We start from the raw sequence: 94,935 nt of genomic DNA, 5'->3' as shown, positions 1-94,935 counted from the left end.
ACCAGCAGTAGGTGAAGCATCAACCAGATAATCCGATGAGATGCCGGTCTGTCTCACTCTCATGCAAAGGTAAGATCAACCATTTAATCCGCTTACCCGAAATAAACAAATGCAGCCCCCCGGCCAGCACCTGTTTACGGGACAGCGCTGCCCCATGCACAAAGAACAGCACCGCCACCGCCAGCGTGGACAGCTGCGACAACCCCTCCGCCAAACCACCACCAGCCGGCCACACCGTGGCGGCGACGATCACCATCAACAATAGCAGCGTGAACCCATCCAGCCGGCGCAGCAGGCCCATCATCAACTCTCCTCCAACGCCGCCAGCGCAGGGGCCAGCATGGCCCGAACCTGACGCTCGGCGGCATCCGCATCGCCCCGCTCCAGGGCCGCCAGCAGGGTTTCATGGTCTTGCTGGCCGGGCTCCGGCAGGGAGTCATCGTATTCCGTGCGCGCAATGGTGCGAGACACCGCTTCACTGAAATAACGGTACAGTTCCGCCAGCGCGCGATTGTGGGCCGCCGCAATCATCGCCTGGTGAAAATCACGGTCATGCTGAATGCGCAGGGGCAGGTTCTGCCCCGCCGCGCCGCGAGCTGCCAGCGCCGTACGCATGGCGTCCAGATCCGCACCATCACAGCGCTGGGCCGCCAGCCGGGCGGCTTCTGCCTCCAGCGCCACCCGCATTTCCAGTTGGTCGCGCAGGGTGCTGCGCTCCACCCGCCGTAATGCTTCGGCGGGGTCCAGCCGGGCACGCACATAGGTGCCGTCGCCCTGCCGGGTTTCCAGCAGCCCCGCATGGACCAGTACCCGCACGGCTTCACGCACCGTGTTGCGGCCCACACCGAATTGCTCGCTAAGCCGGGGCTCGGTGGGGATACGCTCACCCACCGGCCATTCACCGCGCGCCACGGCGCTGCGCAACTCAGCCACGGCGCTGTCCACCAGAGAAAGACGGGGTAATTTTGCTTTATTCATGTGGTCATCCTATGAATTTAAGGAAATCATCCCATGAATATGGCGCGCACTCAAGCCGACCTATTGAGCCCGCCCCTTTCACATCTTCAGGGTCAGCCGGTCCTCCCGTGACAGGCTGTCGCGCACCTGCACGGCCCAGTGGCGTCGCTGCTGCTGTATCGGCCCCAGCCGCTCTGCCGGCACGGTACGTTCCAGCATCGCCAGCGAACTCCCCAGCGTGGCCAGCACCGCCAGATTGCCCCGGGCATTGCGGGCGATCTGCGCAAATGCGGCGTCCACATAATCGGCAAAATCCCGCTGCTGGCACTGCAGCCGCAGCTGCCCGTTCACCCGCCGAAACGGTTCCGGCATATGCCGGCCGGAAAGGTCAGCAATCACCGCGCCCAGATACAACACACACTGCTCAGCGGTGGTGGAATCGTTAATCCCCGGCGACAGCGCCTTGATGGCGATATCCACCAGCTGCCGAATACCGAAAGCCGGGTCTTGCTCGATGGTGCGATGGCGGTTGATCACATAGCAACGCAACAAGGCCGCACAGCGCTCTTCGTCCCAGCCCGGCCCATGCAGGTACAGCAATGGCTGCCCCTGGACCACAAACTCGCCCACCGCCACACGCATGGTAACCACCTGCCCCTGGGCATCGGCTTCCTTGACCAGGCCGTTCAGGTACACCTGCTGCACAAACCCGGTGAGCGGGGCCGCCAGCGTGTGGCCTGCCGGTTTATGGCCTGAAGCGTCGCCATCCGTCTCCGGCATCACCGCCTCGGCCCGCAACGCCGCCGGGTTCTCGGCGACCCGCCCGAACGCCTGGTCGTAACGCTGGGCGATGGCGGCCTGGGTGTCTTCGGTGATTTTCGCCACCACTTGGGATACCTGGATCGAACTGGCAATGTGGTGAATAAAATAGATCAGCAGCGCCAGGCCCACGAAAGCCCCCAGCAACGCCACCATCACGGCAAGGCCATGCCCCAACAACAGCGAATCCGCAGGCAGGCTGCGCAGCACCAGCAAACAGTAGGCGAACACACCGACAATCACGGCCAGCGTCAATTGATTGATGCGATCGGCCATGTAATCGCGTAACAGGCGGGGAGAATACTGGCTGGCCGCCTGGGCCAGCACCAGCATGGTAATGGAAAAGGTCACGCCGGCCACGGTAATCATGGAGCCGGCGATGGTGGTCAACACCGCGCTGGCGCCTTCCGGATTCACCGCCAGCAGGTAGGCCCACCAGTGTTTCTTGGCATCCGGAAGCTCACCGGGGATGGCCGTCAGGATAAAGGCCAGCAGCGACGCCCCGACCAGAAAGCAGGCCGGCAACAACCACATGCTGGAACGTAACTGGGTATACCATTGCTGAAACCGTGCCAGCACCATGGCTCGCCCTCGCATCCTTGCCCGGGCGGATTACCCGGGTGCGCCACGCTTATGAACGCCCCCGGGCATATACCGGGGGAATCAGTCTTCCAGTGACAGTTTGTCCATCCCCGGCAGTGGCGGCAAATCTTTCCGGGTGGCATTGGCAAAGCGCGGCTTTTCCAGCTGGACCGTCAACCCCTGCAGGGTTTCCAGTGGCGCCTTGGTCGCCACCAGATTCGCCAGCCACACCGGCACGCTGCCGCCCGGATCCACGAAGGTTTCAAACTGCACCCGCACCCAACCATCGTCCATGGGAGTAATGATGAACTGGTTATCCAGCGCGGGAATACGTACGAAGCCATCCTGCTTTCCCAGCACGCCTTCGGCATTCACGCTGTGCAGGGTGATTGAGCCGGTGTCCTGGTTCTGGCTCAGCGTATTGGCCAGCACCACATCCCGATCCGACACCGGCCAGATACCGTGAAAGCGCATGTGAATTTCTTCACGGCCTTCCACCGACAGCCGCTTGGCGCCCTGGTTCTGGAAGATCCACTCCGGGAAGGTGTCCACGGCGGTAATCACCGCCAACACCGAGGTGGCGGATGCCTTCACTTCGACAATGCCCTTGAAGGCTTTTACCGGGCTATTGGAAACATCGCGCACATACGTGGTCACATCGCCCCGGGCCTCACCCTCATGATTGGTTTTCCAGTTTGCCGCCCAGGCCGGATTCACCAGCACCAGAGGGGCCAACAACAGCGCCACAAACATTGCTCGCAAAGGTTTTCTCCTTACTCGTATTTTCAACAGCGATTCACAACAAAAACTCTGGCCGCAGTATGCGGCCAGGAGGCGGGGAAACAAGCACCCCCGGGGAATTGGCCCCAATTGCCGGCGCCCACTGCGGGCTCATTCCCGCAGTGACCGCTCTCATTCAGCCAGATGGCTGATGGCGATTGCTAATCTGGCTGATGGCTCTGCGGCAGATCCATGCCTTTCAATTCCGGGTAACGCTTCAGGGCCTGGTCCAGCTTGGCATTCTGGTAGGTCTCGTTGCTGGCCATCTCACGTAGCCCCTGCAGGGTTTCCTGGGGCGCCTTGTGGGAAATCACGTTAGCCACCGAAGACACATTGCCGCCCGGATCAATAAAGGTTTCGAATTCGATGCGTGTCCAACCGTTATCCAGCGGCGTCAGCACAAACTGATCTTCCAGCGCCGCAACCCGCACATAACCCTCGTGCTCTGGCTCGCCATCCACGGCATGGGAGGCCAGGGTAATGGCACCGGTTTCCTCATTCTGGGTGGTCTGGGTTTGGATCAGGGCATCACGATCCTTGGCCGGCCAGATGCCCTTGAAACGGATATAGGCCTGGTCGTTATCGCGTAACTCCAGTGACTGGCACTGATACAACCAGTCCGCGCAGGCACTGCTATCCGCCATCACCGCCAGTACACTCAGTACCGGGGCCTGCACTTCGGTGACACCCCGGAACGCTTTCACCGGGCTGTCTTTCATGGCTTTCTCGTAGGTATTGATGTCCGTGCGGGCCTTGCCTTCATTCACGGTTTCCCAGTCTGCCGCCATGGAACCGGCGGATAACATCAAGGTCACGGCCAATGCTGATACGCGTACCGGGCGGGTCCATCCTGTCACTTTGCTCATGGTCTCTCCTTGTTGCCCTGAGGCTGCTTTAGCGTTGCATCATCATGAAATCGCAACACTTTCTTATCACGGTGGCTGTTAGGACCATGGAACAGCACTGGTATCTCCCCACGCGATGGCTATATCATGCATTTTTTACAACTTGCGACAGGCAGAACGGGTCACGTGAAATCGCTTCTGCTTGGCGCCATCTGGCTGTACCAGAAGGTGCTGAGCCCCTGGATAGGCAATCAATGCCGCTTCTACCCCACCTGCTCGGAATACGCCCGGCAGGCGGTAGTTGCCCATGGCAGCCTGCGCGGCAGCGCACTGGCGGCGAAGCGACTGTGCAAGTGTCACCCCTGGCACCCGGGCGGTTTTGACTATGTGCCCGGCACCGAACCCGACCCGGAACAGCACCAATGCACACCGTCATGCGGTGAACACAGCGGGGGGACATCACCATGATCCCCGCCATGCTGAACCGCTACCATCGCGGCCTGTCACTGTCTCTGGTACTCGGCCTGTTCTGTGCCCAGCTGCTGCTGGCATGGCACGCCCCGGCCCACATCGACGCAGGCCAACACAGCCCCGCCAAGGAGCTGCTGGCTTCCGCTGATTGCCAGGTGTGTACCCACGGCCATGGCATGCTGGCACTGCCCAGCGATTACAGTACGCCGGTCACAAAACGCACCGAACCCGTTCCGCTCGCGCCCGCCACCACCGTGGTGCTCCGCAGCAAGCGCAATCCCTACCCGCCCCGCGGCCCCCCTGTCTCTGCCTGACTCCCGTTACTGATCCCTGATCATACTGGCGCATCGCCTTTTGCCCCCTCTCCATGAGAGCCGGGCCTGCTGCGCCTGCCTGCGATCAGCAACAAACGTGTTTCCGGCACGAGTCCGGCCAGCCGCTTTCTTTTCGGCTGCGCCCTTTTACTCGTGCCCTCATTCATGCCCTGCATGAACGCTAGAGACAGAGGTAGTTATGATATTTCGACGCCAGACCCTGACCGGGTGCGTCGCCGTGGCCCTGTTGGCGCCCACGGCAGTATTGGCCGACGCTGAAAACAACAGCGCAGCCGCAGACCAGGCTCACGAGCTAAAACAAGTGGACGTGTCCGCCCTGCCGCTGGGCAGTGACAGCCCCAGCACGCCCTATTCGGTGATGGATCAGCAAACCCTCACCCAGAAGAGCCAGAACACCCTTGGGGAAACCCTGAAAGACCAACCCGGTGTCCACAGTGACACCTTTGGTGGCGGCGCCAGCCGGCCAGTCATTCGCGGCCAGGGCGGTCCTCGTGTGGGGGTGCTTAACGATGGCTCCCAGGTCCTGGATGCCTCCAGTATTTCCCCGGATCATGCGGTCACAGTGGACCCCCTGCTGGCGCGTCAGATCGAAGTCCTGCGCGGCCCGTCCACCCTGCTCTATGGCAGCGGTGCCAGCGGCGGTGTTGTCAACGTGCTCGACACCCGCATCCCCACCCAGCGCCCCCGCGAAGAGGTGGAAGGTTTCGTGGCAGCCCGGGCCAACACCGTGGCCGATGAGAACGCCACTGCCGCCGGCCTCACCTTCTCGGCCACCGACCATCTGGTGTTCCGGGTGGAAGGCAGCCGCCGTGATGCAGACGACTACGAAGTGAATGGCTTCGAAGAACTCACCGTGCCCGGCACCTATGCGGAAAGCGACAACGGCAGCATTGGCGCCTCCTGGATCGGTGATCAGGGCTACTTCGGCATGGCCTACAGTTATCGTCGCGACAACTATGGCCTGCCCGGTCACAGCCACGAATTCGAGGAGTGCCAGTCCAGCGGCACCAGCCTGAATTGCCCCACCGGCGGCCATAATCACGACCACGACCATGGCGAGATCGTCCCCTATGTGGACCTGGCCAGCCGCCGGGTAGATGCCCGCGGCGAATACCGCGAACCGTTCGCCGGGGTCACCGCCATTCGCTTCCGTGGCAATCACACCGATTATCGCCACCACGAGATTGAGGAAGGCGCCATCGGCAGCACCTTCACCAACAAGGGCGGCGATGCGCGGCTGGAAGTGGAACACAAACCGCTGGGTAACTGGCGCGGCGTGGTGGGCCTGCAGTACACCCAGTTCGACTTCAGCTCATTGGGTGGCGAAGCCTTCGTCCCGAAGACAGAAACCGAATCCATTGCCGTCTTTGCGGTAGAAGAATATGTCCTCAACGAGCAATGGTCCTTCGAACTGGGCGCCCGCCAGGAGCACCTGACGCAGACGCCGGACGATCGCAACGGCCAGCCGCTTGCCAAAGTCACCGCCGACAACGCGTCTTTCTCGGGCGCGGCCAACTGGGCCTTTGTGCCAGGTTATGAACTGGTGCTGTCCGTGGGCCACTCTGGCCGCGCACCCAGCGCCCAGGAGCTCTATGCAGAAGGCGTCCACCTGGCCACCAATACCTACGAATGCGGCTTGCTCAGCGACTGCGGTGGTGGGCAGCGCGATCTGGATGACGAAGTCAGCCTCAACGCCAACCTGAACCTGCGCAAGACCCAGGGCGACTGGTTGTTTGATCTGGGCATTTTCGAAAACCGCATCAACAATTACATCTATGCCCGCACCCTCGACCAGATCGAAGACTTCCGTCTGATCAAGTACAGCCAGCGTGACGCCACCTTCACCGGTGCCGAAGCCTCGGTGAGCTACTACGGTATCGACCCGGTGGGCATCACGGTCTTTGGTGATACGGTGCGCGCCACCTTCGATGATGGCGGCTATCTGCCCCGCATTCCCGCCAAGCGGCTGGGCACTCGCCTCAACAGCTACCTGGGCAACTTCGACGGCGAACTGGAGTTCTACCGCAGCTTCGCCCAGGACCAGATCTCAGGCTTTGAGGAAACCACCCCGTCCTACGACATGGTCAACGCGACCCTCAGCTACCGGCTACGTGGCGACCAGCGCTACACCTTCTATGTGCGCGGTAACAACCTGCTGGGCGAAGAGGTATTCAACCACTCTTCCTTCCTCGCCAGCACCGTGCCGGAGCCAGGTCGCAATGTCACCGTGGGTACCCGCATTGAATTTTGATAAGCCGCAACGTTAACGGCATTTGTACCGGCGCCTTTACTCCGCCGGGCACAACAACACGAATATGGAGAACACCATGCAACGCATGATGAAAAACCTGAAACAAAACGCAGCCCTGCCCCTGTCTCTGCTTGCCGCCTTCACCATGGCCGGTTGTAACGAAACCGGCACCAGTTCTCTGGGAAGCGCAGAAGACGAACACGACCATGCCCACGAAGCCCACCCCGGCCGCCTGGTTATCGCCTCACGGGATGACGCCGGCGACCAGCTCTACGTCTATGACCTGGAAGAGAGCGCCCTGCTGCCCGGCAACCTGGCTCTGGATAATGCTCCCAGTGCGCTCTACACCAGCCCAGGCAAGCGCTTCGTGCTCGCCCCGCAACGGGACGCCAACCAAGTACAGATCATCGATGGCGGGCTCTATCAACACGACGACCACGTGGACGAAGTCAGCCCGTCCCTCACTGGCACCCTGAACGGCCCGGCCCCCACCCACTACCGCGTCCATGGCGAGCAAGCAGCCCTGTTCTATGATGGTGACGCCGGCAATGCCATCATGGCCGAGGTTGAGCTTCTCACCGATGATTCACTGGAAACTGCCAGCAGCGTCGCCAGCCAGACCCTGGCCAGCGCCCATCACGGTGTCGCCGAACCCCGTGGCGACGTACTGCTCGCCACCTTCCGCACCGCCGCCAGCGGCCTGCCGGAAAAAGTCGACATCTATCATCAACACAACGATCACTACCACCAGGAAGGCACCGTCAGCCTGGACTGCCCAGGTCTTCATGGCGCCGGGTCCAATGAAGATTACTCCGTGTTCGGTTGCAGCGACGGCGTGCTCATCGTTCACCAGGACGGAGAAAACTTCACCGCCCAGCACGTGAACAACGCCGCCCTGGGACTGACCGGCAGTGAGCGAGTAGGCAGCTTCGACAGCCACCACGAAATGCCACACTTCGTTGGCTATGCTGGTGATCGCATCCTGATCATCCACCCGGATGATGGCGACGTGCAGGAACTGGACTGGAAAGAAGGCGCTGCCGTCTCTCTGGACAGCCACAGCCTGGACCCCCATGGCGAGCACCTGGTGCTACTGGATGACGCCGGCGACCTGCGCATTTTCGACACCGCCGACTGGAGCGAACATGCCCACGTGGAAAACGCCATTGATCCGGCAACCGCCGCGCCTCCGGCCAGTGGTCACGGCAGCCGTGTCGCCATGACCGTGGCCGGCGAACCCGCCCATGCCTTCCTGTCCGATGCCGGCAACCAGTCCATCGTTGTCGTGCATTTGGAGGAAGGCAGCATAGAAACCCCGCTGTCCCTCAACTTCACCCCCGGCGCACTGGCCTGGGCCGGCCTCGCCGGTGCACACGAAGAACACGCAGAAGACGGGGACCATGACCACGACGAACATGATCATGATCACGACCACTAACCCCCAACCGCAACCTCACAGCTAACCGCAGGAGGCTGCCTGCAGGCGATGCTTTTGCCATCCCCTGCAGGCGCCCCTGCCACTTTCGCCCCCGCCCTGCCTCCCCGGTAACACTCCCGGTCGCCGTCGCCCCCACTTTTCACTACAATCACTCTATTATTGCGTCGAGACTTAACACCCAGTGGGAGAACCCATGAAAAAAGTATTGTTTGCCGCTGCTTTGGCAATGCCCCTTTTCGCCAACGCCGGCGGTTTTGCCGGTATCGATATCATCAGCAGCGACATCGAGCCGGATAACACCACCTCCAGCGCCGACCCCAAAGCGCTGCAATTCAAATTCGGTAGCTGGATCAACCGCGACGAAACCCTCGGCGGCGAAGTCCGCCTGGGCCTGGGCGTCGATGACGATAAACTCAGCAACAACGTGGACCTGGAAATCGACCGTTACTACGGCGCCTACTTCCGCGGCCAATTCCCCAACACCATGCCCGTACGCCCCTACGGCCTGATCGGTGCCACCTATGTGGAAACCACCGAGAAAAGCGCCTTCGGCGGCTCCGACGGGGAAAACTACAAAGACCTGTCACTGGGCCTGGGCGTGGACTTCACCATCACCAAAACCCTGTTCATCAACCTGGAATACATGCGGGTTGTCGATCGTAGTGGTGACGAAATCACTAATCTGGGGCTGGGCCTGAACGGCCGGTTCTGATTAGGACACGCAGCACGCAAAACGCCCACCGGAAGGTGGGCGTTTTTTGTTGTGGGTTTGTCGGTGAGGCTGGGCAGGTTCTTTGATTAGGAGACGGTGTCCACTAAAGCGGGGGAACTACAAAGGCTAACCCCCGCCATGCATGCGCTTGTCGCATGCATGGCATTGTTATGTGCTACTGCCATGCCGATTCTGCAAGATTTGCTATATCGCCAAAAATTGTGCCTGACATTGGAGGGCAATTCTCGGAATAGCCTGAATTCGAGTAATGGAAAATTGTTTCGTTCTTTTCAAGATCAATTAGCTCAGCATTGATATAGTCAAAGCGATAACCACCACCGAAACAGCGCTCCATTGAATTATTTGGAGCATAACCATCTATGAGCAAAACATATTGGGATGAAGCCTCTTTGTATATATCAGTTTTCGTATCGCTAACTTTTTCTACAGACGAGTTTTGACTAACCATCCGCTTAATTTGAAATCCACTACTCTTTAATCGCTTTTCAATTTCATACACCCATGCACTTCGAGAACCACTCATGGCTATAACCTTAGGCCCCGTTAATTTTTCTTCACTCATGACATTAATGGTCTTTGTCGACACACAGCCTTGAAGAAGAAAAACTGGCAAAAGAAGAAAAAACACACCCTTCATCAGCTGCTCCTGATCTTATTGCACCTAACAGCGTATTCAGTCGAACCGTTCGACATATCTTTTTTCGACATAATTCTTATCAACCACCGCCCGCCTCCGCCAGAAGATCCAGTCAATACAATAGGATGGAGAAAAGTTGATAACCTTTCTCACCTGACAAAACTCGAAGCAGCGGGTTATTTCCTGAGTTATCCCGAATTCCCCTTCCCCTGAAAATCACTTTATATCAACCGTTTAGCTTTTTCTGTAAGCCATATCCTACAAGCAAGACACCCTCGTCCGGTGAGCACGAGGCAGGGACCGCCCGCGCAGACACAAAAAAGCCCGGGGGACTTGCGTCGCCCGGGCTTGAGGGGTGTACCTCTGGTTATCGCTCTCCCTTAGCGATCTTCGTACCGTTGGTGCTTGAAGAAGATGCCGGTGTCGCCGAACTGGGACAGGGTGAACGGGGACGCCATAACCAGCTCACCGACTTTAACGGCGCTGTTGCGGCGTTCACGGGCGTAGCGTTCGGTGACCCAGGGCAAGATGGACGTTTTGATGGACTTGGAGGTCGCGTAAACGTCATACACCTTGGTGCCGGGGTTCAGGGCGGTCAGGTCGTCACGGAAATCGTGGGGCGCGGTGCTGATGGAATTCTTCAGATCACCGTTTGGCACGAAATAAACCTGTGACGGGGTGTTGGCATTGCTCACCGGGGAACCGTCCTGGTTCACCTTGGCCATGTCACTCATGACGACCAGCGTCGGCTTTCTGGACACCAGCGAGAACAGCGTCGTTGTGCCGAGGGTTTCGTTCACTTCCGGCTGGACATAGTTGGACAGTTCGTTGGCAAAGATGTTGTGGTTATCGCCCTGCCCGCTAAGGGTATAGAGCGCGGACACGTTTTCAGAACGCTTGCCGTCCACCATCAATTTCAGCGCCAGCCCCGGTGCAAAGCCACGGTCTGATGGGTCGCCGGTAACAGACAATCTCAGCAGGCCGTGATCTGCCCCCTGGAACAGGCCGGTGTAGCCATGGCCTGCCGTCGGCACGAACTGCACCTTGGCCAGGGCACCGCGAGGGTGAATCGGCTTGCTGTAGCCCGGCGGGCTCACGTCGGTCACATCCTGCACCTTCTTCCACAGGACGGAGTTGATCAGGCCACCAATATCGATGGGTTCGATGGCCGGCACTTCACCGTCTTCGTAGCTGGTACGCAGGGCGCCGTTGACCCACAGGTGGTCCTGTTTCGCCTGGGCAGACCAGGATTGATAATCCTCGGGAATTTTCAGGCCCCAGGGCTTGAAGGCGTTATCCATGCCCACCAGGCTGCTGGCCAGGTTCGGGTAGTGGCGACGGATGATGTCGACCATGGTGTTCTCTTCCACCCAGTCGATCCCTTCAGCGGTGTACACCTCGTTAGTGTAATCGGTGGTGAAGAAGCGGTCGGTCATCAGGCGACGTGACGCATTGAGGATGAAGATCTGGAAAGACGTTTCACCAAAGCCAAAGCCTTCCGGGCGCGTCTCTTCTGCCAGCTGGCCCACCAGGGTATCGATCATTTCGATATCGTTGTTGTACAGCGCCTTCAGGTCAGCCACCAGCTGCGGATCACTGGACAACTGCTCGAAGCTGGTAATCGGCTTGAGGCCGATTTGGCGACGGAACTCGTTGTAACGGGGCACGCCACGTTCACGGTCACGCAGCACGTCGATGGCCGCCATATCAATGTCGCCAATCAACGGCATGGACAGGTTACGCAGGAAGTCCGGGTAGTTGTTCAGTGTCAGCGCACCCGGGTGGGTGATACCGAAGGAGTACCACAGGCGATCTTGGCCCACGTCGGTGAGCAGATCTTCCGCATCACCGTTACGGGTGTCCTGCAGCAGAATTTCTTCGTCCACCACGTTGGAGCCGATGTCGTAGACCTTGATCTCGTCACGCAGCAACGGGTGCATGCGGTACACGGACACAAATTCTTCGGTGAGGGTGTAGGGCACGCCGTAGTTGTTCGGGGTGCGCGAGCCCACCAGGCCAGCCAGGGCGTGCTCAATGGAGCTGGTATCGCCCTGCCCCAGATCGTTATCGATGCCGAGCAGGTTGAAGATGCCGCCCAGTTCCGCCAGGTTATTGTTCAGCTCGTCCAGGTCGCCTTGATACTTGTCACGCTTGTCACGGTCACCGCCCAGGCCCCACCAGTTGGCGTACATGGCACGCTCGAGCACCGGGTTAGCAAGAATCGCCGGGGTCCATTCCACGGTGTGGATTTTGGCCATCAAGGCAGCGTTGATCAGCCGGGCGTGGTCGTAGAGCCACTGGTCGGAAGCACCGGGGTTGTTTGCCTTGAGCATGTCCGCAATGGCGTTGTGCTCCTGGGTGAACAGGTGGTGCAGCATGCTCAGGCCCACCCACCAGTTTTCATTGAAACCGGTAATCGGTTTGCCGCTGAGGAAATCTGTGGGCAAACGGCCATTGCTGTCGACTTTCAGCTTACCGTCCACAAAGGAACGCACTTCATCGTTGGTTTCCTTGTCGCTGCCGTACAGCTGCGAGCCATCCCACCAGTGGGTGTTGATGTTTTCGTAGGTCACCAGGGATTCATTGCCGCTAACGTTCGGGTCCGGGCGGGTACGCTGCACGGACATGGTGCCGGAACCCAACACGTCGCCAGGCGGCAGCGGAAATTCGATCGGGTTGGCGTCGGTACGCGGGCCATGATCGAACCAGTCATGAACCATGAACTGGATCCAGGAGGTGGCGATGAAGTTCAGGGTGGTGGCAGGCTTGAAATCGCCGCCCCGGGACATGATCAGGTTACTGACTTCACGCGGGTTCGGGGTCAGCAGATTGCCGCTTTCCGATTCCGCAAAGGACGAGGCCGGATCCACGTTACGGCCGAAGTTCACATTGGCGGAGCCTTCCGCCGGATTGTCCAGGATATTACAGGTACCGTCTTCGGTACGGGCCACATGGCTGCGCTCATCGCAGACGATGCTGGCGTTTTTTTCACCCCAGCTTTCCATGTCGAACATATTGTTTTCGAGCAGATCTTCCCGTTGACCGGCAAGAACCAGCAGGGCGCCCATTACGCCAAGTGAACCGAACTTGGTCAGGGCTGGCCAGGTAACCCAGGGGGACATAGCCATGATAAACCTCCGTCGTTTTTATTCTCGGGGGATGTCTGATGACAACGACGGCACTCTAGCAACGGGGCCAACCCCTCCACCCCCTCCCCCGGGAGGGGGCGGAGGGGGAAAACGAAAAAGCGCGAACGGGTTCAAGGTTTGGAATGGCAGCTACGAGCTATGAGCTTCGAGCTACGAGGCGCGGGATTGGGTTTGCTTCATCTCGAAAGCCGTGCCCGCGATCATGCGTACGTGCGCGGGCACGGCGCTCAAAAAAAATGGGCATTCCTCGCGCCTCGTAGCTCGAAGCTTGTGTTTATCTAGGCGTGGCGCGCAGCACGGCTTCGGTACGATTGGAGACACCCAGCTTGCTGTAGATGTTTTTCAGGTGCCACTTGGTGGTGGTGACGGATACGCCGGTGGATTCACTAATCTGGGCATTGCTCATACCGCTCTGCAGCAGCTCGAAAATTTCGCTTTCCTTGGGCGTAAGCACCGACCCCGGGTCCACGTCCAGCGGCTCACTGGCCGGGGCGGTGCTGAATACCGCCGGAAACAGCCCGGTATAAAAATCCGGTAGCACCAGCTGCCCTGCTGACCACAACCGATTCATCAAGCCCGCCAGCCCGGGCGCTTCATCGAACACGGAGCGATTGATATTGAGCAGACCATAGCGGGTGATCAGCGCATCCACCTTGCGGCTCTGCTCCGAGGCGACGGCCGTTTTGGAGGTGAGCACCAGCAGGTTGGCCTCAATGATGGAGGCTCGGGTCTTGATACCCGCCCCTTTCACCACCGCCAGCAACCGGCGCAGCAGTGTTTCTGCCTCCGCATTGCGGCCGTGGGCCATTAACCAGTACACCGCCGCCAGCCCGCGCCGCTCCCAGCTCTGGCTATACATGGCCGCCTCACTTTCAAGGTTCTCCTGCACCCACTCCGCCAACCTGAAACGGTCCACCACCACATCCAGGCGCTGCCAGTTGCCGGTGAGCAACGCCTGGCGCGTCATCTCCAGCACCGCCATGCTGACAAAGCGCTCGTAATTGCCCAGCTGTAAAATTCCCAACAGTTTTTCCAGCATACGCTCGGCACTTTTCTGCTTGCCCTGCAGATGCTGCAGCCGTGACAAGGTGAGATAAACGGTGGAAATCACTTCCGTGGCAGAAGCAGACGAAACCATGGGAAGCAGGTCTTCGCAGACCTGCTGCGCCTCTTCCAGGCGATTCTGGTCGTATAACACCACCACCATGCCCGTGGCCCACAGCGACCAGGTGGGGCAATCCCTGGGGGTGTTATTGAAGTTTTCGACAATAAAGGCCACTGCCTCACCAATATGCCCCAGCTGCTGATTGGCCAGGGCCGTAATCAAACCCGCATAGCCGGCAGTAAAGCGTTGCCCCAGGCGCAGCAACACGTCCCGCGCCTGGGAGGAGAAGGCCAACGCGGATTCCAGGCGGCCATGCTGCAGATGGTAATAGGCCACCATGGCCAGCGCGAAGGCACGGATATCCCGGTGGCCACTGCTTTCCATCAACAACGACAGGTTAGCCCCTTCCATGAAGTCGGTATCGTGCTGGAATAACTGCAAATGCAGTTCCAGAAAATCCACTGTCTGACGGTGATGGTATCGGTCCTCCCTGCCGGAAAAGTCCTGCTCTTTGAGCGCGTCGAGATAATAGCGGGCACGAAAGAATCGCCGTGACAGGGTCAGCGTGCTGATCAGGGGCGCGGCCAGTTCAAGGCGGCCCAGTATGGTTTCATCGTCCAGAGTTTCCGCCCATTCAAGAATGTGGCTGGAATACCCTTCCTGCAGCCAGAACTCGAAACTTTTTTCCAGGCAGTTACCGAACAGCGCAGCATCACCGGTGCGCCAGGCATGCCAGACAGCCTGTTCGAAATTGCCGATCTTGATGAAGTAACGGGTCGCCCGCCGGTGAATCGGCACAATGCAGTCGGGCATCTCGATTTTCAGCCGTGCCTGCAGAAAATCCCGCAGCAAGGCGTGATAGCGATAGCTGGCCGGCTTGCCAGGCACCGGCACCAGAAAAAGCTCCCGGCTGGTGAGCTCATCAATCAACCGTGCGGACTGGCGGGTTTGCAGAATTTCATCGCCAAGCTCGGCGTTGACGGTGTCCAACAGGGCACTTTGCATGAACAAAGTGCGCGCAGAGTCCGGCAGCCCCTTGAGTACCGCATGCCCGAAATAATCCATGATTTCCGGCTGGCTGGCGTTAAAGTCCTGCAGGGTTTGCATGCCCGACCGAATCCCCGCCAGCAGGGCAATTTTCACCCCGGCCACCCAGCCTTCGGTAATTGCCATCAGGTGATCCAGGGCCTGCTCTTCCAGAGCCTCGCCGCCCAGGCGCTGATTCAGCTCGCTCACATCACTGCGCCGCACTTTCAGGTCCACGGCACTGATCTCCAGCACCTGGTCGTCCAGCCGCAGCCGGCTAACGTCAAACAGTGGCTGGGTGCGGCTGGCAATGATCAGGTGCACATTCTCTGGCGGGTCCGCCAGCAAGGTAGCAATCACGCTGAGCGTTTCTTCGCTCTGGATATGCTGAAAATCGTCGAACACGATAAACAGCGGCAACGTCACCTGCTGCAGGGCGTCATACAGTGAATCGGCTATAGAGGATGGTGGCAGCTCGGCCACATCGAAGGGCATAAACCAGGAGGTATCAAACGCCGGCACCGCGGCCCGGGTTTTCTCGGCGAAGCGGCGCAGAAAGCGCACCGGGTCATCATCCGCCCGCTGTAACCCCATCAGCACCACATGGCGATCACCGGGCTGGGCTTGCCACTGATTCAGCAAGGTGGATTTGCCGGCACCGGCGGGGGCCAGCAACAGTGTCAGGGGCACCCGATCTGACTGATTCAGAAGGGTGACAAGGTCTGCACGATAAAACCGGCCACTCAGGGGCCGGGGCGTCTCCGAGCTGGGCATAGCAATCGCTTCCTGGCGTTTTTTTATTATTTTTCAGTGAGTTAGCGCATTCCCGCACGCACTCTGGGTGCTTCTTTAATAGGCAATTTAGCGGATAGCGGCACGGTATACACGTACCGGGTTCGCATTTCACTTGGACGAGGGTGCAATGTCGTCGCTGCCTAGCGAAGAAAGAAGCCCCAACAGCTCGACGCCAATGCCGGAAGCCGGGCAACGGAAAAAGGGCTCCACCGCTCCCACAAAGAGAGGCGGTGAAGCCAGATTGGCTCTATTGCGTCAGGCTCCAGGCATCCGGCGTCATGCCCATCACCAGCCCATACAAAAAAGCCCCCTTCCCGACAAGGGGAAGAGGGCTTTCGTGTTGCGTGCAGCGTGCTGCCTGCAGCGTCTCTCAATCAAGGAATCGGCAGGTAACCACCATCCACTTCCTTGGTCACAATCGCTACCGCATTGTGAGCGTGGAGGCTTTCCAGGTGATTCACGCGCAACCAGAAATCCTTGTAGCAAGGCTGCGGGTTCAGCGCGGTCTTCAACCGGCGGGCGGCGTCTTCACAGAACATCAGGTTCTGGCCATTGAGTAGCGCGAACTCCTGTTCGTCTACCCGCTTCACGGCGGTCTGCACCGGGGTTTTCAGAGCGCCTTCGATGGAATCAATCAAGGCGGTGATCGGGAAGGCATCCCCTTCGGTGTGATCCAGCAACACACGCACCTGGGCGATGGAGCGCTGGCTGTGCGGAGTGGCCAGTACGCCCTCTTCCGTGCCCAGCCATTCAAACACCGCATCGGCATCCACTTTGCCTTCGGCGAAATCCTTGCGGAACTGTTCCTGGATCAGCTGGCGGGACAACGCCGCCGAGCAGGGGCAGGTGGACGAGTACGGCACTTCCACCGACAACTCGATGCGCATGCCCTCTTCGCACAGGGTGCCCTTGATGCTGACCGGGTAGCTCTTCCAGCCGGAATAGCTGCTCTTCAAGGCCGCGCGGCGCATGGAATATTCGAAATCCAGCTGCACGAAACCGCGGGTGCTAAGGCCCTCATGGGTCTGCAGGAAGTTACGCAGCAGTTGCTCGATGGAACCGGCGCTGACCGAATGGTCGCCAAAGGTTTCTTCCAGCATCAGGAACAGGCGCGACATGTGAATGCCCTTGGCATCCGCATTGGCCAGGTTCACATAGGCCTGGATAGAGGTGCTCACCGGGCGCTCGCCAGCCAGGGTATCGCTGACGCGGGCTGGCAAGTGGATCTCACTCATGCCCACCCAATCCAGGGTCGTGTGGATATGATCCACCATGGAGTTGGACGCCACATCCGGCATCTGTTTGGTGCTACCGGCACCGTTGTCACGAGTCATGGGATTCTCCATAGGGGCACTGAAAACAGCCAGGATAAGGCCGCCCAGGTGAACGAAACGGTAATCCGTTCGTCATCGCCCGCTCATACAAGGGGGGCAAGTCTAGCAGAAACTGTCCCGCAAATTGACCATTTACGGGCGCAGGTTTCGCTATGACCGCAACAGAAAGGGGCTATCAGGCGGAAAAGCCTGAATCTTCGTCGCTTCCGACCAATTCCTGGAAGCGGGCCAGCTCACGCAGGGGCTCGAACATTTCTTCGCTACGGGCGTGGCTGCGCAGGGTTTCCGAGGTCTGGATGGCGGCGGCCAGGTCGGTCAGGGCGTTCTCGATTTCCCCCAGCCCGGACCAGGCGCAGGCCCGCTGATACAGGGCATGGGAGTTTTCCTCGTCCACTTCCAGCACCCGGTCGCACAGGCTCAACGCCCAGCGCTGCTCGCCCAGCTCCAGGGCCGCATCGGCTTTCCAGGCCAGCGCTTCCGGATCATCCGGGCGCAATTCCAGAATCCGGTCGTAGAGCTCAATCTTGGCCTGGGCACTGGGCTCCTTGGTGGCCTTGAGCCACAGGCTGTGAATGTCGTTGGTTCGCTCGATTTCTTCCTGGTTCTCGGCGATGGACAGGGATTTGCGGCGCAGCTCGCGCTCCAGGTCCGCCAGGCGGGATTCGTACTCGCTGGTCAGACGCGCCATTTCCTTTTCCGCATATACCCGCACGTTGTCTTTCAGGTCACGAATGGTGGACCAGCCGACCAGAGCGAGAATCGAGGCGGCACCGGCAATCAGGTAGAAAAAGTAGGTAACCGTGTTGGTGGCGTACCCCATGGCCTTGTCGGCCACTTCCAGCTCCCGGTCGGTGACCAGCAGGTTCATCTGGTTGCGGTATTCCATCATGTCCTGGCGCAGGGCTCGCAGCTCACCGAGGATCCAGTTTTCCCGGAACTGGGAAATCACCGGCCCTTTTTCGATCTCACTCTGGGCCTCCGCTCTCGGCACTTGCTCAGGCGAACCGGGCTCCTGTTCTGCCCAGAGACTGCCAGCCAGCGCCAGCAGCATGCCCAATAGACCGGTACGCAGAATGTGTCTGATCAATGCCTTGCCCTCTCGATACACCCAATCACCTTTTACCTGTGCATTTCCCGCCAGGAAAACTCACACAGACGGGAACGCGCCGGGAAACATTGCCTATGGTCGCATCAAGCCTGCCGAGGTGCCAGCGTTGCAGGCCGTTCCCTTGACAGCCCTGCCCCGATGCAATGTAGTGATTGGCACCCACAAGCAATATCAAGGTAAAGGCATGCGACTTAATCGATTTATTTGCGCCGCTACTTTTGGCTTTCTTGCCGCCACGACCACCACCGTCAACGCCGACACCTGGCGTTTTGGCCTGGAGGAAATTGAAGGCAGTGTTCAGCACAGTTACGCCGAACGTTTCAAAGCGCTGGTGGAAGAAAAAAGTGACGGGGAGATTGACGTTCAACTGCTCCCCTATGGCAAATGGGGCTCCAGCTACTCCGCGTTGTATGACGCGATCCAGGGCGGTGCCATTCAGCTGGGCTTTGGTTCCGGCGCCCTGGGCGGCACCGTACCGGAAAGCCAGCTGCTCAACCTGAACTACATCATGCCCAGCGATCAATGGGTAACCGCACAAGGCCTGAACAGCGACACCTTCCTGAAAAGCAAAGCCTGGCAGGAATCATTCCGCAAGCGCAGCCTGGTACCGCTGGCGGAATTGCCGGAAGGCTATCAGGTGTGGACGACCAACAAGGCCATCAACACCCCGGATGACATCGAAAACCTGGGCATCCGCGTGATGGACAACAGCCTGCTGCGGGCCACCTACAAGGCCTATGGCGCCTCCCCCACCTCTATAGCCTACGGCGAACTGTACAGCGCGCTGCAGCAGGGCCAGGCGGAAGGCAACATCCAGCCGGTGTTTGCCCACGAGGAAATGGCGTTCTACGAAGTACAGGACTACATGATCTTTGCGCAGCAATCCCAGTTCGTAGCCACCCTGATCGGTAACGCCGACTGGTACGACGGCCTGTCTGCGGACCAGCAGAAAATGATCGACAGCATCACCAAGACCCTGGTGCGCGAAGGCCATGATATCCAGACCCAGTACAACGAAGAACGGCTGGAAACCATCAAGGAAAAGAGCGACATCAACATTGTTGAACTGACCGAGGCCCAGCGTGACGCCTTCCGCAAGAAGGCCAAACCGGTACGTCAGATCTACATTGATGAAGTGGGCGCACGGGGTGAGCAGTCACTCAATGCCCTGCTGTCCGCCTTCGACGAGGCCGCCAAGGGACAGTAACGCCCCCGGTAGCCGAACATGAAAAAGCCCGGCCAATTGGCCGGGCTTTTTTGTGTCGGTCTGCCCGCAACACGGACCTCGACCCTGCTAGCGTCTAGCGCAGATCACCCACCCAACGCCGGCAACCACAGTGATAACTGCGGAAACAGAATCAGAATGAAGGTGGCGATCAGCAGCATAAAGATAAACGGCGGCGTACCCCGAATCACATCCAGATAGGGGCGACGGAACACCGCAATGGCGGTAAAAATATCGCACCCGAACGGCGGCGTGGCGGAACCAATAGCCGCCTGCAGGGTAACGATCACGCCCACGTGGATCGGGTCCAGGTTGGCGGATTCGATCAGCGGCTTGAAGATCGGCACCAGAATCAGGATCACCACGATGGGGTCCACAAACATGCAGCCAATAAAGAATGCCACCGCGATCAGCGCCAGCGCCGCCACCTGATTCTGGCCAATGGATTCAATGGCCGGCCCCAGCAGTTTCTCGGGAATCCCGGCAGTCCCCAAAGTGTGGGAAAACGCCGCGCCAATGGCCACCAGAATAAAGACCACCGCAGTGATCATCCCGGAGGACAACGCCAGCCCCCCCAGGTCCTTCACGCTGACCTTGCGGAAAATCACCACTTCCAGCAGCAAGGCATACGCCACCGCGATGGCCGACGCTTCCACCGCACTGAACAGCCCACCATAAATACCGCCGACCACCAGAATCGGGAAGCCCAGAGGCAAGATCGCCCCCCGCATGGCCTTGAAGCGTACCCCCCAGCTGGCCCGCTCCTCTGGCTCAATCCCTTTGACCCGGGCGCCAATCCAGCAGTAGACGGAGAACATCAGCAGCACCAGCAGGCCCGGCAGGATACCTGCCAGGAAGAGGTCGCCGATGGAGGTTTTCATCACCACGCCATAAACGATAAACCCAATACTGGGGGGGATCAGCAGCGCGATATCACTGGCATTGATGATTAACGCCAGCGCAAAACTGTCGGAATAGCCCTTGGACAGCAGGCGCGGGCGCATGGGGCCACCCATGGCCACCACCGTGGCCTGGGTGGAACCGGACACCGCGCCAAACACCGCACAGGACGCCGCGGTGGTGATCGGCAAACCGCCGCGCAGATGCCGGGTAAAGGCATCCACCAGGTCCAGCAACCGGTTGGCGGTATGGCCCTTGGTGAGAATATCCGCAGCAAAGATAAACATGGGCACTGCCGCCAACACCCAGCTACCGACACCATTGACCATCCAGGTGATGGCCTGGTCCGGGCCGAAGAAAGTCAGCCCGGTGAACATCATGAACAATGTCCCCACCGCCAGCGGCACCATCATGGGGTACCCCATCATCAGCAACACCAGCATGATCACAGCCAGAATGATTAACACAGCGACAACCCCCTCATTCAGCAGCACTCATAGCAAAAAACCGGCTACGCATCAGCGCTGGCCATCCTGATCATCCACAGCCGCCGCCTCCAGCGGCACCGCTTCATAGCTTTCTTCTTCGTTGAACGACCGCCAGACCCCCTTGGATACCGCATTGCGGGTAAAGGTCAGCAAGTACTGGATGCCAGCCATGCTGAACCCCGCAGGCAGCGCCAGGTAGACCAGCCACATGGGCACCTGCAGTGACGCACTCACCCGGCCACGCTCCTGAATATCAAAGACGTACTGACCGGATTTCCAGGCGAAATAAAACATCAGCGTCGCCGTTCCCAGGCAAATCAACATCTGCAGCCCCTTGCGGGCCTTGCCATTGAGCTGTTCATAGATGGCGGACATGCGGATGTGACGGGCGTGGCGGGCCGCGTAGCCCAGCCCCACGAAGGTCAGTACCACGATCAGCATTTTCACCACTTCATAGGTGCCGGGAATCCCTTCATCAAACAGGGTCTGCCCCACCACATGGCCACTCATCAACAGGGCCATGGCCAGAATGCAGCCACCGATAATGACGCGCTCAATCACCCCCAGAGTGCGATCCAGCCAGGAAAGTACGAGAAGAAAGGAATCAATCATCATGGCAACGCCTATAAACACGACGACGAAAAACAGCCCCGGATTCGGAACTGGAGAAGTCCTTTGTGACACAAAACATGTGCGATTGTCGAAACTGCGAGCCTTCCCCCCCCTGGCAGGTCGTAAACCCCCGCAGAGCAAGGAATGCAGACGATATAGCCGGTCACAACACCGTCACCGCCCAGTATTTATTTTGACATCTAAATGTTTTATCTCTAAGATAGCCTACCACTTATCGCAAGGGATTACTCGCCATTGCCCTGTTTTGATGGAGATAGAATCTTTACATCTCAAAGGTGATTGCAGACAAACCATGTCTAATTTCGGTCACATTACTTTGTTATCAAGAGAATTTTCGGCAATGGCCAGACACGAAGACGTGCTAATCGCATTACGACAGATCATTCGCGCCACGGACCTCTACTCACGAAAGCTGAGCAAGGTATCCGGCCTGACATCGCCCCAGCTTCTCATCATGCAGGCGATTGCGGCGCACGGTGAGATGACCATGGGGGACCTGGCCAACGAGGTATCGCTGAGCCAGGCCACCGTCACCACCATTCTCGACCGTCTGGAAAAGCGGGATCTATTGGGACGCAAGCGCGGCGAGCAGGATAAACGCCGAGTTTATGCCCACCTGACCTCCGCCGGTCTGGACATCATCGAGCAGGCCCCCACCCCGCTCCAGGACGAATTCATCGAACGCTTTGACCGCCTTGAGGATTGGGAGCAATCTTTAATTCTCAGCTCCCTGCAGCGGGTTGCGGCAATGATGAATGCCGGCGATATCGACGCCTCGCCGGTGCTGGATCTGGGGGCCATTGATCGCGCGCAACCGGCGGTAGAAATGAACAGCCGCCGGGACGCAAACTCTTTCTCCAAAACGGACCATAAGTGAAACCATGTCAGCAGACGATGCGAAAAAAACGGATTCATCCACCGACAAATCGGATGACATCACCTTTCGTAAACCTGAAAGCCAGGACGGCAGCCGGGTTCACAAACTGATCAGCGAGTGCAAGCCGCTGGACGAGAACTCCGTCTACTGTAACTTGCTGCAGTGCACCCACTTTGCCGACACCTCCGTGGCGGCAGAGATGGACGGTGACCTGGTCGGCTTTATTTCCGGCTACATCCCGCCCAAGCAGCAAAATGTGCTGTTTGTCTGGCAGGTAGCCGTGCACGAAAAAGCCCGGGGCAAGGGCCTGGCCAAGCGTATGCTGGCCGAACTGATCGAGCGCGAAGAAAGCACCGATGTTCAGTTCATTGAGACCACCATCACCCCGGACAACGAAGCCTCCTGGGGCATGTTCCGCAGCTTCGCCTACCAGCGCAGCATGCCCACGGAAGAATTCATTTTGTTCGACTCGCGCATTCATTTTGCCGGCGAACATAACGACGAATACCTGCTGCGGATCGGCCCGTTTAATCGCGACGACGCGTAAACGCCGCCCACAACGCACCAGCAACCCCGAATTCAAGCGAGGACAGGAATCATGGATACAGAAATTTTTGAAAGCCACGAATCGGAAGTAATGAGCTATGCCCGTAGCTTCCCGGTGGTATTCGATCAGGCAAAAGGCAGCTACCTGTACGACGAAAATGGCAAGGAATACATCGACTTCCTGGCCGGCGCCGGCACCCTGAACTACGGCCACAACAATCCGGTCCTGAAAGAAAAGTTGCTGGAATACATCCAGCGCGACGGCATTGTGCACGGCCTGGACATGCACACCGCCGCCAAGCGTGAGTTCATGGACGCCTTCTATGAAGCCATCCTGAAGCCCCGCGACATGGACCACGTGATGCAGTTCACCGGCCCCACCGGCACCAACGCGGTGGAAGCGGCACTGAAAATTGCCCGTAACATCAAAGGCCGCGAGAACATTATCAGCTTCACCAACGGCTTCCATGGCGTGAGCCTGGGCGCGTTGGCCGCCACCGGTAACAGCCACCACCGTGGCGTCGCTGGTGTGACCATGGGCGGTGTCACCCCCATGCCGTACGACGGCTACCTGGGTGATGCATTCGACACCACCGAATACCTGGACAAGGTACTGGGCGATTCCTCCAGCGGCGTTGACCATCCTGCGGCCGTCATCGTGGAAACTGTACAGGGCGAAGGCGGCATCAACGCAGCCAGCTTCGACTGGTTGCGCAACCTGGAAAAAGTGTGTCGCAAGCATGACATGCTGCTGATCCTGGATGACATCCAGGCCGGCTGTGGTCGTACCGGCACCTTCTTCAGCTTTGATGACATCGGCATCAGCCCGGACATCATCACCCTGTCCAAGTCCCTGAGCGGCTATGGCCTGCCTTTCGCCATGGTGCTACTGAAGCCGGAGCTGGATCAGTGGAAACCCGGCGAGCACAACGGCACCTTCCGTGGCCACAACCTGGCTTTCGTAACCGCCGCTGCAGCGCTGAACCACTACTGGCGCGATGACAAATTCGCCAAGGAAGTGCAGAAGAAAGCGGACATCATTACCGACCACTTCCGCGAGATTGCCAACAGCTACGACAGCCACTGGTTCTACCTAAACGGCCGCGGCATGATGCAGGGCCTGGTGGCCCGCGATGGCGAAGTCGCTGGCGAAATCACCAAAGCCTGCTTCAAGCGTCAGCTGGTGATTGAAACCTCCGGCGCCGATGATCAGGTGATCAAGACCCTTTGCCCGCTGACCATCAGCGAAGAGGACCTGGTTCGCGCCCTTGAGATCGTCAAGGAAAGCGTCGAAGAAGTGATGACCGACCGCATCAAGCGCGGGGAAGCTCACTCCGTGGCCAGCATCACTGCCTAACACGGCGGTTCCCGCTCCCCCGCCTCCTTTTTCGCGAGAGTGGGGGAGCGTTATTTCTCCCTCCCCCCGATTTTTAGCTCAGGAGTTATCCATGATCGTTCGCACTCTGGCTGAAGCCGAGAAGTCTGACCGCTGTGTCAAAGCCGAAAACGGCAACTGGCAGTCTGTTCGCCTGTCTCTCAAAGAAGACAAGATGGGGCACTCGTTCAACATCACCACCATCTTCAAAGGCACCAAGACCCATATCAAATACGCCAACCACTGGGAATCCGTCTACGTGATTTCCGGTAGCGGCAAGATCGAGACCCTGGATGACGGCAAGGTCTACGACCTGACTCCGGGCACCATCTACCTGCTCGACGAGCACGACGAGCATTACCTCTACGGTGGCGAAAACGAAGACATGGTCGTCGCCTGTGCTTTCACTCCGCCCCTGAGCGGCAAGGAAGTGCACGACGAGAACGGTGTTTACCCGGCAGATGTGGATTAAGAGACGCATCATGCTGCATGCAACAGGCTTGCACGCAAAAAAGGGACGCTTCGGCGTCCCTTTTTTTGCGTGTAGCGTGCTGCATGTTGCGTGCAGCCCCTCTCATTCAAAACGCATATTTCGCCGTGAACTGCACGCGCTTGAGATTGCCGTCGTCCCCATTCTCGATTTCCCGATCGGCATAGATCAGCTCACCGCCGAGAGAGAGTGGTTTCGCGACCTGCCAGATCAGGTTGGCGTGGGCGCTTTGCACCCGTTTGCTGGTGGTCACCGCCACGGTATCGGGGTTATCCGCTTCACTGACCGAGACCGCAAAGTTGGAACGCCAGCGATCACTCCAGTGATGGCGCAACGCCAGCACACCGCTCCATTGATCGATCAGCTCGATACTGCCATCCGCCTCAATCTGGCCTGAGCGGAATGCGTTGAGCGTGGTGTAACGGCCCAGCGCATTACCATAGTTCGCCTGGAAACGAATATCGTCCATGGCGCCCAGCATGACGCGACCAGCAACGGCAAGACCGTAACCGTATTTGTCTTCCTCATAGGGGACGGCGGCCACAGTATCTTGATACTTCAGTTGTCGCCCCATGGCCGACAGGCTCACATTGCCCCAATCACCTACCAAGTTATAGCGGGCAACGACATCCGGAGCACTGTTGTCATCATACTCACTGGGATTGCTATCCCCGCCATACAGAGTCGTAGACGGATTTTCCAAAGCCAGCATGATCGGGCCACTCGTATAGCGAATCTGCGGCTGGCGCTCAAACACCGTTCCCGCCGCACCAACAAAATCCAGCGTTTCCGGTAGCGCACTCACATTGAAAAAAGTGGACCAGGTCTGCCCGAACAACCACTTGTCCCAGGTCAGATAGGCATGGCGAATACGCGGCGAATAGCTGTTACTGATTCGCTCGTCACCAATACCGTTAGTCTGAAAATCAATTTCAATATGCCCTCGCACCATGCCGGCGGAGGTCATGGTTTCACTCTTTAGCCAAAAGCGGCTTTGCTTGGCAATAAAATCCAGCTCTTCCGAGCTTGCCTCTCCCCCAACCGGGATGGTGGACGGCACCATGAAATCGCGCCCGATCGAACCGGCTGCAAGATCGCCATCGCTGTATTTGCTCATCATGGTGTCGGCCTTGATAAAGCCGCCGAAATCGATATGGGTATTACCGCTTTTCACCCCATCCATGCGCTCTTCAAGCACAATGATGCGTTCCTCCAGCGTTGTGTCTGCACCGGCAATGCCTGCCTGCGCCAACACCAAGGCGCCGCACAGGTACGTGGCTTTTCTTGCTGTCATGGCCCTGTCCTCTTATTGTCATCAACACGAAAGTGACTCCGATTGACAGCTTGCTGAGCGTTTTGCCAACACTCTATTAGCCATAGGTCGAAGGTGATTAAACACCAGAGGCTCGACGCACAATGCCTGACAAGGAAAACCTGAGTAATGACAAGGTTTCTGCCTACTGAATACCGCACGATGCCCGCATCGCTTCCCACAAAAGCGGGATAAACCTGAAGTCATGCCTTGGCGGTTCTCCTTGTTGCCTGGAGCGGGTTGCATGTTGCATCTCTAATACCAAGGTCTAATTCAGCCCGCCCCCCTGTTTTTGCACACTCTTGGCATTCATTTCTGCTCCACTTTTCTGGTGAGCACTTTTCGAGTGAGGGAAGTCCCATGGAAACGGGCCTGCGTATGCCGGTTAAAGAGGCATTAAAAGACCGCTGCTGGATTGACGGCAATGATTACCATGCGTTGTACCAACAGAGCCTGGATGACAGCGTTGGCTTCTGGCGCCGACAGGCACAGCGGATCGACTGGCAGCACTTCCCCCAACAGATTCGCGACACCCATTTCAGCCCCGCTGATCTGCACATTCGCTGGTTTCATGATGGTGAGCTGAATGCCGCAGAAAACTGTATAGATCGCCACCTGGCCACCAACAGAGACGGCATAGCACTACTGTGGGAACCGGACTCTCCGGACCAGGATCGCCGGCAGATCACCTATCAGCAGTTACACCAACATGTCGGCAAGCTGGCCAACACCCTCAAACAGCAGGGCATTGGCAAAGGTGACCGGGTGATGATTTACATGCCCATGATTCCCGAAGCGGTATTCGCCATGCTCGCCTGCGCCCGCATCGGCGCCATTCATTCGGTGGTGTTCGCTGGCTTTTCTCCGGACGCCCTGGCGGGCCGCATCGCCGATTGCGGTGCCAAAATGGTGATCACCGCAGACGGCGGGCGCCGCGGCGGCAAGATCGTACCGCTAAAAGATAACGTGGATGCGGCCCTGGAACAGGCCGGCACCGACAGCGTCGACAAGGTACTGGTGGTCAACCATGTGGGCTGCGATAGCCACTGGTTTGCGCAACGGGATCTGGATTTTCATGAACAGCTGGCACGCAGTGACGTCGACTGCCCTGCCGAGCCCATGAATGCGGAAGATCCGTTATTCATCCTCTATACCTCCGGCTCCACCGGCCAGCCAAAAGGTGTGCTGCACACCACCGGCGGCTATATGGTCTATGCCTCATTAACCCACCAGCTGGCCTTCGATTATCACCCGGGACAAGTGTACTGGTGCACCGCGGATGTGGGCTGGATTACCGGCCATACCTATCTGGTCTATGGTCCGCTTGCCAACGGCGCCACCTGCGTCATGTTCGAAGGGGTACCCAACTACCCGGACGATCAGCGAGTCGGTGAGATTATTGACCGCTACAATATCGACATTCTTTATACCGCTCCCACCGCCATCCGCGCACTGATGGCCGGCGGCGAGCATTGCTGTGCCAACAGCCGGCGCGACAGCCTGCGCATCCTGGCCACGGCCGGGGAACCCATCAACCCGGCCGCCTGGCAATGGTTCCACGACCAGCTGGGTAACGGCCAGGCGGCTGTGGTCGACACCTGGTGGCAGACGGAGACCGGCGGCATAATGATCTGCCCCCTGCCCGGGGCCATTGAAGCCAAACCCGGCGCTGCCACCTTGCCTTTTTTCGGTGTCCAGCCGGCACTGGTGGATAACGACGGCAAGCTGCTGCACGGCGCTGCAGAGGGCAACCTGGTCATCGCCGATAGCTGGCCCGGCCAGGCTCGCACCTTGTGGGGCGATCACCCGCGTTTTGTGCAAACCTACTTCACCAGCTTCCCCGGTTATTACTGCACCGGTGACGGAGCACGCCGTGACGAAGACGGCTACTACTGGATTACCGGGCGCGTGGACGATGTCATCAATGTGTCCGGCCACCGCATGGGCACCGCGGAAGTGGAAAGCGCCCTGGTCTCACACCCCAAGGTGTGCGAAGCCGCCGTCGTCGGTTATCCCCATAACATCAAGGGCCAGGGCATTTATGTCTATGTGACCCTGAATGATGGCGAGCACACCAGCGATGCCCTGCATGACGAATTACGCCAGTGGGTGCGCCGGGAAATCGGCCCCATCGCCACTCCCGATCTGATTCACTTTACCCACGGACTACCGAAAACCCGGTCCGGCAAAATCATGCGCCGTATTTTGCGCAAGGTGGCGGCCAACGAACACGACAGCCTGGGCGACATCTCCACCTTGGCTGACCCGGCAGTGGTTGCCAACCTGGTCGAGACACGGCTGAACCGTTGATACAGACGTCACTTGAAACCGCATACGCTGATGAAACATGGATGTTTTCTGTGTTTCCTTTCCACATGCTGCCCTCCCCGGGCAGCATCTTTTTTTCATTCCCATCTTTTTTTGGGCTCTTTGCACGCAACATGCTTAAATCAGAGTCATGACAACCATACTGATTGCCGATGATCACCCCCTGTTCCGTGCGGCCCTGATACAGGCTGTAGAGGCCAGTTTTCCCGGCGCCACCATCCACGAAGCCGACTCGCTCGCCACCCTGGAGGTACTGGGCCAGCAAGCCATCCCCTTCGATGTCATTCTTCTGGATTTACACATGCCCGGCACCCACGGTTTTTCGGGGCTGGTGTACCTTCGCGAGCAATACCGGAAAGTCCCGGTGGTGGTAATTTCAGCCACCGAAGATGTGGACGTGATACAGCGGGCCATTCACTTTGGTGCCGACGGCTTTATCCCCAAATCCACTTCCGTGGACACCATGACCGATGCCATGCGCAAGATCATGGACGGCGAACGCTGGCTACCGGAAAAAGCCCGCCGCGCCATGCCCCCGACCCTGCCCGACCACTCCGCCATGAGCGAGCGCATTGCCAGCCTGACCCCGCAGCAATTCCGGGTGATGGGCATGCTGATGGAAGGCATGCAGAACAAGGTAATCGCCTACGAACTGGATGTGTCGGAAGCCACGGTGAAAGCCCACATGACGGCCATTTTTCGCAAGCTGGGCGTACGCAACCGCACCCAGGCGGTACTGGCCCTCAAGGACCTGGCCATCGAGCCTCCCGGCCTGGACTAACCCGCACTGTGGCAAACGCTCGACGCCGGATCCCTGAAATCGGCTGATCATTCAATTCCGCGATGCAGCTTACAAAAGCCCTTCCAGCGTTCGTTGCAATATGGCTTCGGAAATCGGTTTTTGCAGGAAGCCTACACCTTGCTCTTCAGCTCTGGCGCGCACTTCCGGGCGTCGGTCTGCGGTCATCAGTACGGCAGGAATGACGTCTTCCCAGCAATGATCCAGCGCTTCAATCACGTCAAACCCGTCTTCATGATCCAGCTGAAAATCCACCAGCAATACATCCGGCACCCAGCTTTGCGCCGCTTTCTCCCGTGCTTCCTTCAGGCCGCTGGCCGCGACCACCTCGCAACCCAGGGTTTGCAGGGCCGCCACCAGGCTCGCCAGCAGCGCGGAATCATTATCCACACAGAAAACACGCACGCCCTGGATATCCCGACGCTCGCGCAACGGTTCATCCTGCAGCAATGGCGGCACATCCCCTGTGGACAGCGGCAGCGTTACGCTGAAGACGGTGCCTTTATCCGGCCAGGAGCGGACGGTTAACGCATGGCCCAACAAACGACAAATCCGGTCGGCAATGGCCAGCCCCAACCCCAGACCTTTTACCTCACGATTATGCAGCTGAGGCAGACGATGGAACTCCCGGAAGATCTGTTCATGCTGATCACCGGGAATCCCCGGCCCGGTATCCCACACATCAATGCGCACGGCATTGTGCAGCCGGCGCGCACCGAACAGGATGCGCCCGGAATTCGTATACCGAACCGCATTGGACAGCAGGTTCTGCAATACCCGTCGCAACAATACTTCATCGCTGTCCACCACCGCACTGCATGACACCGCTCGCAACGTCAGCCCTTGCGCGCTGGCCAGCGCAGAAAACTCCTGCCCCAACGGCGTCATCAATGACGACAAACGCAAGGGATGGATGTGCGTCGCCATGGTGCCGGTATCCAGTTTGCTGATTTCCAGTAACGCAGAAATAATTTGTTCCGCTGCTTGCAGGGAACTGTCGATATGTCCGAGCACCTGTACCTCATGGTCGAACTGGCCCTTTTCCTGGCTACGCAACTGCTGACGCAACGATGAAGCAAACAACTGCGCGGCATTCAAAGGCTGCATCAAGTCATGGCCAGCGGCCGCCAGGAAACGGGTTTTCCCTTCATTGGCCTGTGCCAGTTTGGCATTCAGCTCCGACAGTTTCCGGGTACGCTCCGAGACCATCTGCTCCAGATTTTCATTGATCTGGCGAAGTGCTTTTTCATCGTGTTTGCGTTCGGTGATGTCCATATACGTACTGACAAAACCGCCGCCCACCATGGGCGTGCCACGCACCTCCACCACAATGCCATTGGGCAGTTCCCGTTCGAACTGATGGGCATACCCTTCGCGTAATAATTGCACCCGCCGCGTCACGTTTTCTTCCATATTTTCGCCGTCGTAATAACCCCGTTCGGCGTTATAGCGATACACATCGGCAATGGAGCACCCCAACCGAATCAACCCGTCCGGATAATCAAACAGCTTTACGTAGGCCTGATTCCAGGCCACCACCTGCATATCCCGGTCCACCACGCAGATGCCCTGGCTAATGGTTTCAATGGTGGTGCGCAGCAACTGATGGTTGAACTGAATCAGCTCGGAGGCTTCGTCCATCATCCGCACCACATCATCGTGGCGGCCATTCTGTTTGCGCAGCAACGAACTCATCACAATGCGTGCGGTGGAGGCCCCCATGGTGCCCGCCAGCAACCGCTCCACATATCGCACCAGATGCAGGGGCGCCGGCAATTCCAATTCTTCCGACACCCCACGCCGGCGCATGTAATCGAAGAACAAAGGTTCCGCCCGTGGATGTCCCAACCCGCGCTTGCAGACTTCCAGCAATTCGATGGTGGTAATGGAGGGGTGCCCCATACCTTCGCGCCACCAGTCCGTGGGCATATCCACAAACCGGGCGGCCTGGGCTTCATCCAGGGCATCATGGTTGGCCCGGCGGGAATAGTAGATAAACGCGGCCAGATTCACGGACACCGACCAGAACACACCATGGGTTAGAGGCTCCAGCCCTTCGATGCCGAACATGGCATGGGGACGTAGCAGGCCCAGGCCGAACAGCCCCTGGGTATTGAGCACGGTCACCCACTCCACGGGCAGAATTACCGGCGCCAGCAGGCAGTAAAACCACACCACAAACCCCAGCGCCAAGCCGATGAACGCGCCCTGCTTATGGCCATTGCGCCAGTACAGGGCACCGATCAGTGATGGCGCGAACTGGGCCACGGCGGCAAACGACAGCAGCCCGATACTGGCAAGGCCGTCGAACCGGTCGATCAGCGTATGGAAGGCAAACGCCAGCCCCAGCAACACCAGAATGCTGGCCCGGCGCAGAAAGCGCAGTTGCGTGCTGAGATCCGGCAGCTGATCCTTTTCATTGAGCCGCGACTGCAACCACATGGGCAGCAGCACTTCGTTGGTCAACATAATGGCCAGCGCCATGGTGGAGACAATCACCATGCCAGTGGCCGCCGCAATCCCGCCAATAAACGACAGCATCAGCATGCCGTGATTGGCCTGGGCCATGGGCAACGACAACATGTAAGTGTCTGCATGACCGATCAGGTAGGGCTGGGTAATCACGCCGGCAATCACGATCGGCAGAACAAAAATCGCAAACAGCGCCAGGTACAACGGAAACAACCAGCGCGTGGTGCGCAAATGGCGCAGGTCATTGTTTTCTACCACACCGGCATGGAACTGACGGGGCAGACAGAGAATCGCCACCATGGAAAGCAATAATGAAGTGACGAAACTTTGCGAGAACAGGGTGGGCTCAAAACTCTGCATGACATCGCTGCGCTCGCTCAGCTGCTGCCACATATCCACCGGGCCATCAAAAATGGCATACAGGCAATACAAGCCCAGCCCGACAAACGCCACCACCTTGATAAAGGATTCAAAGCTCACCGCCAGCATCAGACCGGATTGGTGCTCGGTGGTATCGATATGCCGGGTACCGAACAGCAAGGTGAAAATAGCCATCAGTGCAGCGACCACCAGTGCCGTATCCACCTGGCCCGGCGCAGATTCCTCCAGCACATACTCAAACGACAGGGTGACGGCTTTTAGCTGTAAGGCGATGTAGGGCAACACCCCGACAATGGCCACCAGGGTGACCAGCACAGCCAGGCGCCGGGACTTCCCGTAGCGGGCGGCCAGGAAATCGGCAATGGAGGTAATGTGTTGCTGCTGGGCCACCGACACCATCTTGTAGATCAGTGAACCGCCCAGTAAGACGGTAATGATCGGCCCTAGATAAATAGGCAGGTAGTTCCAGCCGTTCTGGGCCGCTTCACCAACCGCGCCGTAGAACGTCCAGGAGGTGCAATAAACCCCCAACCCCAGGCTGTACACCCAGGCATTGTGGAAGGTCTTGCGGCCCTGACGGGCAGCCCGATCGCCCCACCAGGCGATAACGAACAACACCAACACATAAGCCAGCGCCAACGCACCCAATTGCCACAGTGAAAACACCGCCTCTCCCCGTTGGTTAAAGCAAATCAGGAATCGCCTATCGTGCGTTTACCTGTTGCGTGGAGCATGCTGCCTGTTACGACTCCTGTTGAGCTTATAGCAGCGCCTGGACAAAGCGTAGCACCACGGCCACCAGTAAAAGGGCAATGCCACCGCGTTGCAGTTTGAACTCCACCACATTGAGTGCCATGGCCCGTCGCCAGAACATCACCAGGCCCTGACCATCACCGGTCCGGCGCCAGTAGCGAAAATAGGCGTACAGAACCAGGCAGAGGCCCACTATCAGCGCTATTTTTTCTGCATAGAACATCAGCTCTTCCTTCCTTTTTCTCAGCCGCCAGCGGCTTAATTTAATGTGGATTTCTGCAATTGCAGGTACATCAGCGCGCTGGTCACCGCATCTCCCCGGGCGGTGTGACGTTCCATCACCGGCACCTGCAAGGCGCTGGCCATGGCATCAAAGCGCAGGTCGGGAGTCACGTCTGGCTGCCAGTAGCGCATTTTCTTTTGATACAGTGCAGATAACTCGATGATGTCATTGGGTAAATCAAACCCCATTAGCGGGCGCAAATACCGATTGATCATGGCCACATCAAAAGCCACACACCAGCCCACCAACGGTCGGTTGCCAACCAATGCCAGCAGGGCATCCAGCGCGTCGCGCACACTTTCACCGCCTTCCAGATCCACCGGCCGCAACCGGTGAATACGGATCGTGTCCTCCTTGAGGCTTTCCGGTGGCATCAGTTTCACATCCAGGCTCTGGCTGCTCAGCACCCGCCCATCTTTTATGACCACCGCGGCAATAGACACCAATTCAGCGGTGCGACTGTCCAGCCCGGTGGTTTCGCAATCAATGGCCACTACCTGATCGCCGTCATAGGGAGCAAACAGGTGCGCATAGGGGCCCTGCCCATGGCGGCACCGGTCACGGAATCGGCGCCATTTGCAACCGGGCCACTGCGACAACATGCTTTTCCAGCTCCAGTCACGGTTCATGTTCAATATTCCAAGTGGAAACGGCGCGACAAACGTTGCTTGAACTCGCTGACCAGATGCAACGCATCCCGCAGCAAATCCCTTTCCAGCGAAGATAGCTGCTGAACCACGATATGATTGTCCTCCACTGTTTCGTCTTCGCCCTGCAATTTGGCCAGTTGCCGGGACAACCGCAGCTCACTGAACAATTCCATGGCCTCCCCCAGGTCTTCAGCAAAGCCGGGCTCCATGGCGCCGGCGGCCACCAGCTTATCCAGACGCGCCAGGGTCGAGGTTTCCCGAATCCGGCACTGCAACGCCATGGCTCGCACGCCATGCACCAACGGGAACAGGGCGCCTTTTTTGATATCAATGCCATGCTGGGGCTTCTTCAGCGAGCCGAACAGGTTCAGCGGCGTGGCAAACTGCAGGACCGGGCGGGCAAAGTGGGCCATCAGTAATTGATCATCACTGCACCGTGAAAACAGGGTATCGCGCACGGTTTCCAGCAGCCCGGGATCACCGGCGACGGCGTGTGCATCGGTAAGGATTGTCAGGTTCAGCAGACCTTTCCCGCCAGGATCCCCGACCCATTCCTGCACGCGCTGCTGCCAACGCGACACCGGCCCGGTCCACTGCGGATTGGAGACCATTACGTTCCCCGGGCAGGGCGGATAACCCAACGACAGCAGGGTGCGGGTAAAGCGCTGCATATCCTGATCACAGCCTGACCACTGCTGGTGCTCGCCCAAAATCAGGCCGTTATCCTGATCCGTTTTCAATATCTGCTCACCACGCCCTTCGCTGCCCATCACCATCAGGCAGGCCCGCTGCTGGTCGGCGGGCACCACCATTTCATAGGCCTTGCTCATCAAGCGGCCGTTGAGCGCAGCCAGCAAATCCATGGCGAACCGCATTTTTACCCCCTGGGCCATCAGCGTATCCACCAGATCGGGCAGGCGGGCGCTGGCCAGTTGCAACGCCTCCAGCGTATCCGCTTTCTCAATTTCCAGCCCCACCACATAGGAGCGACTGGAAAAGAAGCTAAGCACATCGGTGAGCTCCACCACCCCCACAGCAACGCCCTTTTCCATGACCACCACCCGCGCCACCTTGTGCCGGGTCATCCGGGTCAAGGCCGCGAACAGGTAGTCGCCGGGACCGGCGGTAACCAGCTCCGTTTCCGCCACCTCAGCCAAACGGGTATCCGGCGATTGATTGCTCATCACCAGCGCGGTCAGCAGATCGGTCTTGGTGACAATGGCGTAATGCTGTTGATGCTCAATCAGCACGCTGTCCACACCGTGCTGTTTCAAGGCAGACACAGCATCCCGTACGGTGGCCTGTTTCGGCATGATCAGGGGCGCGCGCATGCATTCTTCAACCCTGGCCAGCATGAAACCCGCCAGGGTCACGCCCCCTTCCCGGCGCTCTGCCAGGCGCTGGTTTTTCTCCGCCAGCCGCTGGCTGAAATAACGGCCGAATTCCACTTCGCTTTCACACAGCTCGCGAAACAGTCCTGCCGGGATCAGGTAGCACAGTGTCTGCTGCTCGGCACGAAACCGGTAACGGCTTTGCCCATTCAGTACACTAATCGCCCCGAATAAATCGCCGGCGGCATAAACCCCCACCTGGCGACGGCCATCCGGCGCGTTCACGTCCAGCTCTGCCACGCTGCCCTTGTGCACGAGAAAGACAGAATCGCTGGTACTGGCCGCGTCGAGAATAATGTCATCCGGCTCGTAATAGGCCAGATCGGTTCCTTCTTGCAAACGGCGGCGACCGGCTTCGCCAAGCTGGCTGAACGGATACTGATTCAGTTCCTGTTCGATCATTCGGTTAACTCCGCCATTGCGTCTTTGCTGTCATTATTAAACGCAAAAACCGGTACGGGGAAAGCCCCGCACCGGTTCCTGTGTTACCCGTGCTCAGTGTGCAGACGCTTCACCGGCACCTCGCGGAATACGGATGTCTTCCACAATGTGCTGGATATGCTCAGGAGGCGGCGCGGTCACTCGCGATACCGCGAAGGCCACAGCAAAGTTGAGAATCATCCCGAACGTTCCGATACCTTCAGGCGACACGCCCAGCAACCAGTGTTCTGCATTGTTCAGCTCTGGCGAGACAAATTTGAAGAACACGATGTAGCTGAAGGTGAAGATCAGCCCAACCAGCATGCCGGCAATCGCCCCTTCCTTGTTCATGCGCTTGTAGAAAATGCCCATGAGGATCACCGGGAAGAAGCTGGCAGCGGCAAGGCCAAAGGCAAATGCCACCACCTGGGCCACAAAGCCGGGCGGGTTGATCCCGAAGTAACCGGCAATGACGATGGCCACGACGGCAGCTCCCCGAGCCGCCAACAACTCCTGTTTCTCATTGATGCCCGGCATCAGGGTTTTCTTTAGCAGGTCATGGGAGATGGCACTGGATATCACCAGCAACAGCCCCGCGGCCGTGGACAGTGCTGCCGCCACCCCACCGGCCGCCACCAGGGCAATCACCCAGGCAGGCAGGTTACCGATTTCCGGGTTAGCCAACACGATGATGTCGCGGTCGATATACACTTCCGAGGCGTTATCCGTGGGGGCATTGGTCAGCACACGCTCCCCATAGCTGCCCTTGGTTTCTTCACGGCTGCCGGCATAGGTCGGCTTGCCTTCGAAGGGTGCTCCGGCGCGCATCTGCACGGCACCGTCACCGTTCTTGTCCACCCAGCCGATCAACCCGGAGTTTTCCCAGTTATAGAACCATTCCGGCAGTTCGGTGTATTGGGTTTCGTTCACGGTGTCGATCAAGTTGAGCCGTGCGAATGCGCCCACCGCCGGTGCAGAGGTGTACAGCAAGGCGATAAAGAACAACGCCCAGCCGGCACTGATACGGGCATCTTTCACCCGGGGTACGGTAAAGAAACGCACGATCACGTGGGGCAGGCCCGCAGTACCGCACATCAATGCCGCAGCAATAAAGAACACATCAATAGTGGATTTTGAGCCTTCTGTGTATTCGGTAAAGCCCAGATCGGTCACTACCTGGTCCAGTTTGTGCAGCAGATACACCCCGCTGTCACCACCGGCTACATCCAGTACCGTGCCACCAAAACCGGTTTGTGGAAGAACATGCCCGGTCATCATGATGGACAGGAAAACCGCTGGCACCAGGAAGGCAAAAATCAGCACGCAATACTGCGCTACCTGGGTGTAGGTAATCCCTTTCATGCCGCCAAGCACGGCATAGAAAAACACGATGGCCATACCGATCACTACACCGGTATTTACATTCACTTCCAGAAAACGGGCGAACACGATGCCGGTACCGCGCATCTGCCCGGCCACATAGGTAAAGGACACGAAGATTACGCAGATCACCGCTACCGTTCTTGCCACGTTGGAATAATAGCGATCACCAATGAAATCCGGCACCGTAAACTTGCCGAACTTGCGCAGGTAAGGTGCCAATAACATGGCCAGTAGTACATAGCCCCCGGTCCACCCCATCAGGTACACCGACGCATCGTAACCGGAGTAGGCAATAATCCCGGCCATGGAAATAAACGAGGCTGCCGACATCCAGTCGGCTGCGGTGGCGGCACCGTTAGCTATCGGGGAAACCCCGCCACCGGCCACGTAAAAATCTTTGGTCGACCCGGCCCGTGACCAGATCGCAATCCCGATGTAGAGCGCAAACGAACCGCCTACAAAGAGATAAGTGAGTGTCTGAATATCCATAGGATGTCTCTCTTTATCGGACTCTTTATCTGCTTTTCAGCGGTTAGTCTTCGTGGACGTCAAATTTACGGTCCAGCTTGTTCATGGAGTGCGCGTACATGACGATCAGCACCAGGAACACGTAGATGGCTCCCTGTTGCGCAAACCAGAAGCCCAGCTTGAAACCGAAGAATTGGATTTGATTGAGTTCATCCACCAGCAAAATGCCGCAGCCATAGGAGACAGCGAACCAGACAGCCAGGTAGGTCAAAATCAATCGCAGGTTAGCGGCCCAGTAGGCGCGGGCGTTTTCTTCTTTCATTACTCGTCCCTCTGCGTCATCAGGAAATCAGGCCACCCCCTTTTCAGGCAGACAAGGGATAGGCTCGACCTCCAGACTAGCCAAAGGGCCATGGCAACACAGTATGACTTTAGTCGAAGCCGGGACGGGTTCAGGCTCTGACGGGCCAGCGCTATCCATGCCGGCAAAATCCGCTCTCGACCTGTGCAGCTGCGAAATTTCCGTTAAACTGGCAGGTCTTGGCCTGTGCGACACCACTACGCAGGCAGGGATTGGCGCGTCGTCGAAAAGAACAACCATGGATAGACAATGAAAATAGCGCGATGGATTTCCAGCGCTTTGCTGCTTGTGATCTTGTGCGGCGTATTGCTGCTGACCTTTACCCCCAGCCTGGAACGCTGGCCCATCGCCTCGCCGCAACCGGGTCCCGCTCCGGGGCAGGTGACGCTGACCTACCTGGGCACCAGCACCATCCTGATCAGCGATGGCACCACCCATTTGCTCACCGACGGCTATTTTTCCCGGGTATCCATTCCCCAGCTGCTGTTTACCCGACTACAGCCCGATGAGCAGCGCATTGATCAGGTCTTGGAACAGGCCGGGATTACCTCGCTGGACGCATTACTGGTGCTGCACTCCCATTTCGACCACGCCATGGATGTGGCCGTGGTGGCACAGAAAACCGGGGCACAACTGCTGGGCTCCACCTCCACCGCCATGGTGGGCCGCGGCGGGGAACTACCGGAATCGCGAATCACCACGATTGAAACGCATCATCCCTATCAATTTGGTCAATTCACCGTGCGGTTCGTCCCTGCCAGCCATGTGCCACTACCCGCCGCCGTGGAAGCCCTGACCGGCAAGGGCGACATTCCAGCACCGGTGGTTCCCCCTGCACGGGTAGGTGCCTGGGAAGAGGGCCAAAGTTATGGTGTGGTTATCAGCCACCCCAACGGGTCCGTATTGATTCAGGGAAGTTCAGGGGCAGCTCCCGACGCACTGGATGCCTACCAGGCCGACTATGCACTGCTGGCCAGCGCCAGCCTGGGCAAACAATCTGATCACTATCAGCAGTCATTCATGGAGGAAACCGCCAAGGCGGTGGGCGCGCACACCGTGATACCGGTGCACTGGGATGATTTTTTCAGTGAACTCACGCCTGACGTGAAGCCTCTCCCCTGGGGGCTGGACAATATGCATGACTCGTTTCATGCGCTGGCGGATCGGCACGAAGGCGACTTCCTTGTCTTGCCACCCTTTCAACGCTTTACGTTACAGGCACAAAGTCAGCCAGAATCCGGGCAATAACCTCGGGCCGGGTTTCGCGTTTCAGCTGCTCAAGCAATTGCGCCGCCTGGGGCCAGCGCCGGCGCAGGTAACTCAACCACTGTTTTATGCGTCCGGCCAATTGCGCATCAGTGCCGGTACCCGCCACATCCACCCAAAACTGCTGCAGTATCGGCAAGATAGCATTCCAGTCCGACTCCGCGCCATGACGCAACACGGAGACCAGACGGGGGTCGGCCACAGCGCCGCGCCCGAGCATGAGATCCTCACAACCACTTTCCAGGCGGGCGCGGGCCGCATCGTCCGCAGTCCAGATCTCACCATTGGCGATCACCGGAATCGATACCACCTCACGGATGCGCCCGATACGATCCCAGAAGGCCGGCGGTTTATACCCCTGGCGCTTGGTGCGCCCGTGTACCGTCAGCCAGGCAGCACCGGCTTCCACCACCGCCCGTGCATTATCCAGCGCCCGGCCATCATCTTCATTCCCCAGGCGCATTTTCACGGACACGGGCACATTGGTCGGCACGGCCTCACGTACCGCCGCCGTCACCGCATGCACCACCTCTGGCTCATCAAGCAACACGGCACCACCACGATGGCGGTTCACGGTTTTCGCCGGGCAACCAAAGTTCAAATCAATCGCCGGCGCCCCAAGTGACACTGCACGCACCGCATTTTCCGCCATGCAGTCAGGCTCGGAGCCCAGCAGCTGAAGATGCACAGGCGTGCCCGCCCGGGTGCGCGCGCCAAGCTTTAACTCGGGGCACCAGCGATAAAACACCTTCGGCGGCAACAGCAGCCCGCTGACACGGACAAACTCACTGACACACCAATCGTAGTCGCCCACATCCGTTAATGCCTGGCGAACCCAAAAATCCGCCAGGCCCTCCATGGGGGCCAAAATCAATTTCATGGCGCGCATTCTAGGCTACTGCAACGTTGCCGAATACGAGTAATTGCGGGCCAAAATCCATTCAACCTTTCTCCTTCTCCACCACGAACCACACCACAAAACATCCGGCTTTTCTTGCAATAACGGTGTTCATTTGCCACGGTAAATAACAATTTGCGCAAGAATGGACGCTACTCGGGGGCACTCGCACGCCGGAAAATCGGTAGCTGGCGCCCCTGGCAACGTGAGGGAACGCAATGAAAAAAGCATCATTCGCGAGCGCCATCGACACGGCATCACCATGTTTTTTCCTGCATGGTTAACGCCACCAACGCCTTATCGGGAAGGCGCAAGAGGGTACACTGCCGAGAAAGTCTGTCACCTTTTCTCCGGGTTACCGAGTGTTCCATCTCCACGCACCCACCGTCAGTTGCGTGCGTTTTTCTTTCCCTTATTGCGTCGTGGGCGCTGCGCGACACGCTGCCGAAACCCAAACGCGATTACGCAATATTTCGCCTTACACCACCCCACAACTCATAGGCCTGTCGCCTGCCCCGCGCCAGGCCGCACGTTTTTTGCGATAAAAATGAGGGAGAGAAACTGATGAAACAGCAACGTATTTTGCCATTATCGACAGCCCTGCTGGCCGGCTTTGCCGCCCTGCCTGCCCAGGCAGATCTGGAGGTGACGCCCTACGGCTCCCTGCGCATCCAGACAGAAGCCGTTTCTGTCGATCAGGCGCAACCCGGCGAAGACGATTCCTACACCGGGCTTCGGGATGCGTACTCCCGACTGGGTGTCACCGCCAAATATAATGACTTCGAGCATTTCAACATTACCGGCACGGTGGAATTCCCGATTAATTCCGCACGCCTGCAAGCGGAAGACCCGACCTTTTTCCAGGAAAGTTATAAAGGCAACAACAAGCCGCGGGTCGCCGACATTACCGTCGCCCACGACCGCTTTGGTAGCGTGCGCGTCGGTACCCAGTGGCTGGCGTACTACAACAACGTGGCCTACCCGCTGGATTTCTTCAGTTCTTTCTATTCTGGCTACGCCACCCAGGCCACCTTTCGCCGCGACGCGCTCACCTACACCACCCCCAGCATGGGCGGCTTCACGGCCACCGTTTCCGGTGTCGACCTGACGGATCAGCAGGGCACCAGCTATCTGGATACCATGCAGTACGCGCTGTCCTATGCGGTAACCGACTCGCTGGCCTTTGGTATCGGCTACCAGGACAGTGAGCAGGACTCCGCCAAGCATGCCGATCAGGCGGGCATCTCCGCAGCCTGGTCCCCCGGCAACTGGCGCTTCGCCGCCAAGGTGGAACAGCTGCTGACCAACGATGACACCGTGCAGGACGATGACCCGGTGACCTATAACCTGATGGGTTCCTACAGCTGGAACAAGTACACCCTGCGCGCCATGGTCGCCCATGGTGAAGAAACCGATGAAGGCGATGCCTTCTTCCAGGGGGATTCTGCCCAGGTCGGGCTGGACTACCGCCACACCGAGAACCTGAAGTTCTTTGCGGAATACTTCTACGAGGAACTGGGCTACGCCATCTACACCCCCAACTCCGAAAGCTTCAACCCGCTGGCGGGCTACCAGGTGGAAAGCGATGGCCAGGTCTTCACGGTGGGCATGCGGTTTGATTTTTAAGAGCCGCTGGCACCCATCACGCTGCACGCAACAACGCGGTTTAGTGTGATGCGCACCGAAAACCCAACAGGCCGCGCTCGAAACCTCGGCGCGGCCTGTTGGGTTTTACCTGGAAAAATCCCCATGGCTTCTACAGCATGATGCGTGTTGCGCGCACCATGAAGCTTGCTTGATCAGAATCCCCGCCGGTTGACGCAAGCGAAACGCCATAGCTTAGGAGATCAGAGGAAGAAGCAGCCTGCGAGCTCCGGCGGGCCTTTCAATATAATCAGCCACCACGATCGGGTGGAAGCCCCTGTTTAGAACCATTTGGAATCAATCTTCCGGCCCTCTTTTCCCCGCCTGCCTTACCCTATTTATATCAATCACTTAGAATAGATCAGATCAGCTGAACAGTTACCCTGGCCCGGTTTGACCACCACAGCCAGCCCGCAACCTGGAATTGATTCACCACAGCCGCTGCATTACTGTTGCCGCCAGCACAGCCCACTGCAGGGGCAGAGACAGCAAAGACGGGGTCCCGGTGATGGATCCGAGGAGACGCTCATGGCAAAAAACGCAGCCCCCGCGCTGGAAACCTCGCTGGATAGCCTGGAAACCCTGGTGGAACGGATGGAATCCGGTGAGTTGACCCTGGAAGACTCCCTGAAAGCTTTCGAGGAAGGCGTGCGCCTGTCCCGGGAGTGCCAGCAAGCTCTGCAGCAGGCGGAACAAAAAGTCCGCATCCTGCTGGAACAGAGCACAGCAGCCGATCCTGAACCCTTTACCGGTGGCGATAATGAACAGTGAGACGGCGAGCGAATTCGCTGCACTGGACCAACTGACCGACACTGCCAAGGCCCGCCTGGAGCTGGCCCTGGACCACTACCTGCCCACCCAGAGCGCCGCCTCCCGGCTCAGCCAGGCCATGCGCTACGCCGCCCTCAGCGGCGGTAAACGCATTCGCCCCCTACTGGTCTACGGCGCCACCCAGCTGGCAGGCGCGAGTCCGGCCCAGGCCGACGTGCCCGCCGTGGCAGTGGAACTGATCCATGCCTACTCCCTGGTTCACGATGACCTGCCCGCCATGGACGATGACGACCTGCGCCGGGGCCAGCCCACCTGTCACAAGGCTTTCGACGAAGCCACCGCCATCCTTGCCGGCGACACCCTGCACACCCGTGCCTTTGAGCTGCTCGCCTGTCATGGCGACTACCGCAGTGACAGCCGCATCGCCCTGATTCAGCACCTGTGCCAGGCGGCAGGCGTGGACGGCATGGCCGCCGGCCAGATGCAGGACATGCTCGCCCAGGGCCAGCAACAAACCGTGGCAGCATTGGAAGAGATGCATTACCTGAAAACCGGGCGCTTGATCACCGCCAGTCTGCAGCTGGGCTATTTCGCCGCAGAAAAGAACGATCCTGCGCTACTCAACAGCCTCACCGATTTTGGCGATACCATTGGTCTGGCGTTCCAGATTCAGGACGACATCCTCGATGTCATCGGCGGCACCGAGCAGCTGGGCAAGCCCTCCGGCTCCGATGAAAAGCTGCAAAAAAGCACCTTCCCGGCACTTCTCGGCCTGGAGCAAAGCCAGCAACGCGCCCGCCAGTTATGCGAGCAGGCGCAACAGGCTCTGGCTGGCTATGGGCCACGCGCGCTCCCCCTGCAACAATTGGCTCAATACATCATTACCCGGAATCACTGATCCAGCACTGACGATCGCCCCCCCGGACAGTTATACTAGTGCCAGTGGTCCACGCGGAAAGCGCCTGCTTCACACAGCGTTTCGCCCGGACCACAGGCCATTATTCTGCCTTGCACTCATCAGGCTGCATGACCCTATGCCCAAGACGTTTACTCAAATTCCGCTGGCGCGACCTGACACCCCGTTGCTGGATACCCTCAACAGCCCTGCAGACCTGCGGCAGCTGCCGGCATCCCAACTGGAGCGCGTGGTCGATGAATTACGCGAATATCTGCTCTATGCGGTAGGTCAGTGTGGCGGGCATTTCGGTGCTGGCCTCGGCGTGGTCGAACTGACCGTTGCCCTGCATTACCTGTATCACACTCCTGATGACAAACTGGTCTGGGATGTGGGCCACCAGTGTTACCCCCACAAGATCCTCACCGGGCGCCGCGAATCACTGACCAGCATCCGCCAGGCCGGCGGCCTGTCCGGCTTTCCCAAGCGCAGCGAATCCGAATACGACACCTTCGGCGTGGGCCACTCGTCCACTTCCATCAGCGCCGCACTGGGCATGGCACTGGGCGCGGAAATGGCCGGCAGTGACCGCCGTGCCGTGGCCATCATCGGTGACGGCGCCATGACCGCCGGTCAGGCGTTTGAAGCCATGAGCCACGCGGCACATACACGCTCCAATCTGCTGGTCATCCTCAACGACAACAACATGTCGATTTCCCATAATGTGGGCGGGCTATCCAATTATTTTGCGCGCATCTGGGCCAGCAAGAGCTATATCGCCCTGCGTGAAGGTGGCAAGAAAGTGCTTTCCACCATGCCGGCGGCCTGGGATTTCATCCGCCGCACTGAAGAAAGCATGAAGAACATGGTCAGCCCCGACATGCTGTTCGAGGCCATCGGCTTCAACTACATCGGCCCCATCGACGGCCACAATGTGGATGAGCTGGTACGCACCCTGGGCAACCTGCGCGACCTGGAAGGGCCGCAGCTGCTGCACATCTATACCACCAAGGGCAAAGGCTTTGCGCCCGCAGAAGTCGACCCGGTGGGCTACCACGCCATCAACAAGATCGAACCCAAACCCAAGGTTCAGGTGGCCGTCCCGCAAAAGCCGAAACTGCCCAAGTACCAGGATATCTTCGGCCAGTGGCTGTGCGATATGGCCGCGCAGGATCCGCGCCTGGTGGGCATCACCCCCGCCATGTGTGAAGGCTCCGGCATGGTGGAATTCAGCCGCCGCTTCCCGGAGCGTTACCACGATGTGGCCATCTGTGAGCAACACGCGGTCACTCTGGCCGGCGGGCTGGCCTGTGAAAACCAGAAACCGGTGGTAGCCATTTATTCCACTTTCCTGCAGCGCGGCTATGATCAGCTGATCCACGATGTGGCCCTGCAGGAACTGGATGTAACCTTCGGTCTGGACCGGGCCGGCCTGGTGGGCGAGGACGGCGCCACCCATGGCGGCGTGTTTGATCTGGCCTACCTGCGCACCGTGCCGAACATGATTATCGCGGCCCCTTCCGACGAGAACGAATGCCGCCAGCTGCTCTATTCAGCCTATCTGCACGAAGGGCCGGCAGCGGTACGCTATCCGCGCGGCACCGGCACCGGCGCCACCATCGAAGAAACCATGACCGCCCTGCCCATCGGCCAGGCGCGCACCCTGCGCGAAGGCCAGCACGTGGCCATACTGGCCTTTGGGGCACTGGTGCCGGCCGCGCTTGAAGCCGCCGACGCGCTCAATGCCACCGTGCTGGACATGCGCTGGGTGAAACCCCTGGACCGGGATGCCATCCTCCACGCCGCCGCGCAGCACACCTTGCTGGTCACCGCAGAAGACCATCAGCAGATGGGGGGCGCAGGCTCGGCCGTGAATGAACTGCTGCACGAGGAAGGCGTAGTGCTGGATGTACTGAACCTGGCCCTGCCGGATCACTTCATTCATCACGGCAAGCGGGATGTGTTACTGGCCGAAGCGGGCCTGGATGCAGAGGGCATTGAGCAACAGATCCGCAAACGCCTGAACCGCCAACAGACCCTTCGCGAAGCCCGGGAGCGCTAGCTCCGCCCCGGCAAAGTCACGGGAAAGCAACAACAGAAAGGGGAGCGATCATCGCTCCCCTTCGTCGTTCTTGCGCTCCTTGACCAAGCGCACCGCAGGCGGCGCCTGGTAAATTCGCCAGTCATCCCGTCCGCCTTGTTTGGCCAGATAGAGGGCCCGGTCCGCAGCCTCCAGCAAGTCTCCAGCACTGTGCCGGTCGCCGGGAATCATCGTGGCCACGCCAACACTGACCGTCACTTCGTTCATTTGCGGATTATCCGCATGGGGGATGGCCAGTGAGCGCACGGAACGACATAGCCGAGACGCCAGCTGCTGCGCCTCCACTTCATCGGTTTCCGGGTACAACAGCACGAACTCCTCCCCACCAAAGCGAGCCACCAGATCCCCCCCGCGACGGCTGTAGCGATGGAATTCCGCTGACAGCTTCTGTAGGCAAAGATCTCCTTGCAGATGGCCGTAGTGGTCGTTGTAGGCCTTGAAGCGGTCCACATCCACCAACATTACGGTCAGCGGCTGTCCACTGCGTTTGCAACGCCGCCACTCCCGGTCGAAGGCTTCATCGAAAAAGCGCCGATTGGCCAGCCCCGTGAGGCTGTCTTCCCGGCTAAGCCGATGCAGACGTTCTGCCAATGCCTGGGTACGACGTTGCTGGCGTTGTAGCTGGCGCTGGTTGAAAAAAAGCAGCCGATCACGCACTTCCGAGGAATAGCACAGGAACATCCCCAGCAAACTGATCCCGGTATAGGTACGGTGGAGCACCTGCCAGTCCAGCCCCTGGCCCAGCTTTTCAGCAATCAGTGCCCCCACCAGGCCACCGCCCCAGCCCGCCAGCACGGCCACGGTAAAGCGCAGCCCGACCATGGCATAGATGATCACCAGGGCATAAATAACAGACACATGAGCCAACTGAATGGCGCCGCTGTCGCGCATGAAGCCGGGAATAGCCACGGACAGCGCCACGGCAAGAAAGCTGCCGACACCGGCATAGAGAGGGAAAAAACGATCCAGCGCGCGCACCTGTGCGAGCAGGCCCGCCACCAGCACAATGATCCCCACCCAGATATAGGTGGACAACCACCAGCCACGAATCTGCTCCGGCGCCAACGCATAAATGCCGGTGATCAGCAGCATGTAGAGCAACAGGATATAGAAGGCATTGACCCGGAAGCTTTCCACCGCCTCCTGGCACTGATAGTCCCGGTACTCCCCTTCCAGGCGCCGGGGGAAGCGCAACCAGCGCACTCCTGGCACCACCACCCGTCGTGAGCGCGGGTCCGTGTCTGACATTGCAAGTCCTTTGCGAATGAATCTTCCTGCAGGTTAAAAGTTAACCTTCAGGAGCGCCATTCCTTTGGCTCCAGCGGTAGTGACAAAACGATATCAGGTAAATATGGCAGGAAATTGCCAGATCAGTAATTGCACCACGACCGCGGCATAAACCCCTGCCAGCAAGTCATCGACCATGATTCCCAGGCCTCCGGCCACCCGCCGGTCCAGCCAGCCAATAGGCCAGGGCTTGATAATGTCGAACACCCGGAACGCCACAAACCCGGCCAGCGCCCCCCAGGGTGTGATCGGCACGGCAATCATGGTGATCAGCAGGCCCGCGATTTCATCCCAGACAATGCCCGGGTGATCATGCACATGCATATCATCGGAGGTCTTCCCGCACAGGTAGGGCCCCACGGCGATCACCGCTGCAGTCACCGCCAGATACCCCCACAGGGGCAGCTGGGCACACAACCACCAGATCGGCATGGCCGCCACCGTACCAAAGGTACCCGGCGCAATAGGCGCCAGCCCGGACCCGAAGCCGAAGGCCAGGAAGTGCACCGGGTTACGCATACTGGGGCGTTGAAATTCCATGTTATTCCTCGCGGGCTCGGTCTCGGCAATCTCTTTGGATTTTGTAGGGTTTAGCGTGCAGCCATGTTGCGTCTTGCTTGCAGGCGTCTCTTGTCAAAAATGCTGCCAGCCAGTAACGGTCAGAGTACGCACCGCCCCATCGCGCTGGCGTAAACGCATACCGGGTTGCGCCTCGATTCGACCCAGGCAATAACTGCCCTGCGGAACCGGTTTTGATGGCGGCAAGGTAAACAATAGCAGATAGTCATCACCGCCCTGCAGCTGCAAGGCTCTCTGCTTATCGACGCTACACCCGGCCAGCACAGATGGATCATCCGGCAGCGCCGCCTCGTCCAGGCAGGCACCCAGCTCACCCGACGCCTGCAGGATATGGTTCAGATCCGCCAGCACACCGTCAGAAATATCGATGCAGGCACTGGCCTGACCACGTAGCGCCATACCCAGCTCCCACTGCGGACGGGGCCGACGGAAATGGCCCACGGCAGGGCCGTGACGCTGCCCGGCCTGCCACTGCTCCAGCCCAAGCAAGCCGGCCCCCGTCACGCCGCCTACACAGATCTGATCCCCCGCACGGGCACCATCACGACGCAACGCCAGCCCCGGAGGCACGGCCCCGGTAGCCTGGATCGAGACCGACAGGGGACCACGGGTGATATCCCCTCCAACCAGGCTAATCCCAGCCTGGTCGGCCAGCTCAAACAGCCCCCGGGAAAAGCCTGCCAACCAGTCTGCCTCCACCTCCGGGAGTGTCAGGGAGAGCAAAAACCAGAGCGGTGTCGCCCCCATGGCCGCCAGATCCGAAATATTCACCGCCAGGCAGCGATAGCCCACATCGGCCGGGGCCATATCAGCGGGAAAGTGACGGTCGACCAGACTGGTATCCTGAGTCATTACCAGTTGCTGGTCGGCGGGAGGGGTCAACAAGGCGCCATCGTCACCGGGGCCCAACACCACGGAGCCCCCCTGACGATGGTGAAAATAACGCCGGATCAGGGAGAATTCGTCCAGGGAGCCAGACACTGACGGTTGCGGCGGCGATTGAGAGAAGTCGGCAGGATCAGTCATGGCAGAAGCATAACGCGGCTTGCCCGCAGAACGCACGGGCAGGCCAACGCTAGCAGCGGGTATCAGTCACGGGGGCGGCGTTCCGACGCTTCCGCATAACGCAACTGGCGCGCCAGCTTGTCGAGCACCCCATTCACGTACTTGAAGGAATCTTCTGCGCCAAACACCTTGGCCAGTTCAATGCCTTCGTTGATCACCACCCGGTAAGGCACATCCTGGCGTTCCTTCAACTCGAAGGCGCCGAGTCGCAGAATCGCTTTTTCCACCTGGGACAGCTCTTCCACACGCCGATCCAGATAGGGCGTGAGCTGCTCGTCCAGCGCTTTCACCTGGCCCAGCACCCCGTGCAGCAGATCATGAAAGTATTCACGGTCCACCTTGGCAAAATCCTGATTCGCCAGAAACTGGGCTTCAATGTCGCTCACGGCAGCACCGGCCAGCTGCCACTGGTACAGCGCCTGAAGGGTGAAACGACGCGCCTTGCGACGGGCACTGGGTGTAGATGGATTGTTCATGCGACCTCAGATAACGGAAAACGATGCCGGGCGCCTGCGCCCAGCGCCGCGCCCCTGGAATTACAGGGCTTTAAACAGCGACACCATTTCCAGTGCGCACAGGGCGGCTTCCGCCCCCTTGTTACCGGCCTTGGTGCCGGAGCGTTCGATGGCCTGCTCAATGGTGTCCACGGTCAGCACGCCGAACGCCACCGGGGTACCGGTGCTGTTCTGAACCGAGGCAATGCCCTTGGCGGCTTCGCCGGCCACGAACTCAAAGTGGGCAGTGCCACCACGGATCACCGCGCCCAGCGCAATCACCGCGTCATAGCTACGCTTCTCGATGACCTTTTTCACCGCCACCGGCATTTCCCAGGCACCGGGTACACGGATGATTTCGATATCGTCACGGCTCACCCCGTGACGCACCAGCGCATCCACGGCACCGTCCAGCAGGGCTTCCACCACAAAGCTGTTAAAGCGCGCCACCACGATACCGTAACGGCCACCCACGTTGCTCAGAGTACCTTCGAGAGTCTTGATGTTTTGCATGTGTCTTGTCCTGATCATTGGTCGCACCTGGCAAGGCAGGAGCGTCCAGTGGTTTCGATTAGCTGCTTGACGCCGAAAGCCCAATGCCCAACGCTAAAATCGCAAGCATCAGGCCTGAGGCGTCAGGCATCGGGCGTCTCATTCAACTATCCGCGTCCACGTACTCGGTGATTTCCAGGTCGAAACCACTCAACGCGTTGAATTTCATCGGGGAGCTGAGCAGGCGCATTTTGCGCACGCCCAGTGCCTTCAGAATCTGGGAACCGGTGCCGATGTTGCGGTACGCACGGGACTCGCCCTTGGGCTTGCCAGCGGTGCCGCCGAAGAAAGCATCCAGGCGCTCGACGATATCGTTGGAGGCGTAATCCTGGCCCAGAATAATCACCACCCCGGCATCCGACTGGGAAACCGTTTCCAGCACCCGGTGCATGTTCCAGCCGGTGCGGCCATTCATCTTGGCGCTCATCAGATCACGCAGCGGGTCCACCTGATGCACCCGTACCGTGACCTCTTCGTCTTCACTGATCTCGCCTTTCACCAGCGCCACGTGGGTCAAGCCGTCCACGGTGTCTCGGAACGCCACCAGGCGAAAATCGCCGTACCAGGTATCCAGCTCGTGGTCAGACACCTGCTCGATGGTCTGTTCGTTCAGGGCGCGATACTGGATCAGGTCGGCGATGGTGCCGATCTTCAAGTCGTGCTCTGCAGCAAACACTTCCAGGTCTTCCCGGCGCGCCATGGAGCCATCTTCATTCATCACTTCGCAGATCACCCCGGACGGCTCACAACCGGCCAGCGCCGCCAGATCGCAGGACGCTTCGGTGTGACCGGCACGGCGCAGCACGCCACCCGGCTCCGCCATCAGCGGGAAGATGTGACCCGGCTGAACAATGTCATAGGCGCGGGCATTGCGGGCTACGGCCGCCTGCACGGTGCGGGCACGGTCGGCGGCAGAGATCCCGGTGGTCACCCCTTCGCGGGCTTCAATAGACACCGTGAACTTGGTGCCAAAACCACTGCCATTGCTCTGCACCATCAACGGCAGATCCAGCAACTCACAGCGCTCGCGGGACATGGGCATGCAGATCAGGCCACGGCCGTACTTGGCCATGAAGTTGATGGCTTCAGCAGTCACATGCTCCGCCGCCATCACCAGGTCGCCTTCGTTCTCCCTGTCCTCATCGTCCATCAGAATAACCATCTTTCCCTGACGGATATCTTCGATCAGTTCTTCAATACTGTTGAGTTGCATACAATTGCTGCCTTCAATTCATCTGCGGTCAATAACGCACCGCCGCCGCAGACTTTCTGCCAGCCGGCCTTGCGTCTGACGTCCGACGTCTGACGTCAGACGCCTTTGATAAACCCGTTTTCCGCCAGGAACGCCATGGAAATCCCCTCGGAAGTGGGCTCGGCGGCCTTCTCTCCCAGGAGCAGACGTTCCAGATAGCGGGCTATGATATCAACTTCCAGGTTCACTGGCGTCCCCACCTGCCATTGGCCGATGGTGGTGACCTCCTGGGTGTGCGGAATAATGTTCAGGGAAAACACCGCTCCGGCCACACTGTTCACCGTCAGGCTGATGCCATCGACGGTGATTGAACCCTTGTGGGCAATGTACTTGGCCAACTCCGCCGGTGCCTCGATATCGATACGCACCGAACGGGCATCCTGCTTCATCTCGACAATCTTGCCCAGGCCATCCACATGACCGCTGACCAGGTGGCCACCCAGTCGGGAGGACGGAGTCAGGGCTTTTTCCAGGTTCACCGTGCTGCCCACGCTGATTTGCGCCAGCGAGGTCAGCGACAGCGTTTCCCCGGATACATCCGCCTCAAAGGCACCACCAGGCAACGCGGTGGCGGTAAGGCATACGCCGTTCACTGCGATGGAGTCGCCCAGCTGCACATCGGAAAAGTCCAGCCCTTCGCTCTTGATCAGCAAGGTCACATCGCCGCCTTTCGGGGTCATGGCGGCCACCTTGCCCATGGATTCGATAATGCCGGTAAACATGTAAACTCTCCTGCGTCAGGCTCGCAGACCAGACACGTCGGTATTGAGTCGAAAGTTTAAAGTTCAAAGTTGAAAAGCGCGGGCAGAGCCTTGCCTGTTGTCCGTTCCGCGCCCGCGTTCACCGGTAATCGCGACGCCAACCACTCAACCTCGCACCGCCCTCATCTGCGTTTTAACTTTCAACTTTGAACTTTAAACTCATTACGCCGGAACCAGCGTCAAACGCAGATCATCGCCAATCTGGCGCACATCCTGCCAACGCAACGCCACCTTCTCGCTCATGCTGGCCAACTGCGGCAGCCCCAGTAACGGCCGGGCTGACGAGCCCAACAGGGCCGGTGCCATATAGACGAGAATTTCGTCGAACAGGCCCTCACGAACAAACGCACCGGCCAGCGTGGCGCCACATTCTACCAGCACTTCATTACATTCGCGCCGGTTCAATTCGATTAGCAACTGCTGCAGGTCGATCCCGGAGCCAGAGGCCGGCAAGTGCATGACCTCAGCTCCGGCGGATTCCAGCGCATTCTGGCGCCCCGGGTGCTGTTCCCCAGCCACCAGCAGGCAATGCCCCGGCGCACTGACCACCGGCACATCCGGCGGCGTGCGCAGGGTTCTGTCCAGAATCACTCGCAACGGCTGGCGCACCCAGTCACGGCCCGTCTGATTATGGTCTCCCGGCTTGCCGTGATAGTCCGCCAGGGTCCATTGCGCCGGGCGTACCGTATAGGAAGGCCGATCCGCCAGCACCGTCCCCACACCGGTGACCACCGCTGAACTGCGGGCCCGCAGGCGCTGCACATCTTCCCGCGCCGCCGGGCCGGTGATCCACTGGGACTCCCCACTAGCCATGGCCGTGCGGCCATCCACACTGGCGGCAATCTTGATGCGAATATAAGGTCGCTGCCGGGTCATCCGGGCAATGAACCCCGGATTCAATTCCCGGGCCTGCGTTTCCAGCAATCCCGACGCCACCGCAATGCCGGCATCCGCCAGCCGTTGCAGCCCCTGCCCCGCCACCTGGGGATTGGGGTCCTCCATGGCCGCAACAACCCTCGCCACCCCGGCGTCCACCAGCGCATCCGCGCAGGGGCCGGTACGCCCGGTATGGGAGCAAGGTTCCAGAGTGACATAGGCCGTGGCTCCCTGAGCCCGATCGCCAGCCGCCGCCAGCGCATGACGCTCGGCATGGGGCTCGCCGGCCCGGGCATGAAAGCCCTCACCGACCACGGCGCCATCACGCACCAGCACACACCCCACTCGTGGGTTAGGGTCCGTGGTGTAGAGGCCTTGGCGCGCCAGTTGCAGCGCCCGGCTCATAGACTGATGGTCGGCAGCAGAAAAGCTCACGACTCTTTCGGCTCGTCCAACGTGTCTCCCAACTTACCACCGGCTTTTTTCAGGCGGTCCACTTCAGCGGAAAACTCGGAAATGTCCTGGAAGCTGCGGTACACCGACGCAAAACGCACATAGGCCACATCGTCCAACTGTTGCAGCTCTTCCATGACAAACTCGCCCAACTCCCGGGCCGGCAGCTCCCGTTCGCCGGTGGCACGCAGACGGTGACAAATCCGGCTGATTGCGGCTTCCAGGTCTTCCATGCTCACCGGCCGTTTCTCCAGCGCCCGCAGCATGCCCGCACGCAGCTTGGCCTCATCGAACGGCTGGCGGGTGCCATCGGTTTTCACCAGGCGCGGCATCACCAGCTCTGCTGTTTCAAAGGTGGTAAAGCGCTCGGTACAGCTCAAGCACTCACGGCGACGACGGATCTGCACCCCATCCGCAACCAGACGGGAGTCGATCACCTTGGTGTCCTGGGCGGAGCAAAACGGGCAGTACATGGGAACCCCAGTTGACAGTTGATAGTTGACAATTGACAGCTAAAACCTTGAAACCCGATTATCTGCGAGTTTTGGTGGTTTTGATAATTGCCGTCAATATCTTCAATAACTCTTTGGCGTCAGCCATAACCGGCTGACCAGACGAAGGCTCCAAATAGCCGGACTCCATCAACAACTCCAGCCAATATTCCGTTTCATTAGCCTCTTTCAGAGCGATAGACAATTTATGCACGAAGTCTGCACGACTCTCGGCCTGCTCTGCTTCCCTGACCAAGGCTCCAATTGCTGTTCCGCTGCGCAGCAATTGCTTACTTAATATGTATTCTCGCTTCTGCTCTTGCAGATACTGATAAACCTTTATCATCCGCAAAGCAAAAGCGCGGGATTTCTCCCGCGCTGCATACTTTCTCGTCATCCGTGACTCTACGTATTGTTTGCTTTTCGCTGTCAACTATCCACTGTCAACTGTCAACTCATCTTCTACCGCTCATAAACCGGCAACCGCGCACAGATTTCCTTCACCTTGCCTTTCACACTCTCAATCACAGACTCATCGCCCATATTGTCGAGGATGTCGCAAATCCAGCCAGCCAATGCCTTGGCATCCGCTTCGTCAAAACCACGACGGGTGATGGACGGGGAGCCGATGCGCAGGCCAGAGGTGACGAACGGGGAACGCGGGTCGTTGGGCACGGCGTTCTTGTTCACGGTGATGTTGGCGCGGCCCAGGGCGGCGTCGGCATCTTTACCGGTGATGTCCTGCTTGATCAGGCTGAGCAGGAACAGGTGGTTTTCGGTGCCGTTGGATACCACGTCGAAACCCCGCTCGATGAATACGCCGGCCATGGCCTGGGCGTTCTTCACTACCTGCTGCTGGTAACCCTTGAAATCCCCCTGCATGGCTTCCTTGAAGCAGATCGCCTTGGCGGCAATCACGTGCTCCAGTGGGCCACCCTGGCCACCGGGGAACACGGCAGAGTTGATCTTCTTCTGAATCTCTTCGTTGGCCTTGCCCATGATCAGGCCGCCACGGGGACCACCCAGAGTTTTGTGGGTGGTAGTGGTGGTGATGTCGGCAATACCCACCGGGCTGGGGTAGACGCCTGCGGCAACCAGACCGGCCACGTGGGCCATGTCCACCAGCAGGATCGCGCCCACTTCGTCGGCGATGTCACGGAAACGCTGCCAGTCCACCACCTGGGAGTAGGCAGAGAAGCCCGCCACGATCATTTTCGGCTTGTGCTCGCGGGCCAGGGAGGCCACCTGCTCGTAATCGATCAGGCCGGTCTCGTTGTCCAGGCCGTACTGGATGGCATTGTAGGTCTTGCCGGAGAAGTTCGGCTTGGCGCCGTGGGTCAGGTGACCACCCGCGTCCAGGCTCATGCCCAGCACGGTGTCGCCCGCTTTCAGCATGGCCATGTAAACCGCGCCATTGGCCTGGGAACCGGAATGCGGCTGCACGTTGGCCCAGTCGGCGCCGAACAGCTCACAGGCGCGATCAATCGCCAGCTGCTCAACCACATCCACGTTCTCGCAACCGCCGTAGTAACGCTTGCCCGGGTAGCCTTCGGCGTACTTGTTGGTCAGTACGGAGCCCTGGGCTTCCATGACCCTCGGCGAAGCATAGTTTTCAGACGCAATCAGCTCGATATGCTCTTCCTGACGACGCTCTTCGGCCTCGATGGCCGCTTTGATTTCCGGGTCAAACTCGGCGATGGACATGGATTTCGGGAACATGGGCTACCTGTCAACGTGCTAAGAGTGGATTGGGGCGCATATTCTACCCAAAACCCGGCGGGTTGGCACATGAAGGCTTTTCATTTCTCAATGACCCTACACCGGACTTGAGACGCCCCTACCCCCAAGAGACATGGGGCACCCTTATTTATCAGAGGTCGGCAAGGCTGCCTACACAAAAATCCCGACAGGGGATTGCAATAAGAATTTGCGGGAAAAAACGACTCCAGGTGAAATCGGGCATCTCTGGATGCGCCGTTCAGGGTAGCGCTACAGACAATATTCTTCAGTGCATCGGGGATATTTATGAAGCCCCACGCCGTCCCGAACACTGAGGCCTGGACATTACCGAGCTGTGCCGACGGCTGAGCGCCCAATCCAGCAGCATCCATGTGGAAGACTATCACCAGAATACGCGGCACATGATGGTCTGCCCAAAGTCGCTGAACCGTCCTACCGGCTGGGCATGGCCAAATACGACCCCGTCTACCAGCTTCAGAGTCGCGGCCCCATTAGTAAAGTTGGCCTTGTCTCCCGGCACGACGAAGCCAGATTCGCCACCCACTCTTAACTACCGCCTCATCGTCAAACCCAACGATCTGTGCCCCCCATCTGCTGGAGCCTCTCACTCCACTCTGGTACAGACCAAGCAGAGCTTCAGGGCCTACTACCCGGAAGACGACCAGAAGCTGCAGAATCAGGCAGTCAGCCTGCAACACCCGGACCAAAGCCACCCGCTTACCGTGGTCGGCATGCCTTGCCACAAAGCGTCTCACTCAGGGCTTGGTCCGACAGAACCGGAGCAAAATCCCGGAGCCCCCCCTCCCTTCAACGCCGCCGTGGAACGGCTGATCCACACTTTCGGCCTGAGCCGCAAGAAAGCCGGCACTGAGAGGCGGCATGATCAACATCACCCAAATGGGGGATGTTGTGAAGTTTTTTTTCCAATAAGATCCCTCCCGGTTTGCCATTTTTCATTATTAATAAAACTGGGGAAAAATAATGAAGCTACGCACGCTTGCGGCTGCGGTTTCAGCCGCCACCCTGCTGCCATGTCTGGCTAACGCCGAGATCCATGATGCCCGTGCCATGGCACGTGGAGGCGCGGGGATGACCATGGGGGAGTACAATCAGGCGCTTTACAACCCGGCCCTGATCAATACCTACGACGATAAAGATGCATTCAGCTTCGCCCTGAATGTGGGCGCCATCGCCTACGATCAGGATGGCATGGTTGATGAGCTGGACGACTTCAGTGACCAGATTGAAGACTTGGAGGACAACCCTCCACCAGCAGGGCCGGAGAGAGATGACGCCATTGATGAGGCGGAAGGCACACTCCAGTCACTCAGTGACAAGCAACTCCAGCTGGATGCCGGCGGCGCCGTTATGGTGGGCGTACCCAATCGCTTTATGCCCGCCGCCTTCGTGAGCCGCGCAAAAGCGTCCGCAGGCGTCAGCACAACCTATATAGATAGTGACCGCCAGGTATTGGAAGACATTGCTGATGGCGCAGCGGATGAAGATGACCTGCAATCCACGGCGGACTCTTCCCTGGTATGGGTACACGAATACGGCCTGATGGGCGGGCATAATTTCGATATTCGTGGCACCACCCTGGAAACCGGCGCTACAGTAAAAGTCCAGACGATCGAACTGATCCACTATTCAGCCACCCCCTCGGCCTTCGAGGCCGATGACATGACCGATTCTGACAACCTCGAATCACACACCAATCTCAATCTGGATCTCGGGGCCCTTGCTCGCCTGGGCGACAAGAAGCAGTACATTGTTGCGGCAACCATTGAGAACCTTATCCCAAAGACTTTTTCCGGGCCCAATGACACTGAGTACAAAATGGCGCCTGTCATCACCACCGCATTCGGCTTTCAATACAATAACTGGATGAAGCTGGAAGCCAATATCGACCTGACCAAACGCAATGGTTTCGAGTTATTGGAAGATACCCAGTACCTGCGAGCTGGCGCTGAATTTTCTGCTGGCCGCCATATTCATTTACGCGCCGGTTATCGCACGGATATTCAGAGCAATGTCTCCAACCTGGTGACAGCGGGCATCGGCATCACGCCCTTTGACCGATTCAATATCGACCTGAGTGCCGCCGTCGGCGAAGGCGACACCTTGGGCGCGGCATTACAACTGGGTTTCAAGATTTAAACTGGGGGAAACAAGATGAAATCAACACAGAAATGGACACTGGCGATGGTCGTTGCTCTCAGCGGACTGGCGCTAAGCGGTTGCAAGCTCACAGATGTCACCGATGACGATGACGAAGACAACACCACAGCAGCCGTATTGCTACAGGGCAGCGTAACAGATGCCTATGGCAATCCCGCCTTGGGGGCAACCGTAGACATCAAGGATGCTCACGGTGATCGCAAGCGCCTGACAACAGATAACAACGGCCATTTCATCTGGAGTGATGAGTTCGACGAAGATGATGAGGATGCCCACCACCCATTCTTCGGCCTGCAGGCCCCCGTTCTGGTGCGGGCCACTCTGAACGGAGAAGAAAATGCCGAGTACTACAGCGTACTGTGCAACACCGTGTACGCATCCGGCAACCGGGTCAATGCCAATGCCCTGACCCATTACACCATGGAGCAAACCTCCGGCATTTCCCCGGATTTGTTCGACAACTGGGATAACTGGGAGCAGAACCCTCAAAACGATTACTGCAACCAGGACTTTGCGGATCAACTAACGAAAATCGCTGGCACTATGGGGGGATTCAACTTCTTCAACACCGCTATCCTGCCAGAAGCGATTCAAGCAGGTCTGGACGAGCTATCCGAAAACGACACTATTACAATTGGAGCGCTCAGTAATGTCGAGGACAGCCTGGGAAGCCTGCACGCTGGCTACCCTGTCCAATGGTCACTCACCTATAGCGGCACGGTCGATGGCGAAGCTCTATTCGGCAATGAGCCCTACACCATGAATGAGGCGATCACTATTCAACAACTGAAAGACAAAATTCTTGAGCTGGTCGATGCAGAGAGCGCTCAAGTCAACTCCTTGAATATCAAGGAATTGACCGGGACACGGCTGGGCGATGAAGGCACCGAGATTACTGCCAGCCTGAGTGGCACGGTTGACGCTCTCGGGCTAAGTAAAGATTTCGATCTGGAGCTCCACTTTTCCGCCAGCGCCTTTGATTATTAACCCGGTTATACATTTGGTTTTTCGTAGGTGCAGCGCTTGAGCCGCGCACCTACTGAGAACGAAATCATGCCAGGCGAAACACTCCCAAGAGCGGAGGCTCTTCCCGCTCTTGGGGCTGCTGCGGCCAGACATGAGAGCATCACCCGACTTGGACTCAAGTTTAATCAACCATGGTTATCTCGGCGAAGATAGGCTTAGGGGGCTCTGAATAACTCCTTGCATGCTCAGTCTTTCAGGCTGGTTCGTAATCTAGGCACAATTTTGAAGGTGTATGTCCATCCATCGAGAAATTGTAACGACGAGTGCGGGCCAGCCTGGAAGACCCGGAGGGCGCGGCCTGAAGCGCCCATCTGCTGTGCCTTGCCTCTAGGAAAGGGAACCACCCTGTCCGTCGAGACAAGACACAACAGCTGCACGCTTCAGGTCTCGCTGAGCACGCAAGGAGTTATTCAGAGGCTCCTTAGGTTGACCTCTACCCTGCTACTCCACCTGTGTCGGAGCGCGCTTGCAAAATCAACATTTTGCGCACCATTACTACCAAACGTAACGATAGCCCAGCTGCACAGTCAGACTCCTCGCCTCCGCCAGATCCCAGTCATCCGAGCCAAGCTGCGCATGCCAGCGCTGATCATCATCAGCGACCCCCAGCAACCACTGTCGATCACGTAATTCATGCCCCAGATAGGGGTTACCCGGAACCTGAGTCAGGCTCACCCCAGGGCGCACCCACAAACGATCCAGGAAATACTCGGCATCCACAGACCACCGCCAGTCACCCTGGTCTTGCCAATAATTTCCCAGCATGTAGGTCGACAACCTCTGCTGGTAATCCTCTATATCACGCACACCACTGAACGCAGGGTCCAGTCGCACCACTCCCGGATTGTTACGGCTGACCGTATTAAAGGTTCCACGAGTGTACGGCGCATCACGCCACCACATGCGACCATAGAGATCCTGTATTTCCAGATTGGCACCTCTTTCCTCTCCCTCCCAGCCCAACAAAAGGTCAACAGCCACCCCTCTGCCAGACGGCCTGTCAAACTGGTGGTCCAGCAGCAGATCTTGCGAGTAGCGGTAATCCAGCTCTGCCTGGCCGGAAAGGTCGCCATTTTCGTTACGCAAAAAACCATTCAGGCTGCCATCCTGAAACTGCCACCCCGACAGCAAAGAAACAGCTGGTTCGACAAAAAAGCCGCCGGAAGTCCACTGCCAGGAGAGCTTCACTCCCTGCGCACGCATATGCCAGGCATCCAGACGAACCGGTACGTCTCCTGCTGGCTCCGGCAAATCGTTCTCCGACCGGTAATACAGGTCCGCCGTTTCATTGTTGAATTTCAGGGTATAGTCATACCGTTGTGTATAACCAATTCGCCATGCCCCCTGTCGCACCCCGATATCCAGTCGATTCCGGGTCCAGGCAATATCTCCCTTGTGCAGGTCACCATCCCATTCATTCGTAAATCCCTCGATAGCCATGGGTTCACTAACGGAACGGCTGGTAACGGCGACATCAAGCCCCACCGCTTCCGCCCCCATCGTTGCCAGCAATGTAAGATAAATAATATTTCGCATAACGAAAAAGGGCCGCCCTGCGGCGGCCCCCTTTAACCCTTCGGTTTATTTTTAATACAGGGATTCGATAGTGTTATCAATCCAAGTAATGATGTACTGCCCGTTTTCATCGCGGAAGGTTCCATATACGGTGCCGTCCTTACGAATTTCACCGGTTGCCGTTTCGGCACTGTCATCAAACTCTACGGTCATAACAGTACCTTCACCATCTTCCAGGGTAACGGTGCGACTACCTTCACCGGAATATGGATAGACAACCTTGAGTGAATCACCATCCCAGGCCAGATCAAGCGTTGCCTCACCCAGCTCATAGCCTGTGCGAGTGGCCACCAACTTGACATCCATTTCCGGCAGGTTGGCTGACAGTTTTCCAGCCGTCTCTACGCGGAGTGTGCCGGTCAGATAACGACCTTCTGCATCAAAGTCCATATCTGACTCATCCAGATGCGCGACTGCGGTATCTCCATCAGCGGGGAACAGGGACGTTCCTGCATAATCATCATAGAAATCATCCGGGCCCACCTGATACCAGCCTTCACCTGTCACATAGGCACGCATACCATCCAGATACCAATCTGCATCAGCGGTGAAGAAGTTGCGAATATTGCTATCGAAATCTTCATGCTGAGAATCAATCCAGGCAATGCACTGACTATCATCATGCCACCAGGTATACATCGAACCCGCTTGCTCAGGATCGGCACAAGCCTCCTCACTGTCGACACCCTCTGCGACCACGTTATACCCGCCTACCCAATACTCGTTATTCGCTGGGCAAGAAGCATCACCGGAGGTGGAAATACATTCTGAAGTAATAGTGAATTCGGACCACTCCCACGATTCTCCCTCGCCATTGACCGTTTCTTCCAGAGAGAACGCCACCTCAGCCTGATTCTCACCAGAGCCGATGGTTACCGACAAAGCGTTATTTTCCTCGTCATAGCTATAGCTGACCAGATCACGCTCCAGGCCTTCCTGGTAGAAACCGAACTGGCTAGCGTTGGAAACGGTCAGCAACACATTGGCATCAAGGCTATTGCCAGTGGCTGCCTCTTCAAACTTGCCATTTAGAGCGAGTTTCTCAGGCATCGGCAGCAGGATTTCAGGCATGGGAGTGTTCAGCGACTTCTGTTTGCTGGACTCACGAACAACGACTTCCACCCCACCGTTGAAGGTCAATTCGTTGTTGGTCAGCTCCGCGCTCACATCCAGTGCCACCCGCTTGATGGCATCTTCCGGCTCACTTTCGTCATCGGCGATAAAAGTATTGTTCAGCTCGACAACCAGGCTGGAGCCTTCGTTCACCGTAAAGCTGGCGACATCAGGAATCGCGGCCAAACCATCAATGGATAGTGTATTTACACCCGCATTGAGACCGATGCCAGTTTCACCATCACCTGCGACAGTCGGCAACGTCACCCCCAGATTCACTGAAACCTGGTCACCAACGGTGCCATCATCGCCATCCAGGTCGAAGGTAGCGGAGCTTACTGACCAGTCATTATCCGTTCTGGATACCGTTCCACCGACAAAGTGAGAAACGAATTCTGCCTTGTCTTCCTCATAGTCAGTGTTGCACTGGGCCTGCATTTCTAGTGGGTAGAATTCGCAGTCATTATCATAAGACGCCTCATAATAAAGACTTGCAGCATCAACCAAATCAGTGGTCAGCGACTCTTCTTCAATGACTCCCCGTACGATCTGATCCACCAGCACACCAGCCACTTCACCAAAGGCCTGAACGACCTTTCGGGTATCGGTATCCACGTCATCGGCCACATTGGAGATTTTGACGATCAGATTGTCCGGGTTATACCCCTCACTCTCTTCGTTCAGCTCGGCATCAACGCTTTCGAGCGCCTCGATGGACACCTTGCGCGCGGTAGCAACCAAAGCCTTGGCCTTTTCCAGGTTGTCACCCAGCTCGCCGTCCAGCTCCACTTTTGGAGAGCAGGACTCGGACGCTTCCTCACCCCCACCCGTTGCACAGGCCTCATCAATCGCGCTCTGGGCATTGTTCTCTGCCCCGCTGGCCGCGCTGGCCACATCAAGAGCGCCATTACCGTTCGACACCGCTGTTTCGACCTTGGCAATACTACCTACCAGACCATCCAGCGCCCCTTTATCCACCTGATTGGCCGCAAAATTAGCGGAAAGGTCACCCAGCACCGTGGTCACATCTGAGACACTGTTTTGCGCCTGCTCTTCAATGGCCGCATTCAGCAAGGCAAAGCGCAGCTCCTGATCAGAGCCTTCAGTGGCGTTGGTCAGATCCACCGGCTTCACTTCGCTGGGGTTGGCATCCAGGCCCAGCATGTTCTTCACAAAACTGTTGGCTGCGGCAACCGCCGCCTGATCGGCACCCACGCCCGCCTTATCGGCCACCAGCGTGGTTAAAGGAGTGATATGAGCACTGACGGTAGAGGCTGAGCTGTCCACATGCACAACGGAACGCAGTTCGTAATCCAGGGCGTACTGCTCGCCAAAATCAACGTTGTCGTCATCACCGCTAATGTCACCAGGGCCAGCGGGGCCACAGGAAGCCACATCACAGGTCACCAGGGCACCGCCCCCCTCCGGCTGCTTCAGTATCAGCTGGACCGCACCATTGTAATTACCCAGATCAATACTGTAGCTGCCATCTTCAGCAGTCGTGGCAGTGCCGATAAGGTCACCATTGGCCTTATGGGCCTCGACCAGCGCTCCGCTGATGATCCCCTTGGAAGCGGTGCCTTCCGTAGACGCGGAGGTGCTGCCTCCGCCGCCGCCGCCACTACTGCTGCCGCCTCCGCCACCACAGGCGGCCAAGGCCAACACGGCCAGACTCAGTGCTGTTTTTTTGAACATGCCAATCTCCTTCTCGATATTGCCGGCTTCTTGCCGACAACCCCATTTTTAAAGAGCCAACAATAGTAGTTGTGACCCCAGTCACACATCCCCCAAATGAGGCAAAAGGGCGAACACTTACATAATCTGTAGTCAATCTCCTACAAGGGCGGACGTTTTTTGAACTACGAAGAACAGATGAGCCACGCTCCCGGCCCCACTTTCATAATCCCCCGCTTTCCGTTAGCTTAGGCGCCATTCCGACGGGGTCCAGCGGGCTCCGCACACTTAATGACACTGCGGTCGGAGTTTATGAGCCAGTACATCTTTACCATGGACAAGGTGGGCAAGGTTGTCCCACCCAAGAAACACATCCTGAAGAACATCTCCCTGTCGTTCTTTCCCGGCGCCAAGATCGGCGTGCTGGGCCTGAACGGCTCCGGTAAATCCACGCTGCTGCGCATCATGGCCGGCGTGGACAAGGACTTCTTGGGTGAAGCACGGCCGCAGCCGGGCACCAATATCGGCTACCTGCCCCAGGAGCCGGAGCTGGACCCGGAAAAGAATGTCCGCGAGATCGTCGAAGAAGCCGTGGCGGATATCCGTAACGCCCAGCAGCGCCTGGAAGAAGTCTACGAAGCCTATGCGGCGGAAGACGCGGATTTCGACAAGCTGGCCGCCGAACAGGCCAAGCTGGAAGACATCATCGAAGCCAGCGATGCGCACAACCTTGAGCGCAAACTGGAAATCGCCGCCGACGCGCTGCGTCTGCCGCCCTGGGACGCCAGCGTGAAAACCCTGTCCGGGGGTGAGCGCCGCCGTGTTGCCCTGTGCCGGCTGGTGATGAGCGCCCCGGACATGCTGCTGCTGGATGAGCCCACCAACCACCTGGACGCGGAGTCCGTGGCCTGGCTGGAGCGCTTCCTGCACGAATTCCCCGGCACCGTGGTGGCGGTGACCCACGATCGCTACTTCCTGGATAATTCCTGTGAGTGGATTCTGGAGCTGGATCGCGGCGAAGGCATTCCCTGGCAGGGCAACTATTCCTCTTGGCTGGAACAGAAAGAACAGCGTCTGGAACAGGAAGCGAAGAGCGAGTCGGCCCACCGCAAAACGGTGGAAAAAGAACTGGAATGGGTGCGCCAGAACCCGAAAGGCCGCCGCGCCAAGAACAAGGCCCGTGTGTCTGCGTTCGAAGAGCTGGCCAGCCAGGAATTCCAGAAGCGCAACGAAACCCAGGAATTGTACATCCCGCCGGGTGAACGCCTGGGCGAGCAGGTGTTTGAAATCAAGAATGTGGCCAAGCAATTCGACCACAAGCTGCTCTACGAAGATCTGGATTTCCAGATTCCCCGTGGCGCTATTGTCGGCATCATCGGCCCCAACGGTGCCGGTAAAACGACCCTGTTCCGCATGCTGGCCGGCCAGGAAACCCCGGACAGCGGCGAGATCGTCACCGGCGATACCGTACAGATGGCCTATGTGGACCAAAGCCGTGAAGACCTGGACAGCAACAAGACGGTCTGGGAAGAAGTCTCCGACGGCAACGACATCCTGCGCATCGGCAACTATGAAGTCCCCAGCCGCGCCTATCTGGGCCGGTTTAACTTCAAGGGTGGCGACCAGCAGAAGCGGGTCGGCGATCTGTCCGGCGGTGAACGCAACCGTCTGCACCTGGCCAAGCTGCTCAAGCAGGGCGCCAACGTGCTGCTGCTCGATGAGCCCACCAACGACCTGGACGTGGAAACCCTGCGGGCACTGGAAGAAGCCCTGCTGGCATTCCCCGGCTGCGCCATCGTGATCTCGCACGATCGCTGGTTCCTGGACCGCGTCGCCACCCACATCCTCTCCTTCGAAGGGGATGCCCAGGTGGAATGGTTCGAAGGCTCTTACACCGAGTACGAAGAATACAAACGCAAGCAGCTGGGCGATGCGGCCCTGCAACCCAAGCGCATGAAGTACAAACGAATCGAAGTCTGATTCGTACAGGATAATGCCGACACAGCAACAACGTGTCGGCCGGGGACGTAACAGGGACGACAGCATGAACGAAAGACGGCGAGCCAATCGGGTGGACTTCGACGGGGAGGCCACCCTGGCTTTCCAGCAGGACAGCTACCCCGTGTCACTGGACGACATTTCCATCATGGGCGCACGGCTCAACAGCAGCACGCCGCTCGCGCTGCCCGATGCGGCCCCGGTCACCCTGACCATTACTCTGGAAGACTCTGATATCACGCTCACCCTCCCGGCAAAAGTAAAGCGCCAGGAGGGCCATGATATTGGCATCATGTTTGATCGCCCATCCGTGGATGACATGCAGCATCTACGCCGCATTGTCATGCTGCATCAGGGCGACGACGGCGAAGATGACCCCGCCACCCTGCTGACCCCGGAGAGCTGACACCTTGGACCCGACCCTGGAAAGCCCGGAGTTTGTTGACCGCCTGCGCCAGGGAGACCGAGCTGCCTTTGGGCTACTGGTCAAAGCCCATCACAACATGCTGCTGGCCACCGCTCGCACCATGCTGTCGCCCGCGGATGCGGAAGAAGCGGTGCAAGATGGCTGGATCGCTGCCCACCGCGCCATTGCCAAGTTCGAAGGCCGCAGCCTGCTGCGCACCTGGCTTACCCGCATCGTCATCAACCAGGCACGGATGATGTTGCGCAAGGGCGGCCGCGAGATTCAGTTTGACCCCAGCGATGAACAGGACCCACTGGCGCACCGCTTTCGTGACGGCGGGCACTGGGACCATCCGCCACAACACTGGGATCTGAGCGGCCCAGACGCTCTGCTGACCCGCGACGAGCTGCGCCACTGCATGGAAAAAACCCTGGGAAAGATGCCGGACAATCAGCGCCTGGTACTGGAACTGCGGGACCTGCAAGGGATGGACTTCGACGATATCTGTAACATGCTCGACGTTAGTGCATCCAATGTACGTGTGCTGCTGCACCGTGCCCGCGCGCGGTTGTTTGAGCTGGTGGATCATTTTCAGGAGACAGGCGAATGTTGAAGTGCAAACACGTCGTCGAAAAAGCCGACGCCCTGGTGGATGGCGCCCCGCTAAGCAAACGGGAGCGCTTCGCACTGCGTCTGCATCTACTGATATGCCACCACTGTCGCCGCTACGTACGTCAGTTGCGCGTCCTGCTGAACAGCCTCCCCCGCAATCCGGATGCTCTCGATGACGCTCGCACCCGGGAAGTTCTGGAGCGCCTCGACAGCTCTCAGGATCGCTAACCAGCCTCCCCCGCACAATAAGCGGCAGTGATCGGGTGGGCGGGGTTCTCAAACACCTGTTCGCAGCCGTTAGACTCCACCACACAGCCACACTGCCCCTCCAGCCAGCAAACCGTCACACTGTCCGCCAGGCGCCGCGCCTGGGCCAGATTGTGGGTCACCATCAAAATGGTATAGCGCCTCTTCAGAGAGCGAATCAGTGCTTCAACCACCCTTGAGGAAACCGGGTCGAGTGCAGAGCAGGGCTCATCCAGCAACAACACCTGTGGCTCAAGCACCAGGGTCCGGGCAATGCATAACCGCTGTTGCTGCCCACCCGACAACCCCAGCGCTGGCTGGGAAAGCCGCCCTTTTACCTCCTCCCACAGGCCCACATCGCGCAGCGCCTGTTCGGCACGGGCACGCCGCTGGCTGCGAGGAACCCGGTGCTCCGCCAGAGGGAAAAGCAGATTGTCGATAATCGATAGCGGAAAGGGATTGGGCTGCTGAAACACCATGCCCACCTGCCTGCGCAACGCCACCAGATCCCCCCGCTGGCGGATATCCTCATCATCAAGCCATATTTTTCCGCCCACCCGGCAACCGCTGACCCCGTCACTCATGCGGTTAATGGTCGCCAGCAGGCTACTCTTGCCGCAGCCACTGGGGCCCACCAGCGCCATCAGCTCACCCGGCTGCACCTGCAAGGACGCATCGCTGATCGCCACTTGCTCTCCATAGCTGACGGACACAGATTCCAGCACCAATGACGGCGCCCGGTGCGTTTGTTGCTCACTCATAGCCGCTCACTCATACCAAAGCCTCTGTCATGGGCTGGCGCAACACACGGCGCACCAGCAGATTCAGTATCACCAGCAAGCCCACCAGCACTACCGCCGTGGCCGCAGCCCGCGGCATGCCGCCGGGCACATTCATGGCCAGATCGTAAATATGCACACTCAAGGTACGCCCGGAATCGAAAAGGGAATCGGGGCGGCGCAACACGTAGCCGGCGGTAAACAGCAGCACCGCCGTTTCCGCCAGCGCCCGCCCGGCACTGAGAATAATGCCCACCGCAATACCCGGGGCGGCGCAGGGCAGCAGAATCCGCCGCACCCAGCCCCAGCGACTCAGCGCCAGCGCATCCCGGGCCTGGCGATAGCCCATTGGCACCGCACGCATGGCCTGCTCGGCACTGCGGATCATCAACGGCAAGACCATCAGCGACAGAGCCAACGCGCCACTGAGAATGGAAAAACCCAGCCCCAGCGTAATGGCAAAAAACTGGTAGCCGAACAGCCCATAGACAATCGACGGCACCGCCGCCAGCATGTCCAGCACCCCACCCAACCACTGGGCGCGGCGGCTATCAGCCGGCAACGATTCGCTCAAATATAGCGCGCAGCCAAGCCCCAACGGCACCGCCACCATCAGGCAAAGCCCCAGAATCCAGGCGGTGCTGATCAGCAACGCGGCAATGCCACCACTGCGACCGGCCCGCCCAGGGTCCTCCAACAGAAATCCCGCACTCAGCACATCGGCACTTTGCTGCCAGAGTGCCGTCACCATCAACACCACTGGCACCATCACCAATGCAAGCAAAACCAGCCCGGCCAGCCAGGCTACACGATCAGCCATGGGACATTCCTCGCAACCGCCAACTGGCCATCAACAACACCCCGGTCACGGCAATTAGCAGCAAGCCACTGGCAAACAGCGCCACGCGGTGGTCACCGGTGGCGTAGGCCATCTCCAGAGCGATATTCGCGGTCAGCGTGCGCACCGGGGCGAACACTGAATCCGGCCATTGCACCACGTTGCCGCACACCATCAGCACCGCCATGGTCTCTCCCAATGCACGCCCGAACTGCAGTACCACCCCACCCACAATCGCAGGCGCAGCCCGGGGCAACAGCACCCGCCGCAACATGCCCACCCGGGACAGAGCCAGCGCCTCACCGGCGCGCTGATAACGCAGCGGCAACTGCCCCAACGCCGCGTCCGTCACCAGCAGCGCCAACGGCACAATCATCAGCGCCAGCACCAGCGAACCGGCCAGCCAGGAGGCGCCGGGCGGCACCCATTGATTGATCCAGGGCACCAGCACCAGCATGCCCCACAACCCATAAACCACAGACGGAATGCCCGCCATTAGCTCCACACCAGCCAACACCGGGCGGCGTAGCCGTGGCGCGAAATAGCGCAGCCAGGCTGCCAGCAAGATCGCCACCGGGGCGGCCAGCAACAATGCCAGCACACTGACAAACAGCGATCCGGCGATCATCGGCGCCATGCCGTATTCGCCCTGCCCCGGCTGCCAGGTGCTTTTCCAGATACCCGCGCCTTCGCTGACCAGAAACGGAAGCGCCCGCACCAACAACACCGTCACGATACCGCCAAGCACCAGTGCCGCCAGCCCCCCGCACAGGCGCAGCACCAGTGCCAGCAGGCGATCACTCAACGGCAGGGAGGAAGTAGTAATCATGGTAGACATCCGCCATGTCTGTACGGGTTACAAATGCCAGAAAGTCAGCCACCGGCTGCGACACCGCTCCGTGGGTCACCAGGTTCAACTCACGAGCCAACGGATAATTGCCCTGCGCCAGCACGGCCAACGACGCGGGCGCGCCCTCCAGAGGCAACAGCCGAATAGGGGTGCCATTTTCGGCTTCATAAATCGCGGTACCAATGGACACATAACCAATGGCGAAAGGATCCCCCGCCACCGCCTTTATGCCCTGCTGATTTTCCCCAATCACCTGGTCTGGTTGGACCTGGCTGTTTTCCAGCTGAAAGTAGGCCAGGAAAAGCTCCTGAGTCGATCGCCCTTGCGCCTTGTGAACAACGGTAATGTCTCTTCCCTCGCCCGGTCCGCTTTCCCAGCGCTGAGTTTTTCCAGTGTAAATGGCTCGAATCTGGTCATCACTGAGCGCCCGCACCGGGTTTGCACTGTTAACGATGATGGCAATACCATCACGCCCAATGAGGTACCCCTCCAGGTCCTGCTCATCCTCTTTCAGCGCACGACTGACCATGCCCAGATCAGCCAACCCCTGGCGGACATCTGCAATGGCTCGCCCTGAGCCGCCACTTTGCACGTCCACCTGTATTCCTGTTTCTGTTTCGTAGCGTTCCGCCAGCTCCGCCATTAGCGGCGCAATAGTGCTGGAACCGCTGACGGTTATCGCACTGCCAGACTCTCCACACCCTGCCAGAAACACCGCAACCATTAATCCCAAGGAGCACTGCAACCTGCTCAACATTGTCTTCTCCCGCCCGGTTATTTTCTGTCTTCACGTTATCTGCTGAGCTTTGATGCCACACTCATGCAACTATTACACTCAAAAGCGTCTTAGTAGCGTTGGCGCTGCACAAACGCTAACCAAACATTCCATCGGCACTGTAACCTGCAGCCATTTGCTGCATCCTATTAGCCTTACCCGGACAGCTTGATACCCAGGAGAGTCAGCAATGCGTGAAGACGTGCAGGATTATTACGGCAAACAGCTGCATTCCAGTGCAGACCTGCAAACCAATGCCTGCTGTGACCAGGCACCGCCGGAACATCTCAAGCCCCTGCTGGCACAACTCCATGATGAAGTGGTCAGCCGCTACTATGGCTGTGGGCTGGTGGCCCCGGATCAACTGGAAGGCATGCGCATTCTGGATCTGGGTTCCGGCTCCGGGCGAGATGTGTACCTGCTATCGGCACTGGTGGGCGAGCACGGCGAAGTGGTTGGCGTGGACATGACCGACGAGCAATTGGCGGTGGCCAATCGCCACCTCGACTATCACCGTGACGCTTTTGGTTACGCCAACAGCAATGTGCGTTTTTTGAAAGGCTATATTGAAGAGCTCGACAAACTGGATTTGCAGGACGGTTATTTCGACATTGTCATCTCCAACTGTGTCATCAACCTGAGCACCGACAAGGCCAAGGTCATCGCCGACGTAAAACGCCTGCTGAAACCCGGCGGCGAGTTCTTTTTTTCCGATGTTTATGCAGACCGGCGCATCCCTGCCTCACTGGCCAAAGACCCGGTGCTGTACGGAGAGTGTCTGTCCGGCGCCCTGTACTGGAATGATTTCATCAACCTGAGCAAGCGCTGCGGCTTTGCCGATCCAAGACTGGTGGAATCCCGCCCGCTGACCATTGAAAACCCGACCATCGAAAAAACGCTGGGCAATATCCGCTTTTATTCCGCCACCTACCGGCTGTTCAATATCGATTCTCTGGAACCAGCCTGTGAAGATTATGGCCAGGCGGTGGTCTACAAAGGCACCCTGAAAAACAGTCCCAACGCCTTTGCCCTGGACGACCATCATTTTATTGAAGCGGGCAAAGTCTTCCCGGTTTGCGGCAATACCTGGTTGATGCTGGAAAAAAGCCGCTTTGCCACACACTTTGATTTCATCGGTAACTTCAACACCCATTACGGTATCTTCGAAGGCTGCGGGCTGAATGTGCCTTTCGAAGACAATCAGGAAGGCAGTGCAGCAAGTTGCTGCTAAAGCCGAAGTCGTTTTCTTGCAAACGAAGAAGACAGTAGCGAGTAACGAAGATCAAAAGCGTGATCACCCTTCCGGGTTTTGCCTTTCGAAACTCGTTACTCGCATCTCGCAACTCAAACGCCCGACGAGCATGAACTCTGGCCAAGCCCCTCCAGCACCGTAATACTGATCAAGGAAGCCAAATGAACATCAAAAAAGCGCTGTTACTTGTCATCATCGCCGCGCTGATTGCCAGCTACTTCGTTTTCGATCTGGGGCAGTATTTCAGCCTCGGCTATATCAAAGAACAACAAAGTGCCTTTGATGCTCTTTATCAGGACAACCCTGCGTTGATCCTCGGTGGCTTTTTCGCGCTCTATGTCATTGTCACGGCACTCAGCCTGCCCGGCGCGGCTATCATGACGCTGGCCGCCGGGGCCCTGTTCGGCTTCTGGATTGCCCTGGCACTGGTGTCCTTTGCCTCCTCAGCGGGCGCTACCCTGGCGTTTCTCGCCTCCCGTTTCCTGTTTCATGACACGGTGCAGAATCGCTTTGGCGAACGGCTGAAAAAACTCAATGAGGGAGTCAAAAAAGAAGGCGCATTTTATCTTTTCACATTGCGTCTGGTGCCTGTTGTCCCGTTTTTCATTATCAATCTGGTTATGGGCCTCACCCCCATCAAAGCGCGCACCTTTTACTGGGTCAGCCAGGTGGGCATGCTGGCAGGCACGGCGGTCTACGTGAATGCGGGCACCCAGCTCGGCCAGATCGATAGCCTTGGCGGCTTACTTTCGCCTCAGTTATTGGGCGCCTTTGTGCTGCTGGGTATTTTCCCCTGGATAGCCAAGGCGATCATGGCCCGCTTGCAGTCACGCAAAGTGTATAAGGGCTGGAAAAAACCCAAACAGTTTGACCGCAACCTGATTGTGATTGGCGCAGGCTCTGGCGGGCTGGTCAGCGCCTACATTGCCGCCACCGTCAAAGCGAAAGTGACCCTGATAGAGAAACACAAAATGGGTGGCGACTGTCTGAATACCGGGTGCGTGCCGTCCAAGGCACTGATCAAGAGTGCCCGCGTGGCCTTCTATGAAAAGCAGGCGGAAAAATTCGGCTTCGACAGCATTCGCAATGACTTCCGTTTCCGTACATTGATGGAACGTGTCCACACCATCATCAAGAAAATCGAGCCCCATGACTCTGTAGAACGCTACAGCAAACTGGGGGTGGACTGTCGGCAAGGTGAAGCGACTTTTATTTCCCCCTGGGAAGTAGAGATCCGCAACGGTGATCACCGCGAACGCCTGACCGCCCGCAGCATTATTATCGCCACCGGCGCCCAACCGTTTATTCCACCGGTTCCCGGTATCGAGGACATGGATGCACTCACCTCCGACACGCTGTGGAACATTGAAGAGCAGCCCCAGCGCCTTGTGATCCTGGGTGGCGGCCCCATTGGCTGTGAGCTGTCGCAAACGTTTGCCCGTCTGGGCAGCCAGGTGACGCAGATACAGAAAGGCCCGCGCCTGATGCCCCGCGAGGATGAAGACGCCGCAGCACAGGTCACCACCGCACTGAAAGAGAGCGGCGTCACGGTACTGGTCGATCACACCACCGTGCGCTTTGCCCGGGAAGAGGGTGAAAAGGTGTTGTATGTCACGGGGGACGGACAGGAAAAGCGGATCGTATTCGATACGTTATTGCTGGCCGTGGGGCGCAAAGCCAACACCACAGGGCTGGGACTGGAAACACTGAAACTGCCCACCAATGGCAACGGCACCATCACCGTCAACGACCACCTGCAAAGCCGCTTCCCGAATATTTATGCCTGCGGCGATGTGGCCGGCCCCTACCAGTTTACCCATACCGCCTCTCACCAGGCATGGTATGCCTCGGTCAATGCCCTGTTTGGTTTCGCGAAAAAATTCAAAGTGGACTATCGGGTGATCCCCTGGTGCACCTTTACCGACCCGGAAGTCGCCCGGGTCGGTCTGAATGAACAGGAAGCCAACGAGCAAGGCATCGATTACGAGGTCACCCGCTACGGCATTGACGACCTGGACCGAGCTATCGCCGAAAGTGCCGACCTGGGTTTTGTGAAAGTACTGACCGCCACAGGCAGCGACCGGATTCTCGGCGTTACCATTGTCGGCCAGCACGCCGGGGAGCTGATTGCCGAGTACGTACTGGCCATGAAACACAAGCTGGGTCTGAACAAGATCCTCGGCACCATCCATATCTACCCGACCATGGCCGAAGCCAACAAGTTTGCTGCCGGGGAATGGAAAAAAGCCCGCAAGCCAGAGGGACTGTTACGCTGGGTAGAGCGGCTTCACGAGATTCGGCGCTAACCACAACATCACAATTGACAATTATTCTCATTATCATTACGGTGCACGGCCGTCCTGCCTTGAAGATATTGATAAGGAGAGCGCCGTGCTCCGCTTTTACCGTTATGGCTTGCCTGTATCGTTATTATCCCTTGCGTGTTCCCCGTTTGCTCTGGCCGAAGAAGCCGCTGGCGCCCATGAGCTGGGCCAGATTACGGTCTCAGCCACCCGCGCCCACTCCACCGTTGCTGAGACTCCGCAGAAAGTCCTCATCATCAGCCGCGAAAAAATTGAAGAACAACTGGCCATCAGTAATGACCCGGGGCAGGTACTCAGCAGCCTGATTCCCTCCTACTCGCCCAGCCGCCAGAAGCTCTCCAATGCCGGCGAGAGCTTCCGTGGCCGTTCGCCGCTATTCATGATCGATGGTGTACCGCAAAGCAACCCGCTGCGAGACAGTGCCCGCGACAGCTATACCATCGACCTCTCCATGGTGGAGCGTATCGAAGTGATTTATGGCGCCAGCGCCGAGCACGGGCTGGGCGCCACCGGCGGGATTATCAACTATATAACCCGCCGCGCCGACACCGGCACCATCAATCAGCAAGCCTCTGTCAGCCTGACTTCCGATGATGATTTTGATTCCGATGGTCAGGGCCACAAGGTGGACTACAGCATCAGTGGCCAGAAAGGCGACTGGGATTACCTGGGCGCCATCAGCCAGCAAAAGCGTGGCGTCTTCTATGACGGTAACGACCAGTTGGTTGGCATCGCCTACCCTGGTGAACTGCAGAACTCTACCAGCTATGACGTAATGGGTCGGGTCGGCTACTGGATTGACGATAACCAGAACGTCGAACTGATGCTCAATCACTTCGAACTGGAAGGCGAAGGCGATTATGTGCCGGTGCCCGGCAATCGGGATGAAGGTATCCCCACCCGAGCGCGCCCAGGCGACCCGGTAGGCGACCCGGGCTTCAACAAGGTGACCACCGCCAGTTTCTCCTACAGCCATGCAGACTGGTTTGGCAACAAGGCGGACGTGCAATTGTATAGCCAGCAGTTCCGCGCCCAGTTTGCCACCACCCCGTTCTTCCCTTACGTGGACAGTGCCGGGAATGATCAGCTCGACCAGACCCGCAACGAATCAGACAAAATCGGCGCCAAATTCACCCTGACCCGCAACGGCCTGCTCAACAACCGCCTGGGCATTACTACCGGCCTGGATCTGCTGCAGGATGAAACCAATCAGGATCTGGTCCATACCGGACGAACCTATGTGCCGGAAACCCAGTACCGTAATTACGCCCCCTTCCTGCAAGGCCACTTCAAACTCACCGACAAGCTCAACCTGAATGCCGGTGCCCGCTATGAAAAAGCCGAGCTAAAAGTGGATACTTACTCCACCATCGATCGGAGCAACGTGGTCAATGACAACGTGGTTGTGGAAGGCGGCAACCCGAACTTCAGCGAAACCCTGTACAACGCCGGGCTGGTATACCAGCTGACAAGCTGGGCGCAGCTCTACGGCAGCTACTCGGAAGGGTTTGGTATGCCCGATGTGGGCCGGGTCTTGCGTGGCATCAACACCCCCGGCCAGGACGTGGACACCCTGCTGGATCTACAACCTATCGTTACCGACAACCAGGAAATTGGTGGGCGCTTCAACTGGGCACGCTACGGCTTCGAGGTAAGCTACTACGAATCCAACTCGGACCTGGGCGAGCGCCTCACCTACAACACCACCACCGGCACCTTTGAAGGCAGCCGGGAGAAAACCGAAATCCAGGGCGTGGAACTGTCCGGGCACATGCAGGTTAATGATGCACATCGCGTCAAACTGTCCTATTCCCACGAGGACGGCGAATCCGACACCGATCGCAACGGCGTTGTCGATACCGAACTGAGCGGCATGAGTATTGCCCCCGACACGGTACAGATGAGCTGGAATGCCGGCTGGAGCCGCACCGTCTCATCCTACCTGCAAGTCAGCCACTTCTTCAGCCGCGGCTTTGATGACCCGGACCTGGACTTTGACGGCTACAGCCTGGTCGACGCCATGGTCAGCTACAAGCTACCCGCGGGTAAACTGGATCTGGGCATAGAAAATCTGACAGACGAAGATTACTTCACCTACTACTCCCAGGCCGCCCGCGTGAGTGACGAGTACAACTTCAAGGGCCGTGGTCGTACCTACACCCTGGGGTATAGCGTAGATTTCTAGCCTCATCGGCACGGGCTCTACCGCAGCCCGTGCCCTCCCCATTAAAAGAACCACGCTGCCCGCGCCACCAAAACGATATTGACAATCATTCCCGCCAACCTTAGCTTTCAACGCCTGAATTTACATTGCTTACAATAAGGAGAGCCCCCGTGCTCCGTACTTACTTTATTGGCTTGCCTATCTCATTGTTCACGCTTGCAGCTTCACCACTTGCCATCGCGGAGTCGGACGCTAACGAACTGGGGGCCATTACGGTTTCTGCCACTCGCGCCAATAGCGAAGTTGGCAAGACCTCCCAAAAAGTTACCGTCATTACCCGCGACGAAATTGATGAGCAATTGCGCATCACTTCTGATCAGTCCCAGGTACTAAGCAACCTGATTCCGTCATACACACCCAGCCGTCAAAAGCTTAGCAACTCAGGGGAAACATTCCGGGGACGTAATCCTCTCTTTCTCATCGACGGCATTCCGCAATCCAACCCCCTTCGCGACGGGTCACGTGATGGCTACACCATTGACCTGTCCATGGTTGAACGCATCGAGGTGATTTATGGCGCCAGCGCCGAACACGGGCTGGGAGCCACAGGCGGGATCATTAACTTTGTTACCCGTCGCCCGGAATCCGGCACCCTGAATCAGCATGTCGGCGTAAAAATGACCGCGCCCACCAATGACATCCACTCCAACAGCCTCGGATACAAAGTGGATTATCGCGCCGACGGCATCAAAGGGAATTGGGATTATCTTCTCGGCCTTAGCTACACCGATCGCGGCATGTTCTACGACGCCGAGAGCGAGCTCATTGGGGTAGACAACACCCAGGGTGACATCATGAACAGTGAAAGCCATGACATCTTCCTGAAGCTGGGCTACTGGATCAACGATGAACAAAACGTAGAGCTCAGCATTAACCGTTTTTCCCTGGAAGGGAAACATGACTACGAAGCGGTGGACGGCAACTGGGTTAACGGCATCCCTACCACCTCACGAAAAGGTGACCCGCAAGGCGACCCCGCCATGAATGAAGTACTGACCGTCGGGCTGAACTACACCCACAGCAATCTTGCCGGGAATCACTTTATTACCCAGCTTTACAGCCAGAGCTTCAAGGCCCGTTACGGCGGGGGGGTCTTCGCTACCTTCCAGGACCCGGCCTATGGGACCAATGTCTACGACCAGTCCCAGAACGAATCCGACAAGATTGGCGGCAAACTGACCCTGTCCCGTGACGGCATGTTTAATAACCGTCTGAAGCTGACCACCGGTCTGGACCTGCTGCAGGACGAAACCACCCAGATCCTGGCACAGACCAATCGCGAATGGGTACCGGAAACCCAGTTCCGCAACATTGCGCCCTTCCTGCAGGCAGAAGTCAGCCCCATGCAACAACTGACCCTGAATGCCGGAGTGCGCTATGAATACGCGAAACTGAACGTGGACGATTTCACCACCCTGGCCTCCTACGGCAGCCAGCAAGTCGAAGGCGGTAGCCCGGATTTTGACGAAACCCTGCTCAATTACGGCCTGGTCTTCCAGGCCACCGAGAACGCGCAGTTGTTTGCCAACTACTCTGAAGGGTTCGGCATGCCCGATGTGGGCCGTGTTCTGCGCGGCATCAACCAGGCCAACCAGAGCGTGGAAGACTTCCTCGATCTGCAACCCATTGTGACCGACAACACCGAAATCGGTATCCGCCTGCATAACGGCGGCGCCCACTTTGAGCTCAGCCATTTCAGCTCCGATTCCGACCTGGGCCAACGACTGCAAAATAACGGCGGCATCTTCGAAGTCAGCCGTGAGCGAACCGAAATCCAGGGCATCGAGGCCGACGCAGGATGGCAAATCAATCCGGTGCACTATCTGAACGCCACTTATGCCCACATCAGCGGCAAGTTCGACAGTGATGATGACGGCACCGTAGACACTCGGCTGGATGGCCGCAATATCGCCCCTGACAGCATTCAGCTGCGCTGGCATGCCAAATGGACCAGCAAGCTGCATACCCAGCTTCAGGGGACTCACTACTTCAACAAGGATTTCGAAGGCGACACGAACGACTTCAGCTCCTACCAACTGGTTGACCTGTCTCTGGGATACGCGCTGCCCAAAGGCCAAGTCACTGCCGGCATCGAAAACCTGCTTAACGAGGATTACTTCAGCTACTTCTCGCAAACAGCCACCACCCGTGATGACCAGAACTTCAAGGGCCGTGGTCGTACCGTCACTCTGGGCTACAATCTGGACTTCTAATAAGTCGCCCAGCTAGCTAACGGGCAGCCAATGGCTGCCCGTTTTATTTCCGAGCCTGATACTTTATGCGCAACCTGCTTTTCACTTTACACAAATACACCGGCCTGATCACCGGGCTGTTGCTGGTGGTTATCGGCCTCAGCGGCAGTTTACTGGTCTTCCATGAGGGGCTGGACGAGTCGCTCAATCCGCAACTGATGACTCAGGGGAAAAGCACGCTTCCCCTTAACGACATCGTCGCCAACGCCGAAGCCGAGCTGGGCCGCAAAGCATTGCGTATCGAGCCGGCACAGGCCCCCGGCAGCCCCCACACCCTGCGCTTTTTTGCTCCACCGGGCGAACCCGGCCCGATTCAGGTCAGCGTCTCTCCCTATACCGGCGAGGTGCTTGCGATTCGCACCTGGGGCGACTACCTGATGACCTGGATCTACAGCCTGCATTACACCCTGTTGTCCGGCGAAATTGGCGAGATTGTGGTTGGCGTGCTTGGCCTGTGCTTGCTCGGTTTCTGTCTGACCGGCGTTTACCTGTGGTGGCCCACCGGCAAGCGCAAGGGAAAGTGGCGTCGCAACCTGACCATTAAACGGAGCGGCGGCACCTACCGATTACACTTTGATCTGCACCAGGTCATCGGCATCTATTTTCTCCCGGTACTGCTGGTGGTCGCCTTTTCCGGGGTCACCCTGATTTTCCCGACCCAGGTCGCGGCGCTGGTGGATGCCGTGCTCCCTCTGGAAAAACGCCCCTCGCCTTCATCAACGCTACCGGACAGCCCGGGCACCCCCTCTATTTCCCCGCAGCGATCACTGGATATTGCCCGCACCGTTTTCCCACAGGCGCCGCTGATTCGCCTCGATTTCCCCCGCAGTGAAACCGGCAGTTATTCGCTGGCGTTCAACCGGGACGGAGAACCCTGGCAGCATTACGGCGCCAGCCGTATCTGGGTAGACCAGTACAGCGGCGAGGTACTGGCGGTATGGGACGCCCCCAATGTGGCCGCCGGCAGCCAGCTCATGACCTGGCAGTTCCCGCTCCACAATGGTGATGCCCTGGGCATGCCGGGGCGCATCATCGTCCTGATCAGCGGGCTGACGCCCTTGCTGTTCTTTATCACCGGCACCTACATGTGGTGGCAAAAACGCCAGCTTCGCCTGCAGGCACAACGCCGCAAGCGGGCACGGCAACAGGCACGTTGACGCCCTGTTGCCCCCCTTCCATGCTTAACTGAAAGCTGACGACCACAAGGAGCCTCCCATGCGTCAATGGATGTCCGCACTGGTGATCAGCCTGCTTTTGTTAAGCAGTCAGGTCATGGCGTTTGACCACAGCCGCTGGAACACATTGCTGCAGCAACATGTGCAACCGCAGCGCGGCGGCGTTGCCACGGCAGTGGACTATGATGGAGTCGCCGAGAACCATGAGGCCCTGCAATCGTATCTGGACAGTCTTTCCGCAGTCACTCAAGGTGAATTCAACGCCTTCAGTCGCAATGAAAAACTGGCGTTCCTGATCAACGCCTACAACGCCTTTACCATTGAATTGATCCTTCGGGAAAATCAGCCTGACTCGATTCGCGATATTGGCAATCTCTTTTCCAGCCCCTGGGACAAGGCATTCTTTTCCTTGCTGGGAGAGTCCCGGACGCTGGATGAACTGGAACATGAAATGATTCGTGGCAATCCAGACCTGATGGACCCGCGCATTCATTTCGCTGTGAACTGCGCGTCCATCGGCTGCCCCGCCCTGCGCACCACCGCCTACACCGGTGACCAGCTGGATACGCAACTGGAGGACAGTACAAGGCAATTTCTCAGCGACAAACAACGCAATCGCTACAACAGCGAGCAGGACGCCCTGGAAGTCTCGAAGATTTTCGACTGGTATGAAGACGATTTTGAAGATGCCGCCGGCAGCCTGTCCCATTACCTTCTGCAATACTCGGACACGCTGGGCATACCCGCCAATCGCCAAAAGGCACTGGACGACGGGGACCTGGAGGTGCAGTTTTTACCCTATGACTGGTCACTGAACACCCAGTAACCTAACCCACTCTAGGAGAAACATGGCATGGACGCCTACCACGCAACCACCACACACCGCCTGCATAGCATCTGGTTGTCGTTTCGCAACCTGCCACGCTGGCTGCAGGGCTGGGTCGCCCTTATCCTGATGCCCCTCAACGGGGCCAGTCTGCTGTTGCTGGATACGTTCTCTGGCCAGGCCATCGCGCTGGCCCTGCTGCTGGTCCTCGCCGTGAACCTGCCCCTGATGTGGCACCACCGCGGCATGAACAAAGACATGTCACTGGTGCACCTGCTAGCCTGGATTCCACTGGAAATCGCCCTGCTCGGGCAATTGGCGGGGCGCTGGGGCGACGATCACCTGACACCGGCACTGTGGGGTTTTACCCTTGCGGTATTCATGGTCAACGCCATTAGCCTGTTCTTCGACGTGGTCGATGCCTGGTGCTGGGCCCAAGGTGACCGTGTGACCCTCCACCCGGATCACAGTTGATCGTTGACAGCGGCGCGGGGGTAGCGCCGTCATTTCATCAGGTGTTTAATCCCGCGCCGAGACTCTGGACGCGGCCTCAACCATCTAAAACAACGACAACGCTCAGTTCGCGAGCTGCCAACTATCCACTATCAACTGTCAATTGATCAAAGGTACTCCAGCGCCTCGGCCACATTGCTCACACCGATGATTTCCACACCATCGGGCAGTTTTCTTGGCAGGTTCGCTTTGGGAACGATGGCTTTCTTGAAGCCGTGCTTCACCGCTTCATAGAGCCGCTCCTGCCCCTGGGGAACCGGCCGGATCTCACCGGACAACCCCACCTCACCAAACACCACCAACTCGCGCTCCAGCGCACGGTCCCGGAAGCTGGACACAATCGCCAGCACCTGGGCCAGGTCCGCGGCGGTTTCCGTCACTTTGACCCCACCAACCACATTCATGAACACATCCTGATCGCCCACCTGGATACCACCATGACGGTGTAGCACCGCCAGCAACATGGCCAGTCGGTTACCTTCCAGTCCCACACAGATACGCCTGGGGTTGCCAAAATGGGAGGCATCCACCAACGCCTGCAGCTCTACCAGCAACGGTCGTGTACCTTCCCAGACCACGGTAACCAGCGAGCCCGAGGCAATCTCATCAGCCCGATTCAGGAAAATGGCAGACGGGTTCTTCACTTCTTTCAGGCCCTCGCCAGTCATGGCGAACACCCCCAGCTCATTCACCGCCCCGAAACGGTTTTTCAGGCCGCGCAGGGTGCGAAAGCGGGAATCCGTGGAGCCTTCCAGCATCAGTGAGCAATCGATCATATGCTCGAGCACCTTGGGCCCTGCCAGGGTGCCGTCCTTGGTAACGTGCCCCACCAGCAGCAACACGGTGCCGGTTTGTTTGGCAAAGCGGGTCAGGGCTGCCGCACATTCGCGCACCTGGGCCACACTCCCCGGCGCTGACTGCAACGCCGCGAGAAACATCACCTGAATGGAATCCACCACCAGGATGCGTGGCATTTCCTTACGGGCCAGCTCCAGAATCTGTTCCACATCCGTTTCCGCCGCCAGGCGCAGTTTTTCCTTGGGCAGTTTCAAACGATCGGCGCGCATGGCCACCTGGGAGAGGGATTCCTCACCGGTGATATACAAGCAGCTTTGGCTGTCCGAGAGTTTGCACAGTGTCTGCAGCAGCAAGGTGGATTTACCGGCACCAGGGTGGCCGCCGATCAGGATCGCCGAGCCGGGCACCAGCCCACCACCCAGCACGCGATCCAGCTCGCCCATGCCGGAACCAATGCGCGGGGTTTCCTCCAGCACAATATCGTTGAGGTTCTGCACTTCTGACAGTTGGCCGGAAAAACCGCCGCGGCTGCCCGCCCCTTTGGACGAGGGTGTGGCGGGGTCGTGGACAAATTCCTGCAAGGTATTCCAGGCATTGCATGCCGGGCACTGCCCCTGCCATTTGGGAAAATCCGCTCCGCAATCCGTGCATACAAACGCGATTTTTTTCTTGGCCACAAACAAGTCCTTCTCGTGTATTGCTATCTACAAAGCCACTGCAGGAACGTAGCGAATAACACCGCTTGAGGTGCGGATACGAGCGTTAGCGAGTAACGAGTTTCGAGTAGCGAAAAGCACAACAGGAACCTGCCGGGCCTGATAGGTTTGGTTTTCGAAACTCGCTACTCGCAACTTGTAACTGTTTTGTTCGCGCCTCAAGTGGCGCTCCTACAGCGACGTCGAATCAGACGATGATGCGTTCCGGTCGACCGGTGATCTGGCAGAATAATTCATAACTGATGGTGCCACAGGCGCGGGCAACGTCATCCACATCCACCACGTCGCCCCATAATTCCACCTCATCACCCACACTGGCACCCAGCCCGGTCACGTCAACGGTAAGCATATCCATGGAAACACGGCCCACCAATTGCGTGACAACCCCGTTCACGGCCACCGGCGTACCACTGGGGGCATGCCGCGGGTAGCCATCGCCATAGCCCACGGCGACCACACCGACCTGACAGGGTTCAGCTGCGGTCCAGGTCGCGCCGTAGCCCACACTTTCACCTGCCTCCACCGCATTAATGGCAATTACACGGGCGGTAAACCGGTGGCTGACCGCCAGGCCCAGCTCGCTGGCCGTTTGCCAGTCGAAAGGAGACGAGCCGTACAGCATGATGCCGGGACGCACCCGCTGCGCGCGGGCCTGGGGGTAACGCAGCAGCGCTGCCGAGTTGGACGCCGATAACGGCAGCATCAGTTGCTCCGCGATCTGCCCGGCGACCAGCAGCTGTTTCTCGGAATAGGTATCCTGACTCACATCCGCACAGGCAAAATGGCTCATGACACCCACCGGTGCCATTCCCGCTGCCCGCAATTGCGCCGCTGCCTGCAGGGCCGTGTCCGGACGAAAACCAAGACGGTTCATGCCCGTGTTCACTTTCAACCAGATGCGCACCGGGCAAGGGCTGGCCAGCAGCAAATCCACTTGCCATAACGAGTGCACGACTACCTCAAGGGATAGCCGCTCCGCCTCCTTCAGCTCTTCGGCATCGAAGAAGCCTTCGGCCACAAGAATCGGCAAGGTCATGCCGTGTTCTCGCAGCGCACGTGCCTCTTCGACCAGCGCCACCCCCAGGCCCGACACGTTGTCGTGCATGGCATCCGCCGCCCGCAACAGGCCGTGCCCGTAGCCGTTGGCCTTGACCATGGCAAACACCTCAGCCCCATCAGCCAGTTGCCAGGCCAGACGCGCATTATGCGCCAGCGCAGAAGGACGAATTTCGACTCGGGTGCTTCTCATAGCAGGTGCAGCCCAACGCCGGACGCCTGACGCCTGACGTTTAAAGAACGGGACGTCGCATCCGGCATCCGGCGTCTAGCGTCCAGCGTTTTATTCATCCCCTGCCGCCAGCTGGGCATAGTATTCCGGCGCCAGGTCATCGAAGCGGGTGAACTCACCGCGGAAGGCCAGCCGCACGGTGCCGATAGGACCATTACGCTGCTTGCCGATAATGATTTCGGCCACACCGCGCTCGTTGCTGTCCTTGTTGTACACCTCGTCCCGGTACAGGAAAACGATCAAATCCGCATCCTGCTCAATCGCCCCGGATTCCCGCAGATCCGACATCACCGGGCGCTTGTTGGGCCGTTGTTCCAGGGAACGGTTCAACTGGGACAGGGCCAGCACCGGGCAATTCAGTTCCTTGGCAATCCCTTTCAATGAGCGGGAAATTTCCGAAATTTCGTTCACCCGGTTTTCCACCCCCGGCACCTGCATCAGCTGCAGGTAATCGACCATGATCAGGCCCAGCTCGCCGCCACATTCACGGGCCACCCGGCGGGCACGGGCGCGCATTTCCAGCGGACTCAGTGCCGGCGTGTCGTCGATAAAGAAGCGCTGCTCACTGAGCATATGAATGGCAGAGGTGATACGCGGCCAGTCATCCTTTTCCAGATTACCGGAACGGATCGCGCCCTGATTAATACGCCCCAGCGAGGAGAGCATCCGCATGACGATGGATTCCGCCGGCATCTCCATGGAGAACACCAGCACCGGCTTGTTGCTTTTGATCGCCACGTTTTCACACAGGTTCATGGCGAAGGTGGTCTTACCCATGGAAGGACGGCCAGCGACCACGATCATGTCGGCGGGCTGCAAGCCCCCGGTCATTTTATCCAGCTCTTCAAAGCCGGAGGTCAGGCCGGTGAGTGCGCTCTTGGTTTTGTACAGCTCATCAATGCGGTCTACCGCTTTTTTCAACACCGACTTGATGTTCTGGGGGCCGTCACCTTTCTTCTGCTGCTCGGCAATCTCGAAGATGGAGGATTCCGCCTCATCGAGAATTTCCAGGGATTTACGGCCTTCGGTATTAAACGCGCTATCCGCCACCTGGTGTGAAACATTGATCAGCTGACGCAGGATACTGCGCTCACGGACAATATCCGAATAAGCGGTAATATTGGCCGCGCTGGGGGTGTTACGGGCCAGCTCCGACAGATAGGTCATGCCACCAATGGATTCGAGCTGCCCCAGGTTATTGAGCGCCTGGGAGACGGTGACCAGGTCACTGGGGTTTTCCTCTTCCACCAGCTGGGCAATCACCTCGAAAATCAGGCGGTGCTCCTTACGGTAGAAATCCCGCGCGCCCACCCGCTCGGCCACATCATCCCAGGCGCTGTTATTGAGTAGCAAACCGCCCAGTACCGCCTGCTCTGCCTCCACCGAATTGGGAGGAATACGCAGGTTCTCAGGCAGGTGTTTGTCCAGCGACATGGGTTCATTCATGGATAAGCCAACGTGTTGGGAAATAGAGTTGAAAGAGCAAAGTTTAAAGTTGAAACGCGACCCGGGCATGCACCCATCGCTAGACTCTATAAGCCTCGACAACGCTGTAGTCGCGGCCTTCTACCGCTCAGAGCACACCGGCTCCACTCGCGTTTCAACTTTAAACTTTTAACTTTGCACTACCCTTCAACAAAAAAGGGCACTGCCCCCACCTGAAAACAGGTTTCGGACAATGCCCTGATTCTGTCACCGCACCCCCGCGGGGGCAAACCGAGTGTCAGTTCTGCCGATTACTCGGCAGGAACCACAGCCAGTTTGATGGTCACAGTTACCTCGGCGTGCAACGCCAGGTCGATTTCGAACTCACCGGTGGTGCGCAGTGCACCGTGGGGCAGCTTCACTTCTGCTTTTTCCACGTCCACGCCAGTGGAAGAGGAAATGGCTTCCGCGATGTCGCGGGTACCCACAGAACCGAACAGCTTGCCTTCGTCGCCCGCTTTGGCGGCGATGGAAACTGCGGCTTCGTTCAGCTTCTCGGCGCGTTCCTGGGCAGCACCCAGCTGCTCTGCAGCGTGCTTTTCCAGCTCGGCGCGACGTTGCTCCACTTCCGCCAGGTTGGCTTTGGTGGCAGGCAGCGCTTTGCCTTGCGGGATCAGGAAGTTACGGCCGTAACCGGAACGTACGTCTACCACTGCGCCCAAATCGCCCAGGTTCTTGATCGTTTCCAGCAGGATCACTTGCATGATGGTCCCCTCGGCTTAATTGTCGTGGCTGTCAGAGTACGGCAGCAGCGCCAGGAAGCGAGCCTGCTTGATAGCAGAGGCCAGCTGACGCTGGTAGCGTGCCTTGGTGCCGGTAATACGGCTGGGCACGATCTTGCCAGTCTCGGTGATGTAGGCTTTCAGGGTGTCGAGATCTTTGTAATCGATGTACTCAACACCTTCCGCGGTAAAGCGGCAGAACTTGCGGCGGCGATAAAAACGGGCCATTGGATAATCTCCTGTCGAATCCTTAGTTAAGGCTTTGCAGCGTTTGGGCAAGCAATTGCAAACGGTCCCGGGCGTCTCCCTTGTAACCGGCGCGGCTGAGGCATCCGGTTACCTTGATTCGCTGACCCTCTTTCAGGCCCTTGGCCTGCTGGGTCATCCCGCCCGCCAGAATCACGGCAATGCGGGCCTGGACTTCACGGGGATGTCCGTCTTCCAGTTGCCGGGAGCGATGTTCCAGCCAGACTCGCTGGCGGGGCACTCCGGCTGGAGTCAGGGCCACCTTTTCCAAGGTGACGATCACACCAGTGAGTTCGCAGTGGTTGCTTTCCAAAATTAGCTGGCAGCCCCTTCCTTCTCGTCGTGTTTCGCCAGCGGCGACGGCTCGGTTACGGCGTTGTCGCGACGAATTACGAGGTGACGGATTACGGCATCGTTAAAGCGGAAAGTGTTTTCCAGCTCGCCCAGGGTCTCGCCGTCACATTCGATGTTCAGCATCACATAGTGAGCTTTGTGGATCTTGTTGATCGGGTATGCCAACTGACGACGGCCCCAATCTTCAACACGGTGGATAGTGCCTTTGCCATCGGTCACGATCGCGCTGTAGCGCTCGACCATGGCAGAGACCTGTTCGCTCTGGTCCGGGTGAACCAGGAACACAACTTCGTAATGACGCATGTTAGCTCCTTACGGTTGCGACGCCTCACGACGCCAATTCAGCTTCCCGCCGTGATCATGATCAACGCACGGTGAAGCAAGGAGACCTGCATCCCCGCCCCAAAAACCGGGGGAGACGCAGGAAGCGCGCGATTCTATCCCATTGCAGGGGGCAACCTCAAGGCATATCCATTGCCATCTGCCGGCGACGGACGTATGCTCAGATAAAACAAAACGCTACAAACGCTTACAAAAAGCGTCGTTAACCCCAAGCCCCTGAAAACACAGGGGAAAACAACAACAACGGGATACGACAATGCACTTTCGAGCCCTGGCCATCGGCCTGTGCAGTGTTTTCTTGCTGACTCCGGTTCAGGCCGAGGAGTCACATACGCCTTGCGGCCACGCGCTGAAGGTGCCAGACAAACCGCTGCTGGAAGATTACCCGGACTACAGCGATTTCCTGCTACAGATCATGAAATACAAGCAGGCCCAGCGAGACCTGGCGAGCCACCGCAATGCCTGCCCGGATGACTATCTGCCTCACCCGGTGGCCAGCAGCGACCCGACCGTCATCGACGAGCCGGAAACCTTGTCCAGCGCCCTGGCCCGCACCGGCAAGCTGCAACCGATCGACTACCAGCGCAATCGCACCTGGTATAACCGCTCCACCTCGAGAAGCTTTGTGCTGCCGCCTCTCGGCGGAGACTCCCTGGCCAGCGAGCGCATCCGCACCCTCCTGGCCAACGCAGGCTCCGAGACACCGCTGTTTCTGCCCATGACCATTGTCGGCATGCAGCTCGACGGCATCAATGATGGCGGCGAAGCACAACAGCAAGAGGTCCAGTTCAGTTATGAGCTGCTTCCCAAGCAGGAGCGCCAGGCCAGCCGCGCGGCGTTTATTGCTGACACCCAGCAGTTCAGCGGCGTGTATCGCAGCGGCAATCTGCTCCTGTATCTGGATAACACCGGCGAAGCCTTCCTTATAGAGGGTACCGTGGAGGGGAGGTTGAGGTAGCCATGACCGGGCGCGTGCTGCATACCCCCATTATGCTGATCAGTGTCATGATGCTGGCCCTGAACGGGCAAGCGCTGGCCGCCCAAGGCGTGGAATCACAGCAAGATGCGCTGGCGCGCGCTTTGGGGCCAAGACCGGAAATTCGCGACTACACGCGCCAGGACCGGTTCGTCACCGACCTGCTCGCCTGGCAACGCCACAAAAGCGAACTGGAGGCCAAACTGGCTCGGGGAGAGTCCATTGCACCTCCCGCACCGGCACCACAGCCGAATTGGCACCATGTTACCGGCCCCGAAGACCTGGATACCGCGCTGCACAATGCACAAGGCTACAAGCAGCCCAACTACCAGGAGCCTATTCGCTACGACCGCACCACCCATCTGAGTTTTCCGCTGCCGCCACTGCCGCAACAACAGCTGTCAGAAAAGGCGCTGACCGGTGAACCGCCGGCATCCCCCGCCGACCCTGCCAAAGAAGAAATTCCCGAAACGTTGCTTGAAGACAACACCCGACTACAACGGGAAATGGCCGCCAGCCGGGCAAACCTGCCGCCCCCCGAACTCAACCAGCAGCATTTCGTCAGCCATTCTCAGCTACGCTGAGCCCTGACCTGAAACAACATCACACCCGTGGCCACCGACACATTGAGGCTCTGCACCTCACCGGCCATGGGAATTTCCAGCAGCTGGTCGCACTTGTCACGGGTCAGACGCTTCAACCCACTCCCCTCGGCCCCCATTACAATGGCCAGTGATTCCGGGGGCTGAAAGGTAAACAAGGACTCACTTCGTTCTTCCAGAGCCGTGCCCACCACCCACACGCCGCGATCACGCAACTGATCCAGCAAACTGGCCAGATTACCGATTTCGTAATAGGCCAGGCTCTCCGCCGCACCCACCGCAGTGCGACACGCCACCGGGGTCAGCCCTGCCGCATTGCGGCGCGGCACGATCACCGCCTGAACCCCGGCCGCATCTGCGCTACGCAGGCAGGCGCCCAGATTATGCGGGTCGGTGACATTTTCCAGAATCAGCAACAGCGGGCTGGCCGGTTTGCCGTCCAGCCACTGCAGCAGCGCACTCTCGTCCGCCGGACGGCGCGGGCGCGCCCGCGCTACGATCCCCTGGTGCTGTGGCCCGGCATGCTTTTCCAGCACCTCGCGGCGAGCCCGTTGCACAGCAATCCCGAAGTCCTTTGCCGCCTGCATCATGGCAGCAAGACGCGGATCATCACGGTCTGCGCGGGTATCCTGCACAAACAGTTCCAGCACCGCCTCAGGGCGATGACGCAACAAGGCCTCCACCGCGTGAAAGCCGGAATACATCAGGGGTTTATTCATAACGACGCCTGCACGCTACACGCACCACGCAAAAACGCGCGACGCGGGGAGATGAAATCGAGAGACACAGGAGCAGCGCTTGAGCCGCTCCTGTGGGTGATACAGAGCCTAGCCTTTGCTGCTACGCCCGGACGCTTTCTTGCCGCGGGCCGACCTCTTGCGCTTGGCCTTGGGTTTAGCCTTGGGAATATCCCCCTTGGCCAGCTTTTCCCGCTCGGACGTGCCCGAGTCTGCCTTGGCGGCATTCTTCGAGCGGCCACCCCTGCCTCCTCTGCCGCCAGACGGCTTTTTCTTGCTGCCGGCTTTGGGGCGACCCTTGCCGCTGGGCGTAAAGGACTCCAGCTGCAGGTCGATCTTGCGGTCTTCGGTATGCACCGCCGCCACGCAGACCGTGACCGCATCGCCCAGCCCGAACTGACGACCACTACTTTCACCGGTGAGGGTCAGGCTCACTTCATCGAAGTGGTAGTAGTCACTATCCAGGTTCGCCACATGCACCAGGCCATCAATGTGCAGGTCACTGAGTTGCACAAACAAACCGAAACTGGCCACGCCACTGATGGTGCCCTCAAAGACCTGGCCCAGATGCGCCTCCATGAACTGGCATTTGAGCCAGGACACCACATCGCGGGTCGCCTCATCGGCACGACGCTCGGTCATGGAGCACTGTTCACCAATCGCCACCATGTCCGCCTGGCTATAAGGCAGGATTTTCTGGCGTGGGATCTCCGGCAAGTCGCCCGGGTTATCCACGTGGTTCGGCTCACCGTTACTGCGGATCAGGAACCGGATGGCACGATGCACCAGCAGATCCGGGTAGCGCCGAATCGGCGAGGTGAAATGGGTGTACGCCTTGTAGGCCAGGCCAAAGTGGCCTTTGTTCTCGGCCTCGTACTTGGCCTGGCTCATGGTGCGCAACATCATGGTCTGGATCACGTTGCGATCCGGGCGTTCCAGAATTTCCTCGCGCAGGTCCTGGAAGACATAAGGCTTTGGTGCCGCCCCTTCCGACCAGGCGATACTCAAGCCCAACCCACCCAGGAACTGCTGCAACTTGCTCAGGCGCTCTTCCTTGGGCGGCTCGTGGTTCCGGTAAAGCGCCGGCACACCGGCTTTTTCCAGCAATTTGGCAGAACAGATGTTGGCGGCCAGCATGGCCTCCTCGATCATGATATGCGCCACATTGCGCTGCACCGGCACGATGGCTTCGATCTTCTTGTTCTCGTCGTAAATAATACGGGTGTCATCGCTGTCGAAGTCGATGGCACCGCGCTCTGCACGACGTCGGCGCAGGGCCAGGAACATTTCGTGGAACGACCAGATCATGCCCAGGGACTCATCGTCCAGGCTGGCCACGGTATCCTGGGCCAGTTCGGACTCCGGCTCTTCGATGATCGCGCCAACCTTGTTGTAGGTCAGGCGGTGCCGCGAGCGCATTACCCCTTCACGGAAAATAAACCGGGTAAGCCGGCCATTGGCGGAAATCTTCATGTCGCAGTAAAGGCACAGGCGGTCCACATGGGGGTTCAGGGAACATAACCCGTTGGACAGCGCCTCCGGCAACATCGGAATCACCCGATTGGGGAAGTACACGGAATTACCGCGATTGGCCGCTTCCTGATCCAGCTCGGAACCGGGATGCACATAATGGCTCACATCCGCGATGGCCACGATCAGGCGCCAGCCACCGCGGGGACGACGCTCTACATAAACCGCATCATCGAAATCCCGGGCGGTTTCATCATCGATGGTAACCAGTGGCAAATCACGCAGATCCACCCGGTGGGCCTTGGCCTTGTGAGGCACCTTGTCACCGAACTTCTCGGCGGCAGCCTCCACCCCTTCCGGCCAGACATGGGGAATCTCGAAGCGACGTAGCGCCACTTCCACTTCCATGCCGGCTTCATCCGGGGTGGCAATAATCTCTTCCAGGCGCACCAACACATGGTGGTCGCGGCTGGGGTACTGGGTAATGGTGGCGCGAACATGGTCGCCGGGGTTTGGCTTGATGCCGTTCTTGTCCTCGATCAGGACTTCTTTGGTAATCCGGCGATTTTCCGGCTCGATAAAGCTGATCCCCGCTTCCTCGGCATAGCGGCCCACCACTTCCGTGGCCACGCGATCGGTAATCTCAACGATCCGGGCTTCTTTCTTGCCAAAGCGGTTATAACCCGCATTGCTGACCAGCACCCGGTCCCCGTCCATGACGTTTTCCATCTGCCGGGGGGCGAGAAACAGATCACCCTGGGCCTTGTCATCGGGAATCAGGAAACCAAAGCCATCTTTATGGCCCTGCACTCGACCGGCGATCAGGTCCATTTTGGACACCACACCCACTTTGCCGTTGCGGTTCTGAACCAGCTGGGCATCACGGAGCATGGCCTTGATACGGCGATCCAGCCCGACTTCACCCTCTTCATCCACTTCCAGCAGCTGTGCCAGCAGCTCAAATGACAGGGGTTTGCCCTGATCATTGAGCACATCCAGAATCAGCTCCCGGCTGGGAACAGGGTTTTCGTACTTTTCCGCCTCTCGGTCGGCATGGGGATCGCTATAGCGTTTTTTTGAGGTCATCGAAGATTTTTTCGAAAAGGAATTTGACATTGGCCCATCATATACTAGAATGCACCCGCTTTCGCGATGAACGGCTAATAAATTTAGCCCACGCATAGCGAAGCCGAGGTGGTGAAATTGGTAGACACGCTAGCTTCAGGTGCTAGTGCTCGCAAGGGCGTGGAGGTTCAAGTCCTCTCCTCGGCACCAATTAAGAAAGAGGGCTCCCAGACGGGGGCCCTTTTTCGTTTCGGGCCCGGCCCACCCCCCAATCACTCATAGCGCAGGCCAATATGACACTCCTTCGCCCCGTGATCGCTGCACTTGTGCTGGCCTGTGGCCTGGCCCTCACCCCCGTGGCCACCTACGCCGAGCCGGATAATGCGGTGCAAGCCACCGAATCCGTCCACCCAGCCATTCAGCAGGCTGACGCGCACCGGGAAAAAGAAGCCCGCCGCAAACGCTACCTGCTGTTTTTCCCCATCGCCGTGGTCGGCGTCACCGTGGCACTGATTGTGATTACCCGCCGCAAGTAAGCCTGCGACGGGAAACATCCATTTTCTCTCGACAGATCTGCGAAACCGACACGCTGCGCGGTCTCAGCGATACGTCACCGGCTCGGTAATGGCTGTACGCTGCCCGGCCTCCACCTCCTTGTGCACATTGACCATTGGGGCGAGCACCGCGTCGCGGCCGCGGATATAGCTCTGTTCTTCGACGACAGACAGGTAGGCCTTGTTCAACTCCAGTGCCCGGCGGGCTGAAGGCACCACCAGCGCGCTGATATCGCCCTTCAGTTGCGCCAACATGGCCGGTCTCAAGTTCCCGCCCTCATCGAAGAAACGCTCACGCACTTCCTGATTCGACCGGTACTCATCCGCCCCTCCCACCTGTTCCAGGTAAAACGCATACTCGCCCCGGCCATCTTGCCGCTGTGGCTCGGGAATACCCGCCAGGCTTTTCTGGCTCCAGTGATACCAGCCCCGCTGAAATCCCTGCTCGGCATCCAGCTTTCTTTCCATGGTGTAGGTACTGTCAGCCAGCGCGCCCACTGCCCCGTGGCACCCGGCGCAGGTAGCCAGTTCCTCATACGACTGAGGCCGCAGCGCGCCCTGGTCATCCTCGATGAAGCCACTGAAACGCCAGCCGCGACGATTACCCACCCCGCGCTCTATATCACCGATGACAGGCTCCATGCGGTCAGGAAAATCATGCGCATCCTTGAGCTCATCGTCCGCCAGCTCCCGGTGCTGAAAATATGTCAGCCAGCGCGTTTTACGGCTGTAGCGCAGCTCCTTCATTCGCGGCGCCATCACCACTTCGCCATCATCGGCAATATCCAGATAGCGCACGCTATGTACAAACTCGGTACCCAGCGGATAAGCTCCTGCTGACAGTGGCGCCGCCCCCTGTTGCTGGGCCACCCTGGCCAGCCCCACATACTGCATGTCACGCCCCTCAAGGGGAGCCCAGTCGAATACCACTTCAGTAGCACGATCCAACACACCGTTGCGATTCAGGTCGACCCCGTAATCAGCTTCCTCTACCGCCTCTATCGCCACATCCTCACGCTTGATCAGCGACTCCACGATCGCCAGGTTGAGACGGTAAACCCGTATGTCGGGCTCGCCTTTTTCATTCTGGCGGTATGGAGAATCCAGACGAATCAGCACATCATCCGCAGAACCATTAGTGGGGAAAAATGTGCCCGGAAACGGCGTATACGCCAAAGCACGCCACCCCGTCAGCTTGCCTTGCGCATCGCGGTCAAAACCCTGCTCATCAAAGCGGTAGGCCACGTCAGGCACGTAACCATCCCAGCGGCCATTACCATCACCATCCCAATGCGCAGGCAGTTTTCCGGTCAGGGTTTTGGCCAGTTGCACCACGCCCCCGGACTGATAATTATCGGTTCGCACATAAGCCAGAATCGCCTCATCACTGATCGCCTCACGCTCTTCGCTGCGATCCACGAAAAGATTATCCCAACGATTAACCGTGGCAGGCCGGGCAAAATCGTAGGCCAGCTGCAGATCAAGATCGTTGGTGAAATTCGGTTCTTTACTGGCGGTATGACAGACATAACAGGGGTTACTCACCATCCCCTTGGCATCTTCGGTTTTGGTATAACACTGTGCAGGAATCGTTGCCGATGGATTGGACAAATACAGGCGCCCCAGATTATCCCCCTGCGACGCATCAGATTGGTCACAACCACTCAGCTGCCATACCGAAACAGACATACCCAAAATAAAAAAAATATTTTTCATAGCAGCAAAAGGCCGGGGATAACCCCGGCCCTCCTCGTTACCGTGATTAATTTCAATCCATGGCCGGGAACGGACCGACATACCCGGTGTAGGCACGGTGGTCCAATGAGCCATCCGGGATCTTGCCGGAGTCAGATTCGCCATAGGGGTGCTGCACCACACTCATCAGGTAGGCGAAGCCATTCACGTTGGGGTACCAATAGGGAGAGGTGGTTTCCGATCCATAAGGGGTAGTCTGGATACGGGTCAGACCGGCGGAGAAATCCGTCGCATCCACCTCGTCAAGGTTCAGCGACCAGATCACATCATTCTGGTGCCCGGAACCGGTGTCCTCACCAATAATCAGCGTGTTGTAACCGGTGATAAAGGTCACATTATCCGGATTGGCCAGGCCGTTTGCGTCACAGGAGTAAGACGCAAACGGGCTGTCAGCCGAATAGCTGGCAGGCTGACCGGCAATCAAGCCTTTCATGTTCTGCGCCACGTAATCAGAGCCGATGCCGGCATCACTACCAACATCCAGTGCATACACACCACCGCAGCTGTTAGCTTCAGCAATACGAACATGATTGATCGTGGACAGATCGCTGGAAGAGTTATCTTCCATGCCACGCCCCACTTCACTCATCGCCACATAAAGCTTGCCGCCATCCGGGTCGAAGGTCACACCTTCTTCTTTACGAAACTCTGTGGTCGCCCCCATCAACGCAGCATAGCGGCGAGTCTCAAGACGGGATGCCGCCAACTCCATACCGGGCTTCACTTTCAGGCATTCCTTATTGCCATTGGATGCGGTGGCAGTGAAACCATCCGGACAATCCTCACCGGTCATGGCTGCGGTTTCGAACAGGTCATCGAATGACGGCTCATCCGGGCTGGCGAATAGCGCTTCGATATCGCTGTTGCTGGCATGGCCCAGGCTGATCCATTCCAGATCCGCCTCACCGATACCCGCCGCCGATGTCTGGTTCCATTTGGCGGCATAGAGGCTGCCCGCACTCAGATCACCGGCGGTATCCGCAACAAACATGTAGAAGCCCACGTTGGTGCCATCATCTGTCATGTAGACGGTTTTTTCGTCGGGCATGACATAAGAAAGCTCAAAGGCCAGGCGGCCCATGGCGTAATGTTTGACAAGATCGCTGGTGGGCGCGCTGTCACCCTCGGCAGCCACGGTAATCTCGATATTCCAGCCCCACCAGTAAGGATTCATGGCCGTCAGATCACCCCCGAAGTAATCTGCCATCGGCTCATAGTAACCATCAATCTCACCAGTCACCGGGTCACGCTCGGAAGCATCCGGTTCGTACTCTTCGCTGGCCAGATGAGTATTCCAGGGGGTCACACTGGCAGCACAGTGCACCCAACCACCGTCCACACCGGACTGGTCGATTTGCCAGAGATCCTTGACGGAAAGATGGCCAGTCTGTTTGTTCTGATCCAGCTCCATCAGGAACATGGCGCCTGGGCGGGTTTCCATCTGGGAGACGGAGAACAAACGATCACCGATCGGCAACAGGGAGGTGTGCTCATTGGAATCGGTAACACTCAGCTTGCCGTCGTTGCCATAGAGCGGCTGCCCCATCTTGTCGACCAATTGGCCGAAGACCACATCCCCGTTTACCGCATCGCCGGAACGCAACAGGGTATGGAAACCGATCTCGTAGGTCTCACCATCCACCTCAACGGAAGGAGACGCCAGGATCTGACGCTTTTCCAGATCCGTTTCCGGGGCTTTCACCGCCGTGAAGGAAAGGGTTTTTCCAGCCGGGTCGCCAGGTGCAACAGGGTCATTAGAATCACTGTCGCCACCACAGGCAGCAAGCAGAAGAGCAGTTAACGTTACAGCACTGACTTTAGTCGCCAGTGCCGTTTTGGCAAACGGAATCCGGTACATGAGTGTTCTCCCCGTGAATTGTTTTCAGAGGCGAACAGTGAAGCGGTTTTTTATGACAAAACTGTCACAGAGATAAGAAGAATTTATTCAACACAAAACCACAGCGTCGGACATCCAGCACGCTCCCGTTGCCAAGGCCAGACAATGGGCTCTGCCTGAAACAGGCGCATCACGCCATTCCGCGACAAACATAAAAAAAGCGGCCCGTGGGCCACTGCTGTCCCACAGTTGGCAGCCTCATAAAGCGAACCTCATTTGAGGTTCGCTTTTTTTGTGCCTGTCAGGCTCAGGATGAAGGATGTCTTT

General features: G+C 58.4%; 81 protein-coding genes and 1 tRNA gene. 34 read left to right on the top strand and 48 right to left on the bottom strand.

The window, feature by feature from the left end; genetic code table 11:
* Positions 1 to 19 precede the first annotated feature (19 nt).
* The 5 genes from COA55_RS12040 to COA55_RS12020 all read right to left on the bottom strand — a co-directional run bounded on the left by COA55_RS12040 (position 20) and on the right by COA55_RS12020 (position 4,004).
* Positions 20 to 304 carry a bile acid:sodium symporter gene (locus COA55_RS12040; RefSeq protein WP_290502370.1) on the bottom strand — a complete coding sequence of 95 codons (285 nt, stop codon included), beginning with the start codon at positions 302 to 304 and terminating at the stop codon, positions 20 to 22.
* Positions 304 to 978, bottom strand: a complete 675-nt coding sequence (locus COA55_RS12035; protein ID WP_290502369.1) for an FCD domain-containing protein — start codon at positions 976 to 978, stop codon at positions 304 to 306. Before COA55_RS12035 ends, COA55_RS12040 begins: the two co-directional genes overlap by 1 nt.
* A gap of 78 nt (positions 979 to 1,056) precedes the next feature.
* On the bottom strand, positions 1,057 to 2,358 hold the full coding sequence (locus tag COA55_RS12030; RefSeq protein WP_290502368.1) for a DUF2254 domain-containing protein: 1,302 nt from the start codon (positions 2,356 to 2,358) through the stop codon (positions 1,057 to 1,059).
* Between the two features lie 81 nt (positions 2,359 to 2,439).
* On the bottom strand, positions 2,440 to 3,111 hold the full coding sequence (locus COA55_RS12025; protein WP_290502373.1) for an START domain-containing protein: 672 nt from the start codon (positions 3,109 to 3,111) through the stop codon (positions 2,440 to 2,442).
* A gap of 188 nt (positions 3,112 to 3,299) precedes the next feature.
* Positions 3,300 to 4,004 carry an START domain-containing protein gene (locus tag COA55_RS12020; protein ID WP_290502367.1) on the bottom strand — a complete coding sequence of 235 codons (705 nt, stop codon included), beginning with the start codon at positions 4,002 to 4,004 and terminating at the stop codon, positions 3,300 to 3,302.
* Positions 4,005 to 4,169: 165 nt separating this feature from the next.
* On the opposite strand from COA55_RS12020, the gene yidD reads away from it, so the two are divergent.
* The 5 genes from yidD to COA55_RS11995 all read left to right on the top strand — a co-directional run bounded on the left by yidD (position 4,170) and on the right by COA55_RS11995 (position 9,190).
* Positions 4,170 to 4,451 (top strand): membrane protein insertion efficiency factor YidD, encoded by a 282-nt coding sequence (yidD, locus tag COA55_RS12015; protein ID WP_082872241.1) that lies wholly within the window; start codon positions 4,170 to 4,172, stop codon positions 4,449 to 4,451.
* A complete protein-coding gene (locus COA55_RS12010) occupies positions 4,448 to 4,768 on the top strand; it encodes a DUF2946 family protein (protein ID WP_156497029.1) in 321 nt (106 codons plus the stop codon). The genes yidD and COA55_RS12010 overlap by 4 nt, the downstream gene beginning before the upstream one ends.
* Before the next feature lie 199 nt (positions 4,769 to 4,967).
* Complete coding sequence (locus COA55_RS12005; protein ID WP_290502366.1) at positions 4,968 to 7,040, top strand: TonB-dependent receptor; 2,073 nt, start codon at positions 4,968 to 4,970, stop codon at positions 7,038 to 7,040.
* 76 nt (positions 7,041 to 7,116) lie between these two features.
* Positions 7,117 to 8,478 carry a hypothetical protein gene (locus tag COA55_RS12000; protein WP_290502365.1) on the top strand — a complete coding sequence of 454 codons (1,362 nt, stop codon included), beginning with the start codon at positions 7,117 to 7,119 and terminating at the stop codon, positions 8,476 to 8,478.
* A gap of 193 nt (positions 8,479 to 8,671) precedes the next feature.
* Complete coding sequence (locus COA55_RS11995; RefSeq protein ID WP_290502364.1) at positions 8,672 to 9,190, top strand: outer membrane beta-barrel protein; 519 nt, start codon at positions 8,672 to 8,674, stop codon at positions 9,188 to 9,190.
* Positions 9,191 to 9,365: 175 nt separating this feature from the next.
* Here COA55_RS11995 and COA55_RS11990 read toward each other — a convergent pair whose 3' ends face one another.
* From COA55_RS11990 to COA55_RS11970, 5 genes are all read right to left on the bottom strand, one after another.
* Positions 9,366 to 9,848 carry a hypothetical protein gene (locus COA55_RS11990; protein ID WP_290502363.1) on the bottom strand — a complete coding sequence of 161 codons (483 nt, stop codon included), beginning with the start codon at positions 9,846 to 9,848 and terminating at the stop codon, positions 9,366 to 9,368.
* Between the two features lie 380 nt (positions 9,849 to 10,228).
* The gene (locus COA55_RS11985) at positions 10,229 to 12,976 is read right to left on the bottom strand and encodes a peroxidase family protein (protein WP_290502362.1); all 2,748 of its coding nucleotides are present in this window, start codon (positions 12,974 to 12,976) and stop codon (positions 10,229 to 10,231) included.
* Between the two features lie 295 nt (positions 12,977 to 13,271).
* Entirely contained in the window at positions 13,272 to 15,902 is a 2,631-nt protein-coding gene (locus COA55_RS11980; protein WP_290502361.1) for a LuxR C-terminal-related transcriptional regulator, read from the bottom strand.
* Positions 15,903 to 16,297: 395 nt separating this feature from the next.
* Positions 16,298 to 17,257 (bottom strand): GTP cyclohydrolase FolE2, encoded by a 960-nt coding sequence (folE2, locus tag COA55_RS11975; protein ID WP_231884077.1) that lies wholly within the window; start codon positions 17,255 to 17,257, stop codon positions 16,298 to 16,300.
* 175 nt (positions 17,258 to 17,432) lie between these two features.
* Entirely contained in the window at positions 17,433 to 18,344 is a 912-nt protein-coding gene (locus COA55_RS11970; RefSeq protein WP_290502360.1) for a hypothetical protein, read from the bottom strand.
* 205 nt (positions 18,345 to 18,549) lie between these two features.
* On the opposite strand from COA55_RS11970, the gene dctP reads away from it, so the two are divergent.
* The gene (gene dctP, locus COA55_RS11965; protein WP_290502359.1) at positions 18,550 to 19,572 is read left to right on the top strand and encodes a TRAP transporter substrate-binding protein DctP; all 1,023 of its coding nucleotides are present in this window, start codon (positions 18,550 to 18,552) and stop codon (positions 19,570 to 19,572) included.
* A gap of 104 nt (positions 19,573 to 19,676) precedes the next feature.
* Here dctP and COA55_RS11960 read toward each other — a convergent pair whose 3' ends face one another.
* Positions 19,677 to 20,957, bottom strand: coding sequence for a TRAP transporter large permease (locus COA55_RS11960; protein ID WP_290502358.1), 1,281 nt, complete (start codon positions 20,955 to 20,957; stop codon positions 19,677 to 19,679).
* A gap of 51 nt (positions 20,958 to 21,008) precedes the next feature.
* The gene (locus COA55_RS11955) at positions 21,009 to 21,593 is read right to left on the bottom strand and encodes a TRAP transporter small permease (protein ID WP_063519881.1); all 585 of its coding nucleotides are present in this window, start codon (positions 21,591 to 21,593) and stop codon (positions 21,009 to 21,011) included.
* Between the two features lie 358 nt (positions 21,594 to 21,951).
* Between COA55_RS11955 and COA55_RS11950 the strand changes: the two genes are divergently transcribed.
* The 4 genes from COA55_RS11950 to COA55_RS11935 all read left to right on the top strand — a co-directional run bounded on the left by COA55_RS11950 (position 21,952) and on the right by COA55_RS11935 (position 24,881).
* Positions 21,952 to 22,488: a MarR family transcriptional regulator gene (locus tag COA55_RS11950; protein WP_290502357.1), complete on the top strand. Its 537-nt coding sequence runs from the start codon at positions 21,952 to 21,954 to the stop codon at positions 22,486 to 22,488.
* Positions 22,489 to 22,492: 4 nt separating this feature from the next.
* Complete coding sequence (gene ectA, locus COA55_RS11945; protein WP_063519883.1) at positions 22,493 to 23,035, top strand: diaminobutyrate acetyltransferase; 543 nt, start codon at positions 22,493 to 22,495, stop codon at positions 23,033 to 23,035.
* Positions 23,036 to 23,086: 51 nt separating this feature from the next.
* Positions 23,087 to 24,391, top strand: a complete 1,305-nt coding sequence (ectB, locus tag COA55_RS11940) for a diaminobutyrate--2-oxoglutarate transaminase (RefSeq protein WP_290502356.1) — start codon at positions 23,087 to 23,089, stop codon at positions 24,389 to 24,391.
* A 91-nt stretch (positions 24,392 to 24,482) separates the two neighbouring features.
* On the top strand, positions 24,483 to 24,881 hold the full coding sequence (locus COA55_RS11935; RefSeq protein WP_007149683.1) for an ectoine synthase: 399 nt from the start codon (positions 24,483 to 24,485) through the stop codon (positions 24,879 to 24,881).
* A 106-nt stretch (positions 24,882 to 24,987) separates the two neighbouring features.
* Here COA55_RS11935 and COA55_RS11930 read toward each other — a convergent pair whose 3' ends face one another.
* Positions 24,988 to 26,193 (bottom strand): DcaP family trimeric outer membrane transporter, encoded by a 1,206-nt coding sequence (locus COA55_RS11930; protein WP_063519884.1) that lies wholly within the window; start codon positions 26,191 to 26,193, stop codon positions 24,988 to 24,990.
* A gap of 396 nt (positions 26,194 to 26,589) precedes the next feature.
* Here COA55_RS11930 and acs point away from each other — a divergent pair, with 396 nt between their 5' ends.
* Together acs and COA55_RS11920 are read left to right on the top strand one after the other, a co-directional pair.
* The gene (gene acs, locus COA55_RS11925) at positions 26,590 to 28,521 is read left to right on the top strand and encodes an acetate--CoA ligase (RefSeq protein ID WP_290502372.1); all 1,932 of its coding nucleotides are present in this window, start codon (positions 26,590 to 26,592) and stop codon (positions 28,519 to 28,521) included.
* A 148-nt stretch (positions 28,522 to 28,669) separates the two neighbouring features.
* Positions 28,670 to 29,320 carry a response regulator transcription factor gene (locus COA55_RS11920; RefSeq protein ID WP_063521235.1) on the top strand — a complete coding sequence of 217 codons (651 nt, stop codon included), beginning with the start codon at positions 28,670 to 28,672 and terminating at the stop codon, positions 29,318 to 29,320.
* 69 nt (positions 29,321 to 29,389) lie between these two features.
* Here the strand turns inward: COA55_RS11920 and COA55_RS11915 are convergent, their stop codons facing one another.
* From COA55_RS11915 to COA55_RS11890, 6 genes are all read right to left on the bottom strand, one after another.
* On the bottom strand, positions 29,390 to 32,857 hold the full coding sequence (locus COA55_RS11915; RefSeq protein WP_290502355.1) for a hybrid sensor histidine kinase/response regulator: 3,468 nt from the start codon (positions 32,855 to 32,857) through the stop codon (positions 29,390 to 29,392).
* A gap of 94 nt (positions 32,858 to 32,951) precedes the next feature.
* A complete protein-coding gene (locus tag COA55_RS11910) occupies positions 32,952 to 33,167 on the bottom strand; it encodes a hypothetical protein (protein WP_290502354.1) in 216 nt (71 codons plus the stop codon).
* 35 nt (positions 33,168 to 33,202) lie between these two features.
* Positions 33,203 to 33,856 (bottom strand): 3'-5' exonuclease, encoded by a 654-nt coding sequence (locus COA55_RS11905; protein WP_063520352.1) that lies wholly within the window; start codon positions 33,854 to 33,856, stop codon positions 33,203 to 33,205.
* A 2-nt stretch (positions 33,857 to 33,858) separates the two neighbouring features.
* Positions 33,859 to 35,670 carry a DUF294 nucleotidyltransferase-like domain-containing protein gene (locus COA55_RS11900; protein WP_290502353.1) on the bottom strand — a complete coding sequence of 604 codons (1,812 nt, stop codon included), beginning with the start codon at positions 35,668 to 35,670 and terminating at the stop codon, positions 33,859 to 33,861.
* A gap of 93 nt (positions 35,671 to 35,763) precedes the next feature.
* The gene (locus COA55_RS11895; RefSeq protein ID WP_290502352.1) at positions 35,764 to 37,560 is read right to left on the bottom strand and encodes a sodium:solute symporter family protein; all 1,797 of its coding nucleotides are present in this window, start codon (positions 37,558 to 37,560) and stop codon (positions 35,764 to 35,766) included.
* A gap of 43 nt (positions 37,561 to 37,603) precedes the next feature.
* Positions 37,604 to 37,861, bottom strand: a complete 258-nt coding sequence (locus COA55_RS11890; protein WP_063519707.1) for a DUF4212 domain-containing protein — start codon at positions 37,859 to 37,861, stop codon at positions 37,604 to 37,606.
* Between the two features lie 288 nt (positions 37,862 to 38,149).
* Here COA55_RS11890 and COA55_RS11885 point away from each other — a divergent pair, with 288 nt between their 5' ends.
* Entirely contained in the window at positions 38,150 to 39,148 is a 999-nt protein-coding gene (locus tag COA55_RS11885) for an MBL fold metallo-hydrolase (protein ID WP_290502351.1), read from the top strand.
* Here the strand turns inward: COA55_RS11885 and COA55_RS11880 are convergent.
* Positions 39,108 to 40,055: a tRNA-dihydrouridine synthase gene (locus COA55_RS11880; protein ID WP_290502350.1), complete on the bottom strand. Its 948-nt coding sequence runs from the start codon at positions 40,053 to 40,055 to the stop codon at positions 39,108 to 39,110. The genes COA55_RS11885 and COA55_RS11880 overlap by 41 nt on opposite strands.
* Before the next feature lie 573 nt (positions 40,056 to 40,628).
* Between COA55_RS11880 and COA55_RS11875 the strand changes: the two genes are divergently transcribed.
* From COA55_RS11875 to dxs, 4 genes are all read left to right on the top strand, one after another.
* Positions 40,629 to 41,690 carry a porin gene (locus tag COA55_RS11875; RefSeq protein ID WP_063519705.1) on the top strand — a complete coding sequence of 354 codons (1,062 nt, stop codon included), beginning with the start codon at positions 40,629 to 40,631 and terminating at the stop codon, positions 41,688 to 41,690.
* 546 nt (positions 41,691 to 42,236) lie between these two features.
* On the top strand, positions 42,237 to 42,479 hold the full coding sequence (locus COA55_RS11870) for an exodeoxyribonuclease VII small subunit (protein WP_063521544.1): 243 nt from the start codon (positions 42,237 to 42,239) through the stop codon (positions 42,477 to 42,479).
* Positions 42,469 to 43,377: a farnesyl diphosphate synthase gene (locus tag COA55_RS11865; RefSeq protein ID WP_063538946.1), complete on the top strand. Its 909-nt coding sequence runs from the start codon at positions 42,469 to 42,471 to the stop codon at positions 43,375 to 43,377. The genes COA55_RS11870 and COA55_RS11865 overlap by 11 nt, the downstream gene beginning before the upstream one ends.
* Before the next feature lie 136 nt (positions 43,378 to 43,513).
* Complete coding sequence (gene dxs / locus COA55_RS11860) at positions 43,514 to 45,436, top strand: 1-deoxy-D-xylulose-5-phosphate synthase (protein ID WP_290502349.1); 1,923 nt, start codon at positions 43,514 to 43,516, stop codon at positions 45,434 to 45,436.
* Positions 45,437 to 45,484: 48 nt separating this feature from the next.
* On the opposite strand, the gene COA55_RS11855 is transcribed toward dxs, so the two are convergent.
* From COA55_RS11855 to glyA, 11 genes are all read right to left on the bottom strand, one after another.
* The gene (locus tag COA55_RS11855) at positions 45,485 to 46,723 is read right to left on the bottom strand and encodes a diguanylate cyclase (protein WP_290502348.1); all 1,239 of its coding nucleotides are present in this window, start codon (positions 46,721 to 46,723) and stop codon (positions 45,485 to 45,487) included.
* A gap of 93 nt (positions 46,724 to 46,816) precedes the next feature.
* Complete coding sequence (locus COA55_RS11850) at positions 46,817 to 47,302, bottom strand: phosphatidylglycerophosphatase A (RefSeq protein WP_063520926.1); 486 nt, start codon at positions 47,300 to 47,302, stop codon at positions 46,817 to 46,819.
* A gap of 93 nt (positions 47,303 to 47,395) precedes the next feature.
* Positions 47,396 to 48,367 carry a thiamine-phosphate kinase gene (gene thiL / locus COA55_RS11845; protein WP_290502347.1) on the bottom strand — a complete coding sequence of 324 codons (972 nt, stop codon included), beginning with the start codon at positions 48,365 to 48,367 and terminating at the stop codon, positions 47,396 to 47,398.
* Between the two features lie 62 nt (positions 48,368 to 48,429).
* Entirely contained in the window at positions 48,430 to 48,882 is a 453-nt protein-coding gene (gene nusB, locus COA55_RS11840; protein ID WP_063520721.1) for a transcription antitermination factor NusB, read from the bottom strand.
* Between the two features lie 60 nt (positions 48,883 to 48,942).
* Entirely contained in the window at positions 48,943 to 49,413 is a 471-nt protein-coding gene (gene ribE / locus COA55_RS11835; RefSeq protein ID WP_007150362.1) for a 6,7-dimethyl-8-ribityllumazine synthase, read from the bottom strand.
* Positions 49,414 to 49,555: 142 nt separating this feature from the next.
* Positions 49,556 to 50,665 carry a bifunctional 3,4-dihydroxy-2-butanone-4-phosphate synthase/GTP cyclohydrolase II gene (gene ribBA / locus COA55_RS11830; protein WP_155132302.1) on the bottom strand — a complete coding sequence of 370 codons (1,110 nt, stop codon included), beginning with the start codon at positions 50,663 to 50,665 and terminating at the stop codon, positions 49,556 to 49,558.
* A gap of 95 nt (positions 50,666 to 50,760) precedes the next feature.
* On the bottom strand, positions 50,761 to 51,426 hold the full coding sequence (locus tag COA55_RS11825; RefSeq protein ID WP_063538942.1) for a riboflavin synthase: 666 nt from the start codon (positions 51,424 to 51,426) through the stop codon (positions 50,761 to 50,763).
* A gap of 201 nt (positions 51,427 to 51,627) precedes the next feature.
* A complete protein-coding gene (ribD, locus tag COA55_RS11820) occupies positions 51,628 to 52,776 on the bottom strand; it encodes a bifunctional diaminohydroxyphosphoribosylaminopyrimidine deaminase/5-amino-6-(5-phosphoribosylamino)uracil reductase RibD (RefSeq protein ID WP_290502346.1) in 1,149 nt (382 codons plus the stop codon).
* Positions 52,773 to 53,267: a transcriptional regulator NrdR gene (gene nrdR / locus COA55_RS11815; RefSeq protein WP_290502345.1), complete on the bottom strand. Its 495-nt coding sequence runs from the start codon at positions 53,265 to 53,267 to the stop codon at positions 52,773 to 52,775. The genes ribD and nrdR overlap by 4 nt, the downstream gene beginning before the upstream one ends.
* Positions 53,268 to 53,325: 58 nt before the next feature.
* Positions 53,326 to 53,682, bottom strand: coding sequence for a four helix bundle protein (locus COA55_RS11810; protein ID WP_290502344.1), 357 nt, complete (start codon positions 53,680 to 53,682; stop codon positions 53,326 to 53,328).
* A 65-nt stretch (positions 53,683 to 53,747) separates the two neighbouring features.
* A complete protein-coding gene (glyA, locus tag COA55_RS11805; RefSeq protein ID WP_290502343.1) occupies positions 53,748 to 55,004 on the bottom strand; it encodes a serine hydroxymethyltransferase in 1,257 nt (418 codons plus the stop codon).
* A gap of 1,002 nt (positions 55,005 to 56,006) precedes the next feature.
* Between glyA and traF the strand changes: the two genes are divergently transcribed.
* Together traF and COA55_RS11795 are read left to right on the top strand one after the other, a co-directional pair.
* Positions 56,007 to 57,182, top strand: a complete 1,176-nt coding sequence (traF, locus tag COA55_RS11800; protein ID WP_290502342.1) for a conjugal transfer protein TraF — start codon at positions 56,007 to 56,009, stop codon at positions 57,180 to 57,182.
* A gap of 15 nt (positions 57,183 to 57,197) precedes the next feature.
* Positions 57,198 to 58,190, top strand: a complete 993-nt coding sequence (locus tag COA55_RS11795) for a carboxypeptidase-like regulatory domain-containing protein (protein ID WP_290502341.1) — start codon at positions 57,198 to 57,200, stop codon at positions 58,188 to 58,190.
* 534 nt (positions 58,191 to 58,724) lie between these two features.
* On the opposite strand, the gene COA55_RS11790 is transcribed toward COA55_RS11795, so the two are convergent.
* Entirely contained in the window at positions 58,725 to 59,765 is a 1,041-nt protein-coding gene (locus tag COA55_RS11790) for a hypothetical protein (protein WP_290502340.1), read from the bottom strand.
* 51 nt (positions 59,766 to 59,816) lie between these two features.
* A complete protein-coding gene (locus tag COA55_RS11785) occupies positions 59,817 to 62,612 on the bottom strand; it encodes a hypothetical protein (protein WP_290502339.1) in 2,796 nt (931 codons plus the stop codon).
* A gap of 291 nt (positions 62,613 to 62,903) precedes the next feature.
* Between COA55_RS11785 and ettA the strand changes: the two genes are divergently transcribed.
* The 4 genes from ettA (at position 62,904) to COA55_RS11765 (ending at position 65,835) form a co-directional block, all read left to right on the top strand.
* Positions 62,904 to 64,571 carry an energy-dependent translational throttle protein EttA gene (gene ettA, locus COA55_RS11780; RefSeq protein WP_063538940.1) on the top strand — a complete coding sequence of 556 codons (1,668 nt, stop codon included), beginning with the start codon at positions 62,904 to 62,906 and terminating at the stop codon, positions 64,569 to 64,571.
* 64 nt (positions 64,572 to 64,635) lie between these two features.
* Positions 64,636 to 64,995: a PilZ domain-containing protein gene (locus tag COA55_RS11775; RefSeq protein WP_290502338.1), complete on the top strand. Its 360-nt coding sequence runs from the start codon at positions 64,636 to 64,638 to the stop codon at positions 64,993 to 64,995.
* A gap of 4 nt (positions 64,996 to 64,999) precedes the next feature.
* Positions 65,000 to 65,608, top strand: a complete 609-nt coding sequence (locus COA55_RS11770; RefSeq protein WP_290502337.1) for a sigma-70 family RNA polymerase sigma factor — start codon at positions 65,000 to 65,002, stop codon at positions 65,606 to 65,608.
* Positions 65,602 to 65,835, top strand: coding sequence for a zf-HC2 domain-containing protein (locus tag COA55_RS11765; RefSeq protein WP_290502336.1), 234 nt, complete (start codon positions 65,602 to 65,604; stop codon positions 65,833 to 65,835). Before COA55_RS11770 ends, COA55_RS11765 begins: the two co-directional genes overlap by 7 nt.
* Here COA55_RS11765 and COA55_RS11760 read toward each other — a convergent pair.
* Genes COA55_RS11760 through COA55_RS11745 form a run of 4 tightly spaced genes read right to left on the bottom strand, consistent with a single transcriptional unit; the run spans position 65,832 to position 69,077 of the window.
* Positions 65,832 to 66,614, bottom strand: coding sequence for a phosphate ABC transporter ATP-binding protein (locus tag COA55_RS11760; RefSeq protein ID WP_290502335.1), 783 nt, complete (start codon positions 66,612 to 66,614; stop codon positions 65,832 to 65,834). The genes COA55_RS11765 and COA55_RS11760 overlap by 4 nt on opposite strands.
* A 10-nt stretch (positions 66,615 to 66,624) precedes the next feature.
* On the bottom strand, positions 66,625 to 67,452 hold the full coding sequence (gene pstA / locus COA55_RS11755) for a phosphate ABC transporter permease PstA (protein ID WP_290502334.1): 828 nt from the start codon (positions 67,450 to 67,452) through the stop codon (positions 66,625 to 66,627).
* Positions 67,445 to 68,299: a phosphate ABC transporter permease subunit PstC gene (gene pstC, locus COA55_RS11750; RefSeq protein WP_290502333.1), complete on the bottom strand. Its 855-nt coding sequence runs from the start codon at positions 68,297 to 68,299 to the stop codon at positions 67,445 to 67,447. Before pstC ends, pstA begins: the two co-directional genes overlap by 8 nt.
* Positions 68,268 to 69,077 carry a phosphate ABC transporter substrate-binding protein gene (locus COA55_RS11745; protein WP_290502332.1) on the bottom strand — a complete coding sequence of 270 codons (810 nt, stop codon included), beginning with the start codon at positions 69,075 to 69,077 and terminating at the stop codon, positions 68,268 to 68,270. The genes pstC and COA55_RS11745 overlap by 32 nt, the downstream gene beginning before the upstream one ends.
* 208 nt (positions 69,078 to 69,285) lie before the next feature.
* Here COA55_RS11745 and COA55_RS11740 point away from each other — a divergent pair, with 208 nt between their 5' ends.
* The 7 genes from COA55_RS11740 to COA55_RS11710 all read left to right on the top strand — a co-directional run bounded on the left by COA55_RS11740 (position 69,286) and on the right by COA55_RS11710 (position 79,622).
* Positions 69,286 to 70,326, top strand: coding sequence for a methyltransferase domain-containing protein (locus COA55_RS11740; protein ID WP_290502331.1), 1,041 nt, complete (start codon positions 69,286 to 69,288; stop codon positions 70,324 to 70,326).
* A gap of 182 nt (positions 70,327 to 70,508) precedes the next feature.
* Complete coding sequence (locus tag COA55_RS11735) at positions 70,509 to 72,653, top strand: FAD-dependent oxidoreductase (protein WP_290502330.1); 2,145 nt, start codon at positions 70,509 to 70,511, stop codon at positions 72,651 to 72,653.
* 151 nt (positions 72,654 to 72,804) lie between these two features.
* Complete coding sequence (locus tag COA55_RS11730; protein ID WP_290502371.1) at positions 72,805 to 74,856, top strand: TonB-dependent receptor; 2,052 nt, start codon at positions 72,805 to 72,807, stop codon at positions 74,854 to 74,856.
* Positions 74,857 to 75,005: 149 nt separating this feature from the next.
* Positions 75,006 to 77,108 carry a TonB-dependent receptor gene (locus COA55_RS11725; protein ID WP_063537211.1) on the top strand — a complete coding sequence of 701 codons (2,103 nt, stop codon included), beginning with the start codon at positions 75,006 to 75,008 and terminating at the stop codon, positions 77,106 to 77,108.
* A 65-nt stretch (positions 77,109 to 77,173) separates the two neighbouring features.
* Positions 77,174 to 78,304, top strand: a complete 1,131-nt coding sequence (locus COA55_RS11720; protein ID WP_290502329.1) for a PepSY-associated TM helix domain-containing protein — start codon at positions 77,174 to 77,176, stop codon at positions 78,302 to 78,304.
* Between the two features lie 58 nt (positions 78,305 to 78,362).
* Complete coding sequence (locus COA55_RS11715; protein WP_290502328.1) at positions 78,363 to 79,148, top strand: DUF547 domain-containing protein; 786 nt, start codon at positions 78,363 to 78,365, stop codon at positions 79,146 to 79,148.
* Between the two features lie 27 nt (positions 79,149 to 79,175).
* Positions 79,176 to 79,622, top strand: a complete 447-nt coding sequence (locus tag COA55_RS11710; protein ID WP_290502327.1) for a hypothetical protein — start codon at positions 79,176 to 79,178, stop codon at positions 79,620 to 79,622.
* Between the two features lie 146 nt (positions 79,623 to 79,768).
* Here the strand turns inward: COA55_RS11710 and radA are convergent, their stop codons facing one another.
* The 7 genes from radA to rpsF form a co-directional block, all read right to left on the bottom strand.
* On the bottom strand, positions 79,769 to 81,136 hold the full coding sequence (gene radA / locus COA55_RS11705) for a DNA repair protein RadA (RefSeq protein ID WP_063519728.1): 1,368 nt from the start codon (positions 81,134 to 81,136) through the stop codon (positions 79,769 to 79,771).
* Between the two features lie 226 nt (positions 81,137 to 81,362).
* Entirely contained in the window at positions 81,363 to 82,424 is a 1,062-nt protein-coding gene (alr, locus tag COA55_RS11700; protein WP_290502326.1) for an alanine racemase, read from the bottom strand.
* Between the two features lie 90 nt (positions 82,425 to 82,514).
* Entirely contained in the window at positions 82,515 to 83,909 is a 1,395-nt protein-coding gene (gene dnaB, locus COA55_RS11695; RefSeq protein WP_063521306.1) for a replicative DNA helicase, read from the bottom strand.
* 290 nt (positions 83,910 to 84,199) lie between these two features.
* Positions 84,200 to 84,652: a 50S ribosomal protein L9 gene (rplI, locus tag COA55_RS11690; RefSeq protein WP_007148535.1), complete on the bottom strand. Its 453-nt coding sequence runs from the start codon at positions 84,650 to 84,652 to the stop codon at positions 84,200 to 84,202.
* A 15-nt stretch (positions 84,653 to 84,667) separates the two neighbouring features.
* A complete protein-coding gene (gene rpsR / locus COA55_RS11685; RefSeq protein ID WP_007148676.1) occupies positions 84,668 to 84,898 on the bottom strand; it encodes a 30S ribosomal protein S18 in 231 nt (76 codons plus the stop codon).
* A 22-nt stretch (positions 84,899 to 84,920) separates the two neighbouring features.
* On the bottom strand, positions 84,921 to 85,229 hold the full coding sequence (gene priB, locus COA55_RS11680) for a primosomal replication protein N (RefSeq protein WP_063521307.1): 309 nt from the start codon (positions 85,227 to 85,229) through the stop codon (positions 84,921 to 84,923).
* 2 nt (positions 85,230 to 85,231) lie between these two features.
* A complete protein-coding gene (gene rpsF / locus COA55_RS11675) occupies positions 85,232 to 85,573 on the bottom strand; it encodes a 30S ribosomal protein S6 (RefSeq protein ID WP_007151551.1) in 342 nt (113 codons plus the stop codon).
* A gap of 295 nt (positions 85,574 to 85,868) precedes the next feature.
* Here rpsF and COA55_RS11670 point away from each other — a divergent pair, with 295 nt between their 5' ends.
* Together COA55_RS11670 and COA55_RS11665 are read left to right on the top strand one after the other, a co-directional pair.
* Positions 85,869 to 86,570: a hypothetical protein gene (locus COA55_RS11670; RefSeq protein ID WP_290502325.1), complete on the top strand. Its 702-nt coding sequence runs from the start codon at positions 85,869 to 85,871 to the stop codon at positions 86,568 to 86,570.
* Between the two features lie 2 nt (positions 86,571 to 86,572).
* On the top strand, positions 86,573 to 87,172 hold the full coding sequence (locus tag COA55_RS11665; protein ID WP_290502324.1) for a hypothetical protein: 600 nt from the start codon (positions 86,573 to 86,575) through the stop codon (positions 87,170 to 87,172).
* On the opposite strand, the gene rlmB is transcribed toward COA55_RS11665, so the two are convergent.
* Together rlmB and rnr are read right to left on the bottom strand one after the other, a co-directional pair.
* The gene (gene rlmB, locus COA55_RS11660) at positions 87,160 to 87,909 is read right to left on the bottom strand and encodes a 23S rRNA (guanosine(2251)-2'-O)-methyltransferase RlmB (RefSeq protein ID WP_290502323.1); all 750 of its coding nucleotides are present in this window, start codon (positions 87,907 to 87,909) and stop codon (positions 87,160 to 87,162) included. The two genes, COA55_RS11665 and rlmB, sit on opposite strands and share 13 nt — an antisense overlap.
* A gap of 108 nt (positions 87,910 to 88,017) precedes the next feature.
* Positions 88,018 to 90,483 (bottom strand): ribonuclease R, encoded by a 2,466-nt coding sequence (rnr, locus tag COA55_RS11655; protein WP_290502322.1) that lies wholly within the window; start codon positions 90,481 to 90,483, stop codon positions 88,018 to 88,020.
* Between the two features lie 102 nt (positions 90,484 to 90,585).
* Between rnr and COA55_RS11650 the strand changes: the two genes are divergently transcribed.
* Together COA55_RS11650 and COA55_RS11645 are read left to right on the top strand one after the other, a co-directional pair.
* A tRNA-Leu gene (locus COA55_RS11650) sits at positions 90,586 to 90,672 on the top strand.
* An 83-nt stretch (positions 90,673 to 90,755) separates the two neighbouring features.
* A complete protein-coding gene (locus tag COA55_RS11645) occupies positions 90,756 to 90,998 on the top strand; it encodes a hypothetical protein (RefSeq protein WP_290502321.1) in 243 nt (80 codons plus the stop codon).
* Positions 90,999 to 91,061: 63 nt separating this feature from the next.
* Here COA55_RS11645 and COA55_RS11640 read toward each other — a convergent pair whose 3' ends face one another.
* Entirely contained in the window at positions 91,062 to 92,732 is a 1,671-nt protein-coding gene (locus COA55_RS11640) for a hypothetical protein (RefSeq protein WP_290502320.1), read from the bottom strand.
* Positions 92,733 to 92,784: 52 nt separating this feature from the next.
* The gene (locus COA55_RS11635) at positions 92,785 to 94,629 is read right to left on the bottom strand and encodes an alkaline phosphatase PhoX (protein WP_290502319.1); all 1,845 of its coding nucleotides are present in this window, start codon (positions 94,627 to 94,629) and stop codon (positions 92,785 to 92,787) included.
* Positions 94,630 to 94,935 lie beyond the last annotated feature (306 nt).

Origin of the sequence: Alcanivorax sp. (genome assembly GCF_002733835.1) — a bacterium.
Classification (GTDB): Bacteria; Pseudomonadota; Gammaproteobacteria; order Pseudomonadales; family Alcanivoracaceae; genus Alcanivorax.
This window is presented reverse-complemented; position numbering and strand designations above follow the sequence as displayed.

What these genes read in the sequence shown, in the direction of transcription:
- COA55_RS12040 (WP_290502370.1), bottom strand. Translation starts at nt 304, where the DNA reads ATGATGGGCCTGCTGCGCCGGCTGGATGGGTTCACGCTGCTATTGTTG.
- COA55_RS12010 (WP_156497029.1), top strand. Translation starts at nt 4,448, where the DNA reads ATGATCCCCGCCATGCTGAACCGCTACCATCGCGGCCTGTCACTGTCT.
- dctP (WP_290502359.1), top strand. Translation starts at nt 18,550, where the DNA reads ATGCGACTTAATCGATTTATTTGCGCCGCTACTTTTGGCTTTCTTGCC.
- thiL (WP_290502347.1), bottom strand. Translation starts at nt 48,367, where the DNA reads ATGACTGATCCTGCCGACTTCTCTCAATCGCCGCCGCAACCGTCAGTG.
- rpsF (WP_007151551.1), bottom strand. Translation starts at nt 85,573, where the DNA reads ATGCGTCATTACGAAGTTGTGTTCCTGGTTCACCCGGACCAGAGCGAA.
- COA55_RS11765 (WP_290502336.1), top strand. Translation starts at nt 65,602, where the DNA reads ATGTTGAAGTGCAAACACGTCGTCGAAAAAGCCGACGCCCTGGTGGAT.
- COA55_RS11990 (WP_290502363.1), bottom strand. Translation starts at nt 9,848, where the DNA reads ATGAAGGGTGTGTTTTTTCTTCTTTTGCCAGTTTTTCTTCTTCAAGGC.
- ectA (WP_063519883.1), top strand. Translation starts at nt 22,493, where the DNA reads ATGTCAGCAGACGATGCGAAAAAAACGGATTCATCCACCGACAAATCG.
- COA55_RS11900 (WP_290502353.1), bottom strand. Translation starts at nt 35,670, where the DNA reads ATGATCGAACAGGAACTGAATCAGTATCCGTTCAGCCAGCTTGGCGAA.
- nusB (WP_063520721.1), bottom strand. Translation starts at nt 48,882, where the DNA reads ATGAACAATCCATCTACACCCAGTGCCCGTCGCAAGGCGCGTCGTTTC.
- nrdR (WP_290502345.1), bottom strand. Translation starts at nt 53,267, where the DNA reads ATGTACTGCCCGTTTTGCTCCGCCCAGGACACCAAGGTGATCGACTCC.
- pstA (WP_290502334.1), bottom strand. Translation starts at nt 67,452, where the DNA reads ATGGCTGATCGTGTAGCCTGGCTGGCCGGGCTGGTTTTGCTTGCATTG.
- COA55_RS11760 (WP_290502335.1), bottom strand. Translation starts at nt 66,614, where the DNA reads ATGAGTGAGCAACAAACGCACCGGGCGCCGTCATTGGTGCTGGAATCT.
- ribBA (WP_155132302.1), bottom strand. Translation starts at nt 50,665, where the DNA reads ATGCAACTCAACAGTATTGAAGAACTGATCGAAGATATCCGTCAGGGA.
- COA55_RS11670 (WP_290502325.1), top strand. Translation starts at nt 85,869, where the DNA reads ATGCACTTTCGAGCCCTGGCCATCGGCCTGTGCAGTGTTTTCTTGCTG.
- pstC (WP_290502333.1), bottom strand. Translation starts at nt 68,299, where the DNA reads ATGATTACTACTTCCTCCCTGCCGTTGAGTGATCGCCTGCTGGCACTG.
- COA55_RS11775 (WP_290502338.1), top strand. Translation starts at nt 64,636, where the DNA reads ATGAACGAAAGACGGCGAGCCAATCGGGTGGACTTCGACGGGGAGGCC.
- COA55_RS11645 (WP_290502321.1), top strand. Translation starts at nt 90,756, where the DNA reads ATGACACTCCTTCGCCCCGTGATCGCTGCACTTGTGCTGGCCTGTGGC.
- COA55_RS11865 (WP_063538946.1), top strand. Translation starts at nt 42,469, where the DNA reads ATGAACAGTGAGACGGCGAGCGAATTCGCTGCACTGGACCAACTGACC.
- COA55_RS11885 (WP_290502351.1), top strand. Translation starts at nt 38,150, where the DNA reads ATGAAAATAGCGCGATGGATTTCCAGCGCTTTGCTGCTTGTGATCTTG.
- COA55_RS11920 (WP_063521235.1), top strand. Translation starts at nt 28,670, where the DNA reads ATGACAACCATACTGATTGCCGATGATCACCCCCTGTTCCGTGCGGCC.
- COA55_RS11790 (WP_290502340.1), bottom strand. Translation starts at nt 59,765, where the DNA reads ATGCGAAATATTATTTATCTTACATTGCTGGCAACGATGGGGGCGGAA.
- COA55_RS11715 (WP_290502328.1), top strand. Translation starts at nt 78,363, where the DNA reads ATGCGTCAATGGATGTCCGCACTGGTGATCAGCCTGCTTTTGTTAAGC.
- COA55_RS11870 (WP_063521544.1), top strand. Translation starts at nt 42,237, where the DNA reads ATGGCAAAAAACGCAGCCCCCGCGCTGGAAACCTCGCTGGATAGCCTG.
- COA55_RS11850 (WP_063520926.1), bottom strand. Translation starts at nt 47,302, where the DNA reads ATGGAATTTCAACGCCCCAGTATGCGTAACCCGGTGCACTTCCTGGCC.
- rnr (WP_290502322.1), bottom strand. Translation starts at nt 90,483, where the DNA reads ATGACCTCAAAAAAACGCTATAGCGATCCCCATGCCGACCGAGAGGCG.
- ettA (WP_063538940.1), top strand. Translation starts at nt 62,904, where the DNA reads ATGAGCCAGTACATCTTTACCATGGACAAGGTGGGCAAGGTTGTCCCA.
- COA55_RS11795 (WP_290502341.1), top strand. Translation starts at nt 57,198, where the DNA reads ATGAAATCAACACAGAAATGGACACTGGCGATGGTCGTTGCTCTCAGC.
- COA55_RS11935 (WP_007149683.1), top strand. Translation starts at nt 24,483, where the DNA reads ATGATCGTTCGCACTCTGGCTGAAGCCGAGAAGTCTGACCGCTGTGTC.
- COA55_RS12035 (WP_290502369.1), bottom strand. Translation starts at nt 978, where the DNA reads ATGAATAAAGCAAAATTACCCCGTCTTTCTCTGGTGGACAGCGCCGTG.
- dnaB (WP_063521306.1), bottom strand. Translation starts at nt 83,909, where the DNA reads ATGAATGAACCCATGTCGCTGGACAAACACCTGCCTGAGAACCTGCGT.
- COA55_RS12005 (WP_290502366.1), top strand. Translation starts at nt 4,968, where the DNA reads ATGATATTTCGACGCCAGACCCTGACCGGGTGCGTCGCCGTGGCCCTG.
- dxs (WP_290502349.1), top strand. Translation starts at nt 43,514, where the DNA reads ATGCCCAAGACGTTTACTCAAATTCCGCTGGCGCGACCTGACACCCCG.
- rplI (WP_007148535.1), bottom strand. Translation starts at nt 84,652, where the DNA reads ATGCAAGTGATCCTGCTGGAAACGATCAAGAACCTGGGCGATTTGGGC.
- ribE (WP_007150362.1), bottom strand. Translation starts at nt 49,413, where the DNA reads ATGCAAAACATCAAGACTCTCGAAGGTACTCTGAGCAACGTGGGTGGC.
- COA55_RS12000 (WP_290502365.1), top strand. Translation starts at nt 7,117, where the DNA reads ATGCAACGCATGATGAAAAACCTGAAACAAAACGCAGCCCTGCCCCTG.
- traF (WP_290502342.1), top strand. Translation starts at nt 56,007, where the DNA reads ATGAAGCTACGCACGCTTGCGGCTGCGGTTTCAGCCGCCACCCTGCTG.
- acs (WP_290502372.1), top strand. Translation starts at nt 26,590, where the DNA reads ATGCCGGTTAAAGAGGCATTAAAAGACCGCTGCTGGATTGACGGCAAT.
- COA55_RS11640 (WP_290502320.1), bottom strand. Translation starts at nt 92,732, where the DNA reads ATGAAAAATATTTTTTTTATTTTGGGTATGTCTGTTTCGGTATGGCAG.
- ectB (WP_290502356.1), top strand. Translation starts at nt 23,087, where the DNA reads ATGGATACAGAAATTTTTGAAAGCCACGAATCGGAAGTAATGAGCTAT.
- COA55_RS11985 (WP_290502362.1), bottom strand. Translation starts at nt 12,976, where the DNA reads ATGGCTATGTCCCCCTGGGTTACCTGGCCAGCCCTGACCAAGTTCGGT.
- COA55_RS11875 (WP_063519705.1), top strand. Translation starts at nt 40,629, where the DNA reads ATGAAACAGCAACGTATTTTGCCATTATCGACAGCCCTGCTGGCCGGC.
- COA55_RS11930 (WP_063519884.1), bottom strand. Translation starts at nt 26,193, where the DNA reads ATGACAGCAAGAAAAGCCACGTACCTGTGCGGCGCCTTGGTGTTGGCG.
- COA55_RS11855 (WP_290502348.1), bottom strand. Translation starts at nt 46,723, where the DNA reads ATGTCAGACACGGACCCGCGCTCACGACGGGTGGTGGTGCCAGGAGTG.
- COA55_RS11995 (WP_290502364.1), top strand. Translation starts at nt 8,672, where the DNA reads ATGAAAAAAGTATTGTTTGCCGCTGCTTTGGCAATGCCCCTTTTCGCC.
- COA55_RS12025 (WP_290502373.1), bottom strand. Translation starts at nt 3,111, where the DNA reads ATGTTTGTGGCGCTGTTGTTGGCCCCTCTGGTGCTGGTGAATCCGGCC.
- COA55_RS11825 (WP_063538942.1), bottom strand. Translation starts at nt 51,426, where the DNA reads ATGTTTACCGGCATTATCGAATCCATGGGCAAGGTGGCCGCCATGACC.
- COA55_RS11910 (WP_290502354.1), bottom strand. Translation starts at nt 33,167, where the DNA reads ATGTTCTATGCAGAAAAAATAGCGCTGATAGTGGGCCTCTGCCTGGTT.
- COA55_RS11890 (WP_063519707.1), bottom strand. Translation starts at nt 37,861, where the DNA reads ATGAAAGAAGAAAACGCCCGCGCCTACTGGGCCGCTAACCTGCGATTG.
- COA55_RS11810 (WP_290502344.1), bottom strand. Translation starts at nt 53,682, where the DNA reads ATGACGAGAAAGTATGCAGCGCGGGAGAAATCCCGCGCTTTTGCTTTG.
- COA55_RS11665 (WP_290502324.1), top strand. Translation starts at nt 86,573, where the DNA reads ATGACCGGGCGCGTGCTGCATACCCCCATTATGCTGATCAGTGTCATG.
- COA55_RS12030 (WP_290502368.1), bottom strand. Translation starts at nt 2,358, where the DNA reads ATGGTGCTGGCACGGTTTCAGCAATGGTATACCCAGTTACGTTCCAGC.
- COA55_RS11980 (WP_290502361.1), bottom strand. Translation starts at nt 15,902, where the DNA reads ATGCCCAGCTCGGAGACGCCCCGGCCCCTGAGTGGCCGGTTTTATCGT.
- COA55_RS11720 (WP_290502329.1), top strand. Translation starts at nt 77,174, where the DNA reads ATGCGCAACCTGCTTTTCACTTTACACAAATACACCGGCCTGATCACC.
- COA55_RS11740 (WP_290502331.1), top strand. Translation starts at nt 69,286, where the DNA reads ATGCGTGAAGACGTGCAGGATTATTACGGCAAACAGCTGCATTCCAGT.
- folE2 (WP_231884077.1), bottom strand. Translation starts at nt 17,257, where the DNA reads ATGACTCGTGACAACGGTGCCGGTAGCACCAAACAGATGCCGGATGTG.
- COA55_RS11785 (WP_290502339.1), bottom strand. Translation starts at nt 62,612, where the DNA reads ATGTTCAAAAAAACAGCACTGAGTCTGGCCGTGTTGGCCTTGGCCGCC.
- COA55_RS11950 (WP_290502357.1), top strand. Translation starts at nt 21,952, where the DNA reads ATGGCCAGACACGAAGACGTGCTAATCGCATTACGACAGATCATTCGC.
- COA55_RS11955 (WP_063519881.1), bottom strand. Translation starts at nt 21,593, where the DNA reads ATGATGATTGATTCCTTTCTTCTCGTACTTTCCTGGCTGGATCGCACT.
- COA55_RS12020 (WP_290502367.1), bottom strand. Translation starts at nt 4,004, where the DNA reads ATGAGCAAAGTGACAGGATGGACCCGCCCGGTACGCGTATCAGCATTG.
- COA55_RS11895 (WP_290502352.1), bottom strand. Translation starts at nt 37,560, where the DNA reads ATGGATATTCAGACACTCACTTATCTCTTTGTAGGCGGTTCGTTTGCG.
- COA55_RS11735 (WP_290502330.1), top strand. Translation starts at nt 70,509, where the DNA reads ATGAACATCAAAAAAGCGCTGTTACTTGTCATCATCGCCGCGCTGATT.
- COA55_RS11745 (WP_290502332.1), bottom strand. Translation starts at nt 69,077, where the DNA reads ATGTTGAGCAGGTTGCAGTGCTCCTTGGGATTAATGGTTGCGGTGTTT.
- COA55_RS11905 (WP_063520352.1), bottom strand. Translation starts at nt 33,856, where the DNA reads ATGAACCGTGACTGGAGCTGGAAAAGCATGTTGTCGCAGTGGCCCGGT.
- COA55_RS11880 (WP_290502350.1), bottom strand. Translation starts at nt 40,055, where the DNA reads ATGCGCGCCATGAAATTGATTTTGGCCCCCATGGAGGGCCTGGCGGAT.
- rpsR (WP_007148676.1), bottom strand. Translation starts at nt 84,898, where the DNA reads ATGGCCCGTTTTTATCGCCGCCGCAAGTTCTGCCGCTTTACCGCGGAA.
- glyA (WP_290502343.1), bottom strand. Translation starts at nt 55,004, where the DNA reads ATGTTCCCGAAATCCATGTCCATCGCCGAGTTTGACCCGGAAATCAAA.
- alr (WP_290502326.1), bottom strand. Translation starts at nt 82,424, where the DNA reads ATGAGAAGCACCCGAGTCGAAATTCGTCCTTCTGCGCTGGCGCATAAT.
- COA55_RS11710 (WP_290502327.1), top strand. Translation starts at nt 79,176, where the DNA reads ATGGACGCCTACCACGCAACCACCACACACCGCCTGCATAGCATCTGG.
- rlmB (WP_290502323.1), bottom strand. Translation starts at nt 87,909, where the DNA reads ATGAATAAACCCCTGATGTATTCCGGCTTTCACGCGGTGGAGGCCTTG.
- COA55_RS11635 (WP_290502319.1), bottom strand. Translation starts at nt 94,629, where the DNA reads ATGTACCGGATTCCGTTTGCCAAAACGGCACTGGCGACTAAAGTCAGT.